This window comes from Streptomyces sp. NPDC016469 (assembly GCF_040632905.1).
Taxonomy (GTDB): Bacteria; Actinomycetota; Actinomycetes; order Streptomycetales; family Streptomycetaceae; genus Streptomyces.
In genome coordinates this window covers 1-112,113 of sequence record NZ_JBEYCQ010000003.1, presented here as the reverse complement: position 1 = coordinate 112,113, position 112,113 = coordinate 1, and the positions used below count along the sequence as shown (strand labels likewise).

Annotated in this window: 99 protein-coding genes and 22 pseudogenes (1 of these 121 only partly in view); 54 read left to right on the top strand and 67 right to left on the bottom strand. The window is 69.4% G+C overall.

What is annotated here, in order from left to right:
- Together hxlB and ABZ565_RS04130 are read right to left on the bottom strand one after the other, a co-directional pair.
- Positions 1-89 carry the 5' end (the start) of a 6-phospho-3-hexuloisomerase gene (gene hxlB / locus ABZ565_RS04135; protein WP_361020227.1) on the bottom strand. 520 nt of this gene lie to the left of the window's left edge, so 89 of the gene's 609 nt are visible here — the first part of the coding sequence; it begins with the start codon at positions 87-89; the stop codon falls past the left edge of the window.
- Between the two features lie 47 nt (positions 90-136).
- Positions 137-820: a nitroreductase family protein gene (locus tag ABZ565_RS04130; protein ID WP_361020225.1), complete on the bottom strand. Its 684-nt coding sequence runs from the start codon at positions 818-820 to the stop codon at positions 137-139.
- A 597-nt stretch (positions 821-1,417) separates the two neighbouring features.
- Between ABZ565_RS04130 and ABZ565_RS04125 the strand changes: the two genes are divergently transcribed.
- Positions 1,418-1,888, top strand: coding sequence for an HIT family protein (locus ABZ565_RS04125; protein ID WP_361020223.1), 471 nt, complete (start codon positions 1,418-1,420; stop codon positions 1,886-1,888).
- Positions 1,889-1,965: 77 nt separating this feature from the next.
- Here the strand turns inward: ABZ565_RS04125 and ABZ565_RS04120 are convergent, their stop codons facing one another.
- The 6 genes from ABZ565_RS04120 to ABZ565_RS04095 all read right to left on the bottom strand — a co-directional run bounded on the left by ABZ565_RS04120 (position 1,966) and on the right by ABZ565_RS04095 (position 7,543).
- The gene (locus ABZ565_RS04120; RefSeq protein ID WP_361020221.1) at positions 1,966-2,454 is read right to left on the bottom strand and encodes a DUF4396 domain-containing protein; all 489 of its coding nucleotides are present in this window, start codon (positions 2,452-2,454) and stop codon (positions 1,966-1,968) included.
- A 128-nt stretch (positions 2,455-2,582) separates the two neighbouring features.
- Positions 2,583-3,215, bottom strand: a complete 633-nt coding sequence (locus ABZ565_RS04115) for a DUF305 domain-containing protein (protein ID WP_361020219.1) — start codon at positions 3,213-3,215, stop codon at positions 2,583-2,585.
- Positions 3,216-3,311: 96 nt separating this feature from the next.
- Complete coding sequence (locus ABZ565_RS04110) at positions 3,312-3,719, bottom strand: DUF6153 family protein (RefSeq protein WP_361020217.1); 408 nt, start codon at positions 3,717-3,719, stop codon at positions 3,312-3,314.
- Positions 3,720-4,073: 354 nt separating this feature from the next.
- Complete coding sequence (locus ABZ565_RS04105; protein ID WP_361020215.1) at positions 4,074-4,505, bottom strand: DUF6003 family protein; 432 nt, start codon at positions 4,503-4,505, stop codon at positions 4,074-4,076.
- A 583-nt stretch (positions 4,506-5,088) separates the two neighbouring features.
- Complete coding sequence (locus ABZ565_RS04100; protein WP_361020213.1) at positions 5,089-6,384, bottom strand: TetR family transcriptional regulator; 1,296 nt, start codon at positions 6,382-6,384, stop codon at positions 5,089-5,091.
- Between the two features lie 49 nt (positions 6,385-6,433).
- On the bottom strand, positions 6,434-7,543 hold the full coding sequence (locus tag ABZ565_RS04095; protein ID WP_361020211.1) for an XdhC family protein: 1,110 nt from the start codon (positions 7,541-7,543) through the stop codon (positions 6,434-6,436).
- A gap of 160 nt (positions 7,544-7,703) precedes the next feature.
- Between ABZ565_RS04095 and ABZ565_RS04090 the strand changes: the two genes are divergently transcribed.
- The 5 genes from ABZ565_RS04090 (at position 7,704) to ABZ565_RS04070 (ending at position 12,345) form a co-directional block, all read left to right on the top strand.
- Entirely contained in the window at positions 7,704-8,573 is an 870-nt protein-coding gene (locus ABZ565_RS04090; RefSeq protein WP_361020209.1) for a xanthine dehydrogenase family protein subunit M, read from the top strand.
- A complete protein-coding gene (locus ABZ565_RS04085; RefSeq protein ID WP_361020207.1) occupies positions 8,573-9,109 on the top strand; it encodes a (2Fe-2S)-binding protein in 537 nt (178 codons plus the stop codon). The genes ABZ565_RS04090 and ABZ565_RS04085 overlap by 1 nt, the downstream gene beginning before the upstream one ends.
- Positions 9,110-9,114: 5 nt before the next feature.
- The gene (locus tag ABZ565_RS04080) at positions 9,115-11,496 is read left to right on the top strand and encodes a xanthine dehydrogenase family protein molybdopterin-binding subunit (RefSeq protein ID WP_361020205.1); all 2,382 of its coding nucleotides are present in this window, start codon (positions 9,115-9,117) and stop codon (positions 11,494-11,496) included.
- A 37-nt stretch (positions 11,497-11,533) separates the two neighbouring features.
- Positions 11,534-12,154 (top strand): SRPBCC family protein, encoded by a 621-nt coding sequence (locus ABZ565_RS04075; RefSeq protein WP_361020203.1) that lies wholly within the window; start codon positions 11,534-11,536, stop codon positions 12,152-12,154.
- 62 nt (positions 12,155-12,216) lie between these two features.
- Positions 12,217-12,345, top strand: coding sequence for a hypothetical protein (locus tag ABZ565_RS04070; protein WP_361020201.1), 129 nt, complete (start codon positions 12,217-12,219; stop codon positions 12,343-12,345).
- A 117-nt stretch (positions 12,346-12,462) separates the two neighbouring features.
- On the opposite strand, the gene ABZ565_RS04065 is transcribed toward ABZ565_RS04070, so the two are convergent.
- Positions 12,463-12,885, bottom strand: coding sequence for a helix-turn-helix domain-containing protein (locus ABZ565_RS04065; protein ID WP_361020199.1), 423 nt, complete (start codon positions 12,883-12,885; stop codon positions 12,463-12,465).
- An 87-nt stretch (positions 12,886-12,972) separates the two neighbouring features.
- Between ABZ565_RS04065 and ABZ565_RS04060 the strand changes: the two genes are divergently transcribed.
- A complete protein-coding gene (locus ABZ565_RS04060; RefSeq protein ID WP_361020197.1) occupies positions 12,973-13,788 on the top strand; it encodes an NAD(P)H-binding protein in 816 nt (271 codons plus the stop codon).
- A gap of 289 nt (positions 13,789-14,077) precedes the next feature.
- Positions 14,078-14,717, top strand: a pseudogene (locus ABZ565_RS04055) (helix-turn-helix transcriptional regulator).
- An 805-nt stretch (positions 14,718-15,522) separates the two neighbouring features.
- Here the strand turns inward: ABZ565_RS04055 and ABZ565_RS04050 are convergent.
- Entirely contained in the window at positions 15,523-16,887 is a 1,365-nt protein-coding gene (locus tag ABZ565_RS04050; protein ID WP_361020195.1) for an FG-GAP-like repeat-containing protein, read from the bottom strand.
- Positions 16,888-17,459: 572 nt separating this feature from the next.
- Between ABZ565_RS04050 and ABZ565_RS04045 the strand changes: the two genes are divergently transcribed.
- Both ABZ565_RS04045 and ABZ565_RS04040 read left to right on the top strand, forming a co-directional pair.
- A complete protein-coding gene (locus ABZ565_RS04045) occupies positions 17,460-18,923 on the top strand; it encodes a hypothetical protein (protein WP_361020193.1) in 1,464 nt (487 codons plus the stop codon).
- A 459-nt stretch (positions 18,924-19,382) separates the two neighbouring features.
- Positions 19,383-19,544 (top strand): annotated as a pseudogene (locus ABZ565_RS04040) (IS5/IS1182 family transposase); the annotation flags it as partial.
- Between the two features lie 6 nt (positions 19,545-19,550).
- On the opposite strand, the gene ABZ565_RS04035 reads toward ABZ565_RS04040, so the two are convergent.
- Positions 19,551-20,279, bottom strand: a complete 729-nt coding sequence (locus tag ABZ565_RS04035; RefSeq protein ID WP_361020191.1) for a DUF2625 domain-containing protein — start codon at positions 20,277-20,279, stop codon at positions 19,551-19,553.
- Between the two features lie 471 nt (positions 20,280-20,750).
- Here ABZ565_RS04035 and ABZ565_RS04030 point away from each other — a divergent pair, with 471 nt between their 5' ends.
- Positions 20,751-23,069, top strand: a complete 2,319-nt coding sequence (locus ABZ565_RS04030; protein ID WP_361020189.1) for an MMPL family transporter — start codon at positions 20,751-20,753, stop codon at positions 23,067-23,069.
- A gap of 319 nt (positions 23,070-23,388) precedes the next feature.
- Here ABZ565_RS04030 and ABZ565_RS04025 read toward each other — a convergent pair whose 3' ends face one another.
- The 4 genes and pseudogenes from ABZ565_RS04025 to ABZ565_RS04010 form a co-directional block, all read right to left on the bottom strand.
- Complete coding sequence (locus ABZ565_RS04025) at positions 23,389-23,625, bottom strand: hypothetical protein (protein ID WP_361020187.1); 237 nt, start codon at positions 23,623-23,625, stop codon at positions 23,389-23,391.
- 438 nt (positions 23,626-24,063) lie between these two features.
- Positions 24,064-27,327 carry a S8 family serine peptidase gene (locus tag ABZ565_RS04020; protein ID WP_361020185.1) on the bottom strand — a complete coding sequence of 1,088 codons (3,264 nt, stop codon included), beginning with the start codon at positions 27,325-27,327 and terminating at the stop codon, positions 24,064-24,066.
- 768 nt (positions 27,328-28,095) lie between these two features.
- Positions 28,096-28,317: a hypothetical protein gene (locus ABZ565_RS04015; RefSeq protein ID WP_361020183.1), complete on the bottom strand. Its 222-nt coding sequence runs from the start codon at positions 28,315-28,317 to the stop codon at positions 28,096-28,098.
- Between the two features lie 811 nt (positions 28,318-29,128).
- Positions 29,129-29,353, bottom strand: a pseudogene (locus tag ABZ565_RS04010) (AraC family transcriptional regulator); the annotation flags it as partial.
- A 119-nt stretch (positions 29,354-29,472) separates the two neighbouring features.
- On the opposite strand from ABZ565_RS04010, the gene ABZ565_RS04005 reads away from it, so the two are divergent.
- Entirely contained in the window at positions 29,473-29,631 is a 159-nt protein-coding gene (locus ABZ565_RS04005; RefSeq protein ID WP_361020649.1) for a hypothetical protein, read from the top strand.
- Between the two features lie 30 nt (positions 29,632-29,661).
- Here the strand turns inward: ABZ565_RS04005 and ABZ565_RS04000 are convergent.
- Positions 29,662-30,037, bottom strand: a pseudogene (locus tag ABZ565_RS04000) (transposase family protein); the annotation flags it as partial.
- On the opposite strand from ABZ565_RS04000, the gene ABZ565_RS03995 reads away from it, so the two are divergent.
- Complete coding sequence (locus tag ABZ565_RS03995) at positions 30,033-30,320, top strand: Imm51 family immunity protein (protein ID WP_361020181.1); 288 nt, start codon at positions 30,033-30,035, stop codon at positions 30,318-30,320. The pseudogene ABZ565_RS04000 and the gene ABZ565_RS03995 overlap by 5 nt on opposite strands.
- Before the next feature lie 48 nt (positions 30,321-30,368).
- On the opposite strand, the gene ABZ565_RS03990 is transcribed toward ABZ565_RS03995, so the two are convergent.
- The gene (locus ABZ565_RS03990) at positions 30,369-30,482 is read right to left on the bottom strand and encodes a helicase (protein WP_361020179.1); all 114 of its coding nucleotides are present in this window, start codon (positions 30,480-30,482) and stop codon (positions 30,369-30,371) included.
- A 660-nt stretch (positions 30,483-31,142) separates the two neighbouring features.
- On the opposite strand from ABZ565_RS03990, the gene ABZ565_RS03985 reads away from it, so the two are divergent.
- Positions 31,143-32,615 (top strand): hypothetical protein, encoded by a 1,473-nt coding sequence (locus ABZ565_RS03985; protein ID WP_361020177.1) that lies wholly within the window; start codon positions 31,143-31,145, stop codon positions 32,613-32,615.
- Between the two features lie 68 nt (positions 32,616-32,683).
- Positions 32,684-32,926: a hypothetical protein gene (locus ABZ565_RS03980; protein ID WP_361020175.1), complete on the top strand. Its 243-nt coding sequence runs from the start codon at positions 32,684-32,686 to the stop codon at positions 32,924-32,926.
- A 24-nt stretch (positions 32,927-32,950) separates the two neighbouring features.
- Here the strand turns inward: ABZ565_RS03980 and ABZ565_RS03975 are convergent, their stop codons facing one another.
- Positions 32,951-33,805 (bottom strand): hypothetical protein, encoded by an 855-nt coding sequence (locus ABZ565_RS03975; RefSeq protein WP_361020173.1) that lies wholly within the window; start codon positions 33,803-33,805, stop codon positions 32,951-32,953.
- 904 nt (positions 33,806-34,709) lie between these two features.
- A complete protein-coding gene (locus ABZ565_RS03970; protein WP_361020171.1) occupies positions 34,710-35,525 on the bottom strand; it encodes an SAM-dependent methyltransferase in 816 nt (271 codons plus the stop codon).
- 370 nt (positions 35,526-35,895) lie between these two features.
- Between ABZ565_RS03970 and ABZ565_RS03965 the strand changes: the two are divergent.
- Positions 35,896-36,264: pseudogene (locus ABZ565_RS03965) on the top strand (transposase); the annotation flags it as partial.
- A gap of 44 nt (positions 36,265-36,308) precedes the next feature.
- On the opposite strand, the gene ABZ565_RS03960 reads toward ABZ565_RS03965, so the two are convergent.
- Entirely contained in the window at positions 36,309-36,803 is a 495-nt protein-coding gene (locus ABZ565_RS03960) for a DUF4265 domain-containing protein (protein WP_361020629.1), read from the bottom strand.
- Positions 36,804-37,028: 225 nt separating this feature from the next.
- On the opposite strand from ABZ565_RS03960, the gene ABZ565_RS03955 reads away from it, so the two are divergent.
- On the top strand, positions 37,029-37,907 hold the full coding sequence (locus ABZ565_RS03955) for a TIGR03620 family F420-dependent LLM class oxidoreductase (protein ID WP_361020169.1): 879 nt from the start codon (positions 37,029-37,031) through the stop codon (positions 37,905-37,907).
- A 164-nt stretch (positions 37,908-38,071) separates the two neighbouring features.
- Here ABZ565_RS03955 and ABZ565_RS03950 read toward each other — a convergent pair.
- Positions 38,072-38,656, bottom strand: a pseudogene (locus ABZ565_RS03950) (leucine zipper domain-containing protein); the annotation flags it as partial.
- Between the two features lie 93 nt (positions 38,657-38,749).
- Between ABZ565_RS03950 and ABZ565_RS03945 the strand changes: the two are divergent.
- A complete protein-coding gene (locus ABZ565_RS03945) occupies positions 38,750-39,601 on the top strand; it encodes a class I SAM-dependent methyltransferase (RefSeq protein ID WP_361020167.1) in 852 nt (283 codons plus the stop codon).
- A gap of 112 nt (positions 39,602-39,713) precedes the next feature.
- Positions 39,714-39,827 (top strand): annotated as a pseudogene (locus ABZ565_RS03940) (DUF664 domain-containing protein); the annotation flags it as partial.
- A 475-nt stretch (positions 39,828-40,302) separates the two neighbouring features.
- On the opposite strand, the pseudogene ABZ565_RS03935 reads toward ABZ565_RS03940, so the two are convergent.
- From ABZ565_RS03935 to ABZ565_RS03925, 3 pseudogenes are all read right to left on the bottom strand, one after another.
- Positions 40,303-40,524, bottom strand: a pseudogene (locus ABZ565_RS03935) (ISAzo13 family transposase); the annotation flags it as partial.
- Positions 40,525-40,782: 258 nt separating this feature from the next.
- A pseudogene (locus tag ABZ565_RS03930) lies at positions 40,783-40,917 on the bottom strand (hypothetical protein); the annotation flags it as partial.
- Positions 40,918-41,008: 91 nt separating this feature from the next.
- A pseudogene (locus ABZ565_RS03925) lies at positions 41,009-41,276 on the bottom strand (transposase); the annotation flags it as partial.
- A 62-nt stretch (positions 41,277-41,338) separates the two neighbouring features.
- On the opposite strand from ABZ565_RS03925, the gene ABZ565_RS03920 reads away from it, so the two are divergent.
- Positions 41,339-42,511, top strand: coding sequence for a PP2C family protein-serine/threonine phosphatase (locus ABZ565_RS03920; RefSeq protein WP_361020165.1), 1,173 nt, complete (start codon positions 41,339-41,341; stop codon positions 42,509-42,511).
- Positions 42,512-42,862: 351 nt separating this feature from the next.
- A complete protein-coding gene (locus ABZ565_RS03915; protein ID WP_361020163.1) occupies positions 42,863-43,276 on the top strand; it encodes a nuclear transport factor 2 family protein in 414 nt (137 codons plus the stop codon).
- 422 nt (positions 43,277-43,698) lie between these two features.
- Here the strand turns inward: ABZ565_RS03915 and ABZ565_RS03910 are convergent, their stop codons facing one another.
- Positions 43,699-44,634 carry an EamA family transporter gene (locus ABZ565_RS03910; protein ID WP_361020627.1) on the bottom strand — a complete coding sequence of 312 codons (936 nt, stop codon included), beginning with the start codon at positions 44,632-44,634 and terminating at the stop codon, positions 43,699-43,701.
- Positions 44,635-44,685: 51 nt separating this feature from the next.
- Here ABZ565_RS03910 and ABZ565_RS03905 point away from each other — a divergent pair, with 51 nt between their 5' ends.
- Positions 44,686-45,195, top strand: coding sequence for a MarR family transcriptional regulator (locus ABZ565_RS03905; RefSeq protein ID WP_361020161.1), 510 nt, complete (start codon positions 44,686-44,688; stop codon positions 45,193-45,195).
- Between the two features lie 213 nt (positions 45,196-45,408).
- Here the strand turns inward: ABZ565_RS03905 and ABZ565_RS03900 are convergent, their stop codons facing one another.
- The gene (locus ABZ565_RS03900) at positions 45,409-46,326 is read right to left on the bottom strand and encodes a DMT family transporter (protein WP_361020159.1); all 918 of its coding nucleotides are present in this window, start codon (positions 46,324-46,326) and stop codon (positions 45,409-45,411) included.
- A 73-nt stretch (positions 46,327-46,399) separates the two neighbouring features.
- Between ABZ565_RS03900 and ABZ565_RS03895 the strand changes: the two genes are divergently transcribed.
- A complete protein-coding gene (locus ABZ565_RS03895) occupies positions 46,400-46,855 on the top strand; it encodes a LysR family transcriptional regulator (protein WP_361020157.1) in 456 nt (151 codons plus the stop codon).
- Positions 46,856-46,858: 3 nt separating this feature from the next.
- Complete coding sequence (locus tag ABZ565_RS03890) at positions 46,859-47,314, top strand: LysR substrate-binding domain-containing protein (protein ID WP_361020625.1); 456 nt, start codon at positions 46,859-46,861, stop codon at positions 47,312-47,314.
- Between the two features lie 913 nt (positions 47,315-48,227).
- On the opposite strand, the gene ABZ565_RS03885 is transcribed toward ABZ565_RS03890, so the two are convergent.
- From ABZ565_RS03885 to ABZ565_RS03875, 3 genes and pseudogenes are all read right to left on the bottom strand, one after another.
- A complete protein-coding gene (locus tag ABZ565_RS03885) occupies positions 48,228-48,722 on the bottom strand; it encodes a hypothetical protein (RefSeq protein ID WP_361020155.1) in 495 nt (164 codons plus the stop codon).
- Between the two features lie 399 nt (positions 48,723-49,121).
- A complete protein-coding gene (locus ABZ565_RS03880) occupies positions 49,122-50,756 on the bottom strand; it encodes an alkaline phosphatase D family protein (protein WP_361020153.1) in 1,635 nt (544 codons plus the stop codon).
- Positions 50,757-50,845: 89 nt separating this feature from the next.
- Positions 50,846-51,093 (bottom strand): annotated as a pseudogene (locus ABZ565_RS03875) (hypothetical protein); the annotation flags it as partial.
- Between the two features lie 476 nt (positions 51,094-51,569).
- Between ABZ565_RS03875 and ABZ565_RS03870 the strand changes: the two are divergent.
- Both ABZ565_RS03870 and ABZ565_RS03865 read left to right on the top strand, forming a co-directional pair.
- Positions 51,570-52,079 (top strand): hypothetical protein, encoded by a 510-nt coding sequence (locus tag ABZ565_RS03870; protein WP_361020151.1) that lies wholly within the window; start codon positions 51,570-51,572, stop codon positions 52,077-52,079.
- A 255-nt stretch (positions 52,080-52,334) separates the two neighbouring features.
- A complete protein-coding gene (locus ABZ565_RS03865) occupies positions 52,335-52,529 on the top strand; it encodes a hypothetical protein (RefSeq protein ID WP_361020149.1) in 195 nt (64 codons plus the stop codon).
- Between the two features lie 286 nt (positions 52,530-52,815).
- Here ABZ565_RS03865 and ABZ565_RS03860 read toward each other — a convergent pair whose 3' ends face one another.
- The 13 genes from ABZ565_RS03860 to ABZ565_RS03800 form a co-directional block, all read right to left on the bottom strand.
- Positions 52,816-53,454 carry a helix-turn-helix domain-containing protein gene (locus tag ABZ565_RS03860; RefSeq protein ID WP_361020147.1) on the bottom strand — a complete coding sequence of 213 codons (639 nt, stop codon included), beginning with the start codon at positions 53,452-53,454 and terminating at the stop codon, positions 52,816-52,818.
- A gap of 68 nt (positions 53,455-53,522) precedes the next feature.
- A complete protein-coding gene (locus ABZ565_RS03855) occupies positions 53,523-53,765 on the bottom strand; it encodes a lipoyl domain-containing protein (RefSeq protein WP_361020145.1) in 243 nt (80 codons plus the stop codon).
- Positions 53,762-54,775 (bottom strand): pyruvate dehydrogenase complex E1 component subunit beta, encoded by a 1,014-nt coding sequence (locus tag ABZ565_RS03850; protein WP_361020143.1) that lies wholly within the window; start codon positions 54,773-54,775, stop codon positions 53,762-53,764. The genes ABZ565_RS03855 and ABZ565_RS03850 overlap by 4 nt, the downstream gene beginning before the upstream one ends.
- Entirely contained in the window at positions 54,772-55,776 is a 1,005-nt protein-coding gene (locus ABZ565_RS03845; RefSeq protein WP_361020141.1) for a thiamine pyrophosphate-dependent dehydrogenase E1 component subunit alpha, read from the bottom strand. Before ABZ565_RS03845 ends, ABZ565_RS03850 begins: the two co-directional genes overlap by 4 nt.
- Positions 55,769-57,475: an FAD-binding protein gene (locus ABZ565_RS03840; protein WP_361020139.1), complete on the bottom strand. Its 1,707-nt coding sequence runs from the start codon at positions 57,473-57,475 to the stop codon at positions 55,769-55,771. The genes ABZ565_RS03845 and ABZ565_RS03840 overlap by 8 nt, the downstream gene beginning before the upstream one ends.
- Positions 57,472-58,914, bottom strand: a complete 1,443-nt coding sequence (locus ABZ565_RS03835) for an aromatic ring-hydroxylating dioxygenase subunit alpha (protein WP_361020137.1) — start codon at positions 58,912-58,914, stop codon at positions 57,472-57,474. The genes ABZ565_RS03840 and ABZ565_RS03835 overlap by 4 nt, the downstream gene beginning before the upstream one ends.
- A 340-nt stretch (positions 58,915-59,254) precedes the next feature.
- Positions 59,255-59,905 carry a TetR/AcrR family transcriptional regulator gene (locus tag ABZ565_RS03830; RefSeq protein ID WP_361020135.1) on the bottom strand — a complete coding sequence of 217 codons (651 nt, stop codon included), beginning with the start codon at positions 59,903-59,905 and terminating at the stop codon, positions 59,255-59,257.
- A gap of 80 nt (positions 59,906-59,985) precedes the next feature.
- Positions 59,986-60,375, bottom strand: coding sequence for a carboxymuconolactone decarboxylase family protein (locus tag ABZ565_RS03825; RefSeq protein WP_361020133.1), 390 nt, complete (start codon positions 60,373-60,375; stop codon positions 59,986-59,988).
- Positions 60,368-61,228, bottom strand: coding sequence for an SDR family NAD(P)-dependent oxidoreductase (locus ABZ565_RS03820; protein ID WP_361020131.1), 861 nt, complete (start codon positions 61,226-61,228; stop codon positions 60,368-60,370). Before ABZ565_RS03820 ends, ABZ565_RS03825 begins: the two co-directional genes overlap by 8 nt.
- A 5-nt stretch (positions 61,229-61,233) precedes the next feature.
- Complete coding sequence (locus tag ABZ565_RS03815; protein ID WP_361020129.1) at positions 61,234-62,469, bottom strand: cytochrome P450; 1,236 nt, start codon at positions 62,467-62,469, stop codon at positions 61,234-61,236.
- 14 nt (positions 62,470-62,483) lie between these two features.
- Positions 62,484-63,758 (bottom strand): FAD-dependent oxidoreductase, encoded by a 1,275-nt coding sequence (locus tag ABZ565_RS03810; protein ID WP_361020127.1) that lies wholly within the window; start codon positions 63,756-63,758, stop codon positions 62,484-62,486.
- Between the two features lies 1 nt (position 63,759).
- A complete protein-coding gene (locus tag ABZ565_RS03805) occupies positions 63,760-63,957 on the bottom strand; it encodes a ferredoxin (protein ID WP_361020125.1) in 198 nt (65 codons plus the stop codon).
- 634 nt (positions 63,958-64,591) lie between these two features.
- Positions 64,592-65,047 carry a MarR family transcriptional regulator gene (locus tag ABZ565_RS03800; RefSeq protein ID WP_361020123.1) on the bottom strand — a complete coding sequence of 152 codons (456 nt, stop codon included), beginning with the start codon at positions 65,045-65,047 and terminating at the stop codon, positions 64,592-64,594.
- 100 nt (positions 65,048-65,147) lie between these two features.
- Here ABZ565_RS03800 and ABZ565_RS03795 point away from each other — a divergent pair, with 100 nt between their 5' ends.
- On the top strand, positions 65,148-66,539 hold the full coding sequence (locus tag ABZ565_RS03795) for a carboxypeptidase regulatory-like domain-containing protein (protein WP_361020121.1): 1,392 nt from the start codon (positions 65,148-65,150) through the stop codon (positions 66,537-66,539).
- 227 nt (positions 66,540-66,766) lie between these two features.
- On the opposite strand, the pseudogene ABZ565_RS03790 reads toward ABZ565_RS03795, so the two are convergent.
- The 5 genes and pseudogenes from ABZ565_RS03790 to ABZ565_RS03770 all read right to left on the bottom strand — a co-directional run bounded on the left by ABZ565_RS03790 (position 66,767) and on the right by ABZ565_RS03770 (position 71,529).
- Positions 66,767-67,606: pseudogene (locus ABZ565_RS03790) on the bottom strand (IS5 family transposase).
- Positions 67,607-67,826: 220 nt separating this feature from the next.
- On the bottom strand, positions 67,827-68,495 hold the full coding sequence (locus tag ABZ565_RS03785; RefSeq protein ID WP_361020119.1) for a hypothetical protein: 669 nt from the start codon (positions 68,493-68,495) through the stop codon (positions 67,827-67,829).
- 51 nt (positions 68,496-68,546) lie between these two features.
- Entirely contained in the window at positions 68,547-69,347 is an 801-nt protein-coding gene (locus ABZ565_RS03780) for a class I SAM-dependent methyltransferase (protein WP_361020117.1), read from the bottom strand.
- A 98-nt stretch (positions 69,348-69,445) separates the two neighbouring features.
- Positions 69,446-70,690: a YcaO-like family protein gene (locus ABZ565_RS03775; RefSeq protein WP_361020115.1), complete on the bottom strand. Its 1,245-nt coding sequence runs from the start codon at positions 70,688-70,690 to the stop codon at positions 69,446-69,448.
- Positions 70,687-71,529 (bottom strand): HEXXH motif-containing putative peptide modification protein, encoded by an 843-nt coding sequence (locus ABZ565_RS03770; RefSeq protein WP_361020113.1) that lies wholly within the window; start codon positions 71,527-71,529, stop codon positions 70,687-70,689. The genes ABZ565_RS03775 and ABZ565_RS03770 overlap by 4 nt, the downstream gene beginning before the upstream one ends.
- 806 nt (positions 71,530-72,335) lie before the next feature.
- Between ABZ565_RS03770 and ABZ565_RS03765 the strand changes: the two genes are divergently transcribed.
- The 4 genes from ABZ565_RS03765 (at position 72,336) to ABZ565_RS03750 (ending at position 75,605) form a co-directional block, all read left to right on the top strand.
- Positions 72,336-72,926, top strand: a complete 591-nt coding sequence (locus tag ABZ565_RS03765) for a DUF4240 domain-containing protein (protein ID WP_361020111.1) — start codon at positions 72,336-72,338, stop codon at positions 72,924-72,926.
- A gap of 163 nt (positions 72,927-73,089) precedes the next feature.
- Positions 73,090-73,605 carry a TetR/AcrR family transcriptional regulator C-terminal domain-containing protein gene (locus ABZ565_RS03760; RefSeq protein WP_361020623.1) on the top strand — a complete coding sequence of 172 codons (516 nt, stop codon included), beginning with the start codon at positions 73,090-73,092 and terminating at the stop codon, positions 73,603-73,605.
- 772 nt (positions 73,606-74,377) lie between these two features.
- On the top strand, positions 74,378-75,076 hold the full coding sequence (locus tag ABZ565_RS03755) for a tectonin domain-containing protein (RefSeq protein WP_361020110.1): 699 nt from the start codon (positions 74,378-74,380) through the stop codon (positions 75,074-75,076).
- Between the two features lie 229 nt (positions 75,077-75,305).
- Positions 75,306-75,605: a hypothetical protein gene (locus ABZ565_RS03750; RefSeq protein ID WP_361020108.1), complete on the top strand. Its 300-nt coding sequence runs from the start codon at positions 75,306-75,308 to the stop codon at positions 75,603-75,605.
- An 80-nt stretch (positions 75,606-75,685) separates the two neighbouring features.
- Here the strand turns inward: ABZ565_RS03750 and ABZ565_RS03745 are convergent.
- Positions 75,686-76,017: pseudogene (locus ABZ565_RS03745) on the bottom strand (ATP-binding protein); the annotation flags it as partial.
- Positions 76,018-76,886: 869 nt separating this feature from the next.
- Here ABZ565_RS03745 and ABZ565_RS03740 point away from each other — a divergent pair.
- A complete protein-coding gene (locus ABZ565_RS03740; protein ID WP_361020106.1) occupies positions 76,887-77,225 on the top strand; it encodes a MerR family transcriptional regulator in 339 nt (112 codons plus the stop codon).
- A 213-nt stretch (positions 77,226-77,438) separates the two neighbouring features.
- A pseudogene (locus ABZ565_RS03735) lies at positions 77,439-77,639 on the top strand (cold-shock protein); the annotation flags it as partial.
- 236 nt (positions 77,640-77,875) lie between these two features.
- Here ABZ565_RS03735 and ABZ565_RS03730 read toward each other — a convergent pair.
- The 4 genes and pseudogenes from ABZ565_RS03730 to ABZ565_RS03715 all read right to left on the bottom strand — a co-directional run bounded on the left by ABZ565_RS03730 (position 77,876) and on the right by ABZ565_RS03715 (position 80,650).
- On the bottom strand, positions 77,876-78,352 hold the full coding sequence (locus ABZ565_RS03730) for an ATP-binding protein (protein WP_361020104.1): 477 nt from the start codon (positions 78,350-78,352) through the stop codon (positions 77,876-77,878).
- Between the two features lie 280 nt (positions 78,353-78,632).
- A pseudogene (locus ABZ565_RS03725) lies at positions 78,633-79,085 on the bottom strand (transposase); the annotation flags it as partial.
- A gap of 609 nt (positions 79,086-79,694) precedes the next feature.
- Complete coding sequence (locus ABZ565_RS03720) at positions 79,695-79,964, bottom strand: hypothetical protein (protein ID WP_361020102.1); 270 nt, start codon at positions 79,962-79,964, stop codon at positions 79,695-79,697.
- Between the two features lie 518 nt (positions 79,965-80,482).
- Positions 80,483-80,650: a hypothetical protein gene (locus ABZ565_RS03715; RefSeq protein WP_361020100.1), complete on the bottom strand. Its 168-nt coding sequence runs from the start codon at positions 80,648-80,650 to the stop codon at positions 80,483-80,485.
- 239 nt (positions 80,651-80,889) lie between these two features.
- Between ABZ565_RS03715 and ABZ565_RS03710 the strand changes: the two genes are divergently transcribed.
- From ABZ565_RS03710 to ABZ565_RS03695, 4 genes and pseudogenes are all read left to right on the top strand, one after another.
- Positions 80,890-81,717: an alpha/beta hydrolase gene (locus tag ABZ565_RS03710; protein WP_361020098.1), complete on the top strand. Its 828-nt coding sequence runs from the start codon at positions 80,890-80,892 to the stop codon at positions 81,715-81,717.
- Positions 81,718-82,236: 519 nt separating this feature from the next.
- On the top strand, positions 82,237-82,503 hold the full coding sequence (locus ABZ565_RS03705) for a hypothetical protein (RefSeq protein ID WP_361020097.1): 267 nt from the start codon (positions 82,237-82,239) through the stop codon (positions 82,501-82,503).
- 6 nt (positions 82,504-82,509) lie between these two features.
- Positions 82,510-82,713, top strand: coding sequence for a hypothetical protein (locus ABZ565_RS03700; RefSeq protein WP_361020095.1), 204 nt, complete (start codon positions 82,510-82,512; stop codon positions 82,711-82,713).
- Between the two features lie 168 nt (positions 82,714-82,881).
- A pseudogene (locus tag ABZ565_RS03695) lies at positions 82,882-83,757 on the top strand (IS630 family transposase); the annotation flags it as partial.
- A gap of 172 nt (positions 83,758-83,929) precedes the next feature.
- Here the strand turns inward: ABZ565_RS03695 and ABZ565_RS03690 are convergent.
- From ABZ565_RS03690 to ABZ565_RS03680, 3 genes and pseudogenes are all read right to left on the bottom strand, one after another.
- A pseudogene (locus ABZ565_RS03690) lies at positions 83,930-85,005 on the bottom strand (IS630 family transposase).
- Positions 85,006-85,148: 143 nt separating this feature from the next.
- The gene (locus ABZ565_RS03685) at positions 85,149-86,780 is read right to left on the bottom strand and encodes a multicopper oxidase domain-containing protein (RefSeq protein WP_361020093.1); all 1,632 of its coding nucleotides are present in this window, start codon (positions 86,778-86,780) and stop codon (positions 85,149-85,151) included.
- Positions 86,773-87,213 carry a hypothetical protein gene (locus ABZ565_RS03680; protein WP_361020091.1) on the bottom strand — a complete coding sequence of 147 codons (441 nt, stop codon included), beginning with the start codon at positions 87,211-87,213 and terminating at the stop codon, positions 86,773-86,775. Before ABZ565_RS03680 ends, ABZ565_RS03685 begins: the two co-directional genes overlap by 8 nt.
- Before the next feature lie 93 nt (positions 87,214-87,306).
- Here ABZ565_RS03680 and ABZ565_RS03675 point away from each other — a divergent pair, with 93 nt between their 5' ends.
- On the top strand, positions 87,307-88,179 hold the full coding sequence (locus ABZ565_RS03675; RefSeq protein WP_361020089.1) for a LysR family transcriptional regulator: 873 nt from the start codon (positions 87,307-87,309) through the stop codon (positions 88,177-88,179).
- A 1,020-nt stretch (positions 88,180-89,199) separates the two neighbouring features.
- Here the strand turns inward: ABZ565_RS03675 and ABZ565_RS03670 are convergent.
- Positions 89,200-89,760 carry a TetR/AcrR family transcriptional regulator gene (locus ABZ565_RS03670; RefSeq protein ID WP_361020087.1) on the bottom strand — a complete coding sequence of 187 codons (561 nt, stop codon included), beginning with the start codon at positions 89,758-89,760 and terminating at the stop codon, positions 89,200-89,202.
- Between the two features lie 115 nt (positions 89,761-89,875).
- On the opposite strand from ABZ565_RS03670, the gene ABZ565_RS03665 reads away from it, so the two are divergent.
- From ABZ565_RS03665 to ABZ565_RS03650, 4 genes and pseudogenes are all read left to right on the top strand, one after another.
- Positions 89,876-90,562 (top strand): SDR family oxidoreductase, encoded by a 687-nt coding sequence (locus tag ABZ565_RS03665; RefSeq protein WP_361020621.1) that lies wholly within the window; start codon positions 89,876-89,878, stop codon positions 90,560-90,562.
- Between the two features lie 125 nt (positions 90,563-90,687).
- Complete coding sequence (locus tag ABZ565_RS03660) at positions 90,688-91,692, top strand: NADP-dependent oxidoreductase (RefSeq protein WP_361020085.1); 1,005 nt, start codon at positions 90,688-90,690, stop codon at positions 91,690-91,692.
- A gap of 92 nt (positions 91,693-91,784) precedes the next feature.
- Positions 91,785-92,042: pseudogene (locus tag ABZ565_RS03655) on the top strand (beta-galactosidase); the annotation flags it as partial.
- Positions 91,994-93,547: a beta-galactosidase gene (locus tag ABZ565_RS03650; protein WP_361020083.1), complete on the top strand. Its 1,554-nt coding sequence runs from the start codon at positions 91,994-91,996 to the stop codon at positions 93,545-93,547. The pseudogene ABZ565_RS03655 and the gene ABZ565_RS03650, both read left to right, overlap by 49 nt.
- On the opposite strand, the gene ABZ565_RS03645 is transcribed toward ABZ565_RS03650, so the two are convergent.
- On the bottom strand, positions 93,510-93,956 hold the full coding sequence (locus tag ABZ565_RS03645; RefSeq protein ID WP_361020081.1) for a DUF3370 family protein: 447 nt from the start codon (positions 93,954-93,956) through the stop codon (positions 93,510-93,512). The genes ABZ565_RS03650 and ABZ565_RS03645 overlap by 38 nt on opposite strands.
- 56 nt (positions 93,957-94,012) lie before the next feature.
- On the opposite strand from ABZ565_RS03645, the gene ABZ565_RS03640 reads away from it, so the two are divergent.
- Entirely contained in the window at positions 94,013-94,276 is a 264-nt protein-coding gene (locus ABZ565_RS03640; protein WP_361020079.1) for a hypothetical protein, read from the top strand.
- A 353-nt stretch (positions 94,277-94,629) separates the two neighbouring features.
- Here ABZ565_RS03640 and ABZ565_RS03635 read toward each other — a convergent pair whose 3' ends face one another.
- The 3 genes from ABZ565_RS03635 to ABZ565_RS03625 are packed head-to-tail and all read right to left on the bottom strand — an operon-like array spanning position 94,630 to position 97,718.
- Complete coding sequence (locus ABZ565_RS03635; protein WP_361020077.1) at positions 94,630-95,553, bottom strand: LLM class flavin-dependent oxidoreductase; 924 nt, start codon at positions 95,551-95,553, stop codon at positions 94,630-94,632.
- Positions 95,554-95,610: 57 nt separating this feature from the next.
- Entirely contained in the window at positions 95,611-96,603 is a 993-nt protein-coding gene (locus ABZ565_RS03630) for an aldo/keto reductase (protein WP_361020075.1), read from the bottom strand.
- 14 nt (positions 96,604-96,617) lie between these two features.
- Positions 96,618-97,718 carry an FAD-dependent oxidoreductase gene (locus ABZ565_RS03625; RefSeq protein ID WP_361020073.1) on the bottom strand — a complete coding sequence of 367 codons (1,101 nt, stop codon included), beginning with the start codon at positions 97,716-97,718 and terminating at the stop codon, positions 96,618-96,620.
- Positions 97,719-97,841: 123 nt separating this feature from the next.
- On the opposite strand from ABZ565_RS03625, the gene ABZ565_RS03620 reads away from it, so the two are divergent.
- The 6 genes and pseudogenes from ABZ565_RS03620 to ABZ565_RS03595 all read left to right on the top strand — a co-directional run bounded on the left by ABZ565_RS03620 (position 97,842) and on the right by ABZ565_RS03595 (position 101,226).
- Positions 97,842-98,432: a TetR/AcrR family transcriptional regulator gene (locus ABZ565_RS03620; protein WP_361020071.1), complete on the top strand. Its 591-nt coding sequence runs from the start codon at positions 97,842-97,844 to the stop codon at positions 98,430-98,432.
- A 294-nt stretch (positions 98,433-98,726) separates the two neighbouring features.
- Positions 98,727-99,013: pseudogene (locus tag ABZ565_RS03615) on the top strand (DDE-type integrase/transposase/recombinase); the annotation flags it as partial.
- A pseudogene (locus ABZ565_RS03610) lies at positions 99,013-99,542 on the top strand (NAD(P)-dependent oxidoreductase); the annotation flags it as partial. The pseudogenes ABZ565_RS03615 and ABZ565_RS03610, both read left to right, overlap by 1 nt.
- A gap of 165 nt (positions 99,543-99,707) precedes the next feature.
- Positions 99,708-100,004, top strand: a complete 297-nt coding sequence (locus tag ABZ565_RS03605; protein ID WP_361020069.1) for a hypothetical protein — start codon at positions 99,708-99,710, stop codon at positions 100,002-100,004.
- Between the two features lie 65 nt (positions 100,005-100,069).
- A complete protein-coding gene (locus ABZ565_RS03600) occupies positions 100,070-100,789 on the top strand; it encodes a 3-keto-5-aminohexanoate cleavage protein (protein WP_361020067.1) in 720 nt (239 codons plus the stop codon).
- A 53-nt stretch (positions 100,790-100,842) separates the two neighbouring features.
- Complete coding sequence (locus ABZ565_RS03595) at positions 100,843-101,226, top strand: hypothetical protein (RefSeq protein WP_361020065.1); 384 nt, start codon at positions 100,843-100,845, stop codon at positions 101,224-101,226.
- A gap of 337 nt (positions 101,227-101,563) precedes the next feature.
- Here ABZ565_RS03595 and ABZ565_RS03590 read toward each other — a convergent pair.
- The 4 genes and pseudogenes from ABZ565_RS03590 to ABZ565_RS03575 form a co-directional block, all read right to left on the bottom strand.
- Positions 101,564-102,621 (bottom strand): annotated as a pseudogene (locus ABZ565_RS03590) (ABC transporter substrate-binding protein).
- A 40-nt stretch (positions 102,622-102,661) separates the two neighbouring features.
- Positions 102,662-102,955 (bottom strand): class I SAM-dependent methyltransferase, encoded by a 294-nt coding sequence (locus ABZ565_RS03585; protein WP_361020063.1) that lies wholly within the window; start codon positions 102,953-102,955, stop codon positions 102,662-102,664.
- 331 nt (positions 102,956-103,286) lie between these two features.
- On the bottom strand, positions 103,287-103,430 hold the full coding sequence (locus ABZ565_RS03580) for a hypothetical protein (RefSeq protein ID WP_361020061.1): 144 nt from the start codon (positions 103,428-103,430) through the stop codon (positions 103,287-103,289).
- A 262-nt stretch (positions 103,431-103,692) separates the two neighbouring features.
- Positions 103,693-104,487, bottom strand: a complete 795-nt coding sequence (locus ABZ565_RS03575; protein ID WP_361020059.1) for a MerR family transcriptional regulator — start codon at positions 104,485-104,487, stop codon at positions 103,693-103,695.
- Positions 104,488-104,565: 78 nt separating this feature from the next.
- Between ABZ565_RS03575 and ABZ565_RS03570 the strand changes: the two genes are divergently transcribed.
- Positions 104,566-104,928, top strand: a complete 363-nt coding sequence (locus ABZ565_RS03570; RefSeq protein WP_361020057.1) for a nuclear transport factor 2 family protein — start codon at positions 104,566-104,568, stop codon at positions 104,926-104,928.
- 38 nt (positions 104,929-104,966) lie between these two features.
- A complete protein-coding gene (locus ABZ565_RS03565; protein WP_361020055.1) occupies positions 104,967-105,752 on the top strand; it encodes an SDR family oxidoreductase in 786 nt (261 codons plus the stop codon).
- A 1-nt stretch (position 105,753) separates the two neighbouring features.
- On the opposite strand, the pseudogene ABZ565_RS03560 reads toward ABZ565_RS03565, so the two are convergent.
- The 3 genes and pseudogenes from ABZ565_RS03560 to ABZ565_RS03550 all read right to left on the bottom strand — a co-directional run.
- Positions 105,754-106,448 (bottom strand): annotated as a pseudogene (locus tag ABZ565_RS03560) (IS701 family transposase); the annotation flags it as partial.
- Positions 106,449-106,478: 30 nt separating this feature from the next.
- Complete coding sequence (locus ABZ565_RS03555; RefSeq protein ID WP_361020053.1) at positions 106,479-107,177, bottom strand: response regulator; 699 nt, start codon at positions 107,175-107,177, stop codon at positions 106,479-106,481.
- On the bottom strand, positions 107,174-108,772 hold the full coding sequence (locus tag ABZ565_RS03550) for a sensor histidine kinase (RefSeq protein ID WP_361020051.1): 1,599 nt from the start codon (positions 108,770-108,772) through the stop codon (positions 107,174-107,176). The genes ABZ565_RS03555 and ABZ565_RS03550 overlap by 4 nt, the downstream gene beginning before the upstream one ends.
- Before the next feature lie 219 nt (positions 108,773-108,991).
- Here ABZ565_RS03550 and ABZ565_RS03545 point away from each other — a divergent pair, with 219 nt between their 5' ends.
- From ABZ565_RS03545 to ABZ565_RS03535, 3 genes are read left to right on the top strand one after another with little or no spacing between them, the layout of a single operon-like run.
- Positions 108,992-109,807, top strand: a complete 816-nt coding sequence (locus ABZ565_RS03545; protein WP_361020049.1) for an ABC transporter ATP-binding protein — start codon at positions 108,992-108,994, stop codon at positions 109,805-109,807.
- On the top strand, positions 109,797-110,660 hold the full coding sequence (locus ABZ565_RS03540) for an ABC transporter permease (RefSeq protein WP_361020047.1): 864 nt from the start codon (positions 109,797-109,799) through the stop codon (positions 110,658-110,660). Before ABZ565_RS03545 ends, ABZ565_RS03540 begins: the two co-directional genes overlap by 11 nt.
- Positions 110,661-110,712: 52 nt before the next feature.
- The gene (locus tag ABZ565_RS03535) at positions 110,713-111,750 is read left to right on the top strand and encodes an ABC transporter substrate-binding protein (RefSeq protein ID WP_361020045.1); all 1,038 of its coding nucleotides are present in this window, start codon (positions 110,713-110,715) and stop codon (positions 111,748-111,750) included.
- The last annotated feature ends 363 nt before the right edge of the window (positions 111,751-112,113 follow it).

The following is a 112,113-nucleotide window of genomic DNA, read 5'->3' as shown; positions in this document are numbered from 1 at the left end:
ATGACGACGCGGCGGGCGCTGGCGAAGACGCCGTCCACACCCACGGGTACCTCATGGGGGCGGTCGGGCTTGCTGGACTGGTCCACCATGGCGGAAACCTTTCTGTACAGGAGATGCGGCCCAGCAGACGGATCCTTCACCACGTGTCGCGATGGAGTACATGGGACAGTGGGCGGCGCGGCGCGGGCCGGAATCCGTCGCCGTGGTAGTGGGCGACAGCCAGGAGCCCTGCTTGGCGCACGCCCGCGGGCAGGTTCAGGAGTGCAGCGGCTTCGGCCTCTCGCCCCAGATGCAGAGCGGTGACGGCACACGCCAGGCCCTCCAGGCGCAGGGCGAGCATGGCGCTCCACATCGCGGGCCAGATGGAACCGTAGTAAACCGAGTGGGCGACGTGACCGACCGGTTCGCCGAAGCCCAGTGCGCTGAAACGCTTCTCGAAGTCCTCGGGTCCGGCCTTCATGCAGGGCACCACGAGGACGGGCACGTGACGCATGTGGTCGGCGAGGTGACGGGAAGCCTCCCACAGGCGCAGGCGGGCCGCGTCGCCGCCGGCCTGCGCCCGCATGGCTTGCAGGTACGGCTCGGCTGCCAGGCGATAGCACTCGGCCAGCGCGGCCCGACGGCGCTCGTCGGTGACGACCACCCAGTGCCACGGCTGGTCGTTGGAGCCGTTCGGCGCCTGCAGGGCGACCTCGAGGGCCCGTTCCACAGCATCCGGGTCCACCGGGCGGTCCAGATCCAGGCGTCGGCGAACGGAGCGCGTCGTGGTCAGAACAGCCCGGCCCGTCAGTTCTTCACCGGATGCGTCGCTTCGGTCCATACAGGTCACGCTTCTCACCATCCCTTTCGATCCGGGGCAGTCGAGACCCCAGGGGCACGGCCGAGGTCGGACGACGGGGCGGCCACGGTGTCCGATTCGAGACGCACCAGGAGGCCAGACGTTTCGGCCAATGTGCGACAGAGCCGGAATCACACGCCATAGCCACTTTGGAGGGGAGCGAAACTAGCCCTATTTCGCACGCCCCCCGGAAGGGGGCAGGGATCCAGCTCCGCCGTTCACCTGCCGGTTGTTTGTCTGCGTAGGGCCGGTTGCTCCGGCACGGGGCCCGGGCCAAAGTTCACCGTCGAGCAGGCGCCCCGGGCCCCCGGCTGGGTCACCCCGGTGGACACCCACCCCACCCTCTGCGACCGGTGCAAGGCCCGGACCCTCGCGGCCGGACTTCTCGCCCGGAGTGGCCGCGACTGCGCCGAGTTCCAGGACCGACAGCGAGGGCGAGGCGGTGGCGGACCGGAAGCCTGGGCGCTGGTCGCGGCGGCGCATCCGACTGGGCCCCCGAGTCCTGTGGTGATGCTGTGACAGACTGCCGCCCGCGACCGCATCGGAAGGAGAGGGCCTGTGGCAGCGGATCGGCGCCCCATGGACCTGGAGGCATACGAGGCCAGGGTGCGTAACGGTCCGTGCTTCATTTGCGCGTTCGTGGCGGGCGAGCCCGGGCATGTGACGGTCTACGAGGACGACCAGCACATCGCCTTTCTCGACCGGTATCCAACGGTGCCGGGAAAGGTGCTCGTGGCTCCCAAAACCCACATCGAACATGCCGTCCGCGAACTTGAGGAGCCTGCCTACCTCGCCCTGATGTCGGTGGTCCGCAAGGTGGCCCTTGCGGTGGAGGCGGTCGTCGAACCCGAGCGCACCTACCTGCTTTCTCTGGGCAGCCAGCAGGGTAATGCGCATCTTCACTGGCACGTCGCCGGCCTGCCTCCGGGAACGCCGTACAGGAAACAGCAGTTCCACGCCCTGATGACCGAGAACGGCATGCTGTCCTACACGGACGCGGAGGCAGCTGCCCTGGGGGAACGCCTGCGCGCCGCCCTCGCCGAGGGGTGAGTTTTCCTCGCGGCTCCCGGATGCTGCCAGGCGCGTCGTCCCTCGGCTGCCTTCTGGCTCTCTGACTCGTCGAGGACTCAGTGGTAGGCGTGGACGACGGCGTGCCCCTTGCCGCGCCCGATCATCCACCGGTTGACGGGCGTAGTGATGACGAAGGCGAGTGCCAGGGAGCCGGCCAGCGAACCCCAGAAGAGGGCGTCGGTCAGACCTGAGTCCATGGCGCCGGGGATGGCCACCATGGCGGTGTTGTCGATGATCTCCATGACCGCGATGGAGAGGGTGTCGGCGGCCAGCGCGACCTTCAGCGCCTGTCGCACGGGCAGGCCGGCTCGCAGGATCCCGCGCATGGTCAGCGCGTAGCCGAAAACGAAGGCCAGGAAGATCGACAGGGTGACGGTGGCTCCGTTGTGCAGGCCCGCGGCGGTGCCGATCACCATGCCGAGGATCTCGCCGATGGCGCAGCCGGTGAGGCAGTGCAGGGTGGCCTGGGCCGCCATCCGCCAGGACGTGCCGGAGTGGCCCGGGTGGTTGTGAGTGCCGTGTCCGCTGCCTGATGCGTGGTCCATAGCGCTCTCCGGCGGTAGTGACGTACGGGGCGACGCCCCCTCCGTGCAATGACAACCTTATACCCCCTCGGGGTATTCCGGGGAGGGTGTGGGGCCGTCCGGCCGAGGGCGGCCCCACAAGTGGCGGGCTAGTTTCCGAGCATCTTGTTCATCTGGGTGATCTCGGTGGTCTGGGAAGCGATGATCGACTTGGCGAGGTCCCTGGCGGGGCTGTAGGCGCCCTTGGCCTGTTCGGTCTTGGCCATGTCGACGGCGCCCTGGTGGTGGCCGACCATCATCTGCAGGAACGCGGTGTCGAAGGCGGTGCCGGAGAGCTTCTTCAGCTTGGCCATGTCGTCAGCGCTCATCGGCCCTGACATGTCGTGGCCGGATGAGTGATTCATGCCGTTCATGGCATCGGCGGTCGGGACCTTCTCGCCCCAACCCTTCAGCCATGAGGTCATGGTGACGATCTCCGGGTCCTGCGCCTCCTTGATCGTGGAGGCCAGGGTCTTGACGTCGTTCGACTTGGCGCGGCCGGGTGCGAGGTCGGCCATGGCGACGGCCTGGCGGTGGTGGGGGATCATGCCCTGCGCGAAGGCGACGTCCTGCGCGTTGTGGGTGCCCTGCGAGGCTGTCGCCGAGGGGGAGCTCGTCGAGCCCATATCGTGGCCGGAGGAGGCGCTCTTGTCGGTGCTGCCGCAGGCGGCCAGCAGTACTGCGGCGGCGGCAGCGGCGGTAAGGGCGCAGGCCCGGCGGGCCAGGGAACGGCGTGCGGTCATGGAAGTGCAACTCCTTGATGCGGTGATCGGCTGAAAGGCACGCTGGAGCGCGGCGCTTGTGTCGGCCGGTGGCCGAGGGGCGCCGTGCGGGTGCCTCTAGATCCGCAGGAGTTGCAGTTGCGTGAGGTCGGGCGGGGCCCGGCCGGCCGCGGCGGGCGTCAGGGGCCATCCCGGAAGTGCCACGGTCCCGGCCGGGGCGCCGGCCCGTGGAGCCAGGGCGGGCGGGGCCGGGGATGTGCTGGTGCCGGCGGCCGCGCAGGTGGCGTCCGCGTGGTGCATGCGCCCGCCCGCCCCGCCACCGGTGAGGTGCTGGCACGCGTCGCCCGCCTCGTGCACGGCGGCGGCGCTCACGTGGCTGCCGGCCTGGCCCGGCATGGCAGTGTGGCCGACGGGCATGGCGGTGGGGGCGAGGCCGTGCATCGCAAGAAGTCCCACCAGGACCGCCAGGACCAGCAGGGCGAAGCCGCGCCGTGGGCGCACGCTCGTCTGCTGGATGGCGGTCACGGGCCCATCGTAGGCGCGAGGCCCGGCCCCGCCCGGCCCGGGTGCCAAAGGGGCACTCCACATCAGGGGATCATCGCCCATGCGCAGCAGCGCTGGCGTGGGTTCTGCTCACCAGGTCCCGCACCGGTTCAAACTCAACTTGCACGGTCCGCTGTGACGGCCCAGGAGTGCGAACGCCCCCTCGAGCACGCCCCGCCGGAGGTCCGTGCTCCGCTCGTGCTCCCCGTTCGCGTGTCGCGACTTCTCTCCCAGGCGGTCGCCGAGCCGCACCCCTGCGCACTGCTGACGGACATGCAAACGCGTCCGATCCGTATCACCCAGGCCAGATCCGGCGCCGTTGGTGTCTGCTACCGGTCAGGAGCGAGGTGCGGTGGGCAGGGCCGCAGGGTCCACCCCGGAGAGTTCCACGATGCGGTGCGCCGGGAGGCCGGCGGCCAGAGCTTTGTGGAGCAGGGCGTCGCGCCCCTCCTCGCTGTCACGGTAGGACAGTAGTTCCTTCTCGACGGCCGCCACTTGGTCGGTGGCGGCAACCCGGCGTACCCGCTCCAGCTCCTCCTCGGTCAGCGGCACCGGGAGCCGTTCCGCTCCGTCGGAAATCATCCCGGTCTCTTCGGGCGGCACGACGCGCAGCGCCGGAGACGCGGCATCGGTCTGGTGGGCATCGAGCCAGGCCCGCACGGCCGGTGTCTGCAGGCACTCCAGTTCGCCGGTGAGGGAGACGGGCGTGCCCTGCCAGCCTGAGCTCGGGACGTCGTCGGCGAGGAAGAGATAAGCGTCGTCGGTCATGATGGATCACTTTCCAGGGTCTGCCGTGGCGGTGTTGTGCACCCACTTACCCGCTCCGGCCCAGCCGTATCTGTTTTGGCGTGCTGCGATCCACAGTGGTTATGACACCCGGGCGCGCACGACGACATTGCGTCATCGGGGCCGGCAAAGGATGGTCGGCCGCATGTACGCAGGCGGGACGCCCAGATCGCGGGCGAGGGCCGAGGCCTGCACAGATCCGGGACGCGCGGCCAGACACACCCGTGGTCCAGCGCCCGGTCGATCGCCGGCGACGCACTCGACGACCTGCCGGACGCCGTCTCGTACGCACTCACCGTCCCACCTCGACACTTCCCTGCACCGAACACCTGGAGCGGCCACCAGCGGGCAGTCCGACGGACAGGCCGCCCCCGCGGTTGCACCCACCGGTCGCGGACGCTCCGGCGGTCGCACCTCTCCGCACGCTGTCGTGCCGCCGCGACTGGCCGCTCCCGCCGGCCTAGGGCGGTGTCAGGGTCGTGAACGCGTCCGGTTCCAGGAGCAAGTTCCTGGAGGGGGTCATCTCCGAGGGCTTCGCTTCCGGGCCGGCGGCCGGAGCCAGTGCTCACTGCTCCTGGCCATCGGCCCCTAGCGTTTTCCCGAGGGAACCCAGCAGTTCGGTGAGCCGTCTCCGGTCCTCGGGCGCCATTCCGGACAGCAGCTCCCGCTCCTGCGCGGCACGCACCTTCGCCACCCGGTCGGTGAGCTCTACGCCCTTCGATGTGAGGTACAGCCGGACGATCCTGCGGTCACCGCTGTCGCGCTCCCGACGGATGAGGCCCGCCTCCGCCAGCCGGTCGGCCTGCTGGGTGAGCCCTCCGGCGCGGCCCGCACCCGCCGCCGCGACCTCGCCCATCGTCATCCGGTAGGGCGCCCCCGCTTCCCGCAGGGCGTCCAGCACGTCGAACGCGGCCCGGCTGACGCCGTGGGCGCGCAGGGCCCGGCCGACGGCGAGCTGATGACGCGCGGCGCAGTCGTTCAGCAGCGCGAACAGGGAACGGGGCGTTGCGGCCGCCCGCTCGGGCACGGATGCGCAGGCACCGGCGTGCGTGGGAGCCGGCGGGGGACCGGCGGAAGGAGCGGGGCACGGAAGGGGCTTCCCCGAGGCGTCTCCCGCTGCGGGCCGGCCCGGCCGGGGACCGCCCGTCGGGGGTTCGCCCGGCGCGGGAGTGCAGGCCGTGAAGTCGCTCCGTGTGGCCGCCCCGGGGGGACCGCCGAACGCTGCGGCCAGCACCTCTGTCAGCGCCGGCGCCAGCTCCGCCGTCGGCACGGATGCCGCGGGTTCGTGTGCGAAGACGTAGCGCTCCATGATGACGCCGAAGAGGACGCTGCGGACCATCGACGCACGTACGTCCGCGTCGGTCCCCGTGCCGATCACCTGCGCCAGAGGCTCCCCCACCTGCCGGTCGAGGATGGTGCGCAGCATCTCCGCGCTCGGCGGGTGACTGACCGCCGAGCGGATCAGAGCGGGCCAGGGGTCGTCGGCCGGCAGCCGGTCCCACCGGTCGAGATAGGCGCGCGCGAGTACGCCCGGCACATCTCCCGGCCCGGCTCCGGCGGCGAGTACGTCTCCGCCCAGCCCGGCCCCACCGGCGACCGCAGCGCCGAAGAGGGCGTCCTTGGTGCCGAAGTACGCCATCACGAGGCCGGGCGTCACACCGGCCTCCGCCGCGATGGCGCGTACCCCCACACCTGTGTAGCCGTGTGCGCCGAACAGGCGCCGTGCCGCGTCGAGCACCGCCCGGCGGTTGCCTTCCGGGTCATGGGAGCCGGGGCGGCGCTGGGGGCCCGTCTCCGGCACCTCGGCCCCGGGGCCGCCCTCGGACCGCCGCTGCTCGTCGCTCTTGCTCTCTCGATCCACATGCCTCAGATTAAACGGCTGTTCATAAAAAACAGTCGTTCAAAAAGCGTCACATACGGTGCACGGGTCCCGTACTGATGGTGAGCGGCAGACCGCTCCCGCCCCGGCGCACGGCGACAATCTCAGCCAGTACCGAGAGCGCGGTCTCCTCGGCACCCCGGCCGCCGAGGTCGAGGCCGATCGGCGAGCGCAAACGGCCGAGTTCGGCCTCGGACAGGCCCGCCGCCACCAGCCGCGCCGTACGGTCCTCGTGCGTACGGCGACTCCCCATGGCCCCCACGTAGCCCGCGTCGCTGCGCAGCGCGAGGGCCAGGACCGGCACGTCGTAGCGGTGGTCGTGCGTCAGGACGCACACTGCGGTCGAGGTGTCGACGAGGTGCCCGTGGGCCCGGAACCAGCGGTCCGGCCGGTCGCGCACCACCTCGTCGGCGCCCGGGAAGCGCCGGGCGTCGGCGAACGAGGGCCGGGCGTCGCAGACGGTGACGCGGTACCCGAGGGACGCCCCGAACTCCGCCAGGGGCCGTGCGAACTCAGCGGCCCCGAAGATCATCAGCCGCGGCCGGACGGCGAAGGACTGCACCAGCAGCAGCCGCTCCGGGACACACTCCGGCGCCGCTCCGCCGGCACCGTCCGCCCGGCCTTCTCCCACGGTCACCAGGCCGCTCTCGCCCCGGCCGAGCATGCCCTCGGCCGCGAGCGCGCCCGCCCGGTCCACGGCCGGATTCCCGAGTGAGCCGCTCACGGTCCCGCCACCCACGGCCAGTGCGCCCACCCCGTCGACCGGCGTGACGAGCGCCACCGGGACGCCTGCCGCGAGGTCCGCCGAGACCCGGTCGAGCGGCATCTCGGAGTGAACCTCCCGAATCAGCACCTCGATCGTCCCGCCGCAGGTCAGACCGATCGCGAAGGCGTCCTCGTCGCCGACGCCCCACCGCTCGACGACCGGTGGCCCGCCCGCGAACACCTCCTCTGCCGCAGTGACCACCGCGGCCTCCACGCAGCCACCGGAGACACTGCCGACGATGCGGCCGTCCTGGGCCACCAGCATCGAAGTGCCGGGGCCGTGCGGGGCCGAGCCCCAGGTCCGCGCCACAGTCGCCATCACGCAGCGGGTGCCGGACCCCTGCCAGGCCGCCGCCTGGTCGATGACATGTCGCATATCGCTCACCTCGGGCCATGAAATCTGCGAGAACCTCTTGCCAACGAGAAACTTTAGGGTAAATCATTTTAGGTACTAGATACATCGGAGCGCTCGGTCTCCCGCGTACCTGCGGAGCGCCACGGCGTGACGACCATCCGAGAGGCCCGGTGGCAGCAGATTGAAACCCACACCCTTCGACTACACGGCCCCCCGCACCGTCGCCGAGACGGTCGCCCTCCTCGCCGATCCGGCCCGGGAGGCCAAGGTCGTGGCGGGCGGCCAGTCCCTGATGCCCATGCTCAACATGCGCCTGGCGCGCCCCGAGCTACTCGTGGACATCACACGCATACCGGACTTGGCCGCGCTGACCGTCGATCCCTCCGGTGCCCTGCACATCGGAGCCACCGTAAGGCAGGCGAGAGCCGCGGCCGACCCCTCCGTCCGGCGTGGGTGGCCCCTGCTGGCCGCCGCCATCGAGCGCATCGGCCACCCGCAGATACGCAGTCGCGGCACGGTCTGCGGCAGCCTCGCCCATCACGATCCGGCCGCCGAGCTGCCGACCGCCGCCCGGGCCCTGGACGCCCGCTTCGTGATCACCGGTCCCCGTGGCGGTCGTACCGTGTCCGCCGAGGACTTCTTCGTCGCCACGTTCTGCACCGCCATTGAACCCGACGAACTCCTCACCGAGGTCGTCGTGCCCGCACCCCCGGCCGGATGCGGCTGGGCGTTCGAGGAACTCACCCGCCGGCACGGCGACTTCGCGACCGTCGGAGTGGCCGTGCTGCTGCAACGCGACTCCCGCTCGGGCACGGTTTGCACGGCGCGCGTCGTCTTCAGCGGGGCCGGCCCCGTGCCCGTACGCCTGCACGCCGCCGAGGACGCCCTCATCGGCACCGGCGTCGACGACGAGGCCCTCGCCGCCGCGTCCCGTGCCGCGCTGACCGGTCTCACCCCCTCGGACGACATCCACGCGAGCGCCGGCCACCGGCGCGAGACCGCCGCCCACCTCCTCGTCCGTGCCTGCATCACCGCCTGGGAGCGCAGCTGATGACCCCTCGTCCACCGACCCCCCTCACCGCCGTGACCCCGCCCCTGGCCGAACCCTCGGGCTGGCACCGGATCGAGCTCACCGTGAACGGCGAGCGGATCACCGCCGAGGTCGAGTCCCGGCTGCTGCTCAGCGACTTCCTCCGGGACCGGCTCCGCCTCACCGGGACCCATGTCGGCTGTGAGCACGGGGTGTGCGGGGCGTGCACCGTGCTCGTCGACGACGAACCGGTCCGCACCTGCCTGACCCTGGCCGTGCAGTGCGAGGGGGCGGTCATCCGCACGGTCGAGAGCCTCGCCCCCGGCGACGCCCCGCTGACGCCCGTCCAGCGCGCCTTCCACGAGTGCCACGGCATGCAGTGCGGTTTTTGCACCCCGGGATTCGTCATGACCGCGACCGCGCTGATCGAACAGCCCGAGCGCCCCGGCACCGAGCAGGTCGCCGACGCACTCAGCGGGCATCTGTGCCGGTGCACCGGCTACCGCAACATCCGCCGTGCCGTGTGCCAGGCACTCGACGAGCGCTTCGGGGAGTGACCCGTATGTCCCGTGATGGTGACCAGCAGGACAACCGCTGGATCGGCCGGGCCGTCCCCCGCGTCGAGGACGACCGGCTGCTGCGCGGCAACGGCCGCTACGTCGACGACATAGCCCTGCCCGGCGGTGTCGAGGCGGCATTCCTGCGGAGCCCGCACGCCCACGCCCGTATCGAGTCCATCGATGTGAAGGCCGCGTTGGAGGCGCCCGGTGTCGTCGCGGTGTGGACCGGCGAGGACGTGGCCGGCCTGCCGCCGATGCTCAACAAGGAGGAGCTGCGCACCCCACCGGGCCTCGCGGCGATCCTGGATCCGACGGTCCGGATGACCCCGATGCCCCTGCTCGCGGGCGGCACGGTGCTCTACGTGGGCCAGCCCGTCGCCCTGGTCCTGGCCGAGAACCGCTATCTCGCTGAGGACGCGCTCGAACTCATCGACGTCCGCTACGCCCCGCTGCCCGTGCTGGTCGACCCCGAGGAGGCGCTGACCGCGAAGGCGCCCCTGCTGCACGACGACCTCCCGGACAACACGGCGGTGGCCGTACACGCCCGCGTCGGCGACCCGGATGCCGCCTTCGCCTCCGCGCACACCGTGGTGAGCGAGCGGTTCGAGGCGCACCGCTACGTGGCGTCGCCGATCGAGACCCGCGCGGTGTCGGCCCGGGTGGACCCGTACAGCGACCGGCTGACCGTGTGGTCGGGGACGCAGACGCCCCACCGGCTCCGCGAGGCCATCGCCCACACGCTCGGCCTCCCGGCCGACACCGTCCACGTGATCGCGGCCGACGTGGGGGGCGGGTTCGGTCAGAAGGGCATCCTTTACGTCGAGGAACTCCTCGTGCCGTATGCCGCACTTCTGCTCGGCCGTCCGGTGCTGTGGCGCGAGGACCGCAACGAAAACCTCACCGCCTCCTCGCATGCCCGCGAGCAGATCCATCTGATCGAGCTCGCCGCGGACGCCGACGGTCACCTCGTGGGCGTACGCGACCGGATCACGGTGAACTTCGGCGCCTACAACATGACCGGCCTCGTCGTGCCGTACAACTCGCTCTGTCATCTCCTCGGCCCGTACCGCATCCCGCACGTCGACATCGACGTGACCGGGGTGCTCACGAACACCACCTTCGCAACGCCCTACCGGGGTGCGGGCAGGCCGGAGACGGTCTTCGCCATGGAACGCGCGATGGACCGGCTCGCCTCCGAGCTGGGCATCGCGCCCGAGGAGCTACGGGCGCGCAATCTGATCGGCCCGGACGAGATGCCGTACGCCACCGGGCTGGTGGACCGCTCTGGCAGCCCGCAGTCCTACGACTCCGGCGACTTCCCCGAACTCCTGCGCCGCGCCGTGGCGAAGGCCGACGTGGAGGGGGTGCGTGCCCGGCAGCGTGAGGGCGGCCGGGACGGCAGGCACCTCGGCATCGGCTTCGCGATGTACATCGAGGCCACCGGCCTCGGGCCGTTCGAGACGGCCCGCGTCGACATCGCCCCCACCGGCCGTGTGCGGCTCGCCATCGGCGCCCCGTCCCAAGGACAGGGCCACCGCACGTCCATGGCACAGATCGCCGCGGACGCCATCGGTGTCCCGGTCGACGTCATCGACGTGACGGGCGGCGACACCGAGGCCACCCCGTTCGGCGTCGGCACCATCGCCAGCCGGGCGCTGGTCAACGCGGGCAATGCCACGCACCGGGCCGGGCGGCTGGTCCGAGAGAAGATCATCGACGCGGCGGCGCGGCGCCTCGGTGTCCCGGCCGGCAGCCTTCACCTGAGCGACGGGGTGGTGGCCTCGACGGAACCGGGCGGCCCCTCCATCGACCTGGCGGAGCTGGCCGGACGCGCGGCACTGCCCGGAACGCCCGAACCCACCGACGGACAGCACGGCACCGAACTCAGCGAGACCGTGCACTTCCGGCCACCCGGCTTCGCCGTCGCGAGCGGCGCGCACGCGGCGGTCGTCGAGGTCGACGAGCACACCGGTGAGGTCGAGATCCTGCACTACGTCGTCGTCCACGACGCGGGCGTCATCGTCAACCCGATGATCGCCGAGGGCCAGGTGACCGGCGGGATCGCGCAGGGGATCGGCGGCGCCCTGTACGAGGAGATGGTCTACGGCGCCGACGGGCAGCCCAGGACCGGCACCTACATGGACTACCTGGTGCCGACCTCCTCGGAGATCCCCGACCTCGACATGGACGAGATCCACACCCCGAGCCCGATGAACGACCTTGGCGTCAAGGGGCTCGGCGAGGGCGGCGCGATCGCACCGCAGGCCGTGCTCGCCAACGCCGTCGAGGACGCGCTGCGCCCCTTCGGCGCGGTCGTGCGCCGGGGCCCGCTCTCACCGAGCCGGGTGCGCGACCTGATCCGCCCCTCGGTCACGCCCGGCTGACCCGTACCACCCACTCCCGAACCCAGGACGGCAACCCATGCAGCTCGACCACTCGTTCACCGTTGCGGCGGACCCCGACGACGCGTGGAAGCTCTTCCACGACCTCGGCCGGGTCGCGCCCTGTATGCCCGGCGCCGTACTGGACACGCTCGACGGTGACGCCTTCACCGGCCGGGTCAAGGTCAAGATCGGTGCGGTGCAGATGAGTTACCGCGGCGAGGGAACCATCACGCGTGACGAGGCCGCACGGTCGATGCACCTCGACCTCAGCGGCAGCGAGACCCGGGGCGCGGGCACCGCGTCCGCGAGGGTCACCGCGACGCTGACTGCGGGTGCGGACGGCACCCGCGTCCACGTGCGCACGGATCTCGACATCACCGGCCGTCCCGCGCAGTTCGGCAGGGGCATCATGACCGAGGTCGGGGACCGGCTGGTCCAGCAGTTCGCCGACCGCCTTGAGGATCTGCTGAGGGAAGCGGGCCCCGGGCTCGACAGCACCGCAGGCCAGGCACCCGCGGCGTTTCCGGCCGAGCCGGAGGCGGTGGACCTCGGCGCGGTCGCGCTGCCGGTCCTGCTGAGGAAGGCGGCCGTGCCCGCTGCCGCGGTGCTGGCCGTCGTGGTGCTGATCAGGGTGCTGAGGGGGAGCTCTCGCGACTGACCCCCCGTATCGCCGGCGACGGCGGTCCGGAATCCGGCGTCTACGCGGTACCGGCGAACCTGATGCACGGGCAAGCCGAGGCCTTCGTCGCCTACGTCCGTGACACCGGCCTGCAGGTGCGCCGGGCGTCGATCGACGAGAAGACGGTGCCGACCGCGATCGAACCGCTCCGCCGGGCCACCTCCACGTGACGCCGAGCTGTCCCGTCCGTGTGCACGCGAGACCGAGCCCGCACCTGACCCGAACGTCGCCGGGCACATCGCGGCTACCTTGCCCTGCTCGACGTGAACGACGTTGAGTCTCGCTGATCAGCGGATTTCATTCTCGGGGTGCTCGCTGTCGTAGGTCTCACGGGCGCGGGCGATGTGGCCCCGGTGTTCGAGTGACCAATCGGCAAGTGCCTTGACGAGGTGCGTCAGGCTCGCGCCCGTCTCGGTGAGCCGGTAGTCGACCTGGGCGGGCACGGTCGGATACACGGTCCGAAGGGCCAGGCCGTCTCTCTCCAGTCGCCGCACGGTAAGGGTCAGCATGCGCTGGGAGATCCCATCGATGGCGCGCTGAAGTTGCTTGAAACGTCGCGGCCCGTTGGCGAGCTCGACGATGACCAGGACCGACCACTTGTCACCGACCCGATCGAGGACGTCGCGGATCCCGCAGTCGGGGTGGTCCTGCTGTCCGCAGGGTTCGAGTTCAGCGGCTTTGGCGGTTACCTCGGTGTGCGTCACTGACACGAAACTGCCTCCTTGTGGAGCGACCTGGGCCGGTTGAAGATCTCACCGTAGTTACTGAAGAGAACCACGGCAGGAGACAGAACCACAATGATCATGGTGACCGGTGCGAACGGACGTCTCGCCTCTCTCGCGCTCCAGGAGTTGGCTGAGCGCGACGTGTCCGCCCTGGGCGGCACTCGATCGCCCGCACAAGGGCAGCGGCGACTCGATTTCGACGACCCCGCGAGCCTCGACCTCACCGGCGTTTCCACGCTGGTCCTCGTCTCGGCGGGGTACGCCGAGGACGACCAGGTCATCACCCGGCACCAGGCAGTTGTGGACGCCGCGGTGCGCCATGGCGTGAGCCACGTGGTGTACACCAGCCTGGCCGGCGACGGTGACCACCTTGGCTTCGCCCTCGCCCATCGGGCCACCGAACAGCTGATCAAGACCAGCGGACTTGGGTGGACCGTCCTGCGCAACGGGCTCTACGCCGAACTCTTCGGGGCGCTCCTGACCTGGACCGCTGACGGTGTGGAATCGGCGTTCGGCGACGGAGCGCTCGCCGCTGTGGCGCGAGCGGACCTGGCCGCTGCCGCAGCCGTCGTGGCCGCCGATCCGGCCGCCCATGCCGGTAAGACCTATGACCTGGTCGGCGAACCGATCACCGCCGTCGGCATCGCCGCATCCCTCGGAGTCGCGCACCGGACCATCGGGCTCGGGGAGTACCGGGCCCGACTCCTTGCTGACGAGACGCTTCTGCCGTTCCAGCCGTCGATGCTCGCCTCGATCGCTACCAGCGTCCGCCACGGGTTCCTCAGCAGCACCCGCCCCGACCTCGCCCAGCTACTCGGCCGACCGCTCACCGACCCGCTCACCGTCGCCACGGACACCGCAGCCGCGATGCGCCCCGGCGCCCGCTGACACGGATAGTTCACCGCAGTGCGCCACGGTCCATCGAAGGCCGCCGTCGACGGCGAGCAGGTAGGTTCAGGCGGTCCGATGTAGTGGTCACCCCTGCAGCATGGCGTGCCGCGAGTCCTGGTGCTGTCGTTCTCGTGAACCAGCCCCGGCCGGTCGCAGCTACGGGCCCTCGCCACTCCCAGCGGCGGGGCAGAGGGTGCTACAGGTTCTTCGAGGTCGCGGGGACAGGCGCCGTTGGGGCCCCTGCGACAGAGCGGGCACAGACCCCGGAGATCATAGGGTTGCGGCCCTGCGTCCGCACGAGATCGGCCTGGCGGCGGCGGGCACCGACCGCCGCACACCGGGTCTGCGCCGCGAAGAGGTGGCGGAGCTCGCCCGCATGTCGGTCGACTACTACACGCGGCTGGAGCAGGTCCGGGGGCCGGGGCCATCGGCCCGGATCCTGGACGCGCCGGCCCGCGCGCAGCCATCTGTTCCGCCTGGCGGGTTCGAGCGCGCCGCCTGGCATCAGCGCCGTGCGGCGGGTGCGCCCGCACGTGGCCCGGATGCTGGAGCGGCTGCCGGAGACCGGCGCCATCGTCACTGACGCGGCGTACGACGTTATCGCCTGGAACCCCTTGGCCCGGGCACTGCTCGGCGCCGACCTCGGAGGCGGGACGACGAACCTGGCCCGACGCCGCTTCCTGGGCCAGGGGCAGATGTACGGGAGCTCCAGCGCCGAGGAGTTCCGCCAGATCTGGGAGGCGCGTCCGGTCCACGCTCCCGGGCATCGCACCAAGCCCCTGGACCATCCGGAAGCCGGAGCGCTGCGGTTGAACTGCGACGTCCTGCTCGCACCCGAGGATGACCAGGAGGTTGGCCCGATCACGGCCGACCCCGGGTCACCTGCCGTGCGGGCTCTGCGCAGGCTGGCCACGCAGGCGACTTGAAACGAAGGATGCGCACAGGTCTCGCCACCGCTCACAGAACGTCGCAACTCAATACCCACTCGGGCCTGTGCCCACTTGATGCCGAGGCTTTCCACGCCGCCAAGCGCGGCCTCTTGTGAGCCTGCCCAAACCTTGCGGTTTGGCTTCGTCCCCCGATGGGGGAGTGGAGCGTCTGTGGACTGCACCAGCCACAAGTGGCGAGGGCAGGGAACCTCCGAGTTCGAGTCCGGAAGCAGGCAGACCTCGCCCACACGGGCAGGCCAACGGGGCCGGAAAACCGAGCCGAGCCACCCGTCCCAACGTCGGGCGCCACACCTGGATACGGGGCTTATGTGTCGCGATTGGTGAAGGTGGGCACGCCGACCATGTTCTGAGTGCTGCAATGGAGGTCAGCGAGTACGGTCGGCGCGCAGCGACGGTCCCTGCACCCCGCACACGGACCGTCAGGCCGCCGAACCGGACCGTGCAGCCCCCGCGCGTGCAGGGGCGGCCCCTCGGAGCGCGCGACGACCGCTTGGACCGATCCGTTCGGCTCGCGCGTGCAGGGACGGTCCCATGAGCCCCGACGTCGCCCCGTGCAGGCACACCGCGCCTTGGTTTGAGAGATCTCGTCCGCGCAGCGCACGCAACTGATGGGGGGCACTCATTGTCGTTCTCGTGGTTCCCGAGGACCGGGATGCGAGAGCGCGACGCCGAGTGTGCCGTCGGATCGCAGGAGTCCTGTTCCTGACGCGGCAGTACGCGACGCTGGGCGGTGCCGTTCCGTGATCATGCAACGGCACCACCCCCGCTTTCGCCGGAAGCGTCAGCCGATGTTCGGGCCGTTGTCGTTGGACAGGTTCAGGCCGAAGCGGCCGTTGAGTACCGGGGCGCCCAGGTCGACCGGATTGAAGGCGAAGGAGCCGGTGGCGGTCAGGCCCGAGGAAGCACCCCGCAGCGACCACACGGCACCACCGTCCGCGACCGTGTCGAGGTCCTCGTCGGGGGCGCCGGCTGTCAGGTCTGCCTTGCCGTCCTTGTTGATGTCGAGCAGCCGGACCGATCCGCCGAAGTGGTCACCGGCCTCCGCCCCGCCCGGAACGCCGGCCGAGTCCTGGTGGAAGGAGTGCGAACCGGTACCGCTCAGTCCGCCGGAGCCGCCCTTCAGCAGCACCACGGCGCCCGCCCCGTTGGCCGTCTCGATGGCCTCGAAAGGCACACCCGCGGCCAGGTCGGCGTAGCCGTCGCCATTGACGTCACCCGCGCTGAGCCGGGCGCCGAACTGGTCGCCCTTCTCGCTCACCCCGGGAACGCCCGCGGTGTCCTGGGTGATCGTCTTCGTCCGGGTGGTGCTCGGGCCGGACGCGGAACCGTAGTAGATCTTGATGGTTCCGGGGTCGGTGGTCAGGTCCTCCGTGATGCCGTTCGGGATCACCCGGGTGGCGAGGTCGTCCTTGCCGTCCTTGTCGAAGTCACCGACCGCGGTGGCCCCGGCGCTGGGGAGCGCGCGCGAGGTCGTGGACAGGCCGTTCGGGGTGCCCAGCCACAGCTTGCCGCCCTCGGCATGGTTCTCGTACACGAAGAACGTGCACAGGTCGTCGATGCCGTCGCCGTTGAAGTCGCCGGCTGCGGTGTCCGACATCTTGTTGTCCGTGTTGGATGTGACGATGCTCTGCTCGCGGGCGGGCTTCCCGGCCCGGGTGAAAGGCCCGTAGAGCACGGCGCGCACCCACCCGTCGTCGCCGTTCAGCATCATCAGGTCCGTCGTCCCGTCGCCGTTGAAGTCACCGGCGGTCAGGTTGTCTCCGATTTGATAGTCGGACGAAGTCGGTACACGGACTGCGCCCTGCCCGGTGATGCCGCCGACGCTGCCCCACAGCAGGATGACGGAGCCGTTGATGGCGTCACCCTCACCGAGGAACCGTTCGTGAGTGACCAGTGCGAGGTCGGTCAGCCCGTCGTGGTCGAGGTCCTTGGCGACCATCCGGTAGCCGAAGCCGTGACCGTCCCCGGGTGTCCCCGGCACGCCCGGTGTGTTCTGGTCGATGACCGTGGTGTTCGCCGTCGTCAGGCCGTTGGACGAGCCGTAGCTGACGGTGATGTAACCGGCCCGGGAGTGGCCGGCGACCGTGGCGGCGGGGGCGGCGACGGCGAGGTCCTGATAGCCGTCCCCGTTGAAGTCCTCGCGCACGGTGGTAGCTGCTGTGCCCGCTGATGTGCCGCTGGGTGCTGCGACGGCCGTGCCTCCCGACCATGCCGTTGCGGCACAGACGGCTATGGCCAATGTGGTGCGCATGCCCACAAATTTCTCCTTGGTCGCGTACGCGGAGCCACTGGCGTACGAGGTGTGAGGGCTCGCACAGGAGGACATGCGAGACGCGGAGAAGGTTGCACGGCGATTTAACAGCGAACTCGCCTGTTCAGTATGGAAATGGGTGCAGTCAGGCGCGGTGCGTAGGAGGCCACTTCTCGCCTTGGCGGTTGCGGCGGATCAGCGGCCGTCACGTAAGGGCCGTAACAGGACTGCTCGCCCCGACGACATCATGCCTGCAACCCCGTCGCACCTGACTCTGCGCCGCCAACTACCAATCACGAGCGGCTACTTGATTCTCTGGTGCCGCTGAAATGGATGTCATGAACGGAGTAGGCGGGGGTAGGAGCACGGCGCGTCACCACCGCGGGCCAAGGTGCCGCGGGACGGCGGTCCCCTCCCGGCTCCGTACGCGACGGGCCGGACACCGTGCACTCTTCGGAGGAGAACCAGTGCTCTCACGTCGGCACAGACTCGGCACCAGCATCGACACCAAAGCCGAGACCCGTACGGTCACCCGGGCGCGCGCCTGCGCCGCCGCGCGTCTCTGGGGCACTGCCGGCCTCACCCTTGCGTTGCTGACGCCGGTGGCTGCCGCCACTGCCGCCCCATCCGGTGCTGACGCCGCCACCGCCCGATGGGCCGCTGCCGCTCAGCCCCGCGCCGCCTCCCGCGTCCTGCCGCTCGACGACTACTCGGACATGGTCGTCGACGGTGTCCACAGCCGCCTCTTCTTCAGCGACCCTGCCCGAGGCGCGGTCGTCGTCACCGATTTCGAGGGCGCGGTACTGAAGCAGGTGACCGGCCTGTCCGGGGCGGCGCAGCTGGCCCTGTCGGAGGACGCCGCCACTTTGTACGCGGCCCTGCCCGGTGCGGACGCCGTCGCGGCCATCAGCACCACCACCCACGACGTCGTCGCGAGGTATGCCACTGGCGTCGGCACCGCCCCGCGCACCCTCGCGGTCAGCGGTGAGCGCCTGTGGTTCGGCTACGGTGCCGAGGGCGCCGGCGACATCGGGTCGGTCGACCTCACAAGCGCGCGCCCCGTCGTCACCCTGGGGCAGGCCACCGCCGATGGCTGGTACTCCGCACCGGCACTGGCCACCTCCGCGGCCGCCCCCGGCGTCCTGGTCGCCGGTGAGCGGGATGTCAGCCCAGCCACCTTCGCCGTGTACGACGTACACACAGCCACTGCCCGCCGCACGGCCGAGCGACGGCTGCCCGACGCCGGTGACACTCAGGACCTGGCCTTCACCGCCGATGGCAAGAACGTCATCCTGGCCGGCGGCAGCCCCTACTACCACCAGGTGCTGCGCACCTCCGACCTCGCCGACGCGGGCCGCTACCCGGCAGCCGCCTACCCCAACGCGGTGGCAGTAGCCGCCGACGGAGCCGTCGCGGCCGGGGTGGACAGCGAATACGGCTCGGATGTCTTCATGTTCAAGCCGGGCGCCAGCGCCTCGCACGGCGTCTTCGAGTTCGCCGCCGATGACGCCTCTCCGCTGCTGCTGCCCGCCGGTCTCGGCTGGGCGCCGGACAACCGCCGCCTGTTCGCCGCTACCCGGGAGACACGCCAGGGCGCACCGGTCGTCCTGCGGGTGCTGACCACTCCCGGCAAGGCCGCCACCGAGACCGTGCTGCACATACCCTCCACGACCCCCTCCGGTACTCGCTCCCTGACCGGCCGCCTCGCCTCCGACCTGCCCTTTCCAGCCGGCACCACCGTCACCCTCACCCGCCTGGACCCCGGCGCCACCAGGCCGGTGAAGCTCCCGCCCACCGCTCTTGCCACGGATGAGACCTTCGCCCTCACCGACCGCGCCACCGCCCGCGGCTACATCACCTACACCGCGTCGTTCGCCGGCGACGCCCTCCACCTGCCGTCCAGCACCAGCATCGAGGTCTACATCCGCTGACCATCCCTACCCGGCTACCCGGGTACCCGGGTAGCCGGGTACCCGGGATGGGCCGCCGAGCGGCCTCCGGCGGACAGGTCGTCTTCCGTATCCACGCCTTCCGCACGCCGGGTGACGCCGAGGCGGCGATGAAGGGACTGGCAGCCGCCCAGCCCAGCAAGGCCGGCAGCAGAGCCCGGCCGTTGCATGTGCCTCTGGACACGGACGAGACCGATGCGTTCACCGGTCCGTGCGTCCTCCGGACGAAGACGAGCGCGCCCGAGAATGAATCACAGGGTGCCGGAGCGGCGTCGCGGAGACAACGGGGCCGGAAGGCGTCGGTGCACGAAGCCCTCGCACTGGGTGCCCGTGTCCTTCCGGCACGTCCCCAGGGACTCCTGCGGTAGATCGATTTCGGTGCCGAATCCTGCCCACCGGTCCGGGGCGCTCTCCGTGTCGACCAGCGCTCGGCGGACCTGGTCCCAGCGACTGGGCCGTCTCCGTGGGACCGTCGCGCGGACAGTGGCCTGGCTTGCAGGGCGCGGCCGTCTGCACCGCCGCTACGAGCGCAAGGCCGAACACTTCCTGGCCTTCGCCGACATCGCCGCCGCGCTCATCTGCTACCGGCGTCTGGGCGCGTGAGCCGGTTCATGCCGCTCCGAGGAAACCCGGGTCGGTGCCGTCGAACTGGACGCACGAGTCGCGGCTCAGCCCCAGGAGTTCCGCCATGGGGACGGCACGACGACTGGTCGCCTGCAGGTCCTGGCGGGCTTCGGCCGACCACAACGGCGGGAAGAACGACAATCCCTGCCGGCCGTTCAGCACGGAGACCTCAGTGCGCCAGCCGTCCCACCGCAGACCTCCATAGAACTCCTGGAGTCCTCCAGAGAGAATCCAGGACAGCCAGGCCGAGTGCCCGGCACCCAGCGCCTCCCAGCCAAGGGAGTCGGGGGCGAAGTAGACGATCTCGCCAGGCTCTCCGGGCCGACCGGCCGCACGCGGGTCGCCCCCGTTGAGCGCAAACACCCCGCCCAGCACATCGTGCGCAACCACGAGCCCCGCCCCCGGCCGCCAGACTGGATCGAACGACGGGGGCATCGCGTTGATCTCCGCCAGGCCCGGCAGCCTCTCGGCGTCGGCGCCAACCGGGCTTCCGAAGATCCGCAACCAGCCTCTGTCCACGAGCAGACCGCCGCAACTCAGCATGATGCCGCCCAAATTTGACCGGGCCGAGACCTGGAGCTGCAACAGGGACGCACGGCCTGTCTCGGCATCGCCGGGCAGCACCTCAACTGGTACGTCAGTGCCGGACAGCTCCTGGAGGAGGAGCGGCCAGGCTGGATCATCGACGTTGAGCAGCTCATTGACCTCGCGCATCCCCGCATCGTCGCACCAGCACCGACGGCGCAGTCGGCCAGGGCGCCCTCACTCCGATCCGCCGAACGAGACGATCTCTTCGACATGCTCGGACTCGTCCCCGCCACCGGCTACAACCGCCGGATCCTGGTCATACTGCGGTACTTGGGGTCCTGGCGCGCAACGAGCCGGGCCTCGGGTCGCCCCGTCGCCCGGCACGTCGTCACTAGCCCGACGGTTCACCGGTCACTTGGAACCCCGTCACTGGAATGGTCGAGGATTCCAAGGGGCGTTACGGCTTTCCGCAGGTTTCTGCCTTCGGTTTCCCGCAGGGCGGCACCTGCGGTTTTCCGTCCGGTGAACCTGCGGAAAGCAACGGTCAGCACGACGGTTTACCTCGTATCCCCCCGACTGTCGGTGGATCTAGCGTTCTGCTCGTCGGGATCCGACCGGCTTCCACGGCCGGACCTGCAGCAACGGAAGGACGCAAGGGTGCGAAAGAAGCCGGCAACAGTACGGATCGCGCGATGGAGTGCCACGCATCCGTGGTCCGCCATCGGCCTGTGGGTCGTCTTCGTCGCCGCGTGCCTCGTTCTGGGCGGAGCGGCAGGTACGGACTCGATCAGCGACGAGGAGTCGGGGGTCCGAGAGTCGGGCCGGGCCGGCAAGATCGTTCACTCCGGTGACTTCCCCGAGAAGGCCGAGGAGAACGTGCTGATCACCGCCGAGGACGGAGGGAAGCTCGACCCGGCGGCCGGCCGCGAGGCCGCCGCGGACGTCGTCGAGCGGATGAAGGCCCTCGACGAGGTGGAAAGCGTCGGCGACCCGGCCCCCGCACCCGACGGCAAGGCCCTGCTGGTCCCCGTGACGATGAAGGGCGACACCGAGAACGCCGACCAGCGTGTGCAACCGCTGCTCGATGCCGGCGCGTCGGTCCAGGACGCCCACGAGGGCCTCCGGGTCGACGAGGTGGGCACCGGTTCGACCGCCAAGGGTCTGTCGGAGACGCTCGGCGAGGACTTCAAGAAGGCCGAGCTGATCAGCCTGCCGCTGACCCTGCTGATCCTGCTCGTGGTCTTCGGAGCGATCATCGCGGCGGGCGTGCCGGTGGTCCTGGCCCTCTCGTGCGTGGGCGCCGCCATCGGACTGTCCACGCTCGCCTCCCACGTACTGCCCGAGACCAGCGCGGTCAGCAACGTCATCCTGCTCATGGGCATGGCCGTGGGCGTGGACTACTCGCTCTTCTACCTGAAGCGGGAGCGCGAGGAACGCCGCGCGGGAAAGTCCCACGTCGACGCCATCGAGGTCGCGGCGGAGACCTCCGGGCACACCGTAGTGGTGTCCGGAACTACCGTCATCGTGGCCATGGCCGGCCTCTACCTGGCGAACGAGGCGACCTTCGCCTCCCTGGCCACCGGCTCGATCATCGTGGTCGCGGTGGCCGTACTGGCCTCGCTGACCGTGCTGCCCGCCCTCCTCGCCAAGCTGGGACGCTGGGTCGACAAGCCCAAGGTGCCCTTTCTGTGGCGGCTCACCATGCGCTCGGGCGAGTCGCGGGTGTGGCCCGCGTTGCTGCGTCCGGCGCTGTCCAAGCCGTTCATCACGCTGGCGGTGTCCGTGGGCGCACTGCTGCTGCTGGCGGTGCCGGCCCTCGACATGAAGCTCAAGCAGCCGGGCTCCGACGACCTGTCCCGGGACATCGCCGTGGTGCAGGCGATGGACCGGCTCACCGAACACTTCCCCAGCAAGGGCACCGTGCACCAGGTCGCCGTCCGGGCGCCCGCCGACCGGGCCGACGACGTGAAGACCGCGCTGAACGACCTGCTGGAGCGCACCGCGAAGGACGAACTCTTCGCCCACGACGCCACCCCCACCATCAAGGTGTCCGAGGACCGCAGAGTCCACACCGTCGACGTCGGCACCCCCTACCAGCCGAAGAGCGACGGGGCCCGCGAGTCCCTGGACCTCCTGCGCGAGTGGGTGCCGCAGACGATGGCGGATGTGCCCGGCGCCGAGAGCGCGGTCGGCGGCAAGGTGGCGCAGGGCGTCGACTTCACGGGGCACCTCGAGGAGCGCATGCCCTGGGTGGTGGGCTTCGTCCTGCTGCTGACCTTCATCACCATGGTGATGATCTTCCGGTCGATCGCCGTGGCGCTCTCCGCGATCCTGCTCAACCTGCTCTCCGCCGCGGCTGCCTTCGGGCTGCTCGTCGCCGTCTTCCAGAACAGCTGGGCAGAGGGATTTCTCGACTTCCACAGCTCGGGCGCGGTCGTCTCCTGGCTGCCTCTGTTCCTCTTCGTGGTCCTTTTCGGGCTGTCGATGGACTATCACGTCTTCGTGGTCAGCCGGATCCGCGAGGCAGCCCTCGCGGGCGCCCCGACCAGGACCGCCGTCCGTGAGGGCATCACCCGCTCCGCGGGCGTGGTCACCAGCGCCGCGATCGTCATGGTCGGAGTCTTCGCGATCTTCGGCACCCTGAGCATGGTCGAGTTCAAACAGTTGGGCGTCGGCCTCGCGGCCGCCATCCTGCTGGACGCCGTGATCATCCGGATCTACGTGCTACCGGCCCTGATGACGGCGCTGGGCAAGTGGAACTGGTGGCCCGGCAAGGTCTCCGGCGGGCCGGTCCCCCTCCCGGACCAGGCCGAGCCCGGCAGCCGCCACACCGAGGAGCAGCCCCAGTACGCGCGGTTCGCCGCCGAGCAGCAGTACGGGCAGCCGTCCACGCAGCAGCCGTACCAGCTGGGCGGACACCAGCAGCCCCGCCCGGGCCGCGACGACGCCTCGCGGCCCGGCTACTACCAGCAGTAGAGCCAGGCTTTCCGGCGAGGAAGGAGTGTCTCCCGTCACCCCCGGACGGAGACGGCCCTCCTTCCTCGTTCTCGCGTGCCCGGCCGCCGTGCCCGGCAACTGGGGGTGCTGGAGGTGCCGCAGTCGGCCACCGCATGACGGCTGGGCCCCTGTGCGTGTCCGGCGCCCGGTCAGTTCTGCGCGCAGTCCGGGCCGGTGAGCAAGGTGCCGACGACGTCAGGGTTGGTCATCCAGCCCGCCTGCGTCCCGTGCATCTCGCCGTCAGGGCGCGGCGGGCTCAGGGCAAGCATGGAGACGCCGCCACGCCGGAGGAAACAGCTCAGTACAGCACCCAGAGGGAGATACGCCCATTGTTGTCGACACAAGTGGCGTCCAGGTAGTGCTGCTTCGCCATGGGAATGTCCGCCTGGCACGCGGCCATGTTGGGATACATCTCCGGGCCTCCGGCGATGTCGTACCAGCTGGCGGCGGAAGCAGAGCCGGCCGTCAACGGAATCGCGACCGCAGCGGCGGCGACGGCGAGACCGTAGGTCATTCGCTTGCGCCACGCCTTCATACAACGCTCCTCACGTCAAGGGACGGCCTTGGAACGGCCGACCGCGTCAGATCAACTTCTGCCCGGGCAGGTCCCGGGCACTCCGCACCCCAACATGCGGAACACATTCCAAAGCCACCGGAGCCACTGTTACAAGGCCCCTGCAAAGCCGGACGTACATGGACTGAGAAGTCCGACTTCACGGCCGCGGCTGCTGCTCCTGCCGGGTAGCAGCCCTGGGAGTGGCCAACTTCCGGCGCGGCTCCGGTTCCTTTCGAGCACGTGTTCAAGGCCCTGCCCGGCGCGTACGACATCGCCCGTCGGACCCTCCGATCGCCGCCATTCCCGTGGTGCGTGGAACGCGGCGAACGGCCCGCCGGGGCGGTGGGAGAACCGTCCCGGCGGGCCGCCGTCATGCGGGCCCGCGCGGCCATGGAGCCGGCTGCGCGGGCTGCTCGGCTACTTGCCGAAGTAGGCGTTGTAGATCGCCACCGAGGATGTGTTGCCCTTCTTGTCCGTGACCTTGGCCTTGAACGAGAGCGACTTCTTCTTCGCCGGGTTCTTGACCGAGATCTTGCCCTTCGCGACCGCGGTCTTCTTCCAGGTCTTCCCCGCGTCGTAACTGACGTACACCGTGAGCGACTTGAGGTTCTTCCCGGCGGCCGCTCCCTGCACCGTCACCGGCACGGACACGGACTTGCCGGCCTTGGCCGTACTGTCCAGTGCCACGGCAGGAGTGAAGCGGACCATGGAGACCGGCAGGGCGGTGAGCTCCTTGGTGCGGCCGGAGCGGAAGGTCCAGCTCGCGTCGATCCGGGTGGAGACCGAGGCGACATCCGTGGCGCGCCGTACCGACGTGGTCAGCCGGTAGTCGGCCGCTGCGGCCGGCACGGGGACAGCGGTTTCGCCCGACAGCGGGTCGTCGTTCCTGGCGAACGCTTTGCCGTTGCGGTAGAGCACCGTCTTCGCCGAGCTGTACAGGGAGCCCCCGGCGTTCCGGTTGCCGTCGGCGGCCAGCGGCATGGACCCGATAATCCCGTCGCCTTCACGGAACACCCCGAAGTCGGCGTTGACATAGGGCCCGAACACGGCGGTGTTCACGGTCTTGGTGTACGTCTTGCCGGCTTTGAGCGTCCGCGGGGCGCCGAGGGAGTACGAGGCGTCAACCTGCGGGTAGCCGTCCGCGTCGAGCGCCCCGTTCTGGGAGAAGTCGAATCCCCACTGCACTTTGTCGACGGTGGAGACGTACGAGGTGGTGGTCGCCGGAAGATTCTGGGTCGTTGCGGCCGACCAGCCTCCGAACGAGTCGGGCAGTTGGCCCCAGGCGTAGACGTCGCCGGTCTTGCCCTTGACGGACGAACCGGAGCGGATGGCGACCTTGGCCAGCTGTCCGCTTCCGAACGCCCGGTGGTAGCCGGTCGCCACCCGGGTCACGGGGCCGCCGAGCGCGATGTCGTAACGGGTCGCCGTACCCTTGGTCCACGTGCCGTACCAGTGCTGGGCAAGCTGGACGCCGGTCACCTTCGGACCGATGTGCGCGGTGCGCAGCTGCTTGTACGAGTCGAGCACCCAGCCGTACCCGTAGCCGTTGTCCTCGGAGTCGACCTGAAGGTCGGGCGAGGCCATCACGGGCTTCGTGCCGGTGGCGGGAAGGGTGAAGTCCACCGGCTTGGCCAGACGCGCGTCGAACGTCACCGTGGTGTTCCCGGTGAGGTTCAGATAGGGCTGAGCGAGCCAGTCGACGCCCTTGCTCAGGTCGTCCGGGTTGATGTACACGGCCGAGTTCAGCACGTACCCGCCCTTGGGGACGCGGAGCTTCGCTGTTCCGCCGACGGCTTCGGCGGATTCCCACACGCCGTTCGCGGCGCCGCTCATACCGTAGACGTCGCTCGTGGTGTAGGGGGCCGGCTTGCCGTCGCGCCCGATGGTCTTGAGCGTGAGGTCGTACGATTCGCGCTCGCGGTCGACAGCGGCCGCGGTGCGGACGGTCTGCCCGCCGCCGGTCGCGACGACGTAGGCGGAGTAGCCGCCGTCGGCCGTGCCGCCGAGCTTCGTGTTCACGGTCAGCGGCACCTGGGCGGTGCCGCCCGCCGGAACGGTCACGCTGGTGGCGCCGAGGGAGAAGAAGCCGGCCGGGGCGGGCTTGCCCGTCGGGCCGGACCCCTGGACGGTGAGCCCCAAGGTGACGTCGCTCGTGCCGAGGTTGCGGTACGACACCTTCTTGGTGACCGGCACGTCATCGGTGTGCGGCCACTGCTGGACGCCGAAGCTCACCGAAACCGGGTCGGCGACCACGGACTGGGTGATCGCCCGGTCGACGGCGATCCGGCCCGAACCCTGCTCGAAGGGGGTGTACTTCCCCGGCTTCGTTGAGGCCGCGAGGGCCCCCTTGAGCTCGGTGTACCTCCAAGTGGGGTGCTGCTGCTTGAGGAGCGCCGCGGCGCCCGCGACGTGCGGGGTCGCCATCGATGTACCAGAGATCGTCAGATAACCCGCCGGGTTCTGACCGACCTCCTGGTCGATGACGGAGCCGGGTGAGGCGGCCGCCGTGATGTCCACGCCCGGGGCGGTGACGTCAGGCTTGATCGCGCCGTCGCCCACCCGGGGGCCCCTGCTGGAGAAGTCCGCCAGCAGGTCCTTGTCGTCGACCGCACCGACGGTCAGCGCGGCGTCCGCGCTGCCCGGGGAGCCGACCGTGCCCGCCGCGTCGCCCTCGTTGCCCGCTGCGATGGCGAAGAGCACGCCGCTGTCGGCCGAGAGTTTGTCGACCGCCGCCTCCAGCGGATCGATCCCCGGAGTGTCGGTCCCTCCGAGGCTCAGGTTGATGACATCGGCGCCCTGCGCGACCGCCCACTCCATGCCGGCCAGGATGCCGGAGTCGTCACCGAAGCCGTCATCGTCGAGCACCTTGCCCTCAAGGAGCCTGGCGTCCGGCGCCACGCCCTTGAACTTCCCGCCCGACTTCGCGCCCGTGCCCGCCGCGATGGAGGAGACATGGGTGCCGTGGCCGAAACGGTCCTTCGTGTCGGGCGAGGCGGAGAAGTTCTTCGCCGCGAGGATCTGGCCCTTGAGGTCCGGATGAGTGGCGTCCGCGCCGGTGTCCAGGACGGCGATCTTGACGCCCTTGCCGGTGTAGCCCGCTTTCCAGGCCGTCGGGGCGCCGATCTGCGGGACGCTCTTGTCGAGGCTCGCCCGGCGTACTCCGTCCAGCCACACCCGGTCGATCCCGGCTGCCGTGGTCCGCTGGGCGCCACCGGACGGCTTGCTGGTGAGCGCCCGCCAGACGGAGCGGGCGTCCTCCTGCGGAGTGGTCACCGCCTGGGCGTTCAGCGACTTCAGCACGGGTCCGACGCGGGTGGCGCCCGCGTCGCGCAGCTGGGCCTGCGCGGTCGTGGCCGCGGTGCCCCGGTAGGAGACGATCAGCTTCAGGCCCGGCTTCTGGGCCCGGTGGTTCTCCGCCCGGCTCAGCTCCGTGACATCGAACAGTCGGCGGTCCAGCTTTCCGGAGCTGATCAGCCGGTGTGCGTCGGCCGGGACAAGCAGGGTGTGCCCGTCCAGCGTCTGCCGCTGCACCGGTATATGCTCGCGCCCCGCCGCGGGACGAAAGCCGGTGACCCGGCCCTTGGCGTCCACCGTGACGCGGTCGCCGGTGATGAGCGTCAGCTGATTGCTTGCGCCGGACGAACCGCCGGCGGGCTGCGACGGGCGGGTGTCGTGCGCCATGGCCGGGGTGGTCAACCCGGCCGCGAGCGCCACGGCCGCTGCTGTGGCGACCGTGGAAACACACGCTCTTCTCACGTGTTTGCGCAACTCTCCCCCTGGAGAATCAGGCGGCCCCCGCAAGGGCCGGTGGGCAGTTGCCTCCGATGCGTGCATCGCAGGCAACTGTTTCCCCCATAGAGGGAGAAGCGCTCGAATGGGTTCACAGCACGCGTACAGATGGCCGGAGTTGGCCGGATTCACGCCCAATTCCTGCTCGCCCTCGGCTGCCTGCCGGTCGGACCCGCAGGGCGCCCGCTCGCGCGCGGTGGCGCCCCTCTCGGACATGGGGCGGTGGCGGCGCCCTTCAGGCCCTCGATGAGTGGGATGGCGCAGGGCCTCGCCCGTGTTCGTGGAGCCACCGGTGGCCGCGAGGCGATGGGTGGCACATGCCGGCCAGGGCGGCGGTTCGGGCCGTCTTCCGCTCCTCCGGTGTCGGCTGCTCGGTGTGGCAGTGGTTCGGGTGGACCGGGCGGGGGAGGCGCAGGCAGGGGTCCGGGCTTATCGCTGCCATTACGGCAGGCCGAATCCACCAGCCGCTTCGCTATGCCTTACGAGCTCGTGCATGGTCAGGGGTGACGATGGCCTCGCTGTCTCGTTGGGCCGTTCGTGGTGGGGATGCAGGCTCGTGGGTTGATCGTGTCGGAGCTGCCTGGCTGGCCGGCTCGACGCACGTACGGGTGCGCAACAGGTCGAGGAGATCGTCATCGACAGTCCGCGCGCTGCAACGGCTCAACTGGTCCAACCGCCGATGTGAGAGCTGGCCTCGCCGCCAGCGGCCACCCACTCCTGGTAGGCCCTCGCGATCTCGCCGAGGTACTGCCCAAGATCGAACCGGACTTCGTCCACGAGCCTGCCCCGGAGGTCCGGGTACATCAGATCGGTCCACACGACGGTCTCGCCCTGGAGGCGCACACGGACGACGACCCCGCCCGCCTCGGGTGCGGAGGGCACCGCAGACGCCACGCTGACGTCTCGAACTGCATCGGTCGGATAGAGCGGCCCGCCAGGGAGGAGGAGTTGTCGGGGATGCAGGCCGACCGCACCGCTGTGGCTTCGCGCGATCATGTCGAGTCCATCGACAAAGAGGTATGTGTGCACACCCTCACAAACCGGCGCCCCGGAGCAGCGACCGACGAACAACGTGCTGGTGATGGCACCATCGCTCGGGGGGCCAGGAGCTACTACCCGAAGCTTGCGCGGCGGTCTACGCGGCATCTGCCCATCGTGACGTCATGAGCGGATCTCAGCGACAGCGCCTCCCTGCGTGGTCGATTAGCCAGACCCCGTCCGAGGTGTGGGCATCAGATACTGCTCATGCGAGCTACTTGGCACTTCGCGGCAGCTTCGGGGGCACAGCGCCGTCACCGCCGCTGGCGAGTTCCCGGGAATCAGCGGGCCTGCCGCAGGTGCAGGTTCGTTCGGCCTGGGCGGCTTTGCGGGCTTCCAGAGCGACCGCGTCCGTGGTCATGGCTCCGGCCCGCAGGGCCGCGGCCAGGCCTGTGACGACATGCTCATGGGGCAGGTGACGCCCCAGCAGGGGGACTTCGATCAAAGCCCGGGCGCCGTCCCGCTCACGATGCGTCTTGCGGGCCTGGTCCCACCGGGCATCAGGGACCGGAGTGAACCTGCCTGCCGAACGGGCCTGTTCGAGGGCTGTGGAGCAGGGGAACGCGCCAGGCTCGCATACCAAGAGTTCCAGGCAGTGGTGGTCCAGACAATGAGCCTTTTCAACGCGGCCACGATCGAGTGACGCCGGGGGGACACGGCGGCTCATGTACGCCCGCGCCGCCAGCCTCTCCACGTCGAACTGCTCGTGAGGTGCTCCAACGCCCAGGCGACGACCTCGGTGAGCTCGTCCGCGCCGGTCTTTTCCGGTAAAGACCTGTCGAGGTAGCGCCCTCCTGACCGCCCGAGCGGGGCGGCGGGACCACCAGTCGGCGGGCCAGGGTCCTGCCGCCTCGTTGCCGCGGTCCGTTCGCACGATGTGGGGAGAATCGTCTCAGGCACCTGACACGTCAGCCAAGTTGACAGCGCCCACTGAGCCGTTCCGGATCGATGGCGGCTCGGGTGAGGCTTCGCGCTGGCATCGGTGGGTACATCCGCACTATGGATGCTGGCGCATGGATATCGCTGATAGCTACGGGGATCGTCCTGCTCATCGGCGCGGGGCTCATCTGCTACGAGCGTTGGGGATCCGGCGCGAACAAGAGCCGGGAGTACGACCTCGGTCCGGACAACACCAGCGGCGGAGGCGGAGGCGGCTGACGCCCGCGGTTCGGCTCCCATGCAGGCGCGGTCGGCCAGGACTGGAACGCCCTGACGCTCGCAGATCCGGATGATCCGGTGAGTGCGGGCCGCGGTCAGATCGTGCATGCGGCCGGGCAGTGCAGGCGCGATCCACAGCAGCCGCCCAACCGGGTGGGTCACCACCTGCACGTTCACCCCGTACCGGTGGTGCTTGTGGGAGTAGTCGGCCCGGCTGTCGCCGAGCCGGTCGCACCGCCAGATTGCCATCGAGCAGAACGTGCGCCGGGCCGCGGTCAGGGTCGGTCTCGCGCAGAGTGCGCAGCAGGCCGGGCGCGTGGTCGACCAGCATGTCGACGACGACTGCCACGTAGGCGTGCGCGGTGCCGACGGAGGTGCCGAACTCGGCAGCGAGTTTCCTGATGCTTTTCGACGGTGACATGGAACACGTCGAGGACGTCTTCGAGGAGCACAATGCCGAAGGCAACGGGCACGGCTGGGAGGACCTGGCCCAGTGGCTCGTCCACTCGCTCATGCCCGAACTTGCCGACCACCTGGACTTCGGGTCCGAGTCCGGCACCCTCGTCGTCACCAGCACTGACCCCACCGCGCTCAAGCAGCTGGGAGACGTGCTCCGTAACACGTTCCACGACCGCGAGCTCCTCGCACGCCGTATCCAAGGCGCGGACCCGCTCTTCCTGCCTCACTGAGGAGCCGGGAGGGTCTGACACCGCCCACAAAGCAGCCAGTCCTCCCGTTCAGACCGCCGCCCAGTCGAGTTCTGGGTCGGCGAGGGCGGTGAGTTGATCACCGGTCAGTCGGCCGTGCCGGGTTTGGTGGTTGCTGAGGAACACGCCGAGTCGGACGGACATCCCGTCGGGCAGCTCTTCGACGTGCTGCCGTCCGACCGTGGTCTTTCCCTCCCGAGCGACGTATTGCCGGAGCGCTTCTACGCCTTGCTGGAAGCCTTCGGAGCCCTTCCGGCCCCACAGAGCCTTCGCCGCTTTCCCGCGCTGCGCCCGGACGGGCCTTCACAGCCGCCGGAGGCCGCAACTCCCAGCCCCTCCAGCCGTCGCCGCTCTTTCGCGCTGAGCTGCGCCCAGTTCCGTGCCCGCCGAACCGACCAGCGGCCGATGTCGTCCCCCCGGCTGCGCGTCCTCCAGCGTGTTCCCGGCGTCCAGGAGCGCGACCAGGTGTAGCGCTGCCAGTACACGGTCACGCCCAGCTTACGTACGGGTCGCCGACCCGAGTGCCGACCGCCCGCCGCAGCGCGTCCCGGATCTGACGGGCGCGGCCGAGGGCTCGGCCGGCCCCTGGTCCAGCGCCTGGCCCGGAGGGGCACCCTCAGGAGCCACCCCCGGCCAGGGCAAGGTCCTCCTCGCCGTGTTGCCCCGCTGACCTGCGTAATCCTCACCCAATTGGCGTTGACCCGCGCCCCGGTCACCCGCGATAGTGACGCGTCCGGCCGTCGCCGGTCGCTTCACAGGGTGGGGATCTCCATGCAGGACACCGGGCACACGAACACGCCCGACATGGCACAGTCGGCAGGGCCGGAGGCGGAGCAGCGGTCACCGGAGGCCGCCGCCGCGCTGCAAGCCGTACGGGAGGCGCTCGCGGCGAAGCGCTGCGGCGAGGCACGCGAGCGGGCCACCACCGCACTGGAGGAGTACGGCCCCGACCCGGAGCTGTACGCAGTGCTGGGCCGGGCACATGTCGCCGAGGACGAGGACGACCACGACGACGAGGCCGAGCGCGTCTACCGCCGGGGCCTCGACGCCTTCCCCGACAACCTGGTCCTGCTCGCCGCGTACGCCGAGCTCTGCCGGGCCGCTGACGGACTGGAACGCCCCGGCCGCGCCGCCCGCGCCGCGCAGCTCATGGCGCGGGTCGAAGAACTGGCCCCCGGCTCGCAGGAGGCCCAGCGGCTCCGCGACCCGGTTCCGCTCTGGACTGCGCAGAGTCCGGCGCCCCAGCTCTCCCTCTCCCACACCCAGCGCCACGACGTCCGCCAGGCCCTGGCCGCCGCCCCCGGCCTGGCCGAGGCGGCCCGCCTCGCCGATGAGGAGGCGGGGCAGCACCCGTACAGCCTGCGCGTGGCGATTCGCGCCGAGACGCTCGCCGCCTTCACCCGGCCCGGCCGCCCGCTGCTCCTGTGGCTGATCAGGGCGCCATATCTGAGCGTCCTCGCCGTCCTGGCGGTAGGCGCCCTGACGCTCGTCCTCGACGCGTCGGCGCGCTGGTCGGTGTGGGCGGGTGCCGGCGCCGTGCTGGCCCTCGTTCCGTACCGGCTGCTCACCGTGCTGGAGAGCGGCGCCCGCATCCGTGCCATGGACCGCGTTCTGCCGCTCCCGGCGGCCGCACCGGAACCGGCGAGCCCGCTGTCCTCGCCGCCCCCGCCGGGCCTGCGAGACTTCGCGGTGCTGGGCGCGGCGCTCACCCTCGCGGTGTTCGCGCTGGTCTCGCCGATGGCGCTCAAGTCCGTGCCGGCCGAGCCCAAGGACTACCCGCGCTACACGGTCACGCCCCCGCAGGAGTTCCGGGGTGAGCCGCTGGCCTCCGCCGTGCCGGTGGTGGACGGGGTCGGCTCAGATCTCGCGTCGCTGTGGACGGAGACCCTGGACGTCGAGGGCGCGTTCGCCTACCTCTACGGCGACCTGTCGGTCCTGGGCAACAGGAGCGGCCCGGACGCCCTCATCTTGGGTGCGACGGGTGACTTCCGGGGCACCCCCGACGCGTTCCTGAAGGGATATGAGCTGGGGCTGTCGGAGTCGGACTCGACCATCAACGAGATCTGGCAGCCGGATGCCGGTCCGGGCGGGGGCAGGCTCCGCTGTGTCTCGTTCGCGGACGACATGGAGGCTCCAGGTGCACGTGTGGCGTGCAGTTGGGTGGACGACGGCAGTTACGGCACGGTCGTCATGAACGAACGCCTCGACCATGACGCCGCGGCGAAGGCCGCCCGCACGGCGCGGGACGCGGTGCTGCACGGCGGCGTACGCGTCTAGGCCGTTGTGCCCGCGAGCCGCGCCGTCCCCTCGATCGCGGAGGCGGTGGAGCGGCAGACCGGGGTGGTGTGGGCGCTCAGCTCCGGGCGTTCCCCGAGGTGGAGGCGACGGCCGACGACCAGATGGCCCCGATCGGGCAGGCCCGCATCGAGCGCCGCTACCAGACCGACGTCTCCCGCTCTGTGGCGGCCCTGCACCGGGCCCGGGCTGAACGCGCTGCCCCCGGGGGGTGGGCGATAGCGGTGGCGGCTGCCGTGGTACTGGCCGTCATTGTCCTGCTCGCCGTCAGTGCCAACCGGCCGGCGCCCTGAGCGGGCGCCGGCTCGTGGTGCCGCTCAGCGGCTGCATCCGACGCGTTCCGTGGACAGCGCCAGGTCGTCCAGGCGCAGGTCGTAGGAGTCCGGGGTGGGATTGCCTTGGTAGAGCTGCCAGCCGATGCGGACGGTGTCGAAGACGGGCAGGACGAAGTCCACCGGATTGCCTCCGTGCCGAGTGGTGGTGACGGTCATGTCGGGCTGGGGCTCACCGTCGATCCATACAGCCACCCGGTTGTCCGAGGCGTCCACCTGCCATTCCAGGCACGTCCACTTCCCCGGTTCGGCCGGGGCGGACTCGCGCCAGTCGGTCCAGTCGCCCGTGGGGCCGCCGTCGGAGCCGATGCCCCACAGCTGCACCCCGCTGCCGATGGTTGGTACGTACTGGCCGCCGATCGGTCGGACCACGCTGCCGTCGCCCCGGCCGGTGGCTTCCACCAGGGTGAAGTGGGCCCAGTCCGGAGCGGTGGGGAAGTCGTCGACCTCTACCCGCATCCGGCCGAAGAAGCTGTTGTCCGGGGCGGAGAACTCGTCGACCTCCAGGAACGCGTACCCGTTGCCCTCGGTGCGCACCCGGAGTACTTGGTCCGCGCCGCGCTTCCCGCCGTGTCCGCGGCCCCGCTCGCGTTCGACGGACAGTGCGCCGTTGCGGGTGTCCACGCCCCAGCGCAGGCTGGTGCTCGCGCCCTGCGGCAGCTCCTCGAAGTCCTCGCAGAACAGTAACGCCGGGTCGGGGGCACAGCCGCCAATCGGCCGGCCGCCGTGGCGGTCGTGTGCCGGAGCGCCGCCGGTGGCGGCCACCACCGTGATGCCGGTCAGGGCGACGGCGACGAGCAGCCGGTGCAGCCGCCGGACGGAGAGGAGGGGATAGCGCATGCGAAGTTCTCCAATCGGGGTGAGGTCGGAAGGGCTATGGGAGCGCTCCCATAGATCGTCCGGCACCCTACGGCAACTGCTGCCCCCGCACCAGACGACTGCCGATAATGCGCCGGCACCGCCCGAGGCGACTGGGGGCAGTGCTGCCGTCGAGGCTTACTCGGGGAGCGCGGCCCCGAGGGTCCCCGCCCGCTATCACCGGCTGCCCCCGGGCACGAGCACCCGGCTCGACTGATCCCGCGCGGCGACAGCGACACCCGGGGAGGCGGGAGCCCGCTCAGTGGCCGGCCCGCTGCTCGTAGCGCGTCGCCGCGTCCAGGAGCCAGTGTCCGGCCCCTCCGACCGGTCGACTGGACCGATCTGCCGGGCCCCCTCCACGCAACGGACGTCGTCGGCCAGGGCGAGGCCGCTCACGGTCTTGATCCGCGCCAACTGGTCGTCCCCTGCCGACCGTCTCCGGCTCCAGGGCGCGCACCCCCGGGCGACCCACCGTCTCGGCGAGTTGATGTCGCACCGCCGTGCTTGCCTCGGGCGTCAGCTCGCTCACGACCTCAGCGGCCAGCCAGTCCAGTCGTACGCTCCGTATCCAACCCTCGGTTGTAGCACGCTGCGGCGAGCCGCGGAGGTCCGGACGGGCCTGTCGATAACGCCCCGGCGGGTAGCGTGGCCGTTGGGGAGCTGCTGCGCCATCTGCGGGGTGAGGGCTCGCACCAGCGTGCGTACGAAGATCACCGCCGCCGCTCGTCGTCCACGCGTCGAAGGGCGGAGGCCTTCCCGGCACGTGCAGTTGTCACGGCCGAGAGCTTTGGATCGCAGCCTGTGTCCTGCCCTGTGCGGCCCATACAGAAGCCCGCTAACGACGTCGGCGTCACTTGCTGCGCCAGCAACGCATCGGGCGGCTCCCTCAGGCAGTTCCGTGCTTGAGGCCCAGGCCGCCACGGAACCCCATGTCGTCAGGCCCCTCGGACACCGCTGCGTCCGGGCGCCAGCGGTCGACGGTCACTACGCCCGGTTCCAGCAGTTCCAGTCCCGTGAAGAATTCCTCGATCTGCTTTTGTGTGCGCAGCACCACGGGCTTGGAGACTTTGTTCTGCCGGTAGAAGGCCGATGCCTCCGCTGCCCTGACGGGATCTGCGTCACCGCATGCATGGGACAATGCGACGTACGAGCCTGCCGGAAGAGCGTCCACGAGAACCCGCAGGACGCCCGCCGGGTCCTCGTCTTCGTCGAGGAAGTGCAGGATCGCGGCCAGGACAAGGCCCACCGGACGTGTCATGTCGAGTGTCTCGGTCACCTCAGGCGATTCCAGTACCGCGCGCGGGTCACGCAGGTCGGCTTGCAGGTAGGTCGAGCGGCCCTCTGGCGATATCGGGGTGAGCAGAGCCTCGGCGTGCCGGAGCACCACGGGGTCGTTGTCCACGTAGACGATCCGAGCCGAGGGCACCATGCCTTGGGCGATCTCGTGCAGGTTGGGCCGGGTGGGGATGCCGGTGCCGATGTCCAGGAACTGTGTGACACCGCCCTCTTTCACCATGTGCCGTACAGCGCGCGCCATCCATGCCCGGTTCTGCTGCGCACTGCGCTGGATCTCCGGCCAGCGCTGGGCAATGCCTTCCGCGACGGCTTGGTCCACGGGGTAGTTGTCCTTGCCACCGAGGAGGCTGTCGTAGACCCGCGCCGGGTGCGGCTTTCCCTGTTCGAATGATCCGTTGGGGAACACACGATCTCCTTCGCGCGATGGCACGTTCGGTCCACACAACAACACTCTGGCCAAAGCTATTTCAACATACTGTGTAGTGCGAACCTACCCTGGCTCCGGGTCGCTTCGGCCCGACTCATCACGTCGCACGAGTGGGCGCCAGCCCTCGCGGTCGATGCCCAGGGCCATGTCGAGGACGTCGATGGTGCCGACGCATCCATTGCCAGGGGTTCACCGAGCCCGTACGCAGGCCGGCAAGGACCCGGCCACATGGATGCCGGCCGCCGACTCCGCCACCTGCACCTACCTGTCGACTGGGCCGCCGCGAAGCCGGCCTGAGGCCTGACCGCCGACGAAGCCGAACAGCAGGCGCTCCTCAAGGGCGCCAGGCGTGTCCTGCGTCCGCCGCCCTGTGGCCGCAGCCTCGACCGCCGGTCAGCGGCTCCGCGATCTCCCACAGCCCGTCCGGTACAGGGTCTGTCAAACAAGCGGTGTGACTCGGGTTGTTGCGAGCTGCTGTCGGGCTGCGGAGAGTCGGCCGTCGAAGGCAAGAGGTGCGGGCCGGCGGGACATCCTCGGGCTGTGGTCGGCGGCGGCGAGGGCGCCAAGCACTGGATGCACATCCTCACCGGGATTACAGAACCGCGGCGTGAACAACGTCCTCGTGCTCGTCCGCGACGGGCTCAAGGGCCTGTCCGATGCCGTCGAGACCGTATGGCCGAAGACGATCGTGCAAACCTGCGTGGTCCATGGGCCTGGGCAGCATCTACAGCTCGGGCCGCGAGCGCGGCCGCGCCGACCGCACTATGCGTTGCGCCATGCATCGGTGACACAACCGGCTTCGAAGTGCCACCACCCATCCATCTGGCCGCGGATGAGCAACGCCTTGATCCCACCGAGGTCTGCATCGGCCGGCACCGTGACGGCGACCAACGGGAAGTCCTTGCTGAACACTTCACCACCCAAGCCGAACGGCGACAGCCGCTCGCGCACAGCCCGAGCGCTGCTCCCCAGTGGGCCGGAGGGAACGGGCAAGACCCGAACCGTGCAGTTACCTGATGCCTCCACCCGTTCCTTCGCCCAGTGAAGTCCGTCGGCGTCTGTTACGAACCGTACGACCTCGCCCTCAGCCACCCCGTCCTGCAGGAAGGGGACGTTCTCCACCCTGGCGGTATCTCCGCTCAGGCGAGTGGCCCAGAGCCCTTCAGTGTCGTGGGGGAGCCAGCCTTCGCGCGGCACAAACCGGTACCACACCTTGATCCGATCGCTCTCAGTAGCGCTGGGCTCGGATGGAGTCATAGAGGTCACGAGCCAGATGATCCCGCACTCATCGAAACGGAGGCCCGAGCTGCCCTTGAAGAGGGGCGCCGGGGCGCTGTGCCCGGCAGGCTGATGCCGTTGCGCTCTCGTCAAGGCCGGTGATCCGGACATTGGTGGTCGGCTTTCAGGCGGCGCGGGGGCTTGGGGGATGCGGGTGCTGCCTGCGGCCTTACAACGGAAGTTCTTCTTCCGGGAGGATTTTCTGTGAATCTTGGTGCAACGGGTGTCTGGAGTCTGGCGTTCACACACGGGGATCGCGGCGAAGCGCGGGAGGCTGCGGCCGAGCTCGAAGAGCTTGGCTACGGGACCATCTGGCTCGGCGGCAGCCCCGGGGGCAACCCGCGCGGAGACCTGGTCACGGCAGCCGAGGTCCTGGCTGCGACCAACCGGGTCACCGTCGCGACCGGGTGCGTGTCCATCTGGGACAAAACCGCTGACCAGCTCGCCGCCGCCTATCACGCACTGCCTCAACGGCAACGAGCCCGGCTGCTGGTGGGACTGGGCGTCAGCCACGCTGCTTTCGTCGACCGATATAAGCAGCCCTACCACGCGCTGCGCTCCTACCTGGACGCACTGGACGCGGCGGTTCCTGCGCTACCGCCAACCGCACGCATCATCGGCGCGCACGGCCCGCAGATGACCCGCCTGGCGGCCGCCAGATCCATAGGTGTGCATCCCTATCTAGTCGATCCGGAACATACCGCCTGGGCCAGGACGACATTGGGTGAGGGACCCCTGCTGGCCCTGGAGCAGACGGTCCTCCTGGACCACGACACCGGCAGCGCCCGCGCCAAGGCCAGGACCATGCTTGCTCCTTACCTGAACCTGGCCAACTACCGGGCGGCCTGGTTGCGCGCGGGCTTCACCGCTCAGGACCTGACCAGTGGCGGCAGTAACAGGCTGATCGACGCGCTGTTCGTCTGGGGGAACCCGGATCAGATAGCTGTACGGCTCATCAAGCACCGCCTGGCCGGCGCCGGCCACATCGCCGTCCAGGTGGTCGCTGACGACCCAGCCGTCTTCACCCGCCGGGCATGGCGTGACCTCGCTCCAGCGCTCACGTCGGCTCAGGTGGGCTCCTGACCGGCAGGTGCGCGACGGGCGGCGAGGTGCGGGGCGCTCGCGGGCCAGTGGCCGAAGGGTCCGTCGTGAAGGTTATGAGGGCGGTACGGGCGGGTCGGATTGCCGGTCGCCCCGAGGTCAGCGGGGGCGGTTTTCCAGGCCAGGCCCTTGCGGCAGGCCCAGGCGTTGTCGGTCATGACGCGTGCGATGCGGGTGATGCCGTGGTCGTGGGAGAAGGCGGCCGCGCGGGTGAGGAAGACTGCGCAGGTCGCGACCTTTTCGTCCGTGTGGATCTCGCTGTAGGCGAGGCGGGCGTGGTCGTCGACTGCGGAGCGGACGTAGTCGGAGCCCCTGCCGCGGATGGGCCGGCCCGCGTCGCGGCCCAGGACCCGGTGGCCGCCGCCGTCAGGGATTCGGCCCGGTTTCCTGACGGCGACGTGGACGAGCTCGCCCGGACGCTCGCGTTCGTGGCGGCGGATCACGGCGCCGGTCGGCCGGTCCATCCACGACAGCCGGTTCAGCCCGTGACGGGCCAGGATGCGGTGGACGGTCGATGCCGGCAGGCCGAGGACCGGGCCGATCCGGGCGGGGCCGATTTTGCGGGCCCGCCGCAGGTCACAGACCTTCGCCTCGGTGCCGGGCGGGGTGCGGCGCGGTGTCGTGGCCGGTCGGCTGGAACGGACTTGAAGACCGCAGTCGCCTTCCGTGCGCCAGCGACGGGCCCACTTGTGGGCGGTGGCCCTCGATATGCCCATCTCGGCCGCGTCATGGGGTGAGCAGTCTGCTGGAAGTGGACGACGCGCATGAACCTGGCTGCACTCATCACTCCATCTTGGAGTCGATCGTCTAGCTAGGCTGGCGGGGTGACTAGTGAACGGGAGCGGGTGCAGCCGTCGGGAGTGTGGGCCACGGCTGTGGGGGTGGCCCGGGTGCGGGCGTTGGAGACCGAGCGGGAGGACGCACTGTTCCGCGACCCGCTGGCACAGGCCTTCGCTGCCGCCGGCGGCCTGTGGCCCTCCTTGCCGCCGCTGCCCGATGACGAGGCCGCGCGCCGCCGCAGGCTGGCCGTGTCGTTCTCCATCGTCATCAGAACGAAGTTTCTCGACGACCTGTTGCAGCAGGCTTCCGCGTGCGGGGTGCGGCAGGTCGTGCTGCTCGGCGCCGGCATGGACAGCCGGGCCTTCCGCATGGACTGGCCCAAGGGCACCCGGCTGTTCGAGGTGGATATCGCCGCGCCATTGGAGTTCAAGACGTCGGTGCTGCGCCAGGAGCGGGCCGTCGCACGCTGCGAGCGGATCACGGTCGCGGTGGATCTGCGTGAGGGCTGGCCGGCCGCGTTGGCAGCCGCAGGGCACGACCCGGCCGCGCCGACCGTGTGGATCGCCGAGGGGCTGCTGATCTATCTGCCCGAGGAAGCGGTAGAACTCCTGCTGGCCCGGATCGGTGCGCTGTCTGTGGCAGGCAGTTGGATGGGGCTGACGTTGGGCGCGCGCGGCGTGGTTGAGCGCTTCGGCGCGAGTGCGGAGCCGGGATCGGCGGCGTCCCTGTGGGTCTCGGAGATGCCTGACGACCCGGTTGGCTGGCTGGCCGGGCACGGCTGGGAGGCCGACAGTCACACCTTGCGGGAACGCGCTGCCGCCTACGGCCGCCCGATCAGTATTCCTCCGCAGCGTGAGGAGCGACCCGGCGGACTGATCTCGGCGGTCCGCCGGTAGACCGCTGCCAGGAGGTCAACGTCAGCGGCACGTCCAGCAGCAGCTGCACTGGAGAGCCGGATGGCCGGGAACCCGTCAACTCCGGTTCGGCGGGGGCCGCGCGGAACAGGCCCACATGATCGAGGAGTACGCCCGTCACTACGGGCACGCCGACTTGATCCGCGAACGGATCGACGGAGCGGTCGCGAGGACGGGGTCGCATGCGCCCGCCGGGTCGGGCAGCTGAGCCTCGACGTGGGGAAGTTCGGCGAAGAAGGAGACGCCCGCGTAGTCGAGCACGGTGACCTCTCCGGCCGGCAGCCGCTTCGGCGGCTCGGCCGTGCGCCAGACGCCGTCCTCGTCCAGACGAAGGGCGACGAGCCGGGCCTGCCGGGCGGCCTGGGCACAGTACAGCAGCAGAGAGAGGACGGCGCCGAGGATAATGGCCTGCTGCAGGGGGAGCTGGGTGGTGGCGAGAAAGGTGAGGACCATCGCAGCCGACGACAGCCACGAGGGCACTGTTTCTCGGATCTCCGGACGCGCATGGGGTGTTGGGGTCAGGCTGGAACTGCATCCGGGCCGCAGACGGCCGCCGACCTGGCGCCCGCTCCGAGCCGCCGGCCGCCTCGCAGGCCAGCAGTGACGACGTTCAGGCGGAGATGGCAGCCGCCCGCAGGAGGATCCGTGAGATCGAGGAAGAACGGGACATTCTCCAGCTCGGCCGCCTTCTTTCGCCCTCCGCCGGGGTGACGCACCCACCCCAACGATGCCTGACCGGACACCAGTTCAGCAGCCCCGCGCGAGACCGTGGCCTCCCGGACCCCGGCCGCAGCAGCGACGGTCCTGATCCCGCCATGCCCCAGCGACAGCGCTTCCGCCCCTATGGCCAGCCAACGCTGACGCTCGTTCAGATGCGACAACAACACCTGGAACTTCGGCCAGATGCGGCAACAACACCTGGAACTTCGGCGCCAGAACGGCCTCGATCCCCTCCCGTCTCCCCATACCGGAACAACGAGCCCCACAGCTGGAAGCCACGACTTGTTTCCCGGCAAGTTACTGATCATTTCAGAATGAGTTCGGGAGTTCCGCGAGGAGGATCTCGTGCAGACGGGGCCAGACGCCTGCCTCGATCCAGACCCGCAGACGCCTGCCTCGGTCCATTCCTGCAGGCGCCGCCAACAGGTCACCCCGCTGCAGCCGATCGTCTCGGTCGGTACGTCCGCCCAGGTCACGCCCGTGCGCAGGACGTAAGACGATCCCGCGTAGAGCCGCACGGTCGTCCGTCGGCAGCCGGCCTGGATACCGCCGGCGCCGCGGCGGACGAGGGGGAGCAATCGGCCGACACGATCCCACAGATCATCAGGGGCTGCGAGGGTGACGGTACCGAGGTAGATGTAGGCGCGTTTCTCGTAGCGGCAGGTTTCCGCGGCGCAGCTCGGCCGGCAGGGCGGCGTGCGGGCGTGGTCGGACGCCGGCCTCGGGTCCCGCCCCGGAGGCGGCGCCAGGCCGTGACGCCGGAGCAGCCCACGGTCTCGGCCGGGACGTCGCGCCAGGCGACGCTGGTCCGAAGGACGTACAAGATGCCGGCGAGAGTCGACCGGTCCGGAACGCGAAGTCGCCCGGGATGCCGACGGCGCCGTTGGGGACCGGGCGGCAGCAGCGGGGCCACCCGCTCCCACACATCTCCTGAGAGATGCGGTCATGCCTGGGCCAACAGGGGGAAGGAAGGAAGGTCCAGAAGCTAGGGAGGCTGTTGTGGAGCGTGATCGGGTCGGACTGGCAGAGGTGCTCGCTGCGGCCGAGGCGGCCGCGCCGGTGCGCTCACTCGATGTTGTGGCGCACATTCTGCGTGAGCGGTTCGGGGCGCGGCACGTGTCGTTCTTGTTCGTCGACATCGTGGGCCGGCGACTGCTGCGAGTCCATGAGGAGAAGGCGGCCTCACGGGAGCACGGCGCCGGCCAGGTGATACTGACCGGCAGCATCTACGACGATGTCCTGCGTACCCAGAAGCCGGTTGTGGCGCTGGAGGGCGGACAGGGACAGCGGGTGCTCGCTCCGGTCACCAACCGCGGAGACGCCATCGGTGTGCTGGAGCTCTATCTCGCCGACGCCACCGAGGACGTGCTGGAGCAGGTCGCAGACGTGGCGCACGCGCTGGCGTATGTCATCGTCACCGATCGACGCTTCACCGATCTCTATCACTGGGGCAACCGCACCGCCTCGGTCACCCTGGCCGCGGAGATCCAGCGCCAGCTCCTGCCCTCGGCGCCCTCGTGCGAGGCACCCGAGTTCACTCTCGCCGGCGCCCTGGTTCCCGCCTCCGACATCGCCGGGGACACCTACGACTACAGTCTCGATGAGGACACTCTGCACCTGTCGATCACTGACGCGATGGGCCACGACGTCGACGCTTCCCTCATGGCCACCCTGGCCGTCAACGCCTCCCGCGGCGCCCGCCGCGCGGGCCTGGGCCTGGCCGAACAGGCCCGTCAGACGCACCAGGCGCTCCTCGACCACGGCCGCCGCACCTTCGCCACCGGCCAGCTCCTGCGCATCGCCCTGGACGGCACCAGTGCCCAGCTCGTCAACGCCGGCCACCTCTGGCCGCTGCGTCTGCGTGACGGCACAGTCGAGGAGATCCGCCTGCATATCAATCTCCCCTTCGGCGTCTCCGCGCACGGTACCTATCAGGTACAGGACCTCGACCTGCGCCCCGGCGACCGCATCCTCCTCTACACCGACGGCATGCAGGAACGCCAAGCGAAAGCCGTCGACCTGTCCGGCTTCCTGCGCGACACTGCCAAGGATCATCCCCGTGAAGCCGTCCGCGCCATGGTCGCCGCGGTCACCGAAGCCTGCGGGGGTGACGTGCGGGACGACGCCACGGTTCTGTGCCTGGACTGGTTCGGCCCCACCCGCCGAAGATGAAGCTGCCCCGAAGTGCCCGCATACGGCGGCGGGCAACGACGTGCTGCGAAGTCTCCTGGACGATCGGGTTCAGCCGGTGGGCGCGTCCGTGCGCCTTCCGCCGGCCCGCAAGAAGGCCGGTCTGTTCACGTTCGCGTACCTCTGGCCATCGTGGCGGCTTGCTGGTGGGAGAGCAGTCCGGCGAGGGCCTGGATGATCTCGCTCATGTGAGCACGGTGGCCGTGATGCGGCGAGGGGTCGCCTGTGCAACATCCGGGGTCAAGGCCCGAACTGCGCTTATGCCCTCTTGGTCTGAGCCTGGACCGAACAAGTCTTTCCCCTCCCACATGGACAGCTCGTAGTGTCCAAAGCATGAACAAGCAGCAAGTGACCGCGGCAAGCAAGGCAGTTGTACGCAACTACATGGAGGCGCTCACAACCGGCGACTTCGACGGACTGCGCGGCTTCTTCACCCCGGAGACAACCTGGACCTTGGCCGGTGACCTTCCGGTATCGCGGACCTGGAGAGGGCCGGACGAGATCATCGGCGAGTTCATTCCGCAGATGGTGGCGCGACTTGTCCCCGAGTCGCTGGAGATGGAGTTCACCGGCCTGATCGCCGAGGGTGAGAAGGTCCTCGCGGAATGGACCGACCACGGCATGGCCACTACGGGCGCTGTCTACGACCAGCACTGCCTGGCGATCTTCACCATCCGCGACGGCAAGATCGCGGACGTACGCGAGTACTTCGACACCCTCCGTGCCCAGACGGCCCTCTTCGCCTGACTCCCCGAACTCGCTGGTGCCCGTTACCCCTTTCATGCGACTTTCCCGGATGAGCTGTGAACCGTGCAGGCCCTCCTGCACACTCCTGCCCGGATCCGCTGCCCAAGCCGACCAGTCCAGTCCTACTCGGGGAGCCCCCGAGCCCGAGCCAGCATGGCCGGGTCGCCGCCGGTGCCGAGGGACCGGCAGTTTCTGGGCCCCCAGTGGACCGCGGTGGACGCCGGGGCTCCCCGGATCTCTCGGAGGGCATCGGTGCGGGTCAGGGTCTCGCACATAGGGCGCCGCCGGTCGCGCCCCGTGATCATGACCATCGGCTCCCACCCGACCCCGCCGCATCCGCAGCCGGCGCCTCCACCGGCACACCGTGGCCGCCCGCACCGCCGTTAGCGGTGAACCTCGGCCGTCGGGCAGGGCGGGCGCACTCATGGGGGCGGATGCGGGACAGACGGCTCTCGCATGGATCGGTTGTCCGCGACAGGTACGGCGGGCCCTCGGCCGCTGTCGCGTCGCTTTCCGCGACCGGGCCCGCCGGTGGGCCTGCCGAGAACGACTCCGGCCAGAACCAGTGCCAGTCCGCCCAGTTGCTGAACGGTTAGTGCCTCGGAAGCGATCACCGTGCCCAGCAGTACACCTGTGACGGGGTTGAGCAGGCCGAGCAGGCCCACGGTCCCCGCGGGCAGGTGCCGCAGTCCGGCGAACCAGGCCGTGAAGGCCAGCGCGGTGGCGATGAGCGCGACGTAGGCGAACGCGAGGAGCGCCGGTGCGGACAGTGCGGGGGGAGACCCCTCCGTGGCTGCCGCCGCGGGGAGCAGCAGCAGTCCGCCGGCGGTGAGCTGCCAAGCGGTCGAGGCGAGCACGTCGACGTCGGCGGTCCACCTCTTGGTCAGGATGTGACCAAAGGACGACGCGAGCATGGCTGCGGCCGAGGCGAGGATGCCCCGTACGCTCACGTCTTCCGAGCCGGTGAGCAGCATGGAACACACTCCGGCGAGCCCGATCCCGGCACCGGCCAGGTGGGTTCTCCGGGGTCGTTCGGATATCAGGAGCCAGGCCACGAGCATCATCGTCAGCGGGGACACCGCCATGACGGTCGAGGCCAGGCTCGTCGGCAGCGTCTGGGAAGCGACGTAGACGAGGGTGAAGAAGACACTCACGTTGAGCAGGCCCAGCACGGCGGATCTCCACCACCACTCACCGCGCGGCCGCTGCCTGCACAGGGCCAGCAGGACGAGCCCGGCGGGCAGCGCCCGCCAAGCGGCGCCGTACAGCGGGCGGCCGGCGGGCAGGAACTCGTGCGTGACGAAGTAGTTGGTACCCCAGGCCACCGGAGCGACCGCAGTCAGCGCCCCCCATCGTATATTTGCTTCCACGGAAGCTAATATACCTTCTAGGGAAGGTATATTTGCACCATGGAAAGTCGGCACACGCTGGACCATGTGGCCCGCATTCAGGCCGAATGGCGTCAGCAGCGACCTGACGTCGACATCTCCCCGCAGGGGGTGATCGGTCGGCTGCACCGCCTGGCCGACCGGCTCACCGGGGAACTCGGTCGCGTCTACGACCGCTACGGCCTCAGCGAGGGAGAGTTCGACGTCCTGTGCGCACTGCGACGCGCCGGTGAGCCATACGAACGGGCTCCGGGCGAGCTCGCCGCCCACACCATGGTCACCACAGGCGCGATGACCAAGAGGATCGACCGCTTGGAGCGGGCCGGGCTCGTCACTCGTCGCCGGTCGGACGACGACCAGCGTGGCCGGATCGTCGCCCTGACCGGGCCCGGACGCGAAGTGATCGACCAGGCATTCGCCGACCACATGCGCAATGAACACCGTCTGCTCGATCTGCTGACACCTGGCGAGGCCGAGACGCTCGAATCACTGCTCACTACCTGGCTCGCCCGCGTGGAAGACGGAGCGTGAACGCTGAGAGCCCGGAAACCAGTGGGCGGCCTTGACGGGGGCAACGTCTCGAAGTTCCGAAACTCTTGGGTGACCGTGCCTAACTGCTCGGCGGACGGACCGGCGCTGCCGCGGAGGATGTCGCGGGTGTGCGCCGTGCCTGCCGGCATGCCGCCATGTCGACAAGCCGGTAATGGAGAGGCATGAGGGTCGGCAGGCAGTGCGACGTGAGCGTCAGGAGTGGTGGCGCGGGGGGATGACGGGTGACGGGGACGGGGCGGGGATGTGGTTGGCGGGGCTGCGGCGTTTGTTGAGAAGGATGAGTCCGGCGATGGTGATCAGTCCGCCGAGAATCGCAAAGGGCCGTGGTCGCTCGCCGAGCCAGAGGTAGGAGGCGGCGAGCGTGACCGCGGGGACGAGGTAGAGCGCGGCGGTGGCGGCGGTGACGCTGAGCCGGGCGGCGGCGTAGCCCCAGACAGCGAACCCGGCGGCCGAGGGCAGAAGGCCGAGGAAGACGACCGCCGCGGTCGCACCCGCCGGGGCGCCGAGCGCGGCCCGGACGGCTCCGGGGGCGAGGGGGACGAGAAGAGCGGTCCCGGCCCACATCGCGTAGGCGGCGACTTCGAACCCGGTGTAACGGCGCAGCAGCGGCTTGACCGTCAGGTGGTAGACGGCCTGACTGCACGCGGCCGCGAGGACGGCCCACGCCGCTGCCGTGTATCCGCTCTCCTTGCCGGACACGGCGATGAGGGCCGCGCCGGCGAGGGCGACGAGTGACCCGCCGGTCTTGGCCGGGGTGAGCCGTTCGCCCAGAAAGCCGGCCGCTAGGACGGCACTCATCGCCGGGACGGCGGCCACGATGAGGCTGGCGGTGCCTGCGGGTACGTGGATCTCCCCCCAGTTCAGCAGCAGTTGGTAGGCGCTCATCCCGGCGCCGCCCGCGAGTGCGATGCGCCAGAGATCGGTGCGCGCGGGGCGGCGGACGCCCAGCGACGGGGCGACGGCCCCGAGGGCGAGGGAGGCGACGGCAAGGCGGAGGAAGGACAGCTGGGAGGGCCCGTAGCCTTCCAGTGCCACCCGGATCGCGGGGAAGGCGGTGGCCCACAGCAACACGGTGGTGGCGAGGGCGAGCAAGGTCTTGTTGAGCTTCACCCTGTTGACTCTGCCGGGTAGCATGAATTAGGTCTATTTATCTTTTTCTTGCTTATCGGGTAAAGGAGCTTTCTTGTTGGATGTCCGTCGGCTCCGCGTGCTGGCCGAGTTCGCTTCGCACGGCACGGTTGCCGCCGCAGCTCGGGCCCTGCATCTCACCGGCCCTGCCGTGTCCCAGCAACTGGCTGTGCTGGAGAAGGAAGCAGGGGTGCAACTTCTGGAGAAGCGGGGCCGTACCCTTCACCTGACCGGCGCGGGGCAGCGTCTCGTGGACCATGCACATGTCCTCCTCGGCAACCTCGCCGCCGCCGAGTCGGATCTGACGGCACTGCGCCAGGGCGAACGCGGCACCGTCCGCGTCGCGGCGTTCGCCTCCGCCGCTCGCGCGATCATGCCCAGCCTCTGGCCCGAGCCCGGCGCGGCACCGGCCCCGGAAGAGCCCGCCGTGTTCCTGGTCGAACACGAGCCCCCGGCGGCGGAGGCCGCCCTCGGCCGTCGTGAGGTCGACATCGCGGTCACCCACTCCTAAAGCCTGCTTCCCCGCCCGGCTCCCGCGGGCTGTGAACACACGGCCCTGTTCGACGAACCCGTGCATCTCGTCCTGCACCCCGCCGACGCCGTCGACCACCGCCTCGCTCCCGGTGCGCAGGCGGACCTGCGCCGGTTCGCCAACGCTCCGTGGCTCCTTCCCGGACCCGAGACGGCCTGCCACGAAATGACACAACGCGCCTGCGGTGCCGCCGGCTTCGTCCCGCGAGCCGTGGCAGTGGCGGGCGACTTCGCTGTTCTGGCCGCCCTGGTCGCCCGCCGCGCAGGAGTCGCCCTCATTCCCCGCATGGCGTTGCCGTCCCCGGGACCGGACCTCAGCATCCACTCGCTGCGCGTGCCGGTCCACCGCAGCGTCCGTGCCCTCCACCGCTCGGGGACGGGCCGGCAACCCGGCATCCGGCACGTTCTCGACCGGCTCACCATGGCCCGCGACGGCTGAAGGAGAAGCCCACTGGCTCAGGGGCTGCGGCGGGGCCCCGCACCGAGCCGGTCACGGGCTCAGGTTGCGAACGCCCAGGAGCAAGGCGCAGTCGGAAGCTGTCGCTCCTGGTCACAGTCCCGGGGAAGGCCCGGAGGCACCACCGCACCCACCTCACCTCGCATCTCTGCAGTTCAGGCGGGGTGTGATGGTGCCTCTCCTTCAGGTCCTCGATGTCCCGGAACTCATGGACAAAGCTTCTGACCTGTGTAAATGACATCTCTCAGAGATCATCTTGCACGGTTGTTGCACAAGCCGAACGGAGCAGGAGTCACGCGCCTTGGTGGAAGCGCTCCGGCCCACCTCCGAGGGCGTTGCGGAGACGGGCTTGGTCTGCGCGTGCGGCCTGGAGTTCTTCGGTTCTTTCGTGCTGCGTTCGCCAGGGCGGGCTTCCAGCAGCCGATCAGGCTGTGCAGTACCGCCACGGAGGCACCGGAAGCGAGGAAACCGGCGAGGGCCGCCTTCGCGAGGGAGCGCTCGGAGGAGTAGGTGAGGACGCCGATGCCGATGGCGACGGCCATGGTCGGGCAATGCTTGCGTGGTGCCGGACGACCGCGTCCGCAGGTCCTCGTACGGGGGCGTACGTCAGCCGGGGCTTCTCCGGGAGCGAGGAGGTCGCGGGCGACGCAGCGGGGCGCTCCTGGCCCTTGGTGAAGCGGGGCCAGGCGCTCAGTGCGGCTTGCAGTTCGGCCACCTCCGCCCGGTCGAGGTCCCCGCCCGCCGATCCGACGTGTAGGCGCACGCCTTCGCCGCTCACCGATCGGCCGACAGGCTGTCGTCGCTCAGGGGTGACGGCGGAGCCGGTCTCAAGGGTGCGGAGCATCGCGGCGACGCGAGTGCCGGACCACCATCTCGATGCTGCCGGAGGCGGCGATCACGCCAGGACCGGCTGTTCGCCGAGGACGGATCGATCACCACCGGTGCGGGTTCGGCCGCCGGGATCGACCTGTGCCCGCACCTGATCAGCTGCGACTACGGCCACATCCAGGATCGCCTGGTTCAGCCCCGCCTTCGCCGCCCCGTTCCGACCCGGCTTCTCCACGCTTCCGCACGCCGTGCGGGTCATGTTCTTCACCCGCAGGTCTTCGAGCGCGACGTGCGCGGGCTGCGTGACCAGCTGCTTGGACAGCAGATGCTGGGTCGAAGCATGGCGTTGCGCGACCAGCCCCTTGACGTGCGCGACCTGGTCCCGGGCCTCCCGCCACCCCGCACTCCGACGACGCGCCGGCAGTCCCTTCACGTATCGCCGGGCCATCCGGCGCTCCCACTTGCGCAGCCGGCGGCGAGCATTGTCCAGGTGACGGGGGTTGTCGAACAGCTGCACCTTCCCGGCGGCCGTGAGGACCGGCTCCGACGTCGCGGCGAACACCGCGACCCCCCAGGTCGACCGCCACCCTCCCGGCCTCTTCTGCCGGCGGGGGGCTGGACGGGCGGCGGGAGGTCGATGCGGACGTTGAACGACGCCCACCACTGACTTCCCTGACGCGCGACCGTCACTGTCTCCACCACCCCGCCCCGGGCGATCGCCCGGGCCAGCCGCCGCCCGGGCCGGTGCAGCCGCACGGTCAACGCCCGCTGACCGGACGGGTCCTTCTCCCCACCGATCCGCACATGCCGCAGACCGGATGCCACCAGCCGCGCACTCGTCATCCGGAACGAATCCCGGCACCGGCCCACCCGCTTCAGCCGCGGATACCCCACCGCGTCCCCAGCCCGCCGTGAAGTCCCGGAATGGGTGAGGGCGGTCCGGTCTGGTGCGCTGCCCGCGCTACGCGAGCTCCCGGTCCGTGATCGTCCGCAGAGCGCTCGCCCCGGCACGGTCCGCCCGGGCCTGTTCCAGGCGCAGCCGCGCCGACCGGCCCCGGAAGGTCAGCGTCATGATCTGGTTGCCGAACCAGGGGCCGCCGGTCCTGCGCCAGCTCACCGTCGGCGGCGCGCAGCGTCCGTGCCGGGCGATGCGCCGGCCGAGGGCCCGTGCCACGGCGCTCCAGCCGAAGCGGAAGCCGAGGCGCATCGAGAGCGGCACGGAGTTGTGGACGGGCGAGCAGGTCAGCTGGGCCACCCGCGCGTCGGGCGCACGCCCCGGCCAGGACGGCTCGGCGATGTAGGCGTGGTGCACGTCGCCCGACAGCACGCTCACCGTCGCGGGCGCCTCCGGTCCCGTACCGGCCTCGGCGATCAGGTCGCCCAGCGCGTCGAAGGAGGAGGGGAAGGCGGCCCAGTGCTCCAGGTCGGCCCCGCGCCGGATCCGTTCCCCGCGCTCGGCCCAGCGCTCGCCGCGCTCGCCGCCGCACATCGCGGCGTTCCAGGCTTCGACGTCGTGCACCAGGTGGGGCAGCAGCCAGGGCAGGGAGGTGCCGATCAGCAGGTGGTCGTACGAGCCCCGCCCGTCCAGGATCTGCTCGCGCACCCAGGCGGCCTCCTCCGGGTCGAGCATCGAGCGGCGGTCCTCCGCCAGGACGCGGGCCGCGCGGGAGTCCACCATCAGCAGCCGGGTGCGGCCGAAGTCGCGCCGGTAGCTCCAGCGGACGGAGGCCGCGTCGGCGTCGGCCCGGGTGGCGAACGCGCGCAGGGCGGCGGTGCCGTCGGGGGCCTCGCGGACGGACGCGTACAGCGGGTCGGCGGCCAGCTCGGCCGGGGAGAGGTTGCCCAGCTGCTGGTACACCCAGTACGACATGAGCCCGCTCAGCAGCCGCTCCTGCCACCAGTCGGTGGCCCGCATGTCGGTGAGCCAGGCGGCAGAGGTGTTCCAGTCGTCGATGACGTCGTGGTCGTCGAAGATCATGCAGCTGGGCACGGTGGACAGCAGCCAGCGCACCTCAGGGTCGAGCCAGGACTCGAAGTAGAGGCGGGTGTACTCCTCGTAGTCGGCGACCTGGTCGCCGGGCGGTTCGTCCAGGTCACGGTGGTCGCCGATCCAGCGGCGGGTGGCATCGGACACCTCGTCGGCGTACACCTGGTCACCGAGCAGCAGCAGGACGTCGGGGCGGGCGCCCCCGGGGTCGGCCGCCATCCGGGCGGCGAGGGTGTCCAGGGCGTCCGGGCCCACCGGGTCCTTGCCGCCGGCCGGCGGCGCAGCCCAGCGGCAGGAGCCGAAGGCGACGTGCAGGCCGTCGTCGTCGGTGGGCGTCGCGATCACCGAGGGCGGGAAGGGCGAGTCGGGCAGCGGCCACACGCTCGTACCGTCGAGGAGTACCTCGTACGACGTCGACGTGCCGGGGGTCAGGCCCTCCACCGGGACCAGGGCGTAGTGGTGGCCGGCCACGAGGAAGGTGCCGGCCGTGCCCCGCGCCCCGTCGGCGCAGCGCACCTCGGCGGTGCAGGGGCCGCTCGTCTCGACCCAGACCGTCGCGCACGAACCGTCGGTGTACCTCAGCAGTGGGCCCAGGCGCAGTTCCGCCATGATGATCCTCTCCTTCGTCGCCCCGTACGGTACGGGGCGACGAAGGCCGGTGGGAGGGTCGGCGCCGAACGGACGGCGGACGGCCGGCGTCAGCAGTTCGCGAGGTAGCCCCGCAGGGCGGACTTCTCCGCCGAGCCGACCGAGAGGTCGTCGTAGTACTTCACGTGCACCCAGGCGCGCACGTAGGTGCAGCGGTAGGCGCTGTGCGAGGGCATCCAGGTGGCCGGGTCCTGGTCGCCCTTGGCCTGGTTGACGTTGTCGGTGACGCGATGAGCTGGGGGCGGGTCAGGTCGTTGGCGTAGGCCTGTCGGCCCTCGGTGGTCCAGGCGTCGGCGCCGACTGGCGGGGAGCGTCATTCCAACTGTGCTGTATTCGAAACTGTCAGTGGTGTCGGCGGATGTCAGAGGTCGGCGCTACGGTGCGTGGCCGTGGACGCCACTGATCTTGACTACCGGGCCCGGTCGCGGTCCGGCTGTATCCCGCCCGAGCTGGTTTCTCGGCTGCTCGAGCGCGGCCACCGCGACGTTGTGGAACTGCAGGCCGGACGCGAGGAGTGGTTCTGTGCGCTTGCGTGGGCGCGGCTGCTGGGTGAGCGGGGCCGACAGGTCGACGCACTGGAGGTGCTCGCCCCGTACACCGCAACGGGCTGGTGGACGGCCGTCGTAGCGGCCGCCGAGTTGCTGGAGGGCTGGGGCCGGAGCGAGGAAGCGATCGAGACCGTCCGGGCCCGGATGGCTGTCGGGCATCCGATGGCGTTGGGGACCTACACGCGGCTGCTTGCCCGGCACGGGCCGCGCCGCGGAGGCGTTCAACATGCTCCTACCGCACGCCGACGACTGGACGCTCGCCACCGCCCTGGTCGACGTGACCGCCGTCGCCGACCGCGACGAGGAGGCCGCCGCGCTGCTCGCCGCCCGGATCCGGTCCGACCACCGCTGCGACGGCCCGTGGTGCTGCCGCGGCCTCGACCCCGAGACGGCAATCGGCCTACTCGCGACAATCCACGAGCGCCAGGGCCACATCGACGAGGCCATCGACCTCCTCAGGCACCGGCAGATCACCTCGGTCAACAGTCGCGACCAGCTCGCCGACCTGCTGGCCCGGCACGGCCGAATCGAGGAACTGCGCGCCTACGCGGCGACCGACGGACATGAGGAGGCCGTGCAGCGGCTGGCGGAGCTCCTGGGGGAACATGGTGACGTTGAGGGCGCGATCGCTGCATACAGGGGAGCGACGGCCCCATGGCCTGGAACCCGAACTCGGCTTGCGAACGCGCGCAGCTCTTGGCCCGGCACGGCCGGGGTGACGAGGCGATCGCCGTGATGCGCGCCCAGGCCGACGCCCACCCCGGTGACGACTGGTTTCTCCGTGCCCTGTCCCAGCTGTGTCCCGACCAGGGTCGTCCCTCCGACGGCCTGGCCCACCTCGACGCCCTGACCGCCATCCGCGGGGGCGAGGTTGATTGGGAGGTGTTTTTTGATGCGACTGCCGCTGATTGCCGCTTGCAGCGGGGTCGATGAGGCGGTTGAACGGGCCCGAGCCCACCCTGAAGGCACCACTTGGTACGCGGCGGAACACATGGCTCGGCTCCTCGCCGACGCCGGGCGCACCGAGGAAGCCATCGCCGTCCTTCAGCACGATGACCGCAGGAAGGCAGTGGTCGAGTTCGACCTGCTCCTGGCGGCCTGGAAGCACTCCTCGACGTTCCAGCGAGCCCCGGTGACGCGCACCAGTTCGGACTGGGGCACCGCGGTAGGTGACCAGCAGAGGTAGAAGGCGAGTTCGTCGGTGGTGCGGGGTCCCGCCGGCCGTGGTCGACGGTGACGGGGACCTGTGGCTGCGGGACCGGGGCACTGGCAGCCCAGTCCGCGAACTGGAGGCGGCCGCCACGTACAGCACCATCACAGGGGCCGTTCACCAAGTGAAGTCTTCCTCGCCGAGAGCGGCTACACCGGTCCAGGGTCGACAGCCAGGTTCCGCACACCCGCCGAGTCACCGCGTTCCTCACGAACAGCAACCGTCCGGAGATCAAGTCAGCGTGTTGATTCTCTGCGAGTCCTCACGGTACGCGTCGGAGGACGCCGGCCAGGACGTAGGCAGCGAGCTCGTCCAGCAGCTGGCCGCCTTCCTCGTCGGCGTCCAGGTCGAGGAGCGAGTCGTCCAGGACGGCGGCCGACAGCACCATGCCGAAGGTGACCCGCACGGTGAGGCGGGCATTGACCGGTGTTTGTCCGTGGTCGCGCCGGCCGGCGTCGACTGCTTCTTCGAGGGCCGGGAACAAGCCGCTCAGGGGGGCCGCGGAGAAGAGCTCGGGATGGTGTGCTCGCATGGTGAGCAGGGTGAACACGTCGCGACGGTTCTCCCGAAGGAATCCGAAGAGCGCGGTGACATAGGCGCGGGCCAGGCGCTCATCGGTAAGACCACGTGTCGAACGCTCGGCGAACTCCGACACGAACTCGCTGACCACGTGGGAGAACGGCTCGAAGACAGCCTGTTCGAACAGCTCTTCCTTGGTGCGGAAATGGCGGTACATCATCTGCTCGGTGGCGTTCGCGCGTTCCGCGATCTCCCGGGTCCGGGCACCCGCGAAGCCGCGTTCACCGAAGACCTCCCGGGCCGCGCGCAGCAGATCCGCGCGCACGGTCTTGCTGCTGCGACGGGTGCGGGACTGCTTGCCGGCCGCAGTGTGTCCAGTCATGCCCTCATGCTATGTCGGGGGCCGGTCCGCCCCGGGGGGCGGACCGGCCGTCACACACCTCAAGACGGTCAGGCTGGTGTGATCTTGGCCAGCACGTCTCCGACCTGGTACTTGGTCTCCGCCTCACCGACGAGCTGAATGGTGCCCGAGGCGGGGGACTCGACCTCGTGCTCCACCTTGTCGGTGCCCAGCAGGTAGATCGTCTGACCGGCCTCGACGGTGTCTCCGTCCGAGACCAGCCATTCCAACAGCTCGCCTTCCTGCATGGTCAGACCGAGCTTGGGGAGTTTGACGAGAACGGTCACGCTCATGCCATCGACTTCCTGATCGCGCTCTCCACGTCGGAGATCTTGTAGAGGTACTCGTTCTCCAGCGGCCGGGAGAAGGGCACCGGGGCGTTCGCCGAGGTCACCCGCACCACCGGAGCATCCAGTTGGCCGTGGAGCTCCTCGTTGACGCGGGCGGACACCTCGGCCCCCACTCCGAACTGGCCGACTGCCTCGTGGACGATGACGGCCCGACGGGTGCGGGCCACCCACTCCAGGACGGTCCGTTCGTCCAGCGGTGAGATGGTGCGCAGGTCCACCACTTCGATGTCGATGCCCTCACCGGCCAGCTTCTCGGCCAATTCGAGCACCTGACCGACCGGCCGCCCGTAGGTGATCACGGAGACGTCCGAGCCGCGCCGCGCGATGTTGGCCTTGCCGAGGGGGATGCGCAGTCCCGGCTCGGGGGCCACCCCCCTGGTCCAGTACAGCTGGGTGTGCTCGACGACCACGACAGGATCGTCGTCGAGCACGCTGGACAGGAGCAGTCCCTTGGCCTCGGCAGGGGAGGAGGGCACGACGACCTTCAGCCCCGGCACGTGGGCGAGCCACGCCTCCAGCATGTCCGAGTGCTGTCCGCCGGTGCCGCCACCGGCACCGGTGGCGGTGCGCACGGTCAGCGGCACCCCGGTCTTGCCGCCGGACATGAAGCGGAGCTTGGCCGCGTGGTTGACCAACTGGTCCAGGCCGAGCGTGATGAAGTTCATCAGCATGATCTCGGCGACCGGGCGGAGCCCGGCCACGGCGGCGCCGACGGCTGTGCCGACGATGGCCTGCTCGGAGATCGGCGTGGACCGCACCCGGTCCACGCCGTACTTCGTGGACAGGCCGGACGTCACCTTGAACGTGCCGCCGCCTTCGCGGTCCGCGACATCCTCACCGAGCAGGAAGACGGTGTCGTCGGCGGCCATCGCCTCGTCCAGCGCCATCGTGCAGCCCTGCTGGAACGTGATGGTCTTGCTGCGCTGACTGTTGCGGGTGCTGCGGTCGGTCATGCGGACACCTGCTCGCGGTAGACGTCGAGGCGCAGTTCGTCGGCGCCGGGGTAGGGGCTTTCGATGGCGAAGGTGATCGCACGCTCGACCTCGTCGGCGATCTGCTGTTCCCACGTGCTCATCCGGTCCTCGTCCGCGAGTCCCCGCTCCAGCAGTGCGGCCCGCAGGGCCGGGACGGGGTCGGCGGCCAGCGCCTTGTCGTACTCCTCCCGGTCCATGTAGGCACCCGGGTCCCCGAAGTAGTGGCCCATGAAGCGGTAGGTGACCGCCTCGACCAGGGTCGGGCCGTCGCCGGCGCGGGCCCGGTCCACGGCGCTGGTGAACACGTCGAGGGCTGCTTGCGGGTCGTTGCCGTCCACGGTCACACCGGGCATGCCGTAACCGGCGGCGCGGTCGGCGATGTGCGCGGCGGTGGTGCCGTTGGCGTAGCTGGTGGACTCCGCGTAGAGGTTGTTCTGGCACACGAAGACGACTGGCAGGTTCCACAGCGAGGCCAGGTTCAGCGACTCGTGGAAGGCGCCGATGTTGCTCGCGCCGTCGCCGAAACAGACGATGGTGACCCGGCCGTCCTTGCGGATGTCCGACGAGGTCGCCAGGCCGACCGCGATCGGCAGGCCACTGCCGACGATGCCGGTCGTCACCATGACGCCGGTGTCCGGGTGGGTGACGTGCATGGGGCCGCCCTTGCCCTTGCAGGCGCCGGTCGCTTTGCCGAAGATTTCGGCGATGAGCAGGTCCAGGGGCATGCCCTTGGCTATCTGGTCGTGTATGCCGCGGTAGGTGGTGACCAGGTAGTCGTCCGTGGTCACCCCGCTGTGCGCCAGGGCAGCGGCGACGGTCTCCTGCCCGCGGGGGGAGTAGTAGGCGGCGGCGAGCTCACCGGACGTCAGCATGGACCGCATCCGCTCGTCGGTACGGTGGATGAGGGCCGCGGTGCGGTAGACGCGGACCAGCGGATGGTCGGCGGAGCCGGCGGCGGTGGAGGCTGTCTGATCAGGCAACGGACGTGCTCCTAGCGGTGTTCTGGATCATGTGGTGGGTGGCCAGCCATCCGAAGATGAAGGACGCGGCGATGCTGGCCCCCGCGCCCGGGTAGGTCCGGCCCATGACGGACGCCGTGCAGTTGCCCGTCGCGTACAGACCGGGGATCGGCTCCCCGCCCTCCCGGAGCACCCGGGCGTGCTCGTCCGTGAGCAGGCCCCCTGCCGTGCCGACGTCGCCCGGGTAGAGGGCGACCGCGTAGAACGGCCCCTTGGACACGGGTGCGACACAGGGGTTGGGGCGGACACGGTAGTCGCCGTAGTAGCGGTCGTAGGCCCGTTCGCCCTTGTGGAAGTCGGGGTCCTTGCCGTGGGCCGCGGAGGTGTTGAAGCGGTCGGCGGTCCGGCGCAGGCCGGCCGCGTCGATGCCGCACTGCGCGGCCAGTTCTTCGAGGGTTCCGGCCTTCTTCATGTAGCCGCTGCTGATCCACTTGCGTGGGGTGACGCCGCCGGGAGTCAGCCCGAACAGGTAGCGGCTGCGGTGTCGCGAGTCCATGATGAACCAGCTGGGTACGGCGCCGGCCTCACGGTCGCGGGCGTACATCGCCTGCCCCACCTCCATGTAGGAGGCGGCCTCGTTGACGAACCGCGCACCGGTGGCGTCGACGATCATGGAGTGCGGCTTGGCGCGTTCGTACACGGCGAACTGCGGAGTGCCGTCGGGCAGGATCGAGGAAGGGATCCACCACGCCTCCTCCATCAGGTCGACTGCGGCGCCCCGGCGCATCGCCGCCTCGATGACCTCACCCGTGTCACCGTCGTTCGCGGAGGTCCACTCGACCGAGGCGGGGGCCGGCCCGTACTTCTGGCGCATGGCGGGGTTGTGGGAGAAGCCGCCGGAGTTCAGCAGCACGCCGGCGCGGGCCCGGATCCTCGTCCGGCGCCCCTCGCGCTCGGCCTCGACACCCACCACCTCGCCGTCCTCGACCACCAGGTCCACGACGGGTGTGCCGGTCCAGATCGGTATCTCCGCACGGATCGCGGCCAGCAGCATCCAGCCCTGGAGCGCCGCGCCGGTGCCCCGCAGTTCGCGGCCGGTCGCCCTGGCGGCCGCCATCCTGGCACCCACCCTCGCCACCGTGGCGGCGCCGCGCTTGCTGTACGGAGCGGTGGACATCGGTGAGACCTCACCGGTGTAGAGGGGCACCGCGGGCATGCCGCTGCTGCGGAACTTCTCGCGCCACGGTCCGAGCCGTCGCATGTCGAGCAGCTCCGTCTCCAGTGAACGGCTCCGTGCCTTGCCGCCCGGCCGGTCGTCGTAGTAGTCCGAGTACCCCTCGCAGTGCCGGAAGGGAATGCCGCGCTCCAGGAGGAACTCGGTCATCGGCTCCACGGCGTTCAGGAACGCCTCCACCCGCTCGGGGGAGGTGGAGGGGCCGACGTCACCGACCGCCGAGGCGAAGTACCGGCGGGCGTCCTCGGGGCTGTCCTGGACTCCTGCCTTGCGGGACACCGGGTTGTTCGGCAGCCACAGCACACCACCGGACATGGCGGTCGAACCGCCGAAAACGTCGGTCTTTTCGATCACCAGGGCCTGCAGGCCGTTCTCGTGGGCCACCAGGGCCGAACACAGCGAACCGCCGCCGCTGCCGACCACGACCAGGTCGGTCACCACGTCCCAGCCGGAGCCGGGGGCCGTCTCATCCTGACGCGCGGTCATGGGCGTGCCTCGGCTTTCTCGTCCGTACCGGACATGGCTCCGTCGGAGGTCTCGTTGTCCCGGTAGTAGTACTCGTGCAACACGCGGTGGAAGTTGCTGATCGCCATCTCCTGGCGCGGGCTGGTGCGGGAGCCCGGGAAGCCACGCGACTTCATGCCCTGCTGGACCGCGTCCAGGTTCTCGAAGTCCTGCTCCAGAATGCGGCCCCAGTCCTTGTGGTCCCGCCAGTCCGCATAGAACTCGCGCTTGAGCTCGGGCTCAGCGCCGGGGGCGTAGCGCACCAGCGACCAGATGTCGAAGACACAGCTGTCCGGGTCGTCACCGTTCGGACGGGCCCGGTACCAAAGGGCGCCGTCGGGGTAGGGCAGCACGATCAGGTTGGGGAAGATGTGCCAGTCCTGACCGGCCCGGATCAGGTTCTCGGTCGTCAGCTTCGGCCAGCCGGAACCGTCCTTCTCCGCCTCCTCGGCTGCGAAAGCCATCATCGCGCCCATTACTCGCGCCGGGTCCGCGCCGTCGCTCTCGTCGAGCTCGGTGGCCAGCCGGCGAGCGGCCGTGAGATCCCGAGGGGTCCAGATGGCGCGCAACTGCTGTTCCATCAGCTCGACGAAGCTGATCACACCTGGGCGCAGATCCTTGGGAAACGGCTGGCCCAGCCGCCGCGAAGGCGCCCCCAGCGGCCAGTTGTCCTCGGCGCCGGTGAAGGTGGAGTGTTTGCCGAAACGATGGCTGTCCGTCAAGTCGTCATTGTTGCGCAGCAGTTGGGGGTGTGTCGTCTGGACGTGGTAGCCCTCGTTGAAGGCTTCGAGTGCGGTCTTCCAGTTGCAGGGCAGGATGACGGTCTTGTACCAGCGGTAGCGGAACTTCTCGAACTCGAAGGGGTCGAACACCTCCGGGAGGGGAGCGAGGTAGTCGAGCAGCGGCTCGGCGTCGGGGTTCATCGTGATGAAGACGAAACCGCCCCAGGTCCCCACCCGGGGCTCCCGCAGACGCAGGTCCTCGTCGGTGACCCGGTCACCCCAGTCCTCCCGGTCCACGATCTCGCGCACCGAGCCGTCGAGGTTCCAGCGCCAGCCGTGGTACCGGCAGAAGAAGTGGTGGGCGGTGCCGCATCCCTCGGTCAGCCGGCGGCCGCGGTGCTGGCAGGCGTTGTAGTACGCCTTGATCGTGCCTCCGGTGAGCCGGATCACGATGACCGACTCGTCGGCGACGTCGAAGGTGACGAAGTTCCCCGGTTCGGGGAGCTCCTCCTCCCTGCAGGCGACCTGCCAGACGTCCGGCCAGAGGCGGTCCTTCTCGATGCGCACGTAGCGCGGATCGATGTAGTCCCCCTTGGGGACGAAGTCCTCCCGCACCGGGCACCCCGGTGGGAAGGGGGGCTGCTCCGGTGGGGTGCGCGGGTTCTGCCCCTGTGGAGCAGGAAGGTCGATGGTTGTCACGATGGCGTCCCTTCCACGTGCTCGTGTGGCCTGCAAGAGAGTGTTTACTCTCTTAAAGGGGGGCGTCAAGGGCTGTGCTCGTGCGAGTTCGGGCCGTTCGGTGATGCCCGTGAGGCACGGGTCCGTCGGGGGTGGCGGTCGCTGCGAGGGCCTCCGGGACATGGCGGTGAGCCGATGGCTCGGCACGGCGAGCCTGAGGGGAGCGGTCCGCCGCGAGGGTGTGATGCCGCGTCATCGCGACCGGTCGCGGGCGTGCGAGGACCGCCTTGCCCGTGTGATCGTTCGGGAAGGCGGCGAGCTGTGTCTGACGGCCGCGATCGGGCGCGCGGTCGTCGGAAAGTCAGTGCCGGGCGCCGCGCAGCACGGTCTCGACCATGTGGTCGGCGAAGGCGGCGAGCTCCACGGGGTCGTGGTTGCCGAAGGTCGACGACCAGAGAGCGAAACGGCCGACGAGCGCCGACCACAGGAGCAACGCGGTGCGTTCGATGCCGTCCGGCCAGCTCAGGCCGTCCGTCTCGCACGCGCGCACGGCGCCCACCCACTGGTGCCACAGATGATGGGCGGGGTGGGCGCGGTCGGGCACGTCGAAGCTCGAGGCGTCGTGCCCGAACATGAGGCGGAAGACGCCGCGCTCGTCACGGGCGAAGGCGCAGAAGGCGTTCGCCTGGACGCGCAGCCGCTCGCCGGGATCGGCTCCGGCTTCCGCTGCCTCGGCGTCGGCGGCCGCCATGGCCGCGACCGTGCGCTTGAAACCGTCCTCGGCGACGGCGCGGGCAAGTTCGTTCTTGTCCGAGAAGTGCAGGTACATGCTCTGAGCGGCGATCCCGACCTCGCGCGCGACCTCCCGGAGGGAGACCGGCAGCGGATTGTCGGTGAGCTTCTGGTCGAGCAGACGTGCGACGGCGGCCAGGATCTCCGCACGGAGCCGGTCGCCCTGGCCGCGTGGGTTGGGCCTGCGTACGGTGCCGATCGGGGTGCCGTCCTCGTTCATGGCTCTCATTGTGCGGCATCACCGCATACCGCGGGTCGCAGGCCCGGACCGGCGCCGACGGCCCGCGGTGCGGAGGCACGCTACTCCTGGAGAGCTCGTGCCGCCGTGGACATCGCCTGCCCTGCGGCGGGCAGGCCGACGTAGGGAATCGTCTGGATCACGGCTTCGAGGATCTCCTGTGCCGTGAGCCCGTTGCCCAGGCCCCCCAGCACGTGATTGCGGATCTCCCACTGATGGCCCTGGGCCATCAGGACACCGAGCGTCACCAGGCTGCGGCTGCGCCGGTCCAGGCCCGGACGGGCCCAGATCTCGCCGAAGCACTGCTCCAGCGCGAGCCGGGCCGTATCGGCTCCCGGGCCGTCGCCGTCCGCGGCGGCGGCGAGGTTCTTCTGCAGAAACTCCTCGCCGAACATCTCCCGTACGACCTGCTCGCCGGCGGCTCTGCGGTCGCTCTTTCCGGTGTCATCCATCAGTGCCCTCCCGGTCGGGGTCGGTCATGCGGGGCAGTATGCCCAGCACGGTGGCGGTGGTGGTGCCCGCGTCCACCGGAACGACCGTCCCGGTGATCCAGCGAGCCTCCGGGCTCGCGAGGAAGAGCACGGCCCAGGCCAGATCCCAGGCGGTCCCTTCGATGCCGAGCAGATTGGCAGCCCTGCGCATCCGTCGGCCCTCCTCGCCCCCGTGGTCACCGATGGGGGTGTGCAGGTGCCCGGGGACGAGGCAGTTGACCCGGATCCTGTCCGGCCCCCAGCTATAGGCCAGGTCGACGGTCATCGACTGCAGAGCGCCTTTGCTGGCCGCGTACGCGCCGCTGCCGAACCCGCGGAGGGCTGCGATGGAGGAGATGTTGACGAGGGAACCACCACCGCTGCGGACGAGATGCGGGTAGGAGCTGCGGGCGACCTGCATGGCTCCGGTGACGTTGAGGGCCAGGACCCGGTCCCAGCCTGCCCGCGAGGTACGCAGGACGGGGCCCTCGCCGCTGATTCCGGCGTTGTTGATGACGGCGTCGAGACGCCCGGCCCGGTGGGCGAAGTCGTCCACCGCGGCGCGTGTCGCTTCCTCGTCGGTGATGTCCGCCGTGAGTGCGATGGCCCGCCCGCCCAGTTCCTCGACGCGCTTCCGCGTGTGTCCGGCGCGCTCGCTGTCGATGTCGAGGACGCCCACCGTGGCGCCCTGGGCCGCGAGGAGCATGGCCGTGGCCGCGCCGGTGCCCAGGAAGTCCCCGGAGCTTCCGGCGCCGGTCACCAGGGCCGCACTGCCCGCCATGCGGCTGCCGCGACCGTCGGTGTGTCCGCCGACGTCGAATCCGTGGTCCGTCATGTCGTTCACCACGTGACCGGGAGGGTCTTGAGCCCGTAGACGATGGAGTTCTTCTTGAAGTCCAGTTCATCCTCGGCGACGGCGAGCCGCAGGTCGGGGATGCGCTCGAACAGCCGCGGCCAGGCGACCTGCATCTCCACCCGCGCGAGGTTCTGGCCCAGGCACTGGTGGGACCCGAAACCGAAGGCCACGTGGTGGCGGGCCCTGCGGGAGATGTCGAGGTCGTCCGCGGGGCACTCACCCTCGCCCGCGCCGAAGGCCAGCGGGTCCCGGTTACCGGCGATCAGGGAGACGATGACGCCCTCGCCCTCGCGGACGAGCCGACCGCCGATCTCCACGTCCTCGATCGCCACTCGTCGCGGGTCGGTGGAGACGATGCTCCAGTAGCGCAGCATCTCCTCGGCCGTGCTGGGGGCCAGCTCCGGGTGGTCCCGCAGCCGGTCGCGCTCAGCGGGATTGAGCAGCAGCGCGATGGTTCCGAGGCCCAGCATGTTCGCCGTGGTCTCGTGTCCGGCACCGACCAGGATCGAGACCAGGACGGGCATCATCTCCGGTGCGAAACCGTCCGGGCCCTCATGGTCGGCCAGCAGCCGGCTGACCATGTCGTCGGCGGGCTCCCGGCGCTTGCGCTCGACGAGAGCCGTGTAGTACTCGAACGCCTCGCGCTCCAGCCGCGCGCGCTCCTCGCGGCTGACGTCCAGGTCGGTTCCGGCGTTCGCGTGCTGCTGGAAGAGATCGTGGTCCTCGTAGGGGACACCCAGGATGGTGCAGATGGCGCGGGAGGGCATCGGCAGCGCGAAGTCCTGGATGAAGTCGACCGGGCCGCCCTTGTCGAGCATCGCGTCAATCAGCTCATCGGTGATCTTCAGCAGTTCCTCGCGCATCGCCTGGGTGCGCTTGACGCTGAACTCCTTGGTGAGCATCTGCCGCAGGCGGGCGTGCTCCGGGTCGTCCAGGCGCAGGAACAGGCCGCCCTGGTGATCGTCCTGACCGGCGTGGACCAGCGGGAAGCCGGGCCTGCGTACATCGGCGCTGAAGGACGGGCTGGACAGCACGGCCCGGATGTCGGCGTGCCGGGTGGCCAGCCAGTGCTGGGAGCCGTCCCAGATGGTGACCTTGTGCAGCCCGCCTGCCTCCCGGAACTCGGTGTACTGCGGCGGAGCACTGAAGGGACAGCTGCGTGGGGCGGGGAAGAACGGCGCTTCCCCGGTCGCGGGGGTCTCGGACGTGTGGGTGGTCATGTCGTGTACCTCGATCAGAGAGCCGGTGCTTCGGCGGTGTGTACCGCCGCCGTGGGGGTGGCGGCGGGCCAGGGGACGCGGTCGACTACGGCCTGTCGCCAGGTGCGCAGGGCGCGGGCCATGCCGTTGCCCAGTACTCCGTCGACCTGCTGGCGTCGTCCCTCGGAGTCGCGGTGACCGTAGATTCCGACGAACCGGCCCGACGCCAGAGAGCCCTCGACGACGGTGAAGGTCATCTGTCGTCCAGTGGCTCCGTAGGACTGCAGCTTCAGGTCGTACTGATCCGACCAGAAGTAGGGCAGCGAGGGCCCGGAGGTCTCCGCTCCCATGAGGGCGGCGCCCACGGCGCGTCCCTGCTCGGTGGCGGCGAGCCGGTGTTCGCTGCGCACATGGCGCCCGGACACCGGATCGAACCAGGCGGCCACGTCACCCGCGGCCCACACGTTCTCGCAGGCCCGGCCGTTCGCGTCGCAGAGAACGCCGTCGGCCCCGTCCCGTGCCTTGTCGCCGAGCGGTACGCCCGATCCGGCGAGCCAGTCGACTGCCGGCCGGGCGCCGACGGCGACGAGGACGGTGGCCGCTTCGACCACCGATCCGTCGTCGAGGACGACGCCCGTGGCCCGGCCGCCCTCGGACGTCACCTCGGTCACGCCTCGGCCGCAGCGCACGTCCACTCCGGCGGCCCGGTGGCGCTGCTCGAGCATGTCGGCCACCTCGTCGCCGAGCACGTTGACCATGGGGAGCGGCAACGGGTCGACCATCGTGACGGACACGCCCATGCCTCTGGCCACCGCGGCGGCCTCCGCACCGACGAAGCCGGCCCCCACGACGACGAGGCGTCCGCCGCGGCTGAGGTCGCCGCGCAGCCGAAGGGCGTCCGGCAGGCTCCGCAGCACCTGGACGCCGGCAAGTCCGGCTCCGAGAGAACGCGGGTGGGCTGCCCGGGCGCCGGTGGCGATCACCAAGGCGTCGTACGGGATGCTGTTGCCATCAGCCAGGGTCACGGTGGACAGCGTGGGATCGACTCCCACGGCGGTGGCACCCGGTAGGTGCTTGACGCCCAGAGCGTCGAACTGCTCCTGCGGACGCAGCAGCAGCCTCTCCACGTCCCACTCTCCTGCCAGGAGCTGCTTCGACAGGGGCGGGCGGTCGTAGGGGAGCCCCGGCTCGCCGTCGACCAGCGTCACCTCGCCCATGAACCCGCGGCGCCGCACTTCCTCGGCGACCGCCAGACCCGCGGCCGACCCACCTACCACGACCAGCCGACGAAGTTCGTCGGCGGTCGCCATGTCAGTCCTCCTCAATGAGGATCGCCGCGGCGGGGCAGACCTGAGCCGCCTCCCGCGAGGCGTCGTACTGCTCAGCCGGGGGCGTCGTGTCCAGCAGGACCACAATGCCGTCCTCGTCCCGCTGGTCGAACACCTCAGGGGCGACCAGCACACACTGGCCCGCACCACAGCACTTTGCCTCATCGACCGTGATCTTCATGCCACTTGACCTTTCCAGTGACCTCTAGCGGCGGGATGGATATCCACCCCGCCAGCCTTGCGGGCGTCACCTTACGACTGTCAACTGATGCCCGCAAGGTATTCCGCGCCCCGGGCGTGAGGTGCCTGCCGGATGACTGTGTACGTCAGCGCAAGTGGATCGGTTCTATGGATGGGGGCAGCCAAAAAGGCCGGGAAAGGGAGGGTTCCGGCGTGATGAGCGTCTGTTGTGATGAGGTTGTTTCCCCGCTCGTCGGCAGCGGGCCCTCCGGCCCCGGAGCGTTCAGTGGCCGCCTGAGTGACCACCGGCCTTCGGCTCGTTGACGAGCTTTCAGGAGGGAACGGAGCAGAGGGGCCGGGGAACGGCCGTAGGCCGGTCCGGTGGGCAGCAGGATGAACGCGTGCCCTGTTCCAGGACGCACTCAGCTCCTGGACGGCGCTCCCGGGTCGCGAAGCGAGAGCATCGCGCGGGCGAAGGTGCGGCGGCTCCGGTGACTGGGGCCCCAGGTGTCGTGCATGCGGCGGGTGCCCGGAGGGCGTTGCGGCGCGTCCCGGCCGCGACGCGGCCGGCAACGAAGATCAACCGTGATTCCGGAGGGTGAGCCGGGCCCGGCTCCACGCCCCTCCGGTGCCGGTCAGTCCGCGCTGGAATTGATCGCCATGCGTTGAATGACACGTGTGGCGGCCCGGATGTCTTCGGCGGGGATGTCGTCCAGGGTGCGGCTCAGCCGGTCACGTATCGCCTGGTTGAGCTGGTGGGCGACCCTGCGCCCATGGTCGGTCAGTCCCACGAGCTGGGCGCGGTGGTCCTCCGGGTCCCGGGTGCGTTCGACCAGTCCTTGCTGCTCCAGGCGAGCCACCTGCCGGGTGATGTGCGGTGGCTGGACCATCAGGCGTTCGGCGAGCGTGCTGCTGCGCAGTGGTGTGTCGTCGAGGAGCAGGATCCGTAGGACGGCGAAGGCGGCGCGCTCCACCTTGACGTCGAGGCCGACGGTCAGCTGTCCGTGGACCTGGCTGCGCCCGAGGGCGTACGAAAGCGCTGACACGGCTGCCAGGAGCTCTTGCGTCGGATCGTCGGCGTATTCGGACACGCCGCCATGATGCCGCATCCGCGCTGAACCCGGCCGGGGGCGGTCGATGGAGTATGCTTACTTAAGTTAAGTAACTGACGTGAGTGAAGGAGCCTGGTATATGTCGGAGGAGCAGCCGTCCGTTCTTCAACCGAAAAAGGTGAAGACCCTGGCCGAGAGCTTGTGGTTCCCCGCGCTCTTCTTCATCGGGTTCATCGTCTGCTACATGATCCCGTTCCACGCTCCGGAGCCCCACGACGTCAAGGTCGCCGTTTCCGGTCCGGTCGCGGCGGCACAGATCCAGGCGGGACTGGAGGACGAGGCGCCGGGCGCGTTCGACATCATGCCGGTGAAGGACGCGGACGAAGCGCGGGACCAGGTGGAGAATCGTGACGCGTCGGCAGCGTTCTCCGTCGAGGGGGACCACGCCACGCTCTACGTTGCGAAGAGCAACGGCATGATGCTCGAGTCGACCGTCAACTCTGTCTTCACGCCGATCGCCGAGAAGCAGGGCGCCGATCTGAGGACAGTGGACCTCTCTCCGACCGCCGGCGGGGATGTGACGGGCACCAGCCTGTTCTACCTGGCGATGGTGTGGAACATCGTCCCGTACATCGCCGTGATGATGTTGATGCGCGCCACCTCGCTCAGCCGCCGGGAGAAGCTCACCACGATCACGGCCACAGGCGCAGTGGCCAGTGTCGTCGGCTACTTCGTGGCCCTCGGACTGGACATCATTCCGCATCAGCCCTTGGCCATGGTGTACGGGTTCGTCCTCACTCAGGCCGTCGCGTGGACCGTCTACGGTCTGGTGCCCTTCGTCCGGCACTACATTCCCGGAGTCGCGATCACCCTCTTCGTGCTCCTCAGCATCCCGTCAAGCGGTGGGGCCATTCCCTATCAGATGGTGCCCGGGTTCTTCCGTTGGCTGCATCCGGTCATGCCGTTGGGCAACTTCATCGACGCGGCGCACGGCTTGTTCTACTTCGATGGAACGGGTCTGCTCAGGCCCACGATCGTCCTCCTGGTCTGGCTCGCGGTCGGAGTCGCCCTGACAGTCTTCGGCGCACTGCGACAGAACCGCAAGAAGGCCGCGGCCGAGGCGGGCGGGCAGGAGTCGGCAGCCCTCGAGGCCGAGGAAGAGGCGACGATCGAGGACCCCGCCATCGAGGCGCCGTTGCCGCATCCGGTGCGGAACGGCGGAGCGCGGGGCGAGGTGCCCACGCTCCACGGCCAGGTCACCGGGGCGGACGGGACGACGGTCGCCGGCGCGATGGTCACCATCACCGACGGGCGGGGACGACATCTGGTACGGACCCACACCGACCCGGCCGGCTGCTACGCCGTCACCGGGCTCCCGGAGATCTTCGTCAACGTGCTCCTCACCGCGCCCGACATGCTTCCCGCCGTTGCCCGCGTCCTGCCCGACAGCAGTCATCCCCAGCGCTGGGACTTCGTGATGAACGACGCTCGTCACCGCTCGGCGGCGAGTGCGACTCAGTCTTCGCGATGACTTCGCTTCCCGCCTTCGAGTACGGAGTCGACGGCCCGCACACCGTGCTGGTCGGGGGCGGATGGTATGGCGCCCTCGCTCACGCCCTGGATCGTGTACGTCAGATGGAAGCGCCGGCCGATCATCGCCTGCCTTTTGACGCTGCTACTGATGCGTTCACGGGCCACGGGACCTGAGAGGGTGTTTCGTCCCGTTGTTTCATCCTGGATTGCGCGGTTGTAGATGGTTCATGCGCCGCGCCATGTTGGGGTGGATTCTGCGGTGAGTCTGCGGGTCATAAGGTTGATCATCGCGAGGTGGATCATGGCTTCGGACCGGTGTGGGTGTGCTTCGTAGTCACGGGCCAGGCGTCGGTGGTTCATGGGCCATCCCAGGGTCCGCTCGACGGTCCAGCGGCGGGGCAGAACGGCAAAGCCCCTGGTGGTGGGGTCGCGGCGGACGATGTGCACGTCAATGCCGAGCGTGGCGGCGTGCTCGACGAGGTGCTGGCGGTAGCGGCCGTCGACCCAGGCTGTGCGGACGGTGGGATGCTCGGTGGCGATCCATTCGATGAGGGTTCGGCCGGCGGCCGAGTGCTGCACGCTGGCCGCGGTGACCAGCACTCCGAGGAGAAGTCCGACGGTGTCGATGACGATGCACCGCTTGCGGCCGACGATCTTCTTGCCCGCGTCGATGCCTTGCCCGATGGCGGGGACGTTGGTGGAGGTCTTGATGCTCCAGGAGTCGATGACGCAGGCGGTCGGTTCGTCACCCCGGCTTTACTGCCCGCGGACTTGGCGCCGGAGGAGGCTGTTGAGCTGGTCGAAGACGCCTTCTTCCTGCCAGCGGGCGAAGTAGGTGTAGACGGTGTTCCAGTGCGGGTAGTCGTGCGGCAGATAGCGCCACGGGATAACGGTGCGGTTCACGTCCAGGACCGCGTCAAGAAGACTGCGCAGGTCATGATTCGGTGGCCTGCCGATGTCCAGGCCGCGGCCGCGGCGCTCGGACCGCCAGGCGGTCAGGACCGGCTCGACCAGCTCCCATCGGGCCTCGGAGAGGTCGCTTGGATAGCGACGGCGCTCAGTCATGATTCTGGAGTACCGGCCGGCCGAGGATCCGGCCCAGGCGCATGCAACAGGCGCACGAAGTGAACGGTGCACGACGGCGAGACCGGCGGGACATGGAGCCGATACGCCGCTGGCGATCACAAACGATCACCAACAGGCTGGGCTCCTCGGGGGATCGACGACAGCTGATACGAGAGTCCACCAGTAACCAGCACCGAGGACCTCTTCCAGCTTGTGCGCTTCAGTCCGAAACCGCACGAAGTAGGGGCTGAAGATCCGCAAGCCAGGGATGCCCCGGATGTGCGCGGGCGAGTAGCTCGGTCAAGGTCTCACGCTGAGCCGAGGTCATATGCGGGACAGTCGCGTCGAAGTCTGCTTGATCCTTCCGGCGTGCGTGCTTGGCCTTGAACAGCAGGACCAGTTCGGGCGCCAGATACGGGATGCCGTCCTGGGTGTGGAGGATGATGTCGCTGTAGGGAAGCCGGATCCCCTCATCGCGTCGGCAGATCCAGGTGTCACCGTCGTGCGGTTCCCGGAACACGTCGAGCAGGTAGTCGCCGGTGGCTGGATCGCGCAGCCATGTCTGATGTACTGCGGCCAGCACCTCCGGTGTGGCGTCCTCCCAGATCCGGCCGCTGCCCGCCGCGTCGAAGACGTATCCGGGGAAGCGGTCGCGGACCTCGGGAAAGCTCGCGGCCGGAATCGCGATCTCGATGTCTCCGTGCGCGCGCGTCTGCCTGCCGCGGAACAGGTCCAGCGCCCAGCCCGCGGCCACGTACCAGGGCGTGATGAGCCCGGCCAACCGCTGAGCGACCTCACTCGGGGTCCAGCAGGATGACCACCTGGACTGGAGGGCTCCGCTCTCGTCCGGTGACAACTCAATTCCGCCGCTGGGCAGTTGCTCGCTCATCGCAGGACCCGGCCGCGCCACCAACCGCCGGTTCGGAAAAATCTGAAGTCTCTACCGGACCCGGAACGGTGCGCCCTGCCGGCGCCGGTCGAGGGGCAGCTCGTATACGGAGACGTGGTGGGTACTGGAGTCGGTCAGTGGCCGTCCTGACCAGCCACCGGTACGCCGGACGAGCCGCAGGCCCGCCAGTTCCGCCAGCAGGTCGAGTTCGCCGGGGGTGAAGTAGCGGAATGAGACACGAACGTGGCGCATGCGGCCGTCGTCGAGGATCGCGTAGTCGGAGGTGTACTGCTGGCTGGCGGGGCGCAGGGTGCGGGTGCGGAGTACGAAGCCCTCGCCGGGTGTGTCCACCGGCTGTGTGCCGTTGCCGCGGGTGGCGAGGGCCTCGGGCAGATGGGCGTCGAGTACGAGTCGTCCGCCGGGCTTCAGGCGCCGGGCGGCGGAGGCGAGACACCGGCGCTGGGCCTCTTGGGTGTCGAGTTCGGCGAAGGTGCCGCCGGCGGCGTACACGAGTGCGTACCGCCCCTCGTCCGCAGGGTCCAGGGGCGCGGAGAAGTCGCCGAGAGTCACCCGGACCGCGCTGGCTCCGGGCTTGGTCTGCAGTTGGGCGGTCATCTCGGGGGAAGCGTCGATCCCCTCGATGGTGAGGCCCAGCTCGGCCAGCGGCAGGGCTACCCGGCCCGTGCCGCTGCCGAGTTCGAGCAGAGGGCCGGGCGGGCCCTCCTTGGCGAGGGCGGCCAGGAAGCCGACGGTGGAGTCGGTGTTCGACGCGGCGAACCAGTCGTCGTACCGTCCGGCGAACGATGTGGTGTAGGAGGGGGATGGTGAGCTGTCGTGGGGGAGCGCGGACATGAGGAGGTCCTCCTGGTGCAGGGGTGGTCGCAGCGATCAGCAGTGGTCGTGGCCGGCCCGGAAGCGTTGTGCCCTACCGGCAAGGCGCGCTTGGGTGCTCAGCCGAAAGGGTGGGGAGGCACCCCGGGTACAGGGTGGGCCGGCAAAGGGGACGTTCCTGAGGCGATGAGCCGGACGACGGCCAGGCCCTCGTCCGCCGGGGGGCCCGCACAGTGGTCGACGGAGATCACTTCGCGCCCGGTGAGCGCGGCGAGCAGAACGACTGGGTTCGCTTCCCGGGCAGGCCGCGGGGCCGGGACAGGGTAACAAGGGAGGGGGGTGTCGGGCCCTGCCCAGCGCGTGAGCGCGTCCTGGGCGTGGAAGGTCCACAGCGCGTGATCCAGCCCGGTGCGCGGCACGCTGGTGCGCGACAGGCGGTCCCAGGCGCGGTGGGCCACCGGGGCGGTCATGCTCCAACGGATCATCAGCGCCTCCCAGCAGGCCCGTGCCACCGTCTCCGCAAGGTCGTGAGCCGGGCCGCAGCGGGCTCCGAAGGTCTGATGTATGCGTCCGGGCTCGTGGACGCAGACGGCGACGGCAGTGGCCCCGGCCGGGGAGGGGAGCGCGAGCGCGACGGCTTGAAGGCTCTCGCGGTTGAGCAGGTTGCGCAGTTCGCCTGCCCCGGGCGGCAGGGCGCCGCGGGCGTCGAAAGCGGTGGGGGGACAACAGAGCGGGGCGTACCAGCTGCGGCGTACTAGATCCCGTTCCAGGATCTCCCAGGCTGCGTGCGCCGCCGCGGCGTCCGGGTCCTGGTGGGCGGCGACGCCGGTCGACCCGGCCCGGTGGGTGGCCGCGTAGCCGGGCGGTGGGCGGTGTTGGAGGAACGCGGCACCTGCCGGTACCCAGACTTCCTCACCGCACCCCGTTGCCTGGCCTCGGCACCAGAGCTGCCGCACCTCACGCGCAGGGGTCTGGCCGCGGACCAGCCTGGTGGGGCCGGTGGCGGGATCAGCCGGATCGGCAGCGGGGACGCCGTCGCGGCACAGCTCGGACCAGCTGCCGGCGCGGACCCGGCAGTCACTGCCCGACAGGGGCCGTATACGGGCCTGCTCGGCCTCCGCCTCGACGTCCCGCCCGGCAAGCACGTTGCCCATGCGTTCCATCAGTTCGCCGCGTGCGCGCCGCTGGACGTCGGCTACCGCATCGCCCGCGGCACTGCCGATCAGGACGGGAGCACCACCACTGGCACCGGTCGGGCCGAAGGACTTCGACCGGGCGGCGACGCGGGCCAGCAGCGCGCCAGGCGTGTGGGGCCAGGGAGCGAATACCTCCGGGACCCAGCCTGTCGATGTGGAGACGCTCACGCACGGCCCTCCGGCAGATGCTCCGCACGCGCCTCTTTCCACGCGGCCTCCTCTGCCAGCAGGCCGGCCGCCTCTGCGTACACGGCCTCACCATCAGGAGTGAGAGCGGCACGGTGGCGTCCCAGCAGGTCGACGCCTTGAAACGCCTTCTCCAGCAGCAGGGTTCGGCGGCCGGCCACAGCCTCCCGCTGGAGATCGGACAGCGGCGCCTTCCAGTGGATCAGCCGGTACAGGATCGTCTGGCGGACCAGGACGACCGCCTGTTGGAAGAGCCCGGTCAACGGCCGGGGATCCGGCCGCAACGGGGTCATGACGCAGGGCCCACGACCCGTGCCGCGTACGAGGAATGGGGTGCTGAAGGCTGCTGCGTTGCAACGGGTGTGGGCGCCCTCGTGGACCAGGGCGTCGGCCAGCCGCACCCAGCCGGGCAGACCGGCGCGCCCCACGTTCAGCCGGGCAGCGTTGACGAACACGGCGCCGTGCGTGACGAAGTCGGTGAATCCGTTGATGGCTCGCCCGTCCAGCAGGACGATCTGCCTGACACCTTCGTGCAGTTCGTCCGACATCACCGGCCACACCTGCTCGATCCGCTCGGTTGCCTCAGCCAGTACGCCAGCCTGCTCGGGCTCCCAGTCCCGGACGATGGCACCCGGCCCCTCCGTGCCCGTTGTAGTCACCGGGCTTTGGGGGATCGAGGCGAGTGCCCGCTCGACCGCCGCGGCCAGGTGGGGTGCCGGGGCTGCGAGGTCGACCGCCCAGCGGCCGACGACCCTACGGGGCTGCGGAACGAATGCCGGATCCTCATCGGCCGAGGCCGTGCGCTCCGGCAGTGCGGACACAGGCAGCACGTATGTGCCGACCCGATGGGCGGCGGCTTTACGCGCAGGATGCCGCGGAGGCAGGGCGGACCCGCCCGCTCCTGCCCTGCGCAACACCATGTCGGTGGCATGCCAGAGGATGTCCTCGGCCCGGCGGGCGGCCACGGCGTCAGGGGTCACAAGCACGTTCCGGCCTCCGGCACGGTTCGGTCGCGGTGGTGCGTGACGGACGAACCGCCACGCACCCTGGTGCCGCTACGCGGACGAGCCGAGTCCCTCAGTCGTCATCGTCGAGGTCGATCATGAGGCCGAACTCGGGAAGTTCTTCGGTAACCTGCTCGATCTCCGGCTGATCCATGGGTTCCTCCTTCGCTGGGTTCATCCGTGATGAACGGACGGCTCGCGCCGTCGGTCCGAGAAGGAGCTACCCAACGGACACCACGTAGAAGAACAGGGATGGGGCAACCGACTCGAATCCGTCACCGTCGAAAACTCTAGGCATGGGCGCCACCACGGCAGAAATATGCCGAAGTTTGTCCGTGAAGCATCGTTGCCTGTGGTGGATGCGACTGGAGCACACGGCTGAATAGAGCGCCGTTGTCGTGATGGTCCGCCTCCGTTCGTCTTCCCGGGCGGAAACTGCCCTGAAAGTCACCTCGCTGTCCTGTCGCAGCGCAGGCAGCAGTTGACGTGACGCTGACTTGCATACGTGCCAGATGGTTCGTGGCTGCGGGCCGGTGACGATCTCAAACGATCTCGCTTTCGCGGAAGTGGTGATGGCGTCAGGGGCCCGTCCGTTGTCAGTGACGCCTGGGACGGTGCTCTTCGTGAACCTTGAGAAGTTCTGGAAACCTGTAGAGATGTGTCGCCGACAGGCAGACGGCAGGGGTGCGCGACTTGCATGCCTTCGTTCGGATTTGTCGCGCAGGCCACTGGCGGAGATCGTTGAGTTCCAGATGTGCCTGGACCAGGTGACCCATCAGGCTTTCACCTGGGAGCTGGTGGCTGCGGCGGAGATGATCTTCGGCGGCCGGTGCTCGGACGACGACTTCCGCTACTTCGGCCTCTGGATGGTCGGGCTGGGCAAAGACGCCTTCGGGCGAGCCGTGCTCGACCCTGATGCTCTGGCTGACACTCCTGAGGTCCTGCGCCTGGCGGGGCGAACTTGGAGGACCTGGGGTGATGACTGGCCCGGATGGGAATCGCTCGGCTATGTGGCATTGGAAGCCCATCAGCTTGTGACCGGGGAACCCGACGAGTGTGGGGATGCGTTCTATGCGGCTGTGGAGACGCGGCGGGGTGAGCACGTGGTCAGCCGGGGCCTGGCCGGGCAGCGCTGGAATGTTCGGGATGAAATCGAGGCGGCTCGCAGGCTGCCAAGGTTGAGCGTCATGTTCCCGCTCAACGCCGATGCATGAGGCGCGACGAGTGTGCGTTGTTGGTGGAGAACGCCGAGACTTTGGCGTGCTCAACGGGATGACTTTGTGCAGGTCAGCTGTCTTGCTCTTCGGTGAAGCTGCCCATGGCGTGCCTCAGGCGGCGCCGTGCTGCGCGCTGGCCACGGAGGTCGGCAGTACTCCGATGGCGCTCTACCACCACGTCCGCGACAAGGAGGAGTTGCTCGTCCTCCTGCTGGACGACTACGCCACCCGGACCCTGCGCCGGCCCGAACTGCCCGACCACCCTCGCGAGCGGGCCATCGTGGCCGCCACCGCTGTCCACGAGGCGCTTGCCGCCTGCCCTTGGATCACGGAGGTGCTGACCGCCGACGACTTGATGTCCACGTCCGCACTGTGGTTCGTCGAGCAGATCGTCGATGGCCTGGCCGAGTGCGGACTGACTCCCGAGCAGGCCGTGCGCGGTTACCGCGTGATCTGGTACTACACCGCTGGAGAGATCATGGTCCGTGCTTCAGCGGCCCGGCGCCGCGCGGGCGACGACCGTGCGACCTACCGGGAGCGAGTCCTCACCGACCTCGACCCGGGCGAGCATCCCCGCTTGTCACAGGTTGCGGACCGCTGGGCGTCGCTGACCGCTGAAGACACCTATCCGGACGGATTCCGGGCTCTGGTGGACGGCCCCCTCGCTACCCACTGACGGACCGCCGCCGCCGATGGACGCGTCAAGTCCTGCACCGCTGACATTCTGTCAACACACCCGCACCCGTCTCCTCTGTCAAGCTTGGTCACCTTGAGCTGAATGGGCAGCCGCCACTCCTCGCGGGTCTCACCTCCGCCGGTCAGGTGCGGGACATGGGGGCGTCGATGGCGCGGTCGGTGAGCAGGCGCGGCAAGACGCCGTAGTCCAGTCGGACCAGGGCGGCGTCTTGTGGATATGCGTCGGGGCCACCAACTACCGTGACTCCTTGCCGTGCTGAACTAGTAGCAACCTGAACGAATCGCCTGAACGGTGACGCGCGAAAAAGCCGACCGCCTGTCCAGCCCTTTTGAGAGAAGACAGTGCCGGAACGCTTTTGGCGCAGCTCTCGGCTGTCGGGCGTGCGGCTGGGTGAGCGATCAGTGCCCCCGTTTCTCCAAGGCCGGGAAAGGCGTGTGCACAGCCCTGGGCGCTGGCGCTCCCACGGGCGTCGACCGTGGCCACTGGTGCGGTGCGCCGCCCGGGCAGGTGTCTGGCGGGTTGGGCGGTGTCAACGCGTGGCCTGTGAATACCCGGCGGAGGGACCCCGGTTCACGCCCTCTTCGACGGCCCGCCGGCCCTATGGGGCCCAGCCTTTACGGAAGGCGTATCCCGGAAACGTTGTTTTCCGGTCAGAATTATGTGGATGTCGATTATCGGGGGAGGAATGCAGAACCGTTTGGCCGCGGGAGCCTCTTCGTGCAGCTATCGCAGACGGAGAGGAGCCGGTGCAATGGCGGAGTGGAAGCAGATCAGTGGCGGGCTCGTGCGGATCTCGGCCGGGTCGAGGACGAACGTGTGGGGTGTGAATTCTGCTGGGAACATCTACCGCTACACGAACAACGACGCCAGCCCTTGGGTGCAGGTCCCCGGCGCGCTGACGGACATCGGTGCGGCGGCGGACGGAACCGTGTGGGGTGTCAACTCCGCCGGGAACATCTACCGCTACACCGGTGACCAGGAAAGTGGCCACTGGAAGAAGATCAGTGGCGGGCTCGTGCGGATCTCGGCCGGGTCGAGGACGAACGTGTGGGGTGTGAACTCCGCCGGGAACATCTACCGGTACACCAACAACGACGCCAATCCTTGGGTGCAGGTCCCCGGCGCGCTGACGGACATCGGTGCGGCGGCGGACGGAACCGTGTGGGGTGTCAACTCCGCCGGGAACATCTACCGCTACACCGGTGACCAGGAAAGTGGCCACTGGAAGAAGATCAGCGGCGGGCTCACAGCGATCTCAGCGGGCTCCCGCACCTCGGTCTGGGGTGTGAACTCCGGCGGGAACATCTACCGCTACACCAGCAACGACGCAAATCCTTGGGTGCAGGTTGCCGGGGGGCTGACGGACATCGGTGCGGCGGCGGACGGAACCGTGTGGGGTGTCAACTCCGCCGGGAACATCTACCGCTACACCGGGGATCTGCCCGGCTGACCCCCACAGTCTTCCCCCCCCCCCCCGCTGTCGGGCAGCACCCCTGTGATGCTGCCCGACATCGGCAGCGACACGCAGGAAATGGCCGGCCCTCCCCGGCCGGCGCCCTTCGTACTGAAAGGCGATCACTCGTTTGTGGTATTTCGGCATGAATGGCCCAGCTTGTGGTGATGGTCCTGGTGGCCGCTCGGGCCGAGCTGTATTCCACACCTATGAAGGGCAGTTACCGATGAGCTTCATCCAGACCGGGAAGATCGATCTGAAGTCCGACAATGCGACCGAGACGAGCGGGGGCAACACCTCGACCTTCACCCGGGTCACCTTCCCCTCGCCGTTTCCGCAGGGCTCGCAGGTCGTTGTCTTCCCGCTGACTCAGACGTTCAACGGTCCGGAGACGCCCGGTATCCGTATCCACGACGTGACCAACACCGGGTTCCTGATCCGTCTGAACGAGGTCTATGCCGGGAACGCCAAGAGCGACGGCAAGCACACCACCGAGACCATCGGCTGGCTGGCCTCCACCGTCTGACACCCTTGCGCTCCGGCCGGACACCGCCCGGGAACACGTACCCGGCTGGAGCACCGGCGCCGGTTCCCGCTGGGCGTGGCGGTGACGTGGGTGGCGCGGGCGAGGCGATTGACCATGGGCCGGCCGAAGCCTCCGGTGCCGCCGTTCAGGTCGGGGGTGCGCGTGCGCGGCGCCTGCCGGCTGGGGTCGTGGACGGCCACCTCGATGCTGTCCGGTGGGCGGTCAGGTCCACGGTGCAGGTGCCGCCGGCGTGGCGCAGGGCGTTGGTGGCGAATGCCGAGGCGACCAGGACCACCGTGTTGGCAGCCTCACCTCCGATCGGGCGTACGAGGCCGTCGAGGAAGGCCTGGGTCAGCTCGCGGGCGTCGGCGGTGGAGCGGGCGGCTGTGACCTCGACGCTCATCGGGCCCATCAGGTTCGCCTTGGTCTCTGGGGCGCCAATGCCCGGTTCTGTCTGTCCGTGCTTGTGCCGGGGCCGGTGGCGTTCAGCCCGGCGGGGGCCGCCCCTGCGCCCCTCAGTATCGCTGTTCGAGGTTGATTACCTCATCGTAGAACGCGCGGAAATCTGTGTTGGCCGCAGTAGACATTGGGGGGTGGTGCGGTTATGGTTTCTCTCGTAACCAAGAAGGACCGCAGGGCCGGGCAGAGATGAACTGCCGGGCAGCACTACCCGCAGTTGCAGTTCGCAGGACGGTGCGGTGACGGAGTTTCGAAGCCAGAGCGGTTGCAGGACGGCGACGGGACTGGTGACCGGACCGGGTGGCCCGCAGTGATCAGGGGCCGCCGTGAGAAGTACCGCAGTACCCAGCAGCGAAGTCAGTGAGCAGTACCTCGGTGAAGGCGTCGGCTGCGGGCGCGCGCACCGGGAGGTTCGGCAGTGGGGTTCCAAGCCAGAGCAGATACGTGACGGGCGACGGGGCTGGCTGCCGAAGTGGCGCTGTGACAGGCCACCAGCAGTACGCAACACCAGCAGTTCGCAGTAACAGCAGTACGCAGTTCCCGTTTGGCAAGTGATTGATCCAGAGGGAAGAACGGAGGAGCCGAGCACCATCAGGATCGCCCGGGCGGATGTCTTGAGCCCGGGTACCGCAGGACATCGATAGTGAGGTGGTCTCCGGTCAAGCAGCCGCGATCCCCGCACCCCCGACAGCATCCAGGTCGGGTCTGCGGACACAGAAGGCCGGTGCAGCATCAGGGCCGGCAGATGGTGTAGCAGTTCCTTCGGGGCCCGGGTGCCGGTACGGCACCCGGGCCCCTCAACGCGTTCCACAGAGAGGTGAAATGACAGCAGACGACTCGTGCGGCCGTCTCGACGACGACGACTACCCCGCCTACACCATGGGCCGGGCCGCCGAAATGCTCGGCACCACCCCCGGCTTCCTCCGCGCCCTCGGAGACGCCCGCCTGATCACCCCGCTCCGCTCCGCGGGAGGCCACCGCCGCTACTCCCGCTACCAACTGCGCGTCGCCGCCCGCGCCCGCGAACTTGTCGACCAGTGCACCCCCATCGAAGCCGCCTGCCGGATCGTCATCCTCGAGGACCAGCTCGAAGAAGCCCAGCGCATCAACGCCGAACACCGCCGCGCCACCGAATCAGCGAATCCAACGGCCGCGGCTTGAACCGGGGCGCGCCTGCCACCGCTCGGCGGGTCTTTCCTGCGGTGTCAGCATGTGCGGGCCTGTACCGTCTGCGTCAGCTGTCGTGGTGTGGAAGTTCCCTTTGCCCACGCCTCCGGCGTGGGCGTTTTGCTGTGCTGTGCCGCAGGAACCAGGGCGATCATCTCCGCCTCCCGCATGGTGCGGGAGGCGTCCGTCGACTGGAAGGCACGTCACATGGCTACGGGAACTGTGAAGTGGTTCAACGCGGTGAAGGGCTTCGGCTTCATCGCCCAGGACGACGGCGGACCGGACGTCTTCGCCCACTACTCCGCCATCAACTCATCGGGCTTCCGTGAACTCCAGGAAGGCCAGGCGGTGACGTTCGACGTCACCCAGGGCCAGAAGGGTCCCCAGGCCGAAAACATCAACCTGGCCGGACCTTTCGCCGCAGCCGACAGGATCTGCGACGAACCGAAGCAGGGTTGCGCAGCAATGGATGCGCAACCCTGCGCGCACCCGCGACAGCGGTTGTCGGGTTGAGCGCGGTGGCGTTCAGCCTGGACGGCGAGCTGCTCGCGGCGACCGCGCGGACAGGCTGATCAGGCCGTGATCTTGCTCGTTTCCGCCGTCGAGCTCCCCACACGAGTGACTCGCACCGAGGGTGCGGGCGGTTACGGCTGACGGCCGGTGAGGTTCCCGCCGGGGTCGTCGGCCAGCACGATGGCCGTGGTGATCCGTTTGCCCACGGGTTCGCGATGGACCGCGAAACTCTGGCCGAGCGCCATGACGAGCTCCAGGCCGTGCTGTCCGATCCGGGTCGGGTCGGGCGGGAGGATCGCCGGCGGCGTCGGGTTGCTGTCCCATACGCTCACCTCGACCGCGCTGCCGCCATCGACTTCCAGGGTCAGGAGGCAGGGGCCGGGCGCGTATTTGCGGGCGTTGGTCACCAACTCGCTGACGACGAGTCGTACCGTGCCCATCGCGCGCTCGGAGACCGGCAGCCCATGCACGGCCTGCACGTCGGTGAGGAAGCTGAACGCAAGATCGCGGGCAATGGCGATGTCCTCACTGCCCTCGAACACCCCGGACACCGAGATGACGTCGCCCCGTAGCGCCTGCCGGTTCTCACCGCGCGCTGTCTGTTCCATCAGTTGCCCCCCATGCGTCGACCCTGCCGTCCTCCGCTTACCCCCGGATCCTCGGCGTACGCAGGTCAGGCATGAAGGATTGGGTGGCTCCGTCCTTAAGCGGGGCTGAGAGATCTCGACCCCACGGGGCAGAGCGTGAGCGGTGTTTCGACAGGCGTTTCCTGGCCGAGCCGTAGGACGCCTGTCGGGCGGCGCCCACGGTTCTTCCCGACGGCCAGGGCGGAGGCATACAGGCTGGGCGTTCACCCGTTCGGTGTCACATCCAGGACCAGCCCACCTAAGCGGCGGTGACCAGCACGGTGGAAGGAGACCGACGGTGTCGACGCCGATGTGCCGTTTGCGGCCCGCGTTCTTCTTGCCCGCGTCGATGCCCTGGTCGGCCGAGGGCACGTTGGCTGAGTTCTTGATGCTCTGGGCGTCGAGGACGCAGGCGCTGGGCTCAGCTTCTCGGCCCTCAGCTTCTCGGCCCTCGGCCCTCGGCCCTCGGCCCTCCGGGCCAGCCGTTGCAGCAGTCCGCTGAGCTGGTCAAGACGCCTTTCTGCCTGGCGGCGAGATACCCGTAGACGGTCTCCCGCGGGGCGAAGTCATGGGGGACGGATCGCCACGGGAGCCCGGTCCGGGTGGAGAGGACGGCATCCATGATCCGACGCAGGTCGTGTTCGGGCGGCCGCATAATGGCCAAGCCCTTTCCTCTGCGCTCGGATCGTCAGGCTGGAGTGGCGGCCTTCGGCACTACGGAAACACCCCTCTTCGACAGCGGCCCTACGCAAAGTGACCTGTCCGATGCCCGTTGGGAACTGATTGAGCCAACCCCGCCCCCAGCCCTCACCTGCAGGGGTGGCTCCGGTGATGTCCTCACCGGTGGTGTCCTCGGGAACGATCTGCTTGACGACCGAGAGCGTTCCGGCGCAGTTGCTGAGTGCGAGTTCGGTCAGGGCCGCTCCGGCCCCGGCCAAGTCGGCGGTCTGGTAGTAGTCAGCGGTGAGCGGGTTGGTCCCGTCGAACGCTTCCGGGCCCGAGAGGGCCCGGAGGTTCAGTCCGGACACTCCCTCAACGCCTCGGCCGACGCCCACGGCGACGACGCGAGAGCCCTTGGCCTTGACCGCGTTGGCGGAGAAGATCCCGCCCTCGGCGTCGGCGAAGTGGGTGTGCGAGCCGTCGCCCTGGCGTGGGTTGTTCCAGTAGGTGGGGTTGCCGTCGGTGAGGACGACGACCGCGTCGTAGCGCGGTTCGGCCTTGGCCACCGCGTACAGCCCCTGGTCCCAGTTGGTGCCCGAACCCAGCGTCCAGTCGGCGTACAGGTTCTTGAAGGCGTCGGCGCCGGACTGCGTGGAGACCGGCATCAGCCCGGGGCGGTTGGCCGTGCCGGTGCTGGGGAGCCGCGGTCGAAGGAGAAGAGCGCCATCCGGAAAGGGGTCTGGGCCAGCGCGTCGGTGAAGCCGTTCGCAGCCGCCTTCAGGTTCGGCAGCGCGCTTCCCACGGATGCGGAGAGATCCAGGACCAGGGCGACGTCCAGACCACATTGCTCGGGGAGTTCCGGATTGGCCCGGGACTGCTGCCAGATGCCGCCGGAGGCGACGTACGGACTGGACGCATAATCGGTGCTGAACATGAAGTCGCTGGTGGGGGAGCAGGTCTGCCCCTCTTCCAGAGCCGGCGTCAGGAACCGTTACGGCGAACGCACCGAGCCGGACCCGCTCCCCGCCCCGATCCTGAGGGCAGTGTTGGTGTACCAACCCGCGGGGACACCGTCCTCGGGCTGACCGACGTAGTAGCGGGCGCCCTCGTTCGCACCGCCGTCCTCCGTGTCCGGCACGATGAAGCTGCAGTCGCCGTCGGCATTGGACGTGCACCGGGCCCATGCCGCAGCGATCGGTGCGACGGCATCCTCCGACCGCGTACAGGGCCAGCCTTACACCGGCCAACGGGCCGACGACCGAGTCCCCGGTCCGGTCACCGCCCGTCTTCACCGTAATGACGGAACTGCCGGGCGCCGGTGGCGGGACCGTCGCAGGGGCAGCCCCCAGCGACGCGGCAAGAGCGACCGCACCCGCCAGCACGCGGCCGACAGACCGGCGTCTCCCCGCACTGCGGCGGGAGCGAGTTTGCTGTACTCCATGAGGACTCCTGTCAGGCCGGGAATGAGGTCGCTTCGCGTGCCGCGCTCAGGGCGGCGGCCCACCAGACGAGCTGGCCCTGCAACGCCCTGGCGTAACCGGGCGCCTCGGGGTCCAATGGCCGCCCGTCCTGCCATGCGGTGGGGTAGTTGGGAAACGCCAGACCGTTGCGGATGGTCACCGGGTGCAGTGCTTCTGCCGGATCCCCACCCCGTGTACGCCTGCCCGGATGGGTTGTATCGCAGCTGTTCGGAGCGATGCGGCGGCGTCGGGATGCGGAAGGCCCCTGCGTGTGAAGGATGGGAGGGAGGGGCTTTGTATGCCGCAAATCGCCCAGCGGCTCCAGCGGGGCTGGAACAGCCCATCATCCACGCGGGTCACACAGTGGCGGGGGCGCCGCGCGAGTACGAGGGAGTTCGCATGCCGGTCTGTACAACCCGCGACGGTGTCGACATCTTCTACAAGGACTGGGGCCGGGGGCGCCCCGTGGTCTTCATCCACGGCTGGCCGCTCAACAGTGACGCCTGGCAGGACCAGCTGAAGGCCGTGGCCGACGCGGGTTTCCGGGGAATCGCCCACGACCGCCGGGGCCACGGCCGCTCGACTCCGGTGTACGACGGGTACGACTTCGACACGTTCGCCGACGACCTGCACGATCTGATCACCCAGCTCGACCTGCGGGACGTCACGCTGGTCGCGCACTCGATGGGCGGCGGCGAGCTGGCCCGCTACATCGGCCGGCACGGCACGGACCGCGTCAAGTCCGCTGTCCTGCTCTCCGCGGTTCCGCCGCTGATGCTGCAGGGCCCGGACAACCCCGAGGGCGTTCCCCAGTCGGTGTTCGACAACATCAAGGACGGCATCCTGGCGGAACGGTCCCAGTTCTGGAAGGACACCGCTATCGGGTTCTTCGGTGCGAACCGGGACGGCAACAAGGTCACGCAGGGCAACAAGGACGCGTTCTGGTACATGGCGATGGCCCAGACCATCGAGGGCGGTGTGGACTGCGTGGACGCCTTCGCCTCCACCGACTTCCACGAGGACCTCAAGAAGTTCGACGTGCCGACTCTGGTCGTGCACGGCGACGACGACCAGGTCGTGCCCATCGACGCGACGGGCCGCAAGTCCGCGAAGATCATCCCCAACGCCACGCTCAAGGTGTACGAAGGCGGCTCCCACGGCATCGCCCTCGTCCCCGGGGACAAGGAGAAGTTCAACAAGGACCTTCTCGACTTCCTCAAGAGCTGACCCGGCGGCCGCGGCCGGGCTCCCTAGTTCCTCATCGACACCGCGCTTGACCTGTCGCGGCCTGGCACCGACGTCGAGGACGGACACGCAGGTATGGGCAACTTCTCTCCGGGCTTCCACGGCCGTACGCACCGGTTCGGCGGCCGGCTGCCGCCGCGGCAGTAGCCCACCGAGTCGTTCCCGGCGCTCCCGCCGGACTATCAGCGTATTCTCGCCGCCGTGCGGCAGGCCGCCGGACCGGTTATGGCCCGGCAGGTCGGCGACGAGTCCTCGCCATCGGGCGTGCACCAGTCGAACGCAGTTTCGCCCACCTCAAGAATTGGCGGATCCTCACCAAGCTTCGCGCCGACCCCGGCCGCGCCCCCCAGCTCCTGCGCGCCCTGTTTGTCTTGACGAACCACGAAGTCAACCGCTGACAGAGGTCACAGACAAAGTGCTGACGTGCGTCGGGGCGATGGTCCTTCTGATCGGCAGGCTGCCGCTCTACCTTCGCTACTGTGATCAGGATCTCTGCAGCGGGTGCCGATGGCCCTGGGCTTCGTGGTGCTGCTCGCGGCGGTGAACCTGCGGGAGGTGCGCGAGTCCGGGCGGGCTTTCGCCGCGCCGACGTACCTGTTCATCAGTGGCGTGCTCATCATGATCGCCACCGGGCTGTTCCGGTACCTGGTGGGGGATGCGCCGGTCGCCGAGAGTGCCTCGTACGGCATCCGGCCGCAGGAGGGCGACTTACAGCTGGCCGGTGTGGCGCTGGTGCTGCTGGTCCTGCGGGCGTTCTCGAACGGCTGAACCGCGTTGACCGGCGCGGAGGCGATTTCCAACGGGGTACCCGCCTTCCGGAAGCCGAAGTCGCGCAACGCGGCGACCACCCTGGCCGCGATGGGCCTCATCGCGATCACCATGTTCGTCGGTGTCACCACTCTCGCGGTCGTCTCCGAGGTCCATATCGCCGATGACGCCTGCCGGCTCACCGGACTGGGCGAGGACTGCTCCGCCTAGCAGCAGCGCACGGTCATCGCCCAGATCGCCGCCGCGGTCTTCGGCGGGGAGAGAAGTGCCGGCTTCTCCTACATCCAGGCTGCCACCGCGCTCGTTCTGGTCCTCGCTGCGAACACCGCGTTCAACGGTTTCCCCCCGCTCTCATCGATCCTCGCGCAGCGCCGCTACCTGCCCCGCCAGCTGCACAGCCGCGGCGACAGACTCGCCGTCTCCAACGGCATCGTGGTGCTGGCCGTCACCGCCGGCCTGCTGCTGTGGGGGTTCAAGGCCAGGCCGAAGAACGCCACCCACTGGTCGACCCGGTCGATGGCGGGCGCCACGGGCATGTCGCAGTCGGCGATCTCCTGGATCTGGCGGGCGTTCGCGCTCGCGCCGCACCGGTGTGAGACCTTCAAGCTGCCCACAGACCCGTTCTTCATCGACAAGGTCCGCGACGTCGTGGGCCTCTACCTGGATCCACCGGAGAGAGCGCTGGTCCTCTGTGTGGGCGAGAAGTCGCAGATCCAGGCCCTGGATCGGCCTCAGCCCGTGCTGCCGATGATGCCGGGCGTCCCCGAACGCCGAAGCCACGACTACATCCGCGCCGGCACCACCACCCTGTTCGCGGCTCTGGAAGTGGCAACGGGCAGAGTGATCGGCTCACTGCACCGGCGCCATCGGGCAGCTGAGTTCAAGAAGTTCCTGGCAAAGGTCGACAAGGAAGTGCCGGCCGGTCTCGAGGTGCACCTGATCCTCGACAACTACGCGACGCACAAGACACCAGCGGTCAAGAAGTGGTTGCTGGCACACCCTCGATTCCACCTGCACTTCACACCCACCAGCTCGTCCTGGCTGAACCTGGTGGAGCGATGGTTCGCCGAGCTCACGCAGAAGAAACTCAAGCGTGGCGTCCACCGTTCCGTCCAAGCACTCGAACGCGACATCCGGGCCTGGGTTGCGGACTGGAACGACCACCCACGGCCCTACGTCTGGACCAAGACAGCCGACGAGATCCTCGACAAGGTCGCCAGCTACTGCCAGCGAATCTCTGACTCAGGTCACTAGTCTTCTGAGTCAGGAATTCTGTTCAAGGGCTGTCCCGTAATCCCTGGTGGATCAGCGCGCGGCGTCAGATGCGGTGCATCGCAAGGCGGAAGGACGTCCGCATACTAGATGTATTCGGGCGTTCCGACAACGCGGCGAGGCACCGTAGCTGTCGTCGTGCGCCCGCCAGGGATTAAGGGACAGCCCTTAGATATGCGGCGAGGCGTTCGAGGATCTCGTCTGCGGTTTTGGTCCCGACGTAGGGCCTGGGGTCGGTGTTCCATGCCGTGATCCAGGTTCGGATGTCCTGTTCCAGGGCTTGGACGGTCTTGTGGACGTCTCGTCGTATCTGTTTGTTCGTCAGCTCGGCGAACCATCGCTCGACCAGGTTGAGCCAGGACGATCCGGTCGGCGTGAAGTGCATGTGGAACCAGGGATGGGCCGGCAACCACGTCTTGATGGCCGGTGTCTTGTGGGTGGCGTAGTTGTCGAGTACCAGGTGAACGGCGAGGTCGTCCGGGGCCTCTTTGTCGAGCTTGATGAGGAACTTCTTGAACTCCTCGGCCCGGTGGCGTCGGTGCAGGGAGCCGATCACCTTGCCGGTGGCGACCTCCAGGGCGGCGAAGAGGGTGGTGGTGCCGGCCCGGACGTAGTCGTGCGTCATTCTCTGTGGGACACCGGGCATCATCGGCAGGGCAGGGCGCGAGCGGTCCAGGGCCTGGATCTGCGATTTTTCGTCGACGCAGAACACCAGAGCACGCTCGGGCGGATCCAGGTAGAGACGTACTTCGTGGACCTTGTCCACGAAGTACGGATCCGTCGACAGCTTGAACGTTTCCGAGCGATGCGGCTGCAGGCCGAAGGCCCGCCAGACCCGGGACACGGTCGACTGGGACAGGCCCAGCTCCTTCGCCATCGAACGCGTCGACCAGTGGGTCGCGTTCTTCGGGGTGGACTCCAGCGTCCTGGTGACCAGTGCGGCCACTTGCTCGTCCGTCACCGTCCGCGGGCCACCCGGACGCGGCATGTCACCCAGACCGGCGACCCGGTGCTCGACGAATCTCGCCCGTCAGCGGCCTACCGCATGCGCGGTCGAGCCGAGGCGAGCCGCCACGTCTTGTTGGACACATCCTCAGCGCAGGCCAAGATGATCCGACATCTCAATGCCCAGGCCTGCGGCGTGGAACGGCGCCGCACCCACCCCTCGAGCGCGGCGCGCTCCTCACCCGACAGGATCAAATCGGCCTTCGGACGCCCAGTACGTGCCACAGGCCAAGCTCATACATCTGAACAGAATTCCTGACTCAGAGGACTAGCGGGGTTGGCTGGCCGAAGCCCGGCCCGGGTTGTTCGGGCCGGCTGCGGGGCGGCCCGCCGGGTGGGGCAGCGCGGTGCCGCCGCGCCCGGTGAGGTCAGGTGATCTCAAGGTTCGCCATCATGCCCATGTCTTCGTGTTCCGCGTTGTGGCAGTGGAAGAGATACCGGCCGCGGTAGCCGTCGAAGCGGGTGAGGATTTCGGCCGATTCGCCCGGGCGGAGCGAGATGGTGTCCTTCAGGCCCGCGTCGTGCGGCAGCGGACCGCCGCGGCCGCGGGACAGCACCTTGAAGCCGACCAGGTGCAGATGCACCGGATGGTGGACGTCGGCGACCAGGCGCCACAGCTCCACGGTGCCGAGCCGGGTGCGGACGTCCGTACGCGCGGGGTCGAAGGCCCGGCCGCCGATGAGCCAGCCGCGGCCGTGCTGCATCCGGCCGGACTTGAAGGCGAATTCGCGGACCTCGGTCGCCTGCGAGCGGCGCCACGCGGGCAGGTCGTCGGCGAGCTTCGCGGGGATGCGGCCGTCGTCCTTGCGGGCACGGCGGGCCACTCGGAAGGCCATGACCTCGCGGGTGCGGCCGCTGCCGAGGCGGTTGAGCAGGCGCACCCGGGTGCCGGGGCGTACGTTGGCGAAGTCGACGATGACGTCATAGCGTTCGGCCGGCGCCAGCGGCAGCCGGGTGTGGGTGACGGGGCGGGAGAGCAGGCCCTGGTCGGCGCCGATCTGGTGCAGGTGCAGGAGGCGGCCGTCGTCGGTGAGCGCCTCCAACTCGTAGTGTCGGGCGTTGGAGGCGTTGAGCAGCCGCAGCCGGTAGCGGGCGGCGTCGACCTCGTGCACGGGCCAGGGGGCGCCGTTGACCAGGATCACGTCGCCCAGTACCCCGGCCGCGTACCGCCCTTCCACGCCGGGCCGGGAGAGCAGGTCAGGGTCCAGGGAGGGGTAGTCCAGGGAGCCGTCCGCCGCGAACGCCCGGTCGGCGATCATCAGCGGCAGCTCGCGCTCGCCGCGCGGCAGGTCCAGGGCGTCTTCGATGTCGTCACGGATGAGGTGCATCCCGGCCAGGCCCCGCCAGATCGCCGGGGCGGTGAAGTCCATGCGGTGATCGTGGTACCAGAGCATGGTGGCGCGCTGGTCGTGCGGAAAGGTGTACTCGCGGGTGAGCTTGCTGGTCACCGCGCGGGAGTCGGACATCTGGTGCCCGTCTTGCCCACCGCCGTGCCCGCCGCTGTGGTGGTCGCCGTGGTGGTCGCCGTGCTCCGCTGCCGGGTCCGGCCAGCCCTTCGGGAGGACCAGGTCGGTGGGGTAGCCGTCGGAGGCGGCCGGGGTGTGCCCGCCGTGAAGGTGCACCACGGTCGGCACCGGCAGCTCGTTGCGGTGCCTGATGGTGACGGGCCGCCCGCGGCGCCCCTCGATCGTCGGGCCCGGGAAGCTGCCGTGGTACGTCCACAGCGTGGTGCGCACGCCGGGCAGGATCTCCGCCGACACCCGGTGCTGGCTTATCTCGTAGCGATCGGTGCCGCCGGCGGTGCTTGTCGGCTTGAGCACGGGTGGGATCGGCAGCGGCACGGTGTACGGCTTCGGCAGCGGTACGCCGCTGCGCAGCTGATTGCCGGTGGTCGCCGGGTGGTTGGCCATCGCGCCGGACAGCGCAACGCCGCCGGCCGTGGCCGCCCCCAGCGCGCTGCCGACGGCGAGCACCCGACGCCGGCTCCACTGCTCAGTCATCGAGCTCACCCGCCGACGGCACGACCCGCTCCGGCAGCGGCCGCACCCAGAGCGCGGCGGCCAGCACGGTCAGCCCGGCGATGAGCATGACGCCAAGCGGGATGTGCAGCCACAGCAGGCCCTTCATCCCCGCCAGGTACTGCACGGACTCGGCGGCCAGCAGCAGCATCGATACGGCGAAGGGCCACCAGCGGCGCATCCGCCGCGCGGCGAAGCCGGCCACGACGGCTTGCAGCAGGCCGAGCGAGAACACCGCGTCCGCCCCGCCGGCGTGCCAGTTCAGGCCGCCGATGTCCCCGGACAGATAGACGCCGGCGAAGGCCGGCTGCCCGTACGCGAGGACGGTGTGCACCGTCGCCGTGATCCGGAACACCCGGCCGTCAACACGTCTGGGCTGTTTGGTTATCGGCGGTTCTTGGAGGGTAGCGGTCATGGCTCTACGGTCATGCCTGCAGAGGTATTCCGTCAAAGATCTTTATCGCTATCCTGTTATGCCCTGGGTGCTATGAAGGGAAGGGGTGGAGACATGGACCTCCACGCGCTGCAGCAGTTCCTCGTGGTCGCGCGACTGGAGCACCTCAGCCGCGCGGCTGCCGAACTGCGGGTCGCACAGCCGTCGTTGAGCCGCACCATCGCGCGGCTGGAGGCGGAGCTCGGCGCCCCGCTGTTCGACCGGGGCGGACGGCTGCGGCTCAACCAGTCCGGCCGGCTGTTCCGCGCGCACGTCGAGCGCTCCCTGGGCGAGCTGGAGGCGGGACGGCGGGCCGTACTGGAGTCCGCCCGCGGGGAGGTCGGCGGGGTGCGGCTTGCCTCGGAGACCTTCCTGACCATCGCCGGTCCACTGGCCGCGTACAAGGCGGCCCATCCGGAAGTTGACATCGAACTCCACCAGATGTCGGCGGCGGACATGCACCGCGCCCTGCACGCCCGCGAGGTCGATCTGTGCGTCGCCTCGCAGCCGATCCCGGGAGACGGCCTCGACAGCGTCCAACTCCACGACGAGCAGGTGTGGCTGGCCGCACCGCCAGACCACCGCTACGCCGACCGCGCTTCGGTGACGGTCGCGGAGCTGGCGGACGAGCCGTTCGTCAGCTCCCGGCCGGGGCACTGGCAACGCCGCCTGCTCGACAGGCTCTTCGCCGAATGCAACCTCACCCCACGCATCGTCTGTGAAGGCGACGAGCCGGCCGCCACCGCCTTCCTGGTCAGCACCGGCATCGGCCTCACCCTCATCCCCACGGTGGCCATCACCGCCGCCGTCAGCGCACCGGTCGCCTGGATCGCCGTCGACGCTCCCAGCTGCCGCCGCACCCTCACTCTGCACCGGGCCACGAGCACCCGTCTGCCGACCGCGGCCCAGCTGATGCACACCACGCTCACCTCTTGGTCCTGGGGCTGAACTCGACTTGTTGTTCAACCTCGGCCTGAGATGACGCGATCGAGCGACTCGGTGGGCCGGCAGAGCCATGCGAACAGGGAACTGGTGACCACGGACCAGTGGATGCTGACCCTGCCCCGCTCCTTTTCCAGAAGCGGTGGTGCCTCCTCCCGGTAGATTTGGCGAAGGTATCGGCGGCAGATCGGCGCTCCGGCGATCAGCAGTACCGGTGAGGAGAACGCGTCTGGCGCGAGACCACCGCCCTCGGCGCTGAGCTGCACGCACTGCGCGAGGTCGCCGGCTGCCGCGTCGAAGCGGACGTCGCCGTCCCGCTGGACTGAAACAACCGGTGGGCGCTTGAGGCTGCACGACTGCCGCCACCCAGGAGGCGGCGGAGCTGTTCATCGAATCGGCGGGCGGGGTCCGCTGTTGCGCCAGCGAATGTAGTGCCGCCGGCACAACGCCGAACCGGGCCCTGTCGTCCACCGAGGGCAGTCCGGCAGCACACAGTCCCGCTCGCCGTGCGGCGGCGCCTCGTAGCGCGCGGCGACCAGCCACCCGTCCAGGTCCGGCGCCCCGGCCGCCTGCACAGCTCCGCGGCTGCGAGCTGCCGACCGGCGGCGTGATCGGCGTCGCCCGGCTGACCGGCTGCCATGAGGACCCGGACGGCTCTGCTGGTAGTTCCAGCTATCAGAAGTTGCGCAATGAGTGCCTTGGCGATGCCATGAACCGGCTAAGTGCGAGGTAGTCGAGCTGTGCGTCGAGAGACTGCCGGCGGTCGGGGCGCGGGCGTATCCGGGGCGGACACGACCGGCCGGCCCGGCGCCAGCGCTCACCGGCCGGGGCGGCTCGGCTCGGACCGACCCCGACTTGCGCACGGCAGGGTCCACCCATGAAACAGTCGAGTACGGACGGTCGCGCCGAGGCACCCGTAGCCGCAGCGGTTGGTAGCCGTCGGCGTCGAGCTCGATCAGCTCGTCATCGATGTCCGTCGAAGAAGCGCCCTCTTCCTGCTGGGTGCGCCCTGCGCGGTAGTTCCGGTCAGTTGGTGGCCGTCAGTGCCTCGCGTGCGGTGGTGAGGATCTCCTCGGAGAGTGGCGAGCCTTTGGTGGCCCGGGACAGGACGAGTGCACCGATCATGGTGCACAGCCGGATGAGGCCGTCCTGGTCCTCGGCGGCGAGGAAGCCGGCGAAGTCGCCCACTCCCTGGGTGTAGACGCGGCGGGCCTCGCTTTCTCCGCCGTCGCGGGCCATGTCGGTGGCGAGTGCGGCGGCGGGGCACCCGGCTGCCGCGCTGTCGCGGTGCTCGGCGGAGAGGTAGGCGTCGATCAGCGCCCGCTGGGCGGCGTCGCGCTGCCCGGCGTACTGATCGAGCCCGTCCTTGTGGTGCTGGGCGAGTTCGCCGAACGCGTGGGCGGTGGCTTCGTCGATGAGTGCCTCCTTGGAGGCGAACTGCTTGTAGAAGCCGCCGTGGGTCAGACCGGCCGCCTTCATGAGGTCGGCGACGCTGACGTGGGTCCCCTGTTCACGGAACAGGCGGGACGCTGTTTCCACGACCCGTCGGCGGTTCTCCTGCGCCTGCGCTTGCGATACGCGGCCCATCGGCCACCTCCCGATTGGATGTCGACTGGCATCTATCTTAGCCACGTGTTTAGATTGTAGTCGTAATCTAATGTGTGTGGGCCGCTTGGCGGCGGCCGTGGCGCTGGGAGTGGGCGTGGAACTGAAGGACGCGGTAGTGGTGGTCACCGGAGCCAACCGAGGGCTCGGTCGGCATCTGGCCGCCCAGCTCGTGGAACGCGGGGCCAAGGTGTACGCGGCGGCCCGTCGCCCCGAAACGGTGGACGTTCCGGGTGTCGTCCCGCTGCGGCTCGATGTGACGGACGCGGAGTCGATCCGGGCGGCGGTTCTCGTTGCCCCCGACGTGACGCTGCTGGTCAACAATGCGGGCATCTCCACCGGAACGCCCCTGGTGGCGGGCAGCCCGGACGCAGCGCGCTTGGAGATGGAGGTGAACTTCTTCGGCCCGCTCGCCGTGACGCGGGCTTTCGCCCCGGTCATCGAGTCCAACGGCGGCGGCGCCGTGCTCAACGTGCTGTCGGTCCTGTCCTGGCTGCACCCGGCCGACCTCGGCGCCTATGCCGCGGCGAAGGCCGCCGCATGGGCACTGACCGGTGCATCCCGGGAGGAACTGGCACCCCGCGGCATCACCGTCACGGCCCTGCACGTCGGATACATGGACACCGACATGGCTGCCGGCGTTCCCGCCGACCAGAAGACCGACCCCGCGGGGGTCGCCGCCCAGGCCTTGTCCGGCGTCGAGCGGGGACTGCCCGAGATCCTCGCCGACGAGACCACCCGGCGCGTGAAGCGGAGCCTGGCCGCATCGCCGAACGCAGCGTGAGGCGCGCCCGCCGTATCGGCGTGGAGCGTCATGAACCAGCAGTGAACACCAGAAAATACCTCGCACCGGGGCAGTTCGGGCGTGCGGAGATCCCGTCCCGGTGCGGACGAGACAGGAAGACGGCGATGAAGACCTACCTGATCGAGAAGTACGGCGACCGGTCCGCGGTGCGCGCCGCCGAGATGCCCGATCCGGAGCCGGGCGCCCTCGACGTGCTGATCAAGATCCATGCGGCGAGCGTCAACCCGCTGGACTTCAAGATCCGCGACGGCGACTTCAAGCTGATCCTCCCGTACCGCCTCCCTCTCGTGCTGGGCAACGACCTCGCCGGAGTGGTGGTCCAGGTCGGCTCGGCCGTCACCCGGTTCGCGGTGGGCGACGAGGTCTACGCCCGGCCCGACAAGGACCGCATCGGCACCTTCGCCGAACTCATCGCCGTCCACCAGAACGACCTGGCCCTCAAGCCGGCCACTCTCACCATGGCGGAGACCGCCTCCCTCCCCCTGGTCGCCCTCACCTCATGGCAGGCGCTGGTCGAGAGGGCACAGGTCCAGCCGGGCCAGAAGGTCCTGATCCACGCGGGCTCCGGCGGGGTGGGCACCATCGCCATCCAGCTGGCCAGGCACCTGGGCGCACACGTGGCCACCACCGCGAGCGCGGCCAACGCCGAGCTGGTCAAGGAACTCGGCGCGGACGTCGTCATCGACTACCGCACCCAGGACTTCGAGGAGGCCCTGGACGGCTACGACGTAGTGCTGGACACCCTCGGAGGCGAGACCCTGGAGAAGTCCCTGCGGGTCCTCAAGCCAGGTGGGAAGGCCATCAGTATCGCCGGGCCCCCCGACGCGGCCTTCGCCCGCGAGCTGGGCGCGAACCCGGTCCTGCGTCAGGTGATGAACGCGCTGAGCTTCAAGGCCCGGCGCCACGCCAAGCGTCAGGGGGCGATCTACTCCTTCCTGTTCATGAAGGCCGACGGCGACCAGCTGCGCGAACTCACCCGGCTCATCGACGCCGGAGAGATCCGTCCCGTCGTCGACCGCGTCTTCCCCTTCGAGCAGACCCGCGAGGCCATGGAGTACGCCGAGAAGGGCCGCGCCAAGGCCGGCAAGGTCGTCATCGCGATGACGTGAGGGCCGGCACTCGCTATCCCACCGACAGGCCCCGGACAGCAAGAGAATCCGCCTTCCACCACCCCTGCCCTCCACACCCCCAGGAACCGATCATGAGCGCACCACGCAGTTACCCCCTCCCGCCCCGTCCGCCTCCTCGTCGTGCAAGGAGTGCCGACCCGTTCCGTGGCCGTACGCGGCACCAGGTTCGTCTAGCCACGTCCCCCGCTTCACGTCGATCACCGCCGTGCCGTCCGGACACGGGGCACCCGGCGCTCGCCCATTGGCACGTGCACAACGAGTTCGGCAACCACAACGCGCTGTGCTACTGCGAGGTCAGCGCCACGGCGTTCCGCGACTGGCTCCGCGACCGCCACACCACCCTGGACGCGCTCAACGAAGCCTGGGGCACCGACTTCTGGAGCCAGCGCGCTACGGGGACTGGGAGGAGATCGACCTGCCACGGGACACCACCGCATTCAAGAACCCCGGCCAGGACCTCGACTACCGGGGGTTCTCCAGCGGTGCACTGGTCGACCGGTACCGTGCCGAGGCCGCACCGGACACCCCCGTCACCACGAACCTCCTGGGCACCCTGGAGAAGAAGGCCGACGCCCACGCGCTCGCCGCCGCGTGCGACATCGTCTCCCTCGACCACTACCTCCCCGCCCACGACGTGAACGGGCACATCGACCTGGCGCTCAACGCCGACCTGGCCCGTGGCGCGGCCGGCGGACACCCCTGGCTGCTCATGGAGCACTCGACCTCGGCCGTGAACTGGCAGCCGGTCAACGTCGCCAAGCAGCCCGGAGAGATGCGTCGCAACAGCCTCGGCCATCCGGCCCGGGGCGCCGACGCCATCATGTTCTTCCAGTGGCGCCAGTCCCGCGCCGGCGCCGAGAAGTGGCACTCCGCGATGCTTCCGCACGGGGGCACCGACACCCGCGTCAGGCGCGAGGCCGCCGCCCTCGACGCCGAACTGCACGCACTCCGCGAGGTCGCCGGCAGCCGCGTCGAAGCGGACGTCGCCGGCCTCCTGGACTGGCACAACTGGTGGGCGCTGGAGGCGGAAGCCCGCCCGTCCGACCGCATGCGCTACCTCGACCTGGTCCGCGACTGGTACGAAGCGCTGTGGCGGCTCAACATCACCTGCGACATCGTCCCCCCTGGCACCCCACTCGCCTCCTACAAGGCGCTGTTCGCCCCCAACCTCTACCTCCTGGGCGACGAGGACGCCGCCGCGCTCTCCCGGTACGTCCACACCGGAGGACACCTCGCGGTGGGCTGCTTCAGCGGCGTCGTGGACGGGCAGGACCGGGTGCACCCGGGCGACTACCTCGGTGCGCTGCACACAGTGCTCGGCCTGCGCATCGATGAATACCTTCCCCTGCGGGACGGCGTGACGGTCGATCTCAGCGACGCCTCCACCGCCACGCACTGGGCGGAGCGTGTGGAGCCGGCCGGCTGCGAAACCCTCGTCCCCTCCGCGGACGGCCCCGAAGGCGGACCCGCGCCGGGCGGGCCCGCCGTCACCCGGCACCGCCACGGCTCGGGGCCCAGTCGGTACGTCGCCACCCGCGCGTCGGCCGCCACGCTGCGGGAGCTTCTGCGCGGGCTCGCCAGGGACGCAGGACTGCGCCCGGCGGCAGAGACCCCCGAGGATGTCGAAGCCGTACGCCGCTCCGGCAGGGACGGCTCCTGGCTCTTCCTGCTCAACCACGGCACCGCACCGGTCGAAGTGCACACCGAGAGCGGCGGTGTCGTGGCGATCCCGGCAGGCGGGGCCGCCACCCTGCGCGAACCGGGCCGGGGCAGCGGCGGCCCAGGCCCGGTACTCCCTACACGCTCTCCAGCAGAAGATGCGAGCCGGCGGTGATCAGGCCGGGCACCATGAAGCGCAGGGTGACGCGCCGGCTCCCGCTGCCCGGCACGGTCAGCGTGGCCAGCTCGTCCCGGGGCACGGTGGGGCGTACGTACACGGTGCGGATCTCCTCGGCACCGCCGTCCACCGACAGGGCCATCGCGCCGTTCCAGGTGTCGCCCGGAACGTCGGTCGCGGCCGTAACGTTGGATCCGAAGGTGAGCCGGACCGTGCGCGTTCCCGCAGCGGGGTTACGGAGCTCCAGGTCCACGGTGTAACGAAGCCCGTAGTTGCCCCAGCTGCGCGCCGAGGAGTCGCTCAGCCCGGCGGTGGCCGGGGACGTCTGGTCCAGTGCCGCGACCTGGCGGACCGTGGTGTTGAGCGCGATGCCGAGGTGGTGGCCGGCGTCGGCCACGTCCACCACGGCGGTGGCCGGTTTCCCACCTCGACGCGCCGTAGACACCGGCTTCGCGCCCGTAGGTGGTGGCCGTCTGGGACACGATGTTCCCGGGTGCCGCCGCGGTGTCCGTCTGGGAGAGGTTGACGGCGGCGGTGGTGCTGCCGTCCGTGGTGACGACCATGTACGTGTACACCCCGGCGCTCGCGGTGATCTCCAGCAGGCCGTCGAGGATGGATCCGGTCATGGGCAGGCGCGCAGCCTCGACCATGCGCCCCGGTGCGACCTGGGCGGGGGAGAGGTACTGCTTGACGTTCCCGGACAGCCAGTCGGCCGAGGTGGCATAGCAGGGGCCGGTCCCGGCGCGGGCGGCCGGGTCCTGCACCAGGGGCTTGTCCGCGTTGGTCCATGCGGCGCCGCGCGCGGAAACGGTGACCGGAGCGGCACCCGGGTTGGAGACCAGCACGTGCAGCCGGGCCGCCTTCCCCGTGCTGTTCTGGTGGTACAGGTACAGCGGAAAGGTGCCCGACCCGCGTTGCCCTGAACCTGAAGGCCCTCGATGCTTCTGCTGATAGTGGCTCCGGGCGCGGACGTCGGTCTGCCAGCCAGACATCCGGATCTTGGTCGAAAACCCATCTACCAGGGGATCCGCTGCCTGGTGTGTCAGCGGTCGTCGGGTCGTCGGTCATAGGGCGGTCGACTACGTGGTGAGCGGAGCTTCTTTCGCAACGGCCTCGCGTACCGCCGGGACGATCTCGGTGGCCCACCGGGCAACGGCGGCAGCGTCAGGTGTTCCGCCGCGGGGTGAGAAGAGGGTGAAGCCTGCCGCGCCGTGGTGCAGCACGGCGCCGGTGAGTTCGTCGGCCCATTGGCCGGCGTTGCCGCCGATCCAGCGGCCGTCGCCGTCGCGGGTGGCCGGTAGCGGACGATCGGTGATGTGGCCGGGCAGGTTGAAGACCGTGCGGATCTCGCGTGGATCGCGGCCAGCGGCTACCGCGGCTTCGTCGATGACGGGCCGCGAGGTGCGGTAGCGGTCGCTGAGCCAGTCGGCGGCGTGGCCGGGGATCCAGCCGTCGGCGACCCGGCCGGTGGCGGCCAGGGATTTGCGGCCGACGGAGCCGGTCCAAACCAGGGGTGCGGCCACCGGGGCCGGTTCGATCGCCTGCACCTGGTAGTGGCGGCCTTGGTAGGTGACCGGTGGGCCGCCGCCGGACAGCTTCTTGACCAGGGTGATGGCCTCTTCGAACGCGATCACGGCCTCGCCCGGTGTAAGGCGTGGCACCCCCATGTCGGCGATGCGGTCCCACAGTCCGCCGGCGCCCATGCCGAGCACGATGCGGCCGCCGGTGAGCGCCGACAACGTCGTCATCGTGCGCGCGAGCATGGCGGGTGGCCGGGTCGGCAGGTTGGTGACGTTGGCGAAGCCCGCGATGTGCTGGGTGCGGCCGAGGACGAATCCGAGGGTGGCGTAGGCATCCAAGCGCGCGCCGAGATACGGGTGGTCGGACAGGGAGAAGTGGTCGAGTCCGTCGCGGTCGGCCTGCTGCGTCATGCGCAACAGCTCCGGCGTGTCATCAATGACGCTGTGGGCGCCGAAGCCGAAGACGACTAGCGGTATGGACATGCTCTGCCTTCCTTCGATGTTGCGGTACTGCTCGTCGATACGGCGGTGACGGGGCGGTCACCAAGCGTATGCCTCGGGCGCGGGCCTGGCCCCGTTCGGCGCGGGAGGCGGGAAGATCCGGTCGAGCTCGGCCAGAGTGTCGTCGTCGAGGGTGAGCTGCAGGGCCCGCAGCGCACCGTCGAGCTGCTCGACGGTGCGCGGGCCGATGATCGGCCCGGTCACGCCGTCCTGGGCGAGCAGCCATGCCAGCCCGACGTGGGCGGGCTGTTCGCCGATGGCGGCGCACAACTTCTCGTATGCCTCGATCGCGTCGCGGTGTTCCGCGAGGGCGACCGCCGAGCGCCCCGTACTGCCGCGGGCGGCGCCGCCGGCCCTCAGCTTGCTCAGGACGCCGGCGAGCACGCCGCCGTTCAGCGGCCCCCACGGGATCACGCCGGTGCCATAGTGGCGTGCCGCCGGCAGCACCTCCAGCTCGGCCCATCGGGTCATGAGGTTGTATCGGGACTGCTCGGAGACCAGCCCCAGGAAGTGCCGGTCGCGTGCCGCTTCCTGGGCCTGCGCGAGGTGCCAGCCGGCGAAGTTGGAGGAGCCGAAGTAGAGCACCTTGCCCTGCTGGCGCAGGACGGCGAACGCCTCGAAGATCTCCTCCCACGGTGTGCTGCGGTCGATGTGGTGCATCTGGAGCAGGTCGATGTGGTCGGTGCGCAGCCGTTGGAGGGAGGCGTCGGCGGCCCGTCGGATGTTTAGTGCGGACAGGTGGCTCTCGTTGGGCCACTCGCCGGTCGGCAGGTAGACCTTGGTCGCCAGCACGGTCCTCTCGCGCCGGCCGCCACCCGCGGCGAACCACCGGCCGATGATCTCTTCGGTGGGCTCCTCACCCGGTCTGGTGCCGTAGACATTGGCGGTGTCGACGAAGTTGATGCCGTGCTCGTGCGCACGGTCCATGATCGCGTGGCTGGCGGCTTCGGAGGTTTCCGTCCCGAAGTTCATGGTGCCGAGGACCAGCCGGGAGACGATCAGGCCGCTGCGGCCGAGATGGGTGTATTGCATGTCCGGCAGCTCCTTCAGGCGGCGGTGGGGCCGAACTGGCCGGTGAAGCGGGCGGTGAACAGGTCCGCACCCTTGTATTCGGCGACCACGGCGGCCGGGGCGACGAACGGACCCTCGGGAGCGGGCAGCTGGCCGACGCCGCCGTCCGGGCCGAGCGGAAGCAGGATCATCGGGTGCGGCAGCGGCTGGTACGTGGCCGTGGGGCGCTCGCCGCCGAGTTGTGCGGTGATGTTCTTCGCGACCACCTCGGCGTGCTGCATGGCATAGCCGGCCATCTTGGCCTCGTCGACGTCGGTGATGTCTCCGACCGCGTAGACGTGATCGTGCCCGCGGATGTGGAGGAACTCGGTCACCGGCACCCGGCCCTCGGGGGTAAGGGGCGTGAGGTTGCCGTCGGCGAGGTAATCACTGTTGACGGCAGTGCCGTAGGCGCGAAACCAGATGTCGGCGGTGAGCGCCTCGCCGTCGGCAGTGGTCACGGTGAAGGTCTCCGCTCGCCCGGACACCGGGTCCGGCAGCGCCCTCAGACCGGTGCCGAGGCGCATTTCGATCCCTCGTGCGGCGAGCTGTCCGCGTAGGTCATCGACGACCTCGGGCTGGAAGCCGGGAAGCAATTCGGTGGCGGGGTCGGCGATGATCACGTGCTTGTCCGGCCAGACCTCCTTGATCTCGCCGGCCAGCTCCAGGCCGACCGGGCCGGCGCCGAGGATCAGCACCCGCTCCGCCGGGAGCAGCTCCTTGTGCGTCCGGCGCAGATCGTCCAGCATCTCGGCGACCGAGTCGGAGACGGGCTTGGCCGGGTAGGCGTAACTGGAGCCGGTTGCCAGGACGATGTAGTCGGCCGCGAGCCGCTCGCCGGAGGCCAGAGTGACACCGCCGGGGTCGACGGAGGCTGCGCGGTCACGTATCACCCGCCCCTTCGGCAGCAGGGTCTCGAAGGGGAAGAACATGTTGGGCGCCCAGTTGGGCTGTGCCAACGCCCGCAGCGAGCCCGCTGCGTTGACGAACGCCTCCCGGGGATCGATGAGAACGACATCGGCCTCGGCCTCCAGCGCCTTGGCGACCGCGGCACCCCCGTAACCTCCGCCGACTACGGCGACCGTACGACTGCTCATGTTGTGACACTCCTTGACCGCAGGATAAAACGTAACGTTACGTTTCGCTTGTCGAGACAGTACGGACGGCCTACGGAGATGTCAAAACTGAACGTTACGTTTCAGGTGGGTAGGGTGGACCTCATGACCGATCGAACCCAAAGTCCGCACAAGCGTCAGGGGCCGCGCTCCCGCGACGCGATCCTGCAAGCTGCCAGCGAGCTGTGCCGGGAGCAGGGCTATGCGGCCGTGACGATGGAGACGATCGCGGTTCGGGCCAAGGTTGGTAAGCCCACCCTGTACCGGTGGTGGCCCTCCAAGGGAGCCGTCTTCCTCGACGTACTGCTCGAGCAGGTTGTGGAGCCCGCGGTCGAGCTACCCGACACCGGGGACATCGTCCACGATCTGCGCTCCTGGATCCGTGGCTTTGCCGACCTTTTCGACGACCTTCACGCGCGCCAGCTGCTCACCGGCGTGCTCGGTGCCGCCCAGACCGACGCCGAACTCGCCACCATGCTCCGCGAGCGCATCCAGCGTCCCCTCCAGGCCGGCAACAGACAGCGGATTTCCGCAGCCCAAGTGGCAGGGGACCTTCCCGCCATGGACCCGGTGCTCCTCGAGGAACTCCTCATCTCCCCGCCCTGGTACCGGCTCCTGGTCTCCGGCGAGTCCTTCACCCACGCATACGCTGACAGCCTTGTGGACGCCGTCCTCGGCCATCCCCAAGGCGCTTGACTGCCGCTGGAGCCGACGCGGGCACGCGCACTCAAGAACGCCCGCCTCGTCCGGACTTGCTCCACAACCACGTCACCCACCTCGGCGGCGAGCAACTACTCGCCCGGATCCGCGAAGCCGCATGTGAGGGCCCATGCCCCCCATGACCTTCTTCGTAGCCCCGCAACGGGGTTACCGGCCTTCGGAGTTGGCATGACTACCTCCCCTTGTCGAGTGAATGGCCCGGGGGGCACCAGCTCCGAAGGTACTGACAGACCTTTGATTAGGGGCATGACCACCGGCCTTCCCCAGTGCAGGGGCCGGGGCAAGAACGTCAAGGCCGGCCCGCCGCTCCATGATGGCCGGGTCCGCCGCGACTTCACCGTTGCCAGCCCGAACCGGCTGTGGCTCACCGACATCACCGAGCACGCGGCCGGCGAGGGCAAGCTGTACTTGTGCGCCGTCAAGGACATCTACTCGAACCGCATCGTGGGCTATTCCACCGACGCCGAATGAAGTCCGGCCTTGCCGTCAGAGCCCTGGAATCCGCCATCGCCCGTCGTGGACAGGTTGGCGGATGCATCGTTCATTCCGACCGCGGGCGGTCGCATCGAACACCCTGATCGTCGTTTGTCTGTTGGACGACAGCTCGGTCGACGATGTGCCGGCCAGCATCGGCCTGGCCGTCCGGGACCTGGTGAACGTGACCACAAGCACCCCTGCTCGGGCCCGCGCGCGTGCGGGGTGGGCCCGCGAGCGTGGGACCCGCTAATTGGACGGCGGAATCATGGCCGTCCCTCCGATGATCGGCGTCCCTGAAGCCGGCGGCTACGTCTTTTGCAGCGGCTCGCGGGAATTGTTCGAGCGGCCCAGGGGCCCTGGTAGTCCCGGTCGGCGCTACCTATGCAGGTGAGGACGCGGGGCTTCGCGGCCTTGCGCGACGTGGCCCCGCTCAGCGCCATGTGCGGGATGTTCGCCGGTGCCGCGCACGCTTTCACTCTGATCCGCAAGGAGGACCTCGACCCCGCGGTGTTCGCCCCGCTGCTTGCCGACTGGCTTGTCGGGATGGCCCCGGCAGTGCACCAGACCGCCGACCAGCCGCGGAGCGGCGACTACACCAGGGGCGTCGTCTGAACTCCACGACGTCGTCACGTGCGCGTGGCCTGGTCGCGCGATCATGCCGGCTGACCTGTTGGTCGAGATCGCCGGAACGCAACCACGGCGCGCAGGGAGAGGCCGGCCGCCCGTTTGCCCCGTGCACCGATAACCGCGGCGCTTGGGGGTACGCGAGTGCCCATGGCACCGAAGAAGAGCGACCGCATCGAGTTCCTGCGGGCCCTGCGGCAGCTGCACCGCGCCCGCTACGTCTACACCGTGGGCACCTTGCTGTGGGCGGCCTCCGTCGCCTGGACCGGCCGGCAGGCCCCCGGAAGCCGTCAGATGTGGGTGTCCGCCCTTCTTCTGACCGTTTTCGCCGGTCTCCTCATCACCGCCGCCGTGTCCCTGCGGCGCCTCGCGGCTCGCTCCCCGTACCAGCCCGCCCACCACGCAGCCTCGCACAAGACGTCGCATCCGCGCCGGGCGCACGCCTGAAGCCCGACGAGGGCAATCCGCGGCTCCGTCCCAGAAGCTGGCCCGCCACCCGCCATCATGGCGGCATGCTCCAGGTCTGCCTCAACGGTTCTCGCAGCCGCGCCGAGTGTCCGCATCTCCCCGTGAAGGCCGCCGAAATGGCGGTGTCGGCCCGTGAGGCCGTCGCCGCGGGTGCGGTGGACATCCATCTGCACCCCAAGGGCCCAAACGGGCAGGACACGTTGGAAGCGACTGCTGTCGCCGCTGCGGTGAGTGCGGTGCGGGCCGCGGTGCCGGGCATTCCAATCGGGGTCACCACAGGTGCGTGGGCGGTTCCGGATCCGTACGTACGTGTCGCACAGGTGAGGTCCTGGACCGTGCTCCCGGACCACGCCTCGGTGAACTGGCACGAAGACGGCGCCGACGAGGTCGCCCAGGCGTTGCTGGACCGGGGGATAGGCGTCGAAGCCGGCGTCTACTCCGGCACCGACGCCGCCGAACGCTTTCTGGGATGGTCCGGAGCCCGTCGGGTCCTGCGCGTCCTGGCCGAGGTCACCGAAACCACCCCGCGGGAGGCCCTCCGTGCTGCGGCCGGGCTGTTGGAGGAACTCCGGACGTCAGCCGCACCAACTCTCCTGCACGGCGAGGACGCCGCCGCCTGGCCCGTCCTGCGACTCGCGGCGTCGCGCGGCCTGCAAGCCCGTATCGGACTGGAAGATGTCCTCCACCTCCGCAACGGCGAAGCGGCGGCCGACAACGCGTCCCTCGTCCGCGAGGCGCACGGGATCATCCACGACGGTGCCTGACCCCACGCATCGGCAGGGAGCGGAAGCAGGCCCGCATCAGGCAGACTACGGACATGCAGCTTCCCGCCCGGGCCCTTGACGAGACCGTGCTGATCGAGGTCGTGCGGCTCTCCGGCCTCCCCGTCGGGCGGGACGGGCCGTACCTCGGCGCGGTGGTCGCCCTCTGGTCGGGGAGCGAGGCCACCGCCGCCCTGTCCCTGATGGCGAGCCTGCCCGGCAGCGAACAGCACCGCTGCGGGTTCGCGCCCGGCTGGAGTGTCCGGGCGTACGACGAGCACCTGGCCCCGGTCCTGTTCGAGGCGGCGTTCTGCTTCACGTGTCACGAGGTCCGCATGCGAGGTACGGCTGTGCCGCCCGCCATGGCCGCGCAGTACTTCGCCCCGAGCGCACCTCCCGCCCTGACGCTCCTGTCACTCTTCCGTCGAGCGAACGGATAGCCGACCAGGGCGAACCGGAGTTTCTCCGCCAAGCAACCCGGCTGTCACTGCCGCGAGTTGACGTCCTTCACACCGAAGCGCGTCTCACGTCCGAGTTCTCCGGTTCCGGCCTGCGACGTACATTCACCACGTCAGGGCGTCCGCGCATGCGCGCGTCCGTGCGTGGCGAGCGCGTCTCGATGGTCTGGTAGAGCATGTTCGGGGCGGAAGAGGGGGAAACGGCAGCCGGCCTGGGAGGCGATCGCCCACCGGGCGACGAGCAAGGAGAACGGGGAGACGAGCGAGCCTGCCGCAGTGCCCCCGGCGCGGCAGGCTCGTGGCGTCATTCTCCACGCGGTCAGCTCGCCTTCTGCGTGAATGCGCTCGGATACGTCTTCTGCAGGTCAATTGTCGTGTTCCTCAGGTTCGGGTTGAAGGATTTCAGGACCCGCCGCACTGTCGCTGGCGCGTCGGCCGGCATCATGCCGTCCTTCGTGAACATGGGCAGGGTGCTCTCGATCGCCTTGGCGTAAAGGCCGTCGCCGCCTTGTGCGTAGTCGCCCGGCATGTGAGCGGCGATCTCCTTGGCGCTGTGCGAGGACGTCCACTTCAGCGTCCGCACGAAGGCGGTGGTGAGTTCCTGGATGGTGTCCTTGTGCGAGTTCACCCAGTCGGTGTTCATATAGAGACTCGATGACGGATACAGGCCGCCGAGCGCATCCTTGGAGCCCTCGGGAGTGCGCATGGCGACGAGCACCTTGCCGAGTTTCTTGTCGAGGATGTGTGCGACGGTCGGGTCGGTGGTCATGCCGCCGTCGATGGAGCCCTGCTGCAGCGCGGAGATGAAGGCCTGTCCCGCACCGACCGCGACATTGCTGAACTCGTCCGTGGACACTCCGTCGTGAACGCCGAGGTACTTGGTGAGGAAGTCGGTCGAGGAGCCGAGTCCGGTGACCCCGAGCTTTTTGTCGGCGAAGTCCTTCGGGGATGTCAGGCCGCCGGCCGCCTTGTTGGACACGATCTCGACCTCGCCGGGAGTCTGGGCGAGCTGGACCACGGACTCGACCTGCTTGCCCTTGGTCTGGAGGTCGAGGGTGTGGTCGTAGAAACCGACGACGCCTTGTACGTTCCCGGCGACGAGGGAGGTGGTGGCGTCGATACCGGCGGGCTCGCTGAGGAGTTCGCCCTTGACGCCCTCGTCCTTGAAGCACCGAGGCGCTGGGAGAGCATCGCGGGCAGGTAGATGACCTTGTCGATACCGCCCACCATGATGTTGACCTTGGGCCCCTTCCCTCCCGAGGACCCGCCGTCGGCGGCGTGGGAGGAGACCTGGTCGGCGCAGCCGCTGAGGGCGGCGAGCGCGGCCAGGGCCTCGGCGGCGGTGCTGAGAGTGGCTGCCGGGGTGCGACGGGACATGTGCTGCTCCTGACGGCGGTACGTGTGGGGTCGGAAGGATCTAGTGGTCTTCATCGGCGGCGGGCTTCCAGCGGAACAGCTTGCGTTCGAGGAAGGTGAGCAGGCCCTCGGAGAAGGCCAGACGTCCACCTGGGCGGAGCGCGCCGGCAGCGGCCGGGAGCAGCGTGCCGGGGTCGGTGAAGTCCACTGCTCCGAAGGTGCTGTAGAGCACGTCGTGGGTGGCGGGGTGGGCGTCGAGGTGGGGGATCACGTCCCGGTGGACGAGGCGCAGGCGTGGGGAGAGCGTGCCGTACATAGCGGTGGCCAGGTAGTGCTGTGCGGGGGAGGCGTCCACCGCACCAATCCGCTGCGGGCGTGGTGTGGGGCCAGGTGGGGGGCGTGGCGGGCGGCGCCGGGGCCGAGGTCGGCCAGTGTCTGACCGGTGAGGGCGCCCAGGATTTCCGGGCCGGGGCCTTCGGCCCGGCTCCAGGACCAGCAGAAGGCGGGGGGACGGCGTGGTCGTGTTCGGCGCGGACACGGCCGTAGTGGTGCCTAGGTCGGTAGTCGTCACCTGGATCAAGCTGGCGGCGCCACAGGCGGGCTGCTGGCAGCTCGGGGGAACGTCACCCGGGCGTGCCTCCGGGGCCCGAACCGCGGGTGGGGCCCCAGAGGGTGTTATGCGAATGTCAGTGCGAGTCGTTGCCCGGGTGGCAGGGACCGCGGGTGCTGGGGTTCTCCCACAGAGACAGGTCCACCTCCCAGCCGGCGCGGGCGACGAGGTGGGCGGTCTTCATGACCGACCCGTCGTTCTTCGTCTCGGCCAGCGGCACGTGTTGCAGGAAGTGCCTCCGTTGTACTTGGCGCACAGTTCGGCGTAGGCGACGGTGTCGAGGATGATCGTGTGGACGCCGACGTCCACGACGCTGCTCGGGGCGAGCCCCAGGCCTGCGCCTCGGTGGCGCATCACGGTCAACAACGGGAATACCTCTTTCCGTGCAGCCAACAGGACCTAGAAGAGTCCAATCGTTGCAGTTCAGGAGCGCTCTCTGCTTATTTGATCAAGCCTCGGTGCTCCGCACCGCACTGACCGCCTCAGGTGACACGGAAGACCGGCCAGCCGATCTCGGTGCGCCACGCAGCGGGATCGCTCGTGTCACGGGGGCCGACAACGTAGACCTCCCGCACCGGCCCGGCCACCGACATCGCGTTCTCCACCACCCAGGTCCCGAGTTCGCCGTACGTGACCTCGATGCCGTCGTGCTCGCCGACATGGGTGGTGACCGCAAGTTCCGCGGCCGGAAGCCTCACGGGGTGCACGCGTCCGGTGCGAGGTGGCGCAGCGGACGGCAGGTAGACGAGCGCGTGACCGCGCTCCTGCTCGAAGAGGGCGTTGTCGTAGCTGCCGCCCGGCGGTCCGGTCACGTCGCCGGCGACGGCCGCCTCCAATTCCGCCATCGCGCCTGCGTACCAGGTCTCGATGTCGCGATGCCCGACTACGGCCTCCACCGCCGCGACCGTCCGTGCGGGCTCCGCACGTAGCTCGACGTCGATGGGCGCGGGGTCGGGCCGGAGGAGGCGGCGCAGCGACACGACTGCGGCCCGGGTGCGGTCGAGCGCATCCTCGAGGCGTTGCAAGTGCTCCGCGACCAGCGCCGCCCGGACACCAGGGTCGGGGGTTCGCAGGATCTGCTGCACATCGCTCAGGGGGACGTCGAGCTCGCGGAGCCGGTGGATGACCTGCGCGGTCGGGATTTGATCGACGCCGTAGTAGCGGTAACCCGTGGTCTCATCCACCACGGCAGGTTCCAGCAGGGCCGCCTCGTGATACCGGCGCAGGGTCCGCACGCTCAAGTGGGTCATCCGCGAGAACTCGCCAATGGTCAGCATCCCCCTATTCTGAACGTTCCCCCTGGGGGAGAGTCCACGGCTTGACCCTCCCGTGCCGCGAGGTCACACGGTGGGCTCATGACACAGCACACCGATCTTCCCTCCGATCTGCTCCCGACCGCCGTGCGTCAGTTCTTGGTCGCCCACATCGTCCGCGATGCCGACACCGCCTCGTCGTTCCTCGCCGAGGATGCGGTGATCGTCGACCAGGACGAGACCTTCCGCGGCCGGGAGGAGACCTACGTGTTTCTACGGGACGCCGGGTCCGAGTTCGCATACACGACCGAGCAGATCGGCGCTCACCGCGTCGATGACACCCACTGGGTGGTAACCGTGCGGCTCGAAGGCACCTTCCCGGGAGGCGTCGCCGAGCTCGACTACCGGTTCGCGCTGCGGGACGACCTCATCACCGAACTCGTCATCGCCAACCACCCGGCCTGACCGGACCCGCACCACCTCAATCTTCAGTGGAGAGAAAAATGTCGAGTTCATATCGCGATCGTCTCGACGGTCGCCGGGCGCTGGTCACGGGCGGTTCGAAGGGCTCGGGCAAGGCCGTCGTAGAGAGACTGCGAGAGATGGGTGCCGACGTGTGGACCACGGCACGCACTATGCCCGGCGGTTACGAGCGCCCCGACCGGTTCATCGAGGCGGACACTTCCGCGGTGGGCGGTGCAGAGGTTGTGGTGTCCAAGATCTCTGAGGGAGGTGCGCTGGACATCCTGGTGCACGTTGTCGGAGGATCGTCAACCCCGCCTGGCGGATTCGCTGCAGCGACTGAGAAGCACTGGCTGGCGGAGCTCAACCTGAACTTCTTGGGAGCTGTCCGACTGGATCGAGCACTGCTGCCGGCAATGGTGGAGGCGGGATCAGGAGTGGTTGTCCACGTCACGTCGATCCAGCGTCAGATGCCTTTGCACGACGCGACGTTGCCGTACGCGTCAGCGAAGGGTGCCCTGCGTACGTACAGCAAGGGTCTCGCGAACGAACTGGCCCCACGAGGCGTGCGGGTAAACGCCGTCAGCCCCGGGGGGATTCAGACCGGAGCGTATGCGGGCTTCATCGACCAGCTTGCCAAGGGCAACGGACTGACCCGCGAAGAGGCGGAGCAGAGCCTGATGGATTCCCTCGGAGGGGTTCCAGTCGGAAGGTTCGCAACGACGGAAGAGGTCGCGGACCTGGTCGGCTTCCTCGTGTCGGACCGAGCCTCATCCATTGTGGGTGCGGAGTACGTCATCGACGGCGGCACCGTTCCCACCGTCTGACCAGGCACCGGTTCCGAGCCAGGGTCTTGTGGCGGTGCCAGCCGGGGTAGCGGCGGACCTGGTAGTCGGCCAGGCCGCATTCCTGTTTCGCGGTCTGGAAGCATTCCTGGACCGCCCAACGGCTTCCGGCGACACGGATCAGCTGGTCGAGGGTGGTGCCGGCGGGGCAGTAGGCGATGTAGTAGGAGGTCTCCTCAGGCCGGCTCACACTGCGGCGGGCGATCACCCAGTGCCGCCGAGCCTCCCGGTGCCAGGGTCGGACCTCGACTCTCGCCCAGTCGAACACCCGCGGTCCGTGCGAGCCGTTCCCGCGGGAACGGCGCTTCCACTTCTGCCTCGGCAGATCGTGGAAGAGGTCGTGGACCGGATGGTCGATGGCCCAGCGGGTGACGACGGTGTCGTGCCGGGTGGTGCCATGACGTGGAAGACGTCTGCCCGCTCGAGCTCGGTCCGCCAGCTCTTGGAGTAGCCGTAGCCGGCGTCCGCGGTCACCCACCCGAACGGGATCTTCTCCTCGAACGCCCGGCGGACCATCGCCCTGGCCATGGCGACCTTGGTCTCGAAGACGACCATGTGGTCGATGCCCGCCCGCCGGCACCGCTCCCGGGCATCCGTCCACGACACCGGGAGGTAGAGACGCCGGTCGATGAGAGTGCGGCCGCGGCTGGGTGCATAGGCGAGGAAGACCCGGACCTGGCAGCGAGCCTGCGCGGCACCATCCGCCGCTCAGCCCGCCTTCACCCACGCATATCGATGTTCGGGCCGGCCGGTGTCGCCGTACTTGAGACTGAGGCTGACATGGCCCGCCCCTTCCAAATACTTGAGGTATCGCTGGGCGGTGGAACGGCTCAGGCCGGACCGGGCTGCGACCTCGTACGCGGAAAGCGGCTCGCCGGCCGCAGCCAGGACACGGCGGACCACATCCGCTGTAGGCCCCGAGTGGCCCTTGGGCAGAGCAGCCGAAGGTCCGGGATCCCCAGTACGCAGCGCGGCGAATATCTGGTCTACCTGCTCCTGTCCCGCCTCGCCCCAACCGCCGCTGACACCTTCCAGGGTGCGGCGCAGGGCCGCGTAACTCTCCAGCTTCGCCCGCAGGCCGGTGAAGCTGAACGGTTTGACCAGGTACTGCAAGGCGCCGTACCGCATTGCGGTCCGCACGGTCGACACATCCCGGGCCGCGGTCACCATGATCACGTCGGCCGGGTGACCGCTCTGGCGCAGCCGCCGCACCAGGGTCAGTCCGGTCTCGTCGGGAAGATAGTGATCGAGAAGGACCAGATCGACGCGTACGCGCTCCAGGAAGGCCAGCGCCTGTGCCGCGGTGTGCGCACGCGAGACGACGCGGAAGCCGGGAACCCTGGCCACGTACTCGGCGTTGATCTCGGCGACACGGAAGTCGTCATCCACGACCAGGACATCGATCATCGCAACTCTCCCACTCCGGTCGGCGGCCGGACGCCGAGTGCCTCGGGCAGAATGACGGTGAAGACCGCGCCACCGCCCGGCCTGGCCGTTACGCGGGCCGCGCCACCATAGCGTTCGGCCAGACGGCGTACCAGTGCCAGCCCCAGTCCGCGGCCGCGGTGCGCGGGGGACTCCTTGGTGGACCAGCCCTGCGTGAAGATGTGCTCGCGCATCCCGGGGGGTATCCCTGGCCCGTTGTCACTCACCCGCAGGACGGCGGTGGTCCCCTCGGCGAGCAGTTCGACCTCGATGAGCGAGGCGATGTCCAGAGCGTTGTCTATGAGGTTGCCGAGGACCGTCACCAGATCGCGCGGGTCCATCACCACGTCCGGGAGCCGGGTGGCCGGAGAGACGCGCAGGGAGGCGCCCCGCTCGGCCGCGACGGCCGACTTGCCTACCAGCAGCGCTGCCAGCAGGGGGTCGTTGACGCGTTCGGCGACCTGCTCAGCCGACGCACGGTGGCCGCTGGTCACCTCAGCGACGAACTCCACCGCGGCGTCGTGCCTGCCGAGTTCGAGCAGCCCGAGCAAGGTGTGCAGCCGGTTGGCGTGCTCATGGTCCTGGGCGCGCAGCGCGTCCAAGAGGCCGCGCGTGGAGTCCAGTTCGCGGCCGAGGAGTTCCAACTCGGTGCGGTCGCGCAGCGTGACGACGGCTCCGCCGTCACCGGTCGGCATGCGGTTGGTGATCAGCACGCGCCCATTGCAGACAGTCAGCAGGTCGGCTCCCTCGACCCGTCCCGCCAGCACATCTGGTGTCCGTCCGGGCGCCAGGACCTCCTCGAGCGCCCGCCCGACGGCATCCTGGCTCAGCTCCAGCAGCCGCCGTGCCTCGTCGTTGAGCAACCGGATTCGGCCCCGTGCGTCGAGGGCCAGGACGGCCTCGCGGATGCTGTGCAGCATGGCCTCTCGCTCGTCCAGCAACGCGGAGATATCGGCGAACGCGAGCCCGTGCGTGCTGCGCTGCAGCCGCCGTGAGACGGCCAGGGCAGCCAGTACACCCACGGCGAGCGCCAGACCGGAGTAGACGAGCAGGCCGGGGATGGCCCCGAGGAGCCGCTCATGGACGCTGCCGTAGGCGATGCCGACCGAGACCGCGCCCACGATGGCCCCGTTCTCGTCACGCAAGGGGACTTTCGCACGTGCTGAGCGCCCCAGAGTTCCGTTGTCGATCTGCATGATCTCCCGGCCGCCCAGAGCCGTACTGGGATCGGTCGAGACGTGGCGGCTGATCTGCGCGGTGTCGGTGTGGGACCAGCGCACTCCGCGGGTGTCCATCACGACGATGTAAAGCGCCCCGGTGGCCCGTCGGATCCGCTCCGCCTCGGCCTGTACGGGACCGGAGGGGCTGGGTTGCGTGCTCTTCAGGTCGCGCACCAGGCCGGGTTCGACGGAGGTGGTCTCGGCGATGGCCAGCGCCTGATGCATCGCCTGGTCGTCGAGCTGGTGGCTCAGGGGCGCGAGGAAGAGTCCGGTGATTAGCGTGATCACGCCGGTGGTGATCGCCACCTGGATGAGCAGTACCCGGGCGAAGACACGGCGGGGCCAGTTGATCCGCATGTACGTCGACCTCTGCCTTCCACCGAACGGGAACCTGGTGCTCCGTTTCGTCCTTGTGTGAACGCAACGTAAGCGTCATCGGCGCCGCGGACCAGGCTTTGTGTCGCATTCGTTGTGGCAGCGCGGGCAAAACGAGCAGAACCACGGGTTATGGGCAGAAGCAGGAGTTGTGAGCGCAAGGGTGCCCGGGTTCGTGCGCCGCGCCTAGCGTCCCGCCCCATGAACAGCGATACGAGTCCCGCTATCGAGCTGCGGGGAGCGAGCAAAGCTTTCCGGACTCCTTCGGGGACGCTTCACACCGCCGTACGGGATCTGGATCTCACGATCGGGCGCGGCGAGTTCGTCGCTGTGGTCGGCCCCACCGGATGCGGCAAATCGACCACTCTCACCCTGGTCAGCGGTCTGGAAGAGCCTACGGAGGGTGAGGTGCTCGTCGGTGGCGCGCCGGTGCGTGGCATCGGCGACAAGGTCGGCTTCGTCTTCCAGCACGACGCTGTCTTTCCCTGGCGGACCGTGCTGTCCAACGTGATGGCGGGGCCCCGCTTCCGTGGTGTGCAGAAGATCGAGGCGAAGGAGCGGGCCAGGGAATGGCTCGCCCGGGTCGGTCTTTCCTCTTTCGAGGACCGTTATCCCCACCAGCTGTCCGGCGGCCAGCGCAAGCGGGTCGCCCTCGCCGCCACCTTCGTCAACGACCCCGAGATCCTGCTCATGGACGAGCCCTTCTCCGCGCTCGACGTGCAGACCAGGGCCCTGATGTCGGACGAACTGCTGGAACTGTGGGCCGGCACCGGCTCCTCCGTCGTCTTCGTCACCCACGACCTGGAGGAGTCCATCGCGCTGGCCGACAAGGTGGTGGTCATGACCGCCGGACCGGCCACGGTCAAGGAGGTCTTCGAGATCGATCTGCCCCGCCCTCGCAAGGTCGAGCAAGTGCGTCTGGAACCCCGGTTCATCGAGATCTACCGGGAGATCTGGTCCTCGCTCGGCGAAGAGGTCCGCATCACCCGCGAGAGGGGTGCTCACCATGCCGCCTGAGACCATCACCGCGAACACCGTCGTGACCAAGACCGACCGTACCCGGGCCCGCGCACGGGCCGCCCGGAACCGGAAGTACCTGGTGCTCGGGAGCCGGGTCGCGGTGCTCATCGCGGTCGTCGGATTGTGGGAGTGGATGGCCCGAACCGCGGTCATCGACCCGTTCAACTTCTCGATGCCGTCGAAGATCTGGGAACAGATCCGCACCTGGGTCGTCGACGGCACCGCCCAGGGCTCCCTCTGGGAACAGGTCTGGTACACGCTCTACGAGGCGCTGCTCGGCTGGGTCATCGGTGTGATCGCCGGTGTACTGCTCGGAATCGCACTGGGCCGCGTCCGGTTCGCCGCCGACGTCCTCGGCCCGTACATCAAGGTGCTGAACGCCCTGCCCCGTATCGTGCTCGCTCCGATCTTTCTCATCTGGTTCGGCCTCGGGCCGGCCTCGAAGGTCGCCTCCGCGGTCGTCCTCGTGTTCTTCCCCGTGTTCTTCAACGCCTTCCAGGGGGCCAGGGAGGTCGATCGCAACCTCGTCGCGAATTCCCGCATCCTGGGAGCCAGCAACCGGCAGGTCACCCTTCAGGTGGTCATCCCCTCTGCCACGTCGTGGATCTTCACCAGCCTGCACGTGAGCTTCGGCTTCGCGCTCATCGGCGCCATCGTCGGTGAGTACATCGGTGCCACCAAGGGGCTTGGACTGCTGGTCGCCGCCTCTCAAGGCACGTTCAATGCCGCGGGTGTCTACGCCGCGATGGTCATTCTCGCGATCGTCGCGCTGCTCGCCGAAGGTCTGCTGACCTTCCTGGAAAAGCGGCTCTTCCGCTGGAAGCCGGCCGACGCCGACACCACCCGCTGATACCGGCCGCACACCCTACGCCCGCCTCTTCCCCGCAAGGAACGTGAATCACATGCGCACACCCACCCGGATATCGGCCGTCGCGGTCGCAGGGGCACTCGCCCTGACGACCCTCACCGCATGCGGCGACGATTCCACCTCGGCTTCCGGCAGCAAGGACGACAAAGTCAAGATCATGGTCGGGGGCCTGGACAAGGTCATCTACCTGCCGGCGATGCTCACCGAGCGGCTCGGCTACTTCAAGGAAGAGGGGGTATCGGTCCAGCTTCTCACCGAGCCCGCCGGTGTCCAGGCCGAGACGGCCCTGGTCTCCGGCGACGTCCAGGGCACAATCGGTTTCTACGACCACACCCTCGACCTTCAGGTGAAGGGCAAACAGGTCGAGTCGGTCGTCCAGTTCTCCCAGGCGCCCGGTGAAGTCGAGATCGTCTCCAACAAGGCGGCCGGCGACATGAAGTCGGCAAAGGACTTCAAAGGCAAGAAACTCGGCGTGACCGGCATCGGCTCCTCGACCGACTTCCTGACGAAGTACCTCGCCGTGCACAACGGTGTGAACACCAGCGAATTCACGCCCGTGGCCGTAGGAGCGGGGCAGACCTTTATCTCCGCCCTCCAGCAGGGGTCCATCCAGGGCGGCATGACCACGGACCCGACCGTCGCCACCATCCTGGACAAGAAGCTCGGCAAGATCCTCATCGACATGCGGACCCCCGAGGGATCCAAGCAGGCGCTCGGCGGGCTCTACCCGTCATCCAGCCTCTATATGCAGACCGAGTGGGTCAGCAACCACAAGGCAACCGTCCAGAAGCTGGCCAACGCCTTCGTCAGAACGCTGAAGTGGATGTCCACGCACAGCGCCGACGAGATCGCCGCGAAGATGCCCGCCGACTACGCCCAGGGCGGTGGAAAGGCGCTCTACGCACAGGCCATCAAGAGCACCCTGCCCATGTTCACGAAGGACGGTGTCATGCCCGCGGACGGCCCCGCCACCGTCGAGCGCGTGTTGAAGGCATTCAACCCCAACCTGAAGAACGCGAAGGTGGACCTCGCCAGGACGTACACCACGGAGTTCGTCAAGAAGGCGAACTGACCCAAGACATTGACGACACCTGTACGCCCCGACCGCGGAGCCCCGGCCCGAGCGACTCGTCACGTCCTGCGAGTCTTTTGAGGCCGGGCTTCGTGGCTCGCTTTCCGGCCCGCGCTTCCCGTTCGGAGGCTGGCGTCCGCAGCAGGAGGCGCACCCCGGAAGCCTTGCCGCCGGCAGCTGCCACACAGTCCCACCACGGCCACCGGATCCGACGGCCGAGCACCCCGACGGCGCTCTGGCCGCGCTCCGGCCCGCCGGCGTCCGGCCGCTAGACGTTGTCCCGTAAATGATCTATGGCGTGCTGGTTGGCCAGCGTTGTTTCCTGGTCAGCCGGCGAGGGTGAGGTTGTGGAGGCGTGTGATG

Excerpts from the sequence above, each read along its gene's own strand:
- ABZ565_RS03595 (WP_361020065.1), top strand. The coding sequence starts at position 100,843 with ATGCAGCTTCCCGCCCGGGCCCTTGACGAGACCGTGCTGATCGAGGTC.
- ABZ565_RS03780 (WP_361020117.1), bottom strand. The coding sequence starts at position 69,347 with ATGTCCGCGCTCCCCCACGACAGCTCACCATCCCCCTCCTACACCACA.
- ABZ565_RS04075 (WP_361020203.1), top strand. The coding sequence starts at position 11,534 with ATGCAGCTCGACCACTCGTTCACCGTTGCGGCGGACCCCGACGACGCG.
- ABZ565_RS03905 (WP_361020161.1), top strand. The coding sequence starts at position 44,686 with ATGGAAAGTCGGCACACGCTGGACCATGTGGCCCGCATTCAGGCCGAA.
- ABZ565_RS03540 (WP_361020047.1), top strand. The coding sequence starts at position 109,797 with ATGCCGCCTGAGACCATCACCGCGAACACCGTCGTGACCAAGACCGAC.
- ABZ565_RS03830 (WP_361020135.1), bottom strand. The coding sequence starts at position 59,905 with ATGAACGAGGACGGCACCCCGATCGGCACCGTACGCAGGCCCAACCCA.
- ABZ565_RS04130 (WP_361020225.1), bottom strand. The coding sequence starts at position 820 with ATGGACCGAAGCGACGCATCCGGTGAAGAACTGACGGGCCGGGCTGTT.
- ABZ565_RS04105 (WP_361020215.1), bottom strand. The coding sequence starts at position 4,505 with ATGACCGACGACGCTTATCTCTTCCTCGCCGACGACGTCCCGAGCTCA.
- ABZ565_RS03730 (WP_361020104.1), bottom strand. The coding sequence starts at position 78,352 with ATGGAACAGACAGCGCGCGGTGAGAACCGGCAGGCGCTACGGGGCGAC.
- ABZ565_RS03815 (WP_361020129.1), bottom strand. The coding sequence starts at position 62,469 with ATGACCACCCACACGTCCGAGACCCCCGCGACCGGGGAAGCGCCGTTC.
- ABZ565_RS03605 (WP_361020069.1), top strand. The coding sequence starts at position 99,708 with ATGGCACCGAAGAAGAGCGACCGCATCGAGTTCCTGCGGGCCCTGCGG.
- ABZ565_RS03630 (WP_361020075.1), bottom strand. The coding sequence starts at position 96,603 with ATGCAATACACCCATCTCGGCCGCAGCGGCCTGATCGTCTCCCGGCTG.
- ABZ565_RS03960 (WP_361020629.1), bottom strand. The coding sequence starts at position 36,803 with ATGACTCCATCCGAGCCCAGCGCTACTGAGAGCGATCGGATCAAGGTG.
- ABZ565_RS03915 (WP_361020163.1), top strand. The coding sequence starts at position 42,863 with ATGAACAAGCAGCAAGTGACCGCGGCAAGCAAGGCAGTTGTACGCAAC.
- ABZ565_RS03620 (WP_361020071.1), top strand. The coding sequence starts at position 97,842 with ATGACCGATCGAACCCAAAGTCCGCACAAGCGTCAGGGGCCGCGCTCC.
- ABZ565_RS04005 (WP_361020649.1), top strand. The coding sequence starts at position 29,473 with ATGGATGCTGGCGCATGGATATCGCTGATAGCTACGGGGATCGTCCTG.
- ABZ565_RS03850 (WP_361020143.1), bottom strand. The coding sequence starts at position 54,775 with ATGACCGACCGCAGCACCCGCAACAGTCAGCGCAGCAAGACCATCACG.
- ABZ565_RS03680 (WP_361020091.1), bottom strand. The coding sequence starts at position 87,213 with ATGACCGCTACCCTCCAAGAACCGCCGATAACCAAACAGCCCAGACGT.
- ABZ565_RS03985 (WP_361020177.1), top strand. The coding sequence starts at position 31,143 with ATGGCACAGTCGGCAGGGCCGGAGGCGGAGCAGCGGTCACCGGAGGCC.
- ABZ565_RS03675 (WP_361020089.1), top strand. The coding sequence starts at position 87,307 with ATGGACCTCCACGCGCTGCAGCAGTTCCTCGTGGTCGCGCGACTGGAG.
- ABZ565_RS03785 (WP_361020119.1), bottom strand. The coding sequence starts at position 68,495 with ATGAGCGAGCAACTGCCCAGCGGCGGAATTGAGTTGTCACCGGACGAG.
- ABZ565_RS03760 (WP_361020623.1), top strand. The coding sequence starts at position 73,090 with ATGGCGCTCTACCACCACGTCCGCGACAAGGAGGAGTTGCTCGTCCTC.
- ABZ565_RS03720 (WP_361020102.1), bottom strand. The coding sequence starts at position 79,964 with ATGTTCAGCACCGATTATGCGTCCAGTCCGTACGTCGCCTCCGGCGGC.
- ABZ565_RS03670 (WP_361020087.1), bottom strand. The coding sequence starts at position 89,760 with ATGGGCCGCGTATCGCAAGCGCAGGCGCAGGAGAACCGCCGACGGGTC.
- ABZ565_RS03865 (WP_361020149.1), top strand. The coding sequence starts at position 52,335 with ATGGCTCGGCTCCTCGCCGACGCCGGGCGCACCGAGGAAGCCATCGCC.
- ABZ565_RS03625 (WP_361020073.1), bottom strand. The coding sequence starts at position 97,718 with ATGAGCAGTCGTACGGTCGCCGTAGTCGGCGGAGGTTACGGGGGTGCC.
- ABZ565_RS03855 (WP_361020145.1), bottom strand. The coding sequence starts at position 53,765 with ATGAGCGTGACCGTTCTCGTCAAACTCCCCAAGCTCGGTCTGACCATG.
- ABZ565_RS03750 (WP_361020108.1), top strand. The coding sequence starts at position 75,306 with ATGAGCTTCATCCAGACCGGGAAGATCGATCTGAAGTCCGACAATGCG.
- ABZ565_RS04060 (WP_361020197.1), top strand. The coding sequence starts at position 12,973 with ATGATCATGGTGACCGGTGCGAACGGACGTCTCGCCTCTCTCGCGCTC.
- ABZ565_RS03600 (WP_361020067.1), top strand. The coding sequence starts at position 100,070 with ATGCTCCAGGTCTGCCTCAACGGTTCTCGCAGCCGCGCCGAGTGTCCG.
- ABZ565_RS04070 (WP_361020201.1), top strand. The coding sequence starts at position 12,217 with ATGCACGGGCAAGCCGAGGCCTTCGTCGCCTACGTCCGTGACACCGGC.
- ABZ565_RS04020 (WP_361020185.1), bottom strand. The coding sequence starts at position 27,327 with ATGGCGCACGACACCCGCCCGTCGCAGCCCGCCGGCGGTTCGTCCGGC.
- ABZ565_RS03990 (WP_361020179.1), bottom strand. The coding sequence starts at position 30,482 with ATGTCCGTCCGACTCGGCGTGTTCCTCAGCAACCACCAAACCCGGCAC.
- ABZ565_RS03535 (WP_361020045.1), top strand. The coding sequence starts at position 110,713 with ATGCGCACACCCACCCGGATATCGGCCGTCGCGGTCGCAGGGGCACTC.
- ABZ565_RS03740 (WP_361020106.1), top strand. The coding sequence starts at position 76,887 with ATGACAGCAGACGACTCGTGCGGCCGTCTCGACGACGACGACTACCCC.
- ABZ565_RS03660 (WP_361020085.1), top strand. The coding sequence starts at position 90,688 with ATGAAGACCTACCTGATCGAGAAGTACGGCGACCGGTCCGCGGTGCGC.
- ABZ565_RS03570 (WP_361020057.1), top strand. The coding sequence starts at position 104,566 with ATGACACAGCACACCGATCTTCCCTCCGATCTGCTCCCGACCGCCGTG.
- ABZ565_RS04025 (WP_361020187.1), bottom strand. The coding sequence starts at position 23,625 with ATGAAGGCGTGGCGCAAGCGAATGACCTACGGTCTCGCCGTCGCCGCC.
- ABZ565_RS03755 (WP_361020110.1), top strand. The coding sequence starts at position 74,378 with ATGGCGGAGTGGAAGCAGATCAGTGGCGGGCTCGTGCGGATCTCGGCC.
- ABZ565_RS03805 (WP_361020125.1), bottom strand. The coding sequence starts at position 63,957 with ATGAAGATCACGGTCGATGAGGCAAAGTGCTGTGGTGCGGGCCAGTGT.
- ABZ565_RS03820 (WP_361020131.1), bottom strand. The coding sequence starts at position 61,228 with ATGACGGACCACGGATTCGACGTCGGCGGACACACCGACGGTCGCGGC.
- ABZ565_RS03880 (WP_361020153.1), bottom strand. The coding sequence starts at position 50,756 with ATGGCGGAACTGCGCCTGGGCCCACTGCTGAGGTACACCGACGGTTCG.
- ABZ565_RS03860 (WP_361020147.1), bottom strand. The coding sequence starts at position 53,454 with ATGACTGGACACACTGCGGCCGGCAAGCAGTCCCGCACCCGTCGCAGC.
- ABZ565_RS04120 (WP_361020221.1), bottom strand. The coding sequence starts at position 2,454 with ATGGACCACGCATCAGGCAGCGGACACGGCACTCACAACCACCCGGGC.
- ABZ565_RS03840 (WP_361020139.1), bottom strand. The coding sequence starts at position 57,475 with ATGACCGCGCGTCAGGATGAGACGGCCCCCGGCTCCGGCTGGGACGTG.
- ABZ565_RS04115 (WP_361020219.1), bottom strand. The coding sequence starts at position 3,215 with ATGACCGCACGCCGTTCCCTGGCCCGCCGGGCCTGCGCCCTTACCGCC.
- ABZ565_RS03810 (WP_361020127.1), bottom strand. The coding sequence starts at position 63,758 with ATGGCGACCGCCGACGAACTTCGTCGGCTGGTCGTGGTAGGTGGGTCG.
- ABZ565_RS03565 (WP_361020055.1), top strand. The coding sequence starts at position 104,967 with ATGTCGAGTTCATATCGCGATCGTCTCGACGGTCGCCGGGCGCTGGTC.
- ABZ565_RS03545 (WP_361020049.1), top strand. The coding sequence starts at position 108,992 with ATGAACAGCGATACGAGTCCCGCTATCGAGCTGCGGGGAGCGAGCAAA.
- ABZ565_RS04080 (WP_361020205.1), top strand. The coding sequence starts at position 9,115 with ATGTCCCGTGATGGTGACCAGCAGGACAACCGCTGGATCGGCCGGGCC.
- ABZ565_RS04125 (WP_361020223.1), top strand. The coding sequence starts at position 1,418 with ATGGACCTGGAGGCATACGAGGCCAGGGTGCGTAACGGTCCGTGCTTC.
- ABZ565_RS03975 (WP_361020173.1), bottom strand. The coding sequence starts at position 33,805 with ATGCGCTATCCCCTCCTCTCCGTCCGGCGGCTGCACCGGCTGCTCGTC.
- ABZ565_RS04095 (WP_361020211.1), bottom strand. The coding sequence starts at position 7,543 with ATGCGACATGTCATCGACCAGGCGGCGGCCTGGCAGGGGTCCGGCACC.
- ABZ565_RS03995 (WP_361020181.1), top strand. The coding sequence starts at position 30,033 with ATGCTTTTCGACGGTGACATGGAACACGTCGAGGACGTCTTCGAGGAG.
- ABZ565_RS03710 (WP_361020098.1), top strand. The coding sequence starts at position 80,890 with ATGCCGGTCTGTACAACCCGCGACGGTGTCGACATCTTCTACAAGGAC.
- ABZ565_RS03685 (WP_361020093.1), bottom strand. The coding sequence starts at position 86,780 with ATGACTGAGCAGTGGAGCCGGCGTCGGGTGCTCGCCGTCGGCAGCGCG.
- ABZ565_RS03555 (WP_361020053.1), bottom strand. The coding sequence starts at position 107,177 with ATGATCGATGTCCTGGTCGTGGATGACGACTTCCGTGTCGCCGAGATC.
- ABZ565_RS03825 (WP_361020133.1), bottom strand. The coding sequence starts at position 60,375 with ATGGATGACACCGGAAAGAGCGACCGCAGAGCCGCCGGCGAGCAGGTC.
- ABZ565_RS03575 (WP_361020059.1), bottom strand. The coding sequence starts at position 104,487 with ATGCTGACCATTGGCGAGTTCTCGCGGATGACCCACTTGAGCGTGCGG.
- ABZ565_RS04085 (WP_361020207.1), top strand. The coding sequence starts at position 8,573 with ATGACCCCTCGTCCACCGACCCCCCTCACCGCCGTGACCCCGCCCCTG.
- ABZ565_RS03795 (WP_361020121.1), top strand. The coding sequence starts at position 65,148 with ATGTCGGAGGAGCAGCCGTCCGTTCTTCAACCGAAAAAGGTGAAGACC.
- ABZ565_RS04035 (WP_361020191.1), bottom strand. The coding sequence starts at position 20,279 with ATGCGCGAGGTCAATGAGCTGCTCAACGTCGATGATCCAGCCTGGCCG.
- ABZ565_RS03635 (WP_361020077.1), bottom strand. The coding sequence starts at position 95,553 with ATGTCCATACCGCTAGTCGTCTTCGGCTTCGGCGCCCACAGCGTCATT.
- ABZ565_RS03870 (WP_361020151.1), top strand. The coding sequence starts at position 51,570 with ATGCTCCTACCGCACGCCGACGACTGGACGCTCGCCACCGCCCTGGTC.
- ABZ565_RS03550 (WP_361020051.1), bottom strand. The coding sequence starts at position 108,772 with ATGCGGATCAACTGGCCCCGCCGTGTCTTCGCCCGGGTACTGCTCATC.